The sequence below is a fragment of the Halorussus salilacus genome, assembly GCF_024138125.1.
Taxonomy (GTDB): Archaea; Halobacteriota; Halobacteria; order Halobacteriales; family Haladaptataceae; genus Halorussus; species Halorussus salilacus.
On the sequence record NZ_CP099993.1, the window covers coordinates 2158816 to 2270666 of the forward strand.

The 111851-nt window shown below is 68.3% G+C and carries 106 protein-coding genes, 1 tRNA gene and 4 pseudogenes (2 of these 111 only partly in view); 47 read left to right on the forward strand and 64 right to left on the reverse strand.

Going from position 1 to position 111851, the window contains the following annotated elements; all coding sequences use genetic code 11:
• Positions 1-175, reverse strand: partial view of a hypothetical protein gene (locus tag NGM10_RS11130; protein ID WP_253478720.1) — the 5' portion only. Its footprint begins 113 nt before the window's first position; 175 of the gene's 288 nt are visible here — the first part of the coding sequence; its start codon is at positions 173-175; the stop codon falls past the left edge of the window.
• Between the two features lie 71 nt (positions 176-246).
• Here NGM10_RS11130 and NGM10_RS11135 point away from each other — a divergent pair, with 71 nt between their 5' ends.
• The 3 genes from NGM10_RS11135 to NGM10_RS11145 are packed head-to-tail and all read left to right on the forward strand — an operon-like array spanning position 247 to position 2895.
• Positions 247-654 carry a hypothetical protein gene (locus NGM10_RS11135; protein ID WP_253478723.1) on the forward strand — a complete coding sequence of 136 codons (408 nt, stop codon included), beginning with the start codon at positions 247-249 and terminating at the stop codon, positions 652-654.
• Positions 651-1943, forward strand: coding sequence for a Glu-tRNA(Gln) amidotransferase subunit GatD (gene gatD / locus NGM10_RS11140; protein WP_253478726.1), 1293 nt, complete (start codon positions 651-653; stop codon positions 1941-1943). The genes NGM10_RS11135 and gatD overlap by 4 nt, the downstream gene beginning before the upstream one ends.
• A 10-nt stretch (positions 1944-1953) precedes the next feature.
• Positions 1954-2895, forward strand: a complete 942-nt coding sequence (locus NGM10_RS11145) for a GNAT family N-acetyltransferase (protein WP_253483830.1) — start codon at positions 1954-1956, stop codon at positions 2893-2895.
• Here NGM10_RS11145 and NGM10_RS11150 read toward each other — a convergent pair.
• From NGM10_RS11150 to NGM10_RS18290, 5 genes and pseudogenes are all read right to left on the reverse strand, one after another.
• On the reverse strand, positions 2892-4061 hold the full coding sequence (locus NGM10_RS11150; protein WP_253478729.1) for a DUF7972 family membrane protein: 1170 nt from the start codon (positions 4059-4061) through the stop codon (positions 2892-2894). The genes NGM10_RS11145 and NGM10_RS11150 overlap by 4 nt on opposite strands.
• A 123-nt stretch (positions 4062-4184) precedes the next feature.
• A complete protein-coding gene (locus tag NGM10_RS11155; RefSeq protein ID WP_253478733.1) occupies positions 4185-4460 on the reverse strand; it encodes a ubiquitin-like small modifier protein 1 in 276 nt (91 codons plus the stop codon).
• A gap of 110 nt (positions 4461-4570) precedes the next feature.
• Positions 4571-4891, reverse strand: coding sequence for a cation:proton antiporter regulatory subunit (locus NGM10_RS11160; RefSeq protein ID WP_253478736.1), 321 nt, complete (start codon positions 4889-4891; stop codon positions 4571-4573).
• A gap of 39 nt (positions 4892-4930) precedes the next feature.
• A pseudogene (locus NGM10_RS11165) lies at positions 4931-5826 on the reverse strand (DUF8167 domain-containing protein); the annotation flags it as partial.
• Positions 5823-7071: pseudogene (locus tag NGM10_RS18290) on the reverse strand (potassium channel family protein). The pseudogenes NGM10_RS18290 and NGM10_RS11165, both read right to left, overlap by 4 nt.
• Positions 7072-7250: 179 nt before the next feature.
• Here NGM10_RS18290 and NGM10_RS11180 point away from each other — a divergent pair.
• The gene (locus NGM10_RS11180) at positions 7251-8414 is read left to right on the forward strand and encodes an NAD-binding protein (RefSeq protein WP_253478749.1); all 1164 of its coding nucleotides are present in this window, start codon (positions 7251-7253) and stop codon (positions 8412-8414) included.
• 19 nt (positions 8415-8433) lie between these two features.
• On the opposite strand, the gene NGM10_RS11185 is transcribed toward NGM10_RS11180, so the two are convergent.
• The gene (locus tag NGM10_RS11185) at positions 8434-9165 is read right to left on the reverse strand and encodes a guanosine phosphorylase (protein ID WP_253478751.1); all 732 of its coding nucleotides are present in this window, start codon (positions 9163-9165) and stop codon (positions 8434-8436) included.
• An 86-nt stretch (positions 9166-9251) separates the two neighbouring features.
• The gene (locus NGM10_RS11190; protein WP_253478752.1) at positions 9252-9644 is read right to left on the reverse strand and encodes a winged helix-turn-helix domain-containing protein; all 393 of its coding nucleotides are present in this window, start codon (positions 9642-9644) and stop codon (positions 9252-9254) included.
• 92 nt (positions 9645-9736) lie between these two features.
• On the opposite strand from NGM10_RS11190, the gene NGM10_RS11195 reads away from it, so the two are divergent.
• On the forward strand, positions 9737-10297 hold the full coding sequence (locus tag NGM10_RS11195; protein WP_253478753.1) for a DUF7509 family protein: 561 nt from the start codon (positions 9737-9739) through the stop codon (positions 10295-10297).
• Here the strand turns inward: NGM10_RS11195 and NGM10_RS11200 are convergent.
• On the reverse strand, positions 10294-11202 hold the full coding sequence (locus NGM10_RS11200) for an ATP-dependent ribose-1-phosphate kinase (protein WP_253478754.1): 909 nt from the start codon (positions 11200-11202) through the stop codon (positions 10294-10296). The two genes, NGM10_RS11195 and NGM10_RS11200, sit on opposite strands and share 4 nt — an antisense overlap.
• Before the next feature lie 403 nt (positions 11203-11605).
• Entirely contained in the window at positions 11606-12412 is an 807-nt protein-coding gene (locus NGM10_RS11205; protein ID WP_253478756.1) for a DUF63 family protein, read from the reverse strand.
• Positions 12413-12598: 186 nt separating this feature from the next.
• Here NGM10_RS11205 and NGM10_RS11210 point away from each other — a divergent pair, with 186 nt between their 5' ends.
• Positions 12599-13015: an SPW repeat domain-containing protein gene (locus NGM10_RS11210; RefSeq protein WP_253478758.1), complete on the forward strand. Its 417-nt coding sequence runs from the start codon at positions 12599-12601 to the stop codon at positions 13013-13015.
• A 676-nt stretch (positions 13016-13691) separates the two neighbouring features.
• On the opposite strand, the gene NGM10_RS11215 is transcribed toward NGM10_RS11210, so the two are convergent.
• Together NGM10_RS11215 and NGM10_RS11220 are read right to left on the reverse strand one after the other, a co-directional pair.
• Positions 13692-14210, reverse strand: coding sequence for a DUF302 domain-containing protein (locus NGM10_RS11215; RefSeq protein ID WP_253478760.1), 519 nt, complete (start codon positions 14208-14210; stop codon positions 13692-13694).
• 103 nt (positions 14211-14313) lie between these two features.
• A complete protein-coding gene (locus NGM10_RS11220) occupies positions 14314-15294 on the reverse strand; it encodes a ribose 1,5-bisphosphate isomerase (RefSeq protein WP_253478762.1) in 981 nt (326 codons plus the stop codon).
• Positions 15295-15389: 95 nt separating this feature from the next.
• On the opposite strand from NGM10_RS11220, the gene deoC reads away from it, so the two are divergent.
• A complete protein-coding gene (gene deoC / locus NGM10_RS11225) occupies positions 15390-16031 on the forward strand; it encodes a deoxyribose-phosphate aldolase (RefSeq protein ID WP_253478764.1) in 642 nt (213 codons plus the stop codon).
• Between the two features lie 140 nt (positions 16032-16171).
• On the opposite strand, the gene NGM10_RS11230 is transcribed toward deoC, so the two are convergent.
• Complete coding sequence (locus NGM10_RS11230; RefSeq protein ID WP_253478766.1) at positions 16172-17182, reverse strand: sodium:calcium antiporter; 1011 nt, start codon at positions 17180-17182, stop codon at positions 16172-16174.
• 192 nt (positions 17183-17374) lie between these two features.
• Here NGM10_RS11230 and NGM10_RS11235 point away from each other — a divergent pair, with 192 nt between their 5' ends.
• Positions 17375-18625 (forward strand): tRNA (N(6)-L-threonylcarbamoyladenosine(37)-C(2))-methylthiotransferase, encoded by a 1251-nt coding sequence (locus NGM10_RS11235; RefSeq protein ID WP_253478768.1) that lies wholly within the window; start codon positions 17375-17377, stop codon positions 18623-18625.
• A gap of 61 nt (positions 18626-18686) precedes the next feature.
• Here the strand turns inward: NGM10_RS11235 and NGM10_RS11240 are convergent, their stop codons facing one another.
• Positions 18687-19607 (reverse strand): cation diffusion facilitator family transporter, encoded by a 921-nt coding sequence (locus NGM10_RS11240; RefSeq protein ID WP_253478770.1) that lies wholly within the window; start codon positions 19605-19607, stop codon positions 18687-18689.
• A gap of 287 nt (positions 19608-19894) precedes the next feature.
• Between NGM10_RS11240 and NGM10_RS11245 the strand changes: the two genes are divergently transcribed.
• Positions 19895-20326 carry a winged helix-turn-helix transcriptional regulator gene (locus NGM10_RS11245; RefSeq protein ID WP_253478772.1) on the forward strand — a complete coding sequence of 144 codons (432 nt, stop codon included), beginning with the start codon at positions 19895-19897 and terminating at the stop codon, positions 20324-20326.
• Here NGM10_RS11245 and NGM10_RS11250 read toward each other — a convergent pair.
• A complete protein-coding gene (locus NGM10_RS11250; RefSeq protein ID WP_253478774.1) occupies positions 20323-20853 on the reverse strand; it encodes an HIT family protein in 531 nt (176 codons plus the stop codon). The two genes, NGM10_RS11245 and NGM10_RS11250, sit on opposite strands and share 4 nt — an antisense overlap.
• Positions 20854-21709: 856 nt before the next feature.
• On the opposite strand from NGM10_RS11250, the gene NGM10_RS11255 reads away from it, so the two are divergent.
• The gene (locus NGM10_RS11255; RefSeq protein WP_253478776.1) at positions 21710-21910 is read left to right on the forward strand and encodes a DUF7835 family putative zinc beta-ribbon protein; all 201 of its coding nucleotides are present in this window, start codon (positions 21710-21712) and stop codon (positions 21908-21910) included.
• 205 nt (positions 21911-22115) lie between these two features.
• On the opposite strand, the gene map is transcribed toward NGM10_RS11255, so the two are convergent.
• A complete protein-coding gene (map, locus tag NGM10_RS11260) occupies positions 22116-23012 on the reverse strand; it encodes a type II methionyl aminopeptidase (protein WP_253478779.1) in 897 nt (298 codons plus the stop codon).
• 276 nt (positions 23013-23288) lie between these two features.
• Here map and NGM10_RS11265 point away from each other — a divergent pair, with 276 nt between their 5' ends.
• Entirely contained in the window at positions 23289-25424 is a 2136-nt protein-coding gene (locus NGM10_RS11265) for a hypothetical protein (RefSeq protein WP_253478781.1), read from the forward strand.
• 69 nt (positions 25425-25493) lie between these two features.
• On the opposite strand, the gene NGM10_RS11270 is transcribed toward NGM10_RS11265, so the two are convergent.
• The 4 genes from NGM10_RS11270 to NGM10_RS11285 all read right to left on the reverse strand — a co-directional run bounded on the left by NGM10_RS11270 (position 25494) and on the right by NGM10_RS11285 (position 28751).
• Positions 25494-26345, reverse strand: a complete 852-nt coding sequence (locus tag NGM10_RS11270) for an isoaspartyl peptidase/L-asparaginase (RefSeq protein ID WP_253478783.1) — start codon at positions 26343-26345, stop codon at positions 25494-25496.
• A gap of 154 nt (positions 26346-26499) precedes the next feature.
• On the reverse strand, positions 26500-26817 hold the full coding sequence (locus tag NGM10_RS11275; protein WP_253478785.1) for a DUF7991 family protein: 318 nt from the start codon (positions 26815-26817) through the stop codon (positions 26500-26502).
• A gap of 55 nt (positions 26818-26872) precedes the next feature.
• Positions 26873-27565, reverse strand: a complete 693-nt coding sequence (locus NGM10_RS11280) for a GNAT family N-acetyltransferase (RefSeq protein WP_253478788.1) — start codon at positions 27563-27565, stop codon at positions 26873-26875.
• A gap of 46 nt (positions 27566-27611) precedes the next feature.
• On the reverse strand, positions 27612-28751 hold the full coding sequence (locus NGM10_RS11285; RefSeq protein WP_253478790.1) for an NAD(P)/FAD-dependent oxidoreductase: 1140 nt from the start codon (positions 28749-28751) through the stop codon (positions 27612-27614).
• 122 nt (positions 28752-28873) lie between these two features.
• On the opposite strand from NGM10_RS11285, the gene NGM10_RS11290 reads away from it, so the two are divergent.
• Positions 28874-29569 carry a cupin domain-containing protein gene (locus NGM10_RS11290; RefSeq protein ID WP_253478792.1) on the forward strand — a complete coding sequence of 232 codons (696 nt, stop codon included), beginning with the start codon at positions 28874-28876 and terminating at the stop codon, positions 29567-29569.
• A 9-nt stretch (positions 29570-29578) separates the two neighbouring features.
• Here the strand turns inward: NGM10_RS11290 and hmgA are convergent, their stop codons facing one another.
• Both hmgA and NGM10_RS11300 read right to left on the reverse strand, forming a co-directional pair.
• Positions 29579-30811: a hydroxymethylglutaryl-CoA reductase (NADPH) gene (gene hmgA, locus NGM10_RS11295; RefSeq protein WP_253478794.1), complete on the reverse strand. Its 1233-nt coding sequence runs from the start codon at positions 30809-30811 to the stop codon at positions 29579-29581.
• Positions 30812-31226: 415 nt separating this feature from the next.
• Positions 31227-31757 carry a DUF5817 domain-containing protein gene (locus NGM10_RS11300; protein WP_253478797.1) on the reverse strand — a complete coding sequence of 177 codons (531 nt, stop codon included), beginning with the start codon at positions 31755-31757 and terminating at the stop codon, positions 31227-31229.
• A gap of 757 nt (positions 31758-32514) precedes the next feature.
• On the opposite strand from NGM10_RS11300, the gene NGM10_RS11305 reads away from it, so the two are divergent.
• Positions 32515-32853, forward strand: coding sequence for a cupin domain-containing protein (locus NGM10_RS11305; protein ID WP_253478799.1), 339 nt, complete (start codon positions 32515-32517; stop codon positions 32851-32853).
• Here the strand turns inward: NGM10_RS11305 and NGM10_RS11310 are convergent.
• The 4 genes from NGM10_RS11310 to tmk form a co-directional block, all read right to left on the reverse strand.
• Positions 32850-33758 carry an ATP-binding protein gene (locus NGM10_RS11310; RefSeq protein ID WP_253478801.1) on the reverse strand — a complete coding sequence of 303 codons (909 nt, stop codon included), beginning with the start codon at positions 33756-33758 and terminating at the stop codon, positions 32850-32852. The two genes, NGM10_RS11305 and NGM10_RS11310, sit on opposite strands and share 4 nt — an antisense overlap.
• 138 nt (positions 33759-33896) lie before the next feature.
• Positions 33897-35159, reverse strand: coding sequence for an isocitrate dehydrogenase (NADP(+)) (icd, locus tag NGM10_RS11315; RefSeq protein WP_253478803.1), 1263 nt, complete (start codon positions 35157-35159; stop codon positions 33897-33899).
• Positions 35160-35249: 90 nt separating this feature from the next.
• Positions 35250-35801 carry a hypothetical protein gene (locus tag NGM10_RS11320; protein WP_253478805.1) on the reverse strand — a complete coding sequence of 184 codons (552 nt, stop codon included), beginning with the start codon at positions 35799-35801 and terminating at the stop codon, positions 35250-35252.
• Positions 35802-35832: 31 nt separating this feature from the next.
• Positions 35833-36429 (reverse strand): dTMP kinase, encoded by a 597-nt coding sequence (gene tmk, locus NGM10_RS11325; RefSeq protein WP_253478807.1) that lies wholly within the window; start codon positions 36427-36429, stop codon positions 35833-35835.
• 172 nt (positions 36430-36601) lie between these two features.
• Here tmk and NGM10_RS11330 point away from each other — a divergent pair, with 172 nt between their 5' ends.
• The 5 genes from NGM10_RS11330 to NGM10_RS11350 all read left to right on the forward strand — a co-directional run bounded on the left by NGM10_RS11330 (position 36602) and on the right by NGM10_RS11350 (position 41342).
• Positions 36602-37492, forward strand: coding sequence for a complex I NDUFA9 subunit family protein (locus NGM10_RS11330; RefSeq protein WP_253478809.1), 891 nt, complete (start codon positions 36602-36604; stop codon positions 37490-37492).
• A 226-nt stretch (positions 37493-37718) separates the two neighbouring features.
• Positions 37719-38900, forward strand: coding sequence for a tubulin/FtsZ family protein (locus NGM10_RS11335; RefSeq protein ID WP_253478811.1), 1182 nt, complete (start codon positions 37719-37721; stop codon positions 38898-38900).
• A complete protein-coding gene (locus NGM10_RS11340; protein WP_253478813.1) occupies positions 38878-39669 on the forward strand; it encodes a DUF4398 domain-containing protein in 792 nt (263 codons plus the stop codon). Before NGM10_RS11335 ends, NGM10_RS11340 begins: the two co-directional genes overlap by 23 nt.
• A gap of 130 nt (positions 39670-39799) precedes the next feature.
• The gene (gene cofC, locus NGM10_RS11345) at positions 39800-40429 is read left to right on the forward strand and encodes a 2-phospho-L-lactate guanylyltransferase (RefSeq protein ID WP_253478815.1); all 630 of its coding nucleotides are present in this window, start codon (positions 39800-39802) and stop codon (positions 40427-40429) included.
• A gap of 79 nt (positions 40430-40508) precedes the next feature.
• Entirely contained in the window at positions 40509-41342 is an 834-nt protein-coding gene (locus tag NGM10_RS11350) for a GNAT family N-acetyltransferase (RefSeq protein WP_253478817.1), read from the forward strand.
• On the opposite strand, the gene NGM10_RS11355 is transcribed toward NGM10_RS11350, so the two are convergent.
• From NGM10_RS11355 to NGM10_RS11365, 3 genes are all read right to left on the reverse strand, one after another.
• Positions 41339-42565: a hypothetical protein gene (locus NGM10_RS11355; protein ID WP_253478819.1), complete on the reverse strand. Its 1227-nt coding sequence runs from the start codon at positions 42563-42565 to the stop codon at positions 41339-41341. The two genes, NGM10_RS11350 and NGM10_RS11355, sit on opposite strands and share 4 nt — an antisense overlap.
• A gap of 1 nt (position 42566) precedes the next feature.
• A complete protein-coding gene (locus tag NGM10_RS11360; RefSeq protein WP_368408668.1) occupies positions 42567-42980 on the reverse strand; it encodes a MoaD/ThiS family protein in 414 nt (137 codons plus the stop codon).
• Positions 42981-43060: 80 nt separating this feature from the next.
• Entirely contained in the window at positions 43061-43975 is a 915-nt protein-coding gene (locus tag NGM10_RS11365; protein WP_253478823.1) for a cation diffusion facilitator family transporter, read from the reverse strand.
• Between the two features lie 167 nt (positions 43976-44142).
• On the opposite strand from NGM10_RS11365, the gene NGM10_RS11370 reads away from it, so the two are divergent.
• The 5 genes from NGM10_RS11370 to NGM10_RS11390 all read left to right on the forward strand — a co-directional run bounded on the left by NGM10_RS11370 (position 44143) and on the right by NGM10_RS11390 (position 46605).
• Complete coding sequence (locus NGM10_RS11370; protein WP_253478825.1) at positions 44143-44526, forward strand: DUF7971 family protein; 384 nt, start codon at positions 44143-44145, stop codon at positions 44524-44526.
• Position 44527: 1 nt separating this feature from the next.
• Positions 44528-44797: a ubiquitin-like small modifier protein 1 gene (locus NGM10_RS11375; RefSeq protein WP_253478826.1), complete on the forward strand. Its 270-nt coding sequence runs from the start codon at positions 44528-44530 to the stop codon at positions 44795-44797.
• Complete coding sequence (locus NGM10_RS11380) at positions 44798-45067, forward strand: MoaD-like domain-containing protein (RefSeq protein WP_253478828.1); 270 nt, start codon at positions 44798-44800, stop codon at positions 45065-45067.
• 20 nt (positions 45068-45087) lie between these two features.
• Positions 45088-45459, forward strand: coding sequence for a DUF8048 family protein (locus NGM10_RS11385; RefSeq protein WP_253478830.1), 372 nt, complete (start codon positions 45088-45090; stop codon positions 45457-45459).
• Between the two features lie 273 nt (positions 45460-45732).
• Positions 45733-46605 carry an MOSC domain-containing protein gene (locus NGM10_RS11390; protein WP_253478832.1) on the forward strand — a complete coding sequence of 291 codons (873 nt, stop codon included), beginning with the start codon at positions 45733-45735 and terminating at the stop codon, positions 46603-46605.
• Here the strand turns inward: NGM10_RS11390 and NGM10_RS11395 are convergent.
• The 3 genes from NGM10_RS11395 to NGM10_RS11405 form a co-directional block, all read right to left on the reverse strand.
• Positions 46602-47921, reverse strand: a complete 1320-nt coding sequence (locus NGM10_RS11395; RefSeq protein WP_253478834.1) for a trans-sulfuration enzyme family protein — start codon at positions 47919-47921, stop codon at positions 46602-46604. The two genes, NGM10_RS11390 and NGM10_RS11395, sit on opposite strands and share 4 nt — an antisense overlap.
• A gap of 183 nt (positions 47922-48104) precedes the next feature.
• Positions 48105-48593 carry a GNAT family N-acetyltransferase gene (locus NGM10_RS11400; RefSeq protein WP_253478836.1) on the reverse strand — a complete coding sequence of 163 codons (489 nt, stop codon included), beginning with the start codon at positions 48591-48593 and terminating at the stop codon, positions 48105-48107.
• A gap of 115 nt (positions 48594-48708) precedes the next feature.
• On the reverse strand, positions 48709-50634 hold the full coding sequence (locus NGM10_RS11405) for an aldehyde ferredoxin oxidoreductase family protein (RefSeq protein WP_253478838.1): 1926 nt from the start codon (positions 50632-50634) through the stop codon (positions 48709-48711).
• A 180-nt stretch (positions 50635-50814) separates the two neighbouring features.
• Here NGM10_RS11405 and NGM10_RS11410 point away from each other — a divergent pair, with 180 nt between their 5' ends.
• The 3 genes from NGM10_RS11410 to NGM10_RS18200 all read left to right on the forward strand — a co-directional run bounded on the left by NGM10_RS11410 (position 50815) and on the right by NGM10_RS18200 (position 53061).
• Positions 50815-51243, forward strand: coding sequence for a VanZ family protein (locus NGM10_RS11410; protein ID WP_253478840.1), 429 nt, complete (start codon positions 50815-50817; stop codon positions 51241-51243).
• Between the two features lie 355 nt (positions 51244-51598).
• Positions 51599-52684, forward strand: a complete 1086-nt coding sequence (locus tag NGM10_RS11415) for an archaeosine biosynthesis radical SAM protein RaSEA (protein ID WP_253478842.1) — start codon at positions 51599-51601, stop codon at positions 52682-52684.
• 251 nt (positions 52685-52935) lie between these two features.
• Positions 52936-53061, forward strand: coding sequence for a hypothetical protein (locus tag NGM10_RS18200; protein WP_256504227.1), 126 nt, complete (start codon positions 52936-52938; stop codon positions 53059-53061).
• Positions 53062-53173: 112 nt separating this feature from the next.
• Here NGM10_RS18200 and purQ read toward each other — a convergent pair whose 3' ends face one another.
• Complete coding sequence (gene purQ / locus NGM10_RS11420; protein ID WP_253478844.1) at positions 53174-53851, reverse strand: phosphoribosylformylglycinamidine synthase I; 678 nt, start codon at positions 53849-53851, stop codon at positions 53174-53176.
• The gene (gene purS / locus NGM10_RS11425; protein WP_253478846.1) at positions 53848-54099 is read right to left on the reverse strand and encodes a phosphoribosylformylglycinamidine synthase subunit PurS; all 252 of its coding nucleotides are present in this window, start codon (positions 54097-54099) and stop codon (positions 53848-53850) included. The genes purQ and purS overlap by 4 nt, the downstream gene beginning before the upstream one ends.
• Positions 54100-54298: 199 nt before the next feature.
• Between purS and NGM10_RS11430 the strand changes: the two genes are divergently transcribed.
• Positions 54299-55690, forward strand: coding sequence for an arylsulfotransferase family protein (locus NGM10_RS11430; RefSeq protein ID WP_253478848.1), 1392 nt, complete (start codon positions 54299-54301; stop codon positions 55688-55690).
• A gap of 306 nt (positions 55691-55996) precedes the next feature.
• Here NGM10_RS11430 and NGM10_RS11435 read toward each other — a convergent pair whose 3' ends face one another.
• Together NGM10_RS11435 and NGM10_RS11440 are read right to left on the reverse strand one after the other, a co-directional pair.
• Positions 55997-56524: a DUF2243 domain-containing protein gene (locus tag NGM10_RS11435; RefSeq protein WP_253478851.1), complete on the reverse strand. Its 528-nt coding sequence runs from the start codon at positions 56522-56524 to the stop codon at positions 55997-55999.
• A gap of 284 nt (positions 56525-56808) precedes the next feature.
• A complete protein-coding gene (locus NGM10_RS11440) occupies positions 56809-57834 on the reverse strand; it encodes a phosphoribosylaminoimidazolesuccinocarboxamide synthase (protein ID WP_253478853.1) in 1026 nt (341 codons plus the stop codon).
• Positions 57835-58141: 307 nt separating this feature from the next.
• Between NGM10_RS11440 and arcS the strand changes: the two genes are divergently transcribed.
• Positions 58142-59893 (forward strand): archaeosine synthase subunit alpha, encoded by a 1752-nt coding sequence (arcS, locus tag NGM10_RS11445; protein ID WP_253478855.1) that lies wholly within the window; start codon positions 58142-58144, stop codon positions 59891-59893.
• 82 nt (positions 59894-59975) lie between these two features.
• Positions 59976-61118, forward strand: coding sequence for a 7,8-didemethyl-8-hydroxy-5-deazariboflavin synthase subunit CofG (cofG, locus tag NGM10_RS11450; RefSeq protein ID WP_253478857.1), 1143 nt, complete (start codon positions 59976-59978; stop codon positions 61116-61118).
• Positions 61119-61135: 17 nt separating this feature from the next.
• Here cofG and NGM10_RS11455 read toward each other — a convergent pair whose 3' ends face one another.
• The 4 genes from NGM10_RS11455 to NGM10_RS11470 form a co-directional block, all read right to left on the reverse strand.
• Positions 61136-61693 carry a metal-dependent hydrolase gene (locus tag NGM10_RS11455; protein WP_253478859.1) on the reverse strand — a complete coding sequence of 186 codons (558 nt, stop codon included), beginning with the start codon at positions 61691-61693 and terminating at the stop codon, positions 61136-61138.
• Between the two features lies 1 nt (position 61694).
• On the reverse strand, positions 61695-63086 hold the full coding sequence (gene cofH, locus NGM10_RS11460; protein ID WP_253478861.1) for a 7,8-didemethyl-8-hydroxy-5-deazariboflavin synthase subunit CofH: 1392 nt from the start codon (positions 63084-63086) through the stop codon (positions 61695-61697).
• Between the two features lie 258 nt (positions 63087-63344).
• Positions 63345-64823, reverse strand: a complete 1479-nt coding sequence (gene tgtA, locus NGM10_RS11465; RefSeq protein ID WP_253478863.1) for a tRNA guanosine(15) transglycosylase TgtA — start codon at positions 64821-64823, stop codon at positions 63345-63347.
• Positions 64824-65088: 265 nt separating this feature from the next.
• On the reverse strand, positions 65089-65667 hold the full coding sequence (locus tag NGM10_RS11470) for an NUDIX hydrolase (protein WP_253478865.1): 579 nt from the start codon (positions 65665-65667) through the stop codon (positions 65089-65091).
• A gap of 185 nt (positions 65668-65852) precedes the next feature.
• Here NGM10_RS11470 and NGM10_RS11475 point away from each other — a divergent pair, with 185 nt between their 5' ends.
• Positions 65853-67094, forward strand: coding sequence for a hypothetical protein (locus NGM10_RS11475; RefSeq protein WP_253478867.1), 1242 nt, complete (start codon positions 65853-65855; stop codon positions 67092-67094).
• 22 nt (positions 67095-67116) lie between these two features.
• On the opposite strand, the gene NGM10_RS11480 is transcribed toward NGM10_RS11475, so the two are convergent.
• The 3 genes from NGM10_RS11480 to NGM10_RS11490 are packed head-to-tail and all read right to left on the reverse strand — an operon-like array spanning position 67117 to position 70693.
• The gene (locus NGM10_RS11480) at positions 67117-67902 is read right to left on the reverse strand and encodes an ABC transporter permease (protein ID WP_253478869.1); all 786 of its coding nucleotides are present in this window, start codon (positions 67900-67902) and stop codon (positions 67117-67119) included.
• Positions 67899-68987: an ABC transporter ATP-binding protein gene (locus NGM10_RS11485; RefSeq protein WP_253478871.1), complete on the reverse strand. Its 1089-nt coding sequence runs from the start codon at positions 68985-68987 to the stop codon at positions 67899-67901. Before NGM10_RS11485 ends, NGM10_RS11480 begins: the two co-directional genes overlap by 4 nt.
• A gap of 50 nt (positions 68988-69037) precedes the next feature.
• Positions 69038-70693 carry a potassium channel family protein gene (locus tag NGM10_RS11490; protein WP_253478873.1) on the reverse strand — a complete coding sequence of 552 codons (1656 nt, stop codon included), beginning with the start codon at positions 70691-70693 and terminating at the stop codon, positions 69038-69040.
• Positions 70694-70852: 159 nt separating this feature from the next.
• Between NGM10_RS11490 and NGM10_RS11495 the strand changes: the two genes are divergently transcribed.
• A complete protein-coding gene (locus NGM10_RS11495; RefSeq protein WP_253478875.1) occupies positions 70853-71461 on the forward strand; it encodes a hypothetical protein in 609 nt (202 codons plus the stop codon).
• Positions 71462-71652: 191 nt separating this feature from the next.
• Here NGM10_RS11495 and nucS read toward each other — a convergent pair whose 3' ends face one another.
• On the reverse strand, positions 71653-72489 hold the full coding sequence (gene nucS / locus NGM10_RS11500) for an endonuclease NucS (RefSeq protein WP_253478877.1): 837 nt from the start codon (positions 72487-72489) through the stop codon (positions 71653-71655).
• Between the two features lie 537 nt (positions 72490-73026).
• Here nucS and NGM10_RS11505 point away from each other — a divergent pair.
• Positions 73027-73932 carry a glycosyltransferase family 2 protein gene (locus NGM10_RS11505; RefSeq protein ID WP_253478879.1) on the forward strand — a complete coding sequence of 302 codons (906 nt, stop codon included), beginning with the start codon at positions 73027-73029 and terminating at the stop codon, positions 73930-73932.
• A 43-nt stretch (positions 73933-73975) separates the two neighbouring features.
• Here the strand turns inward: NGM10_RS11505 and NGM10_RS11510 are convergent, their stop codons facing one another.
• On the reverse strand, positions 73976-74506 hold the full coding sequence (locus NGM10_RS11510) for a P-loop nucleotide/nucleoside kinase family protein (RefSeq protein ID WP_253478881.1): 531 nt from the start codon (positions 74504-74506) through the stop codon (positions 73976-73978).
• 287 nt (positions 74507-74793) lie between these two features.
• On the opposite strand from NGM10_RS11510, the gene NGM10_RS11515 reads away from it, so the two are divergent.
• The 3 genes from NGM10_RS11515 (at position 74794) to NGM10_RS11525 (ending at position 77852) form a co-directional block, all read left to right on the forward strand.
• The gene (locus tag NGM10_RS11515) at positions 74794-75954 is read left to right on the forward strand and encodes a trans-sulfuration enzyme family protein (RefSeq protein ID WP_253478884.1); all 1161 of its coding nucleotides are present in this window, start codon (positions 74794-74796) and stop codon (positions 75952-75954) included.
• 2 nt (positions 75955-75956) lie between these two features.
• Positions 75957-77117, forward strand: coding sequence for a M20 family metallopeptidase (locus tag NGM10_RS11520; RefSeq protein WP_253478887.1), 1161 nt, complete (start codon positions 75957-75959; stop codon positions 77115-77117).
• Between the two features lie 81 nt (positions 77118-77198).
• Positions 77199-77852, forward strand: coding sequence for a hypothetical protein (locus NGM10_RS11525; protein WP_253478889.1), 654 nt, complete (start codon positions 77199-77201; stop codon positions 77850-77852).
• 25 nt (positions 77853-77877) lie between these two features.
• Here the strand turns inward: NGM10_RS11525 and NGM10_RS11530 are convergent, their stop codons facing one another.
• Complete coding sequence (locus tag NGM10_RS11530; RefSeq protein ID WP_253478891.1) at positions 77878-78597, reverse strand: profilin-fold protein; 720 nt, start codon at positions 78595-78597, stop codon at positions 77878-77880.
• Positions 78598-78782: 185 nt separating this feature from the next.
• Between NGM10_RS11530 and NGM10_RS11535 the strand changes: the two genes are divergently transcribed.
• Complete coding sequence (locus tag NGM10_RS11535; protein ID WP_253478893.1) at positions 78783-80087, forward strand: glycosyltransferase family 2 protein; 1305 nt, start codon at positions 78783-78785, stop codon at positions 80085-80087.
• Positions 80088-80097: 10 nt separating this feature from the next.
• Here NGM10_RS11535 and NGM10_RS11540 read toward each other — a convergent pair whose 3' ends face one another.
• From NGM10_RS11540 to trmY, 4 genes are all read right to left on the reverse strand, one after another.
• On the reverse strand, positions 80098-81399 hold the full coding sequence (locus NGM10_RS11540) for an arylsulfotransferase family protein (protein ID WP_253478895.1): 1302 nt from the start codon (positions 81397-81399) through the stop codon (positions 80098-80100).
• Positions 81400-81663: 264 nt separating this feature from the next.
• A tRNA-Pro gene (locus tag NGM10_RS11545) sits at positions 81664-81736 on the reverse strand.
• A gap of 27 nt (positions 81737-81763) precedes the next feature.
• The gene (locus NGM10_RS11550) at positions 81764-82231 is read right to left on the reverse strand and encodes a TIGR00725 family protein (RefSeq protein ID WP_253478897.1); all 468 of its coding nucleotides are present in this window, start codon (positions 82229-82231) and stop codon (positions 81764-81766) included.
• Between the two features lie 375 nt (positions 82232-82606).
• The gene (trmY, locus tag NGM10_RS11555; protein WP_253478899.1) at positions 82607-83203 is read right to left on the reverse strand and encodes a tRNA (pseudouridine(54)-N(1))-methyltransferase TrmY; all 597 of its coding nucleotides are present in this window, start codon (positions 83201-83203) and stop codon (positions 82607-82609) included.
• Positions 83204-83588: 385 nt separating this feature from the next.
• Between trmY and NGM10_RS11560 the strand changes: the two genes are divergently transcribed.
• Positions 83589-84752, forward strand: coding sequence for a tubulin/FtsZ family protein (locus tag NGM10_RS11560; protein WP_253478901.1), 1164 nt, complete (start codon positions 83589-83591; stop codon positions 84750-84752).
• A 41-nt stretch (positions 84753-84793) separates the two neighbouring features.
• Here the strand turns inward: NGM10_RS11560 and NGM10_RS11565 are convergent, their stop codons facing one another.
• Together NGM10_RS11565 and NGM10_RS11570 are read right to left on the reverse strand one after the other, a co-directional pair.
• Positions 84794-84958, reverse strand: coding sequence for an HVO_A0556 family zinc finger protein (locus tag NGM10_RS11565; RefSeq protein ID WP_253478903.1), 165 nt, complete (start codon positions 84956-84958; stop codon positions 84794-84796).
• Positions 84959-85076: 118 nt separating this feature from the next.
• Positions 85077-86285, reverse strand: a complete 1209-nt coding sequence (locus NGM10_RS11570) for an MFS transporter (RefSeq protein ID WP_253478905.1) — start codon at positions 86283-86285, stop codon at positions 85077-85079.
• Between the two features lie 109 nt (positions 86286-86394).
• Between NGM10_RS11570 and NGM10_RS11575 the strand changes: the two genes are divergently transcribed.
• Positions 86395-87615, forward strand: coding sequence for a C45 family autoproteolytic acyltransferase/hydrolase (locus NGM10_RS11575; RefSeq protein ID WP_253478907.1), 1221 nt, complete (start codon positions 86395-86397; stop codon positions 87613-87615).
• 9 nt (positions 87616-87624) lie between these two features.
• Here the strand turns inward: NGM10_RS11575 and NGM10_RS11580 are convergent, their stop codons facing one another.
• Positions 87625-88770, reverse strand: a complete 1146-nt coding sequence (locus tag NGM10_RS11580; RefSeq protein ID WP_253478909.1) for a site-2 protease family protein — start codon at positions 88768-88770, stop codon at positions 87625-87627.
• A 158-nt stretch (positions 88771-88928) separates the two neighbouring features.
• Positions 88929-89846 carry an acetamidase/formamidase family protein gene (locus NGM10_RS11585; RefSeq protein WP_253478911.1) on the reverse strand — a complete coding sequence of 306 codons (918 nt, stop codon included), beginning with the start codon at positions 89844-89846 and terminating at the stop codon, positions 88929-88931.
• A gap of 97 nt (positions 89847-89943) precedes the next feature.
• Between NGM10_RS11585 and NGM10_RS11590 the strand changes: the two genes are divergently transcribed.
• Positions 89944-91362 (forward strand): amidohydrolase, encoded by a 1419-nt coding sequence (locus NGM10_RS11590; protein ID WP_253478913.1) that lies wholly within the window; start codon positions 89944-89946, stop codon positions 91360-91362.
• A gap of 86 nt (positions 91363-91448) precedes the next feature.
• On the opposite strand, the gene NGM10_RS11595 is transcribed toward NGM10_RS11590, so the two are convergent.
• The 5 genes and pseudogenes from NGM10_RS11595 to NGM10_RS11615 all read right to left on the reverse strand — a co-directional run bounded on the left by NGM10_RS11595 (position 91449) and on the right by NGM10_RS11615 (position 95390).
• Complete coding sequence (locus NGM10_RS11595; protein WP_253478915.1) at positions 91449-92705, reverse strand: aminotransferase-like domain-containing protein; 1257 nt, start codon at positions 92703-92705, stop codon at positions 91449-91451.
• A 2-nt stretch (positions 92706-92707) separates the two neighbouring features.
• Positions 92708-93799, reverse strand: a complete 1092-nt coding sequence (locus tag NGM10_RS11600) for a thiamine pyrophosphate-binding protein (RefSeq protein ID WP_368408669.1) — start codon at positions 93797-93799, stop codon at positions 92708-92710.
• Between the two features lie 206 nt (positions 93800-94005).
• Positions 94006-94359 (reverse strand): annotated as a pseudogene (locus NGM10_RS11605) (thiamine pyrophosphate-binding protein); the annotation flags it as partial.
• A 232-nt stretch (positions 94360-94591) separates the two neighbouring features.
• The gene (locus NGM10_RS11610; RefSeq protein WP_253478917.1) at positions 94592-95014 is read right to left on the reverse strand and encodes a VOC family protein; all 423 of its coding nucleotides are present in this window, start codon (positions 95012-95014) and stop codon (positions 94592-94594) included.
• A gap of 85 nt (positions 95015-95099) precedes the next feature.
• Positions 95100-95390, reverse strand: coding sequence for a DUF7526 family protein (locus NGM10_RS11615; protein ID WP_253478919.1), 291 nt, complete (start codon positions 95388-95390; stop codon positions 95100-95102).
• Positions 95391-95533: 143 nt separating this feature from the next.
• Between NGM10_RS11615 and NGM10_RS11620 the strand changes: the two genes are divergently transcribed.
• The gene (locus NGM10_RS11620) at positions 95534-95725 is read left to right on the forward strand and encodes a hydrogenase maturation nickel metallochaperone HypA (RefSeq protein WP_253478921.1); all 192 of its coding nucleotides are present in this window, start codon (positions 95534-95536) and stop codon (positions 95723-95725) included.
• Between the two features lie 242 nt (positions 95726-95967).
• On the opposite strand, the gene NGM10_RS11625 is transcribed toward NGM10_RS11620, so the two are convergent.
• From NGM10_RS11625 to NGM10_RS11640, 4 genes are all read right to left on the reverse strand, one after another.
• On the reverse strand, positions 95968-96996 hold the full coding sequence (locus NGM10_RS11625; RefSeq protein ID WP_253478924.1) for a phytoene/squalene synthase family protein: 1029 nt from the start codon (positions 96994-96996) through the stop codon (positions 95968-95970).
• Between the two features lie 109 nt (positions 96997-97105).
• Positions 97106-97252 (reverse strand): DUF7563 family protein, encoded by a 147-nt coding sequence (locus NGM10_RS11630; RefSeq protein WP_438267169.1) that lies wholly within the window; start codon positions 97250-97252, stop codon positions 97106-97108.
• Positions 97253-97359: 107 nt separating this feature from the next.
• Complete coding sequence (locus NGM10_RS11635) at positions 97360-98955, reverse strand: bacterio-opsin activator domain-containing protein (protein WP_253478927.1); 1596 nt, start codon at positions 98953-98955, stop codon at positions 97360-97362.
• Positions 98956-99241: 286 nt separating this feature from the next.
• Entirely contained in the window at positions 99242-100174 is a 933-nt protein-coding gene (locus NGM10_RS11640) for an NAD-dependent epimerase/dehydratase family protein (RefSeq protein ID WP_253478929.1), read from the reverse strand.
• Positions 100175-100452: 278 nt separating this feature from the next.
• Here NGM10_RS11640 and NGM10_RS11645 point away from each other — a divergent pair, with 278 nt between their 5' ends.
• Positions 100453-102861, forward strand: a complete 2409-nt coding sequence (locus NGM10_RS11645; protein ID WP_253478931.1) for an STT3 domain-containing protein — start codon at positions 100453-100455, stop codon at positions 102859-102861.
• Here the strand turns inward: NGM10_RS11645 and aglM are convergent, their stop codons facing one another.
• On the reverse strand, positions 102862-104154 hold the full coding sequence (gene aglM / locus NGM10_RS11650; RefSeq protein ID WP_253478933.1) for a UDP-glucose 6-dehydrogenase AglM: 1293 nt from the start codon (positions 104152-104154) through the stop codon (positions 102862-102864). It lies immediately after the preceding gene.
• 88 nt (positions 104155-104242) lie between these two features.
• On the opposite strand from aglM, the gene aglF reads away from it, so the two are divergent.
• The 6 genes and pseudogenes from aglF to NGM10_RS11680 all read left to right on the forward strand — a co-directional run.
• Complete coding sequence (gene aglF, locus NGM10_RS11655) at positions 104243-105004, forward strand: UTP--glucose-1-phosphate uridylyltransferase AglF (RefSeq protein ID WP_253478935.1); 762 nt, start codon at positions 104243-104245, stop codon at positions 105002-105004.
• Positions 105005-105300: 296 nt separating this feature from the next.
• On the forward strand, positions 105301-106329 hold the full coding sequence (locus tag NGM10_RS11660; RefSeq protein WP_253478937.1) for a Cdc6/Cdc18 family protein: 1029 nt from the start codon (positions 105301-105303) through the stop codon (positions 106327-106329).
• Positions 106330-106571: 242 nt separating this feature from the next.
• A pseudogene (locus NGM10_RS18295) lies at positions 106572-106928 on the forward strand (rhomboid family intramembrane serine protease); the annotation flags it as partial.
• Positions 106929-108162: 1234 nt separating this feature from the next.
• A complete protein-coding gene (locus NGM10_RS18235) occupies positions 108163-109602 on the forward strand; it encodes an archaellin/type IV pilin N-terminal domain-containing protein (protein WP_303656231.1) in 1440 nt (479 codons plus the stop codon).
• An 88-nt stretch (positions 109603-109690) separates the two neighbouring features.
• Entirely contained in the window at positions 109691-111394 is a 1704-nt protein-coding gene (locus NGM10_RS11675; protein ID WP_253478939.1) for a BGTF surface domain-containing protein, read from the forward strand.
• Between the two features lie 234 nt (positions 111395-111628).
• Positions 111629-111851, forward strand: the 5' end (the start) of a protein-coding gene (locus NGM10_RS11680; protein WP_253478941.1) for a P-loop NTPase family protein. 479 nt of this gene lie beyond the right edge of the window; only the first 223 of its 702 coding nucleotides appear in the window; its start codon is at positions 111629-111631; its stop codon lies beyond the right edge, outside the window.

Here is a 111851-nt window from a genome sequence, read left to right on the forward strand (position 1 = left end):
CCATTCCGGTCTTCTGGCGGGCCGCTCCTGTTTTCGGATGGACCGCCATTCCGGTCTTCTGGCGGGCCGCTCCTGTTTTCGGATGGACCGCCATTCCGGTCTTCTGGCGGGCCGCTCCTGTTCTCGGATGGACCGCCATCCCGGTCCTCCGGCGGGCCGTTTTCGGAGTCGCCATCTTCGCCCGATTCGTTCCGGTTCCCCGTCCGAGTCGTCTCGTTGCCGTTCCCCGTCCGAGTCGTCTCGTTCGTGACCGTCGTCGTCTGGGGTGCGTTCCCCGAACTCCTTTCGTCGTTCGACCTTCCGAAGAGGAGGCCGTCTCCCGGGAAGTCGGGTCCGATATCGACGGTCGGAGACGCCCCGCTGTCATTCGGTTCGAGCGCTGCAGACGCCGGAGCGAACGTCGAGGTGACCAGCAGAAACGAGAAGGTGACGGCGAGTATTTTCTGCCTGTCGACATCCATTACGAAATCGTACCGTACTCATATTTTAAATATTGAACTAATAATATCATATCTGATAATCAGGGGTCGGAATGCGCGATTCGGGGACGGTCCGCGGGTCGGCGGACTCGCTGTCGCCGACGTCGCCCGGCGAGGAGTCCCGACCGCCGAAAAGATGGTTTCAAGTCGCGCCCGCCGGTACTCCGAGGTATGAATCCCGGCGACCGCGTCCGCGTCGAGCGGGCCGACCAGACCTACGAGGGCGTACTGCTCCCCTCCTCGACGACCGACCACCTCGTCGTGAAGCTCGAAGGCGGGTACAACGTCGGCGTCGACCGCGAGGACGCCGACGTGGACGTGCTCGAAACCGAGGTGTACGACATCGAGACCGGCGAGACGGGCGACTCGTCGGTCGTGGAGTTCGACCCCGACCTCCCCACAATCGCGCTCATCTCGACCGGCGGCACCATCGCCTCGACGGTCGACTACCGGACCGGCGCGGTCACCGCGCAGTTCGACGCCGAGGACGTGCTCCGGGCGGTTCCGGACCTCGCGGGCCGGGCGAACTACCGCGGTCGCGTGGTCGCCAACATCCTCAGCGAGAACATGACCCCCGACGTGTGGCAGGACCTCGCTCGCGCGGTGTACGAGGAGATCGAAGCGGGTGCCGACGGCGTGGTCGTGATGCACGGCACCGACACGATGCAGTTCACCGCGTCTGCGCTCTCGTTCATGCTCGACACGCCGGTTCCCGTGGTGTTCACGGGGAGCCAGCGCTCCGCGGACAGGCCCTCCTCGGACAACGTGATGAACGCGGTCTGCGCCGTGGAGGCCGCCAAGGCCGACGCCGCCGAGGTGATGGTCTGCATGCACGCCACCGAAAGCGACGACGCCTGCGCGCTCCACCGCGGGACGCGAGTCCGGAAGAACCACACCTCCCGCCGGGACGCCTTCGAGACGGTCGGCGCGAAACCGCTCGGCGAGGTCGAGTACGGCGACGACGAGGTGACGGTCTCGTTCCGTGGCGAGGCGCGAAGCGCCTCGGAAGATTCGAGCGGGCGGAGCCCGCGAGACTACGCCGAGCGCGGCGAGACCGACCTCGATATCGCGCCCGACCTCGAATCCGACGTGGAACTGTTGAAGTTCACGCCCGGCATGGACGAGTCGGCCCTCGACGTCGCCGAGGGGAAGGCGGGCCTCGTCCTCGAAGGCACGGGTCTGGGCCACGTCCACTCCGACTGGACCGACCGCATCGCCGAACTCGTGGACGCGGGCACCACGGTCGTGATGACCAGCCAGTGCATCGAGGGCCGGGTCTGCGACCGCGTCTACGACACGGGCCGGGACCTGCTCGACGCGGGCGTCGTCGAGGGCGAGGACATGCTCCCCGGCACCGCCAAGGTGAAACTGATGTGGGCGCTCGCGAACGGCGAGGACCCGGCCACCACGGTCCGAGAGCCCATCGCGGGCGAGATAACCGACCGGTCGGTGCCGTGGGAGTGAGGTGAGCGAGATGACCGCGACGAGCATCCACCTCCGGGAGGCCCGCCACGACGACTACGAGGACGTGGCGGCGTTCACCGAGAACACCTGGCCCGACCGCGAAGGCGGCGACTACATCCCCCGCGTCTATCACGACTGGATCGACGGCGACGACCGTCGGACGGTTGTCGCCGACGCGGGCGACGACATCGCTGGCATCGTCCAGTGCGTGATGCTCTCGGAGTGGGAGGCGTGGGGACAGGGCATGCGCGTCAACCCCGCGTTCCGCGGCCGGGGCGTCGCCAACCGGATGACCGAGGACCTCTTCGAGTGGGCCCGAGGTCAGGGCGCGACCGTCCTCCGGAACATGGTGTTCTCGTGGAACGTCGCGGGCCTCGGCCAGTCGCGGGCGGCGGGCTACGACCCCGCGACCGAGTTCCGGTGGGCGACGCCGGAACCGGACCCCGACGCCGTCCCGCGCACCGACGCCGACTTCGAGATCGCGGCCGACCCCGACGCAGCGTGGCGGTTCTGGACCGACAGCCCAGCGCGCGACCACCTCCGGGGGCTCGCGCTCGACCGCGACGAATCGTGGGCGGTCTCCCAGCTCACCCGCGAGGACCTCCGGACTGCGGCCGACGACGACGGCCTGTTCGTCGTGCAGGGCGACGGCACCGAGGGGTTCGCCCACCGCGTCCGCGAGTACGAGCGCGAGGGCGACGAGAGCGGCGAGTCGGAGACCGAGACGTGGGTCGAGTACGGCGTCGGCGCGTGGACCGACGCCGCGAGCGCCGACGCCGTCCTCGCGGCGGTCGCGCGCGACGCCGCCGACCGCGGGGCCGACCGGACTCGCGTCCTGATTCCCGAGACGGTCCGGGCGGTCAGCGACGTCGCGGCCTGCCGGGTCTCGGTCTCCGCGGAACCCGACTTCGTGATGGCGGCCGACCTGACCGGTGGTCGCGGGCGGACCTAATCGTCGTCGGTGGGCTTCTCGTCGGCGGGCTCCTCGTCGGCGGGGGTGGGGATGCGCTGTTTGGACACCCGAATCTCGTTGACGTCGAACTCGCTGAGTTCGTTGCTCTGGGGGAGCACGAACGGTCCGGACGCCAGGGTCTGGAGCGTCACCGTCATCGCGCGGATGACGTACGACGTGAGAACCAGATACGGTGCGAGCGCGACGGTGTACGAGAAGGCGACGAACAGCGTCAGCGGCCTCATACTGAACTCCTTCGAGAGTAGCCATAGTTCCTCGGTCGGGATGAAACCGGGCGAGTGGAGCGCGAGCATCACGTAGGAGATGTACACGATGGTCGGTAGCGCGATGTAGAGGAGTCGCGCTGACAGTCGTGCGAACTCCCGCTTGTAGTACAGCGACTTGAAGTACTCACGTCCGGTCGCGAAGACCTTCAGCGTCTCCACGAGACCGTCGATGGACTCCTGTTGCTCGTCGCTCAGGCGTTGCCCGTACCTCCGCGTGAACCGCCGCGCGACGTGGAGTTGCCACGAGTAGTCGTAGTCGAGTCCGGCGAGCAGTATGTCGGACGACCCGAACTGCGCGCCCGAGAGGGTCTCGGTCGCCTTCTCGACCTCCTTCGTGACCTCTTCGGAGAACGTTCGGGCCTCCTCGGTGAACGCCTCGTTTTCGCCCGCTTCGGAGATTTCGGCGATGCCCTCGGCCTGGCGTTTGATGACTTGGAGGATGGCCTGAAGGAACTCCGCGGGCCGGGCCGGACTCACGCCCGATTCGATGAACCCCTCTATCTGGCTCCGATACTCTATCGATGCGTCGATGCGCTGGCGCTGGCTCTCGATGTCGGTTATCTCCTCGGAGAGGACAATCGAGTTGATGGACACCACGATGGAGACGAGCAGGATGGAACCGCTCAGCAGCGCGCTGAACAGGAGTTGTACCGTGTTGGTGTTTTCGAGGAGTTCGTCGAGATTCCACGGTTGCAGGAGCGAGGTCAGCAACAGCGCGCTCAGGACGGCGAGTAGCAACGCGAACGCGACCCACATCCGTTCCCCTCGGAGGAGGACCCAGAGTCGGAGTCGCTCGAAGGGCGAACTCGACCGACCTCGGTCTCCGGGTATCAGCGAGCGTAGCGAGCGACTCTCTGACTCCCCCTTTCCCCCACTCATTCGTCTTCACATTGGTAACACGGCGTGACGTTAAGCACTTCTGGCTGAGCCGTAAATCCCACCCTAGAGAGTCGTAAGCGGGGGGTATCGTCGCTGGAAACGGTTCCTGAGTCCCTCGACCACCTACCCGCCGCTGACCGGCGGGAACAGCGCGAGTTCGTCGCCCTCGTCCAGTTCGGTCTCCAGTCCGTCCTCGGTGTGGACGTTCGCGCCGTTCCGGAGGACGTTGATGTGCTCGCGCAGGTCGCCCGAGTCGTCGTAGATGCGCTCTCCGAGGCCGGGATGCTCCTCGACCAGCGCCGAGAGCGCCGCGCCGACCGTCTCGCCCGGTTCAGCGTCCACGTCGACGCGCTTTCCACCCGCGATCTCGGCGAGGTCGGCGAACAGCTTCCACTCCATGTCGGGACCTGAGGAACAGCAGGGCAAAGAGGGTTACCCAAGCGAGTCCGGACCGCGAGTGGTCGGCGTTCCGCGACGGACGATCAGACTCGGACACCCACGTCCGGCCGTCACGCGCTCGGACGCTCGTCTTCAGCACTTCGGGCGCTCGGGCTGGCCGACTCGCTCGCGGCGGCCTCGACCCGCCGGAGCCTGTCGGGTCGGGCGATGACGTAGAGACAGTCGCCCGCCGCGAGGACGCGGTCGGGCGCGGGGAGCGCCTCGACGCCCCCGCCGGTCCGGACCGCGACCACGGCGGCGTCGAGGTCGCCGACGGTCGCGCCCACCAGCGAACTCCCGTCTGCGACCTCGACCGCGCCGACCGTCTCGTCGGCCGCCCGGAGGCGCGCGGAGAACTCCCGGTCGGCGCGGGGTTCGGTCGGCAGGGTCACCAGCCGGTACTCCTCGCCGGGGTCGAGCGCGGCCGCGTCGTCCTCGGCGACCGCGAGGGTCGCGACGTCGCCGACCGCGGCCCGGAGTTCCGCGGTGGCGACGCGCTCGGGTCGGGGGTGGCGCTCGCGGCCCCGTCGTCGCCCGCGCTCGGCGGCCCGCCGGACCGGGTTCGCCAGACCTGAACGAGGTCGCCCGCGCTCGCGCCGAACGCGGGGTCGGCCCGGACCGCCACCGCGACCGTCCCCGAGGGGAGCGTCGGCCCGATACCTGCCGTGCGCCCTCCCACGGCGAAGTACTCGACGTTGCCCTCCTCGTCTACCTCCACGTCGACGTGCCCGATTCCGTAGTCGTCCCGGAGGCGGTCTCTGAGGCGCTCGCGGAGCTCCGCGACCGTCAGCCCCCGCGGGAACCGGAGGGTCTTGCCCGCCAGCGTCTCCTTCGTCTCGGGGTCGACCGCCTCGTGGCCGTCGATGTCCTCGACGTCCTCGGGGAGTTCGACCGCGGTGAACCGCCCGACGGTCCGGACCAGTCGGCTGACCTCGCCGTCGAGTTCGGTCGCGCCCGAGAGCGCGACCGCGTCGGCCGCCAGGCGCTCGCCCGCGCGAGCGCCGACGACCGCCGCGCCCGACCCGAGGACGAACGCCGTGACGTTGACGAGCGCGGTCTCGGGCGAGGGGACCGCGTCACCGCTCCACAGGAACTGTTCGAGCGCGGTCCGGGTGTTGAGCCAGATGCCGACCGTCCCGAGACCGACGAGGACCGCCAGCCCCTCGGGGATGGACTGGCGGGCGTACGACCGGTAGAGCAGGCCCGCCACCGCGGCGACCGCGCCCGCGAGCAACGCGAGGCCGACCACGCGGGCGACTTGGAACGCCACCAGCGGCACGAGGCCGGTCGCGGCGGCGAAGCCGGTCGCGGAAACGGGCTCGGTCACGAGACCACCCCCTCGAACCGGTCGAGCGCGTCACGGGTCCCGACCGCGTACAGTTCGTCGCCCGCCGCGACCGTGGTCGATTCGTCCGGAACGAACGACCACGACCCGTCGCGACGGACCGCCAGCACCGCGACCTCGGTCTCGCCGTCCCGGCTCCCGACGGCCGCGCCGTCGAGTCGCCCGCCCTCCCGGACCCGTATCTGGCGGAGTCGCTTGCCGTTGCGCCGGAGCAGCGAAAGGAGTTCGAACTCCCGGCGGGTGCCGCGGGCGTGGACCCTGAGCGCCGCACTCTCGGCGTCGAGGAGCGTCCGCGCCCCGCCCGACGGGACCGCCAGCGTCACCCGCCCCTCGCCGCCGGTCGCGCGCTGTGACGGGGACGCGGCGCGAGCGGTCGGGCACGTAGCGCCCGACCGCTCGGCGTCGGGGTCGGTCTCGCGGTCGTCGGTGGGCGCGGGCGGGTCGCTCACGGGCGGGGACCCCGCCGACCCGGTCCCTCGCCGCCCGACCGGGCGCTCAGGACGGTCCCGGCGACGGCGTCGTCGCCGGTCGCGACCGTCACCTCGTCGCCGCGGGCGAGGCCGGTCGGGACGAGCGCGTCGGTCGAGACCGCGCGCTCGCCCTCGGCACCCGCCGGGAGAGCGCGCCGACCGGGGGCGCGGCGCTCAGCGTCGCCCGACCCCGGTCGTCGATGGTCGCGGCGACCTCCGCGAGGTCGTGGTCGGTCCGGAGTCGCTCTTCGAGCCGCGACTCCAGTTCCGACAGCGGGAGGTCGGCGGGGAAGGTCCACTCGCCGTCCCGGAGGGTCGCCCGGAGGTCGTCGGGCAGGGGCGGGTAGCCCTCGATGTCGCCCACGTCGCCGGTCACGCGCACCCGGACCTGCCCGAACGCCCCGACGCGCTCGACCACGTCGCGCGAGAGGCTCCGCTCGCGGAGTTTGCTGAACGTGACCCGGCGGGGCAACTCCGCGCCCATCCGGTCGCCCTGCGCGTGGGCGTACAGCGTGACCATCATGACGACGAGCGCCGAGACCAGCGCGGTGGGGGAGTTGACGATGTTGGCGTCGAGGAGCCCGAGCAGGCCGCCCTGCACCCCCGCGATGGCGACCCCGAGGACGAGGACGCCGAACCCCGGAATCGTGACGCCGGTGAAGTACCTGAACGTGAAGCCCAGCGACCACGCCACAAGCGCGGGGACCACCGCGGTGAGCGCGCCCAGATACAGACCGACCACGACCGCGGTCAGCAGGTCGAGCCACGACGAGACCGCGAGGAGCGCGGGAGCCGCCGCGACCGCGAACTGGGTCGGACCCGCCGCCGCGACCGCGAACTGGCCGGAAAGCGTTGCGTCCATCGTCTTGCTCGCAGGGCCACTGCCCCTAAAGTAGTACCGACACTTTATCTATCGTCCCGGAAACAGGGAGGTGTATGGAGGCCGACTGGCGGGGCTGGGTCAGCATACGGCTCGCAATCACGCTGACGTTCGCGGTCGCCGTGCTCTCGATAGCCACCGGCGTCTCCAGCATCGGCCTGACGACCGGCACCGACCTGTTCGACGGAACGATTCCCGCGTGGGCCCAGGAGACCGCGGGCTTCACCGGCACCCTCACCGGATTCGTGATGCTGGCGAGCGCGTTCGGGATGCGCAGGCGACTCGAAGCCGCGTGGTACTCGACGGTCCTGCTGTTGCCCCTGACCGCGGTGCAGGGGGTCGTCCAATCGAGCCCGTACTCGGTGCCGTTGGTCGTGGTCTCGCTCGTGGCGCTCCCAATCGTGGCGACTCGCCGCCGGGAGTTCCGGCGGGAGGTCGACCTCTCGACCTCTCAGATCGCCGCGACCACCGCGCTCGTCGGCGTGCTGGCGTACGGCACCGTGGGCACGTACGCGCTGGCCGACGAGTTCTCCGGCGTCGAGACGATGTTCGACGCCTTCTACTACACGCTGGTGACCGCGAGCACCGTGGGCTACGGCGACGTGACCCCCACGACCGGGACCGCCCGCGCGTTCGCCACGTCGGTGGTCGTGCTCGGCACCGCGAGCTTCGCCATCGCGCTCGCGTCGATACTCGGCCCCGCCATCGAGGCACGCCTCACCTCCGCACTCGGAAAAATGACCGAAACACAGCTCGAACTCCTCGAAGACCACGTCATCGTCCTCGGGTACGGCGACCTGACCGAACCGATACTGTCCGAACTCGACGGCCGGGCCGACTTCGTCGTCGTCACGCCCGACCCCCAGCGCGCCACCGAGTTGCGCGACCGCGGGCTGAAGGTGTTGACGGCCGACCCCAGCGACGAGGAACCCCTCGAACGCGTCGGCATCGAGGACGCCCGGGCGGTCCTCGCGGCGACCAACAACGACGCCGAGGACGCGCTCGCGGTGCTGACCGCCCGCCAGCTCAACCCCGACGTCCGCATCGTCGCGGCGGCGACCGACCGCGAGAACGTCGACAAGCTCAAGCGCGCCGGAGCCGACACCGTCATCAGTCCGGCGACCATCGGCGGCCACCTGCTGGTCCGGTCGGCGCTGGGGAGCGACGAGATGGAGAGCGTGGCCGACCGCCTTGCGGGGCAGTCGCCGAAGAGCAAGTAGCGACCGACCCCGAGACGGTTCACTCCACGATATCGACCACCGCGTCGAGCGTGATACGAATCGCGCGCTCGACGTTGTTCTTGGCCTTCTCGGGGAGCTCCTCGTCCTCGGTCTCGCCCTTCTGGGTGCCCTCGACGAGGTTGCCGTCGACGGTGCAGATGGCCCCCGCCCGCATGCCCTTCCGGCGGGCCAGCGAGAACACCGCGGCGGCCTCCATCTCGACCGAGAGGATGTTGGCGGCCTCCCAGTCGGCGACGTACTCGTCGGTCTCGGCGTAGAACGCGTCGTCGCTCGCGATGGGGCCGACGTGAACGTCCTCGTCGTTGGCCTCCGCCGAGTCCACGAGCGCCGACAGCACGCCGTAATCCGGCACCGCGGGGTACTCGACGGCCTCGTAGCGCTTGCTCGTGCCCTCGTTCTTCGCCGCGCCCGTCGCCACGACCATGTCGCCGATCTCGATGCCACTCTGGAGCGCGCCGGTCGTCCCCACGCGGATGACGGTCTCGACGCCCACCGCGTGGAGTTCCTCGACCGCGATGGCGGCGGAGGGACAGCCGATACCGGTCGAGCAGACGGTGAGGTCGGTTCCCCCGTATTCGGCGTTGACGACCTTGTACTCGCGGTTCTCCGCGACGACCTCGGAGTCGTCGCAGAGGCCCGCGATGCGGTCCACGCGCCCGGGGTCGCCCGGGATGAGCGCGATGTCGTTCACGTCGCCCGCTTCGACGAGGAGGTGGGGTTGCTTCGCCATGCCCGTGGGTTCTCGGGAGCGAGAGAAAAAGCGTGTGGGTTCGCGGGCGATGGAGGGTGGATAGCCGGTCGGTAGGACAGGAGCGGTCAGGAGTAGCGGTCGAGCGACTTCCAGTCGCGCCGGATGAGTTCCTCGATGCCCTCTTCGAGGAGCGCCTCGCCCATCGCGCTGGCCCTGTAGTAGGAGTAGACGCCGTCTTTCTCGGGTTCGTTCCGGACTCGGTTCTCCACGAGTCCGACGTTCATCAGTTCGTCCAGATGGTAGTGGAGGGTGTTGCCCGCGACGCCGAGTCCGGTTCGGAGGTCCTTCGCGCTCTTTGGTCCCTCGTGGTTCAGGGTGTAGAGGACTCGAAAGCGGATCTCGTTCCCCAGAGCGCTCTGCATGTCTAGATAATCCTGCAGATCGAGCAGGCTCTGCTCGGGAACAATCTGCCGGGGCGACGGTCCCTCCTTGCGGGAGTCGGATTCGGAACGAGCCATCACTCGATCTTGTTCGCGACCCGACTTAACGATTGCTGACTCAGTGTTTACTGAGTGGAATTTTAAATCCGAGAGGGCGGCGAACCGGAGCTATGCGAGAACGACTCCTCAACGAACTCGGTGGCGTCGCCCGCCAGCAGTTCCTCGTTTACCTGATGGGGCCGTACGAGGACTACGGAGAACCGGAGAAGGCCGCCTTCGACCGACTGTTACGGGTACGAGACGCACTTCGAGTCGAACCCGGAGTGAACGCGTTTCTCGCCATCGACGCGAACGTTCCGCTCGACGAGATGGACGCCGCCACACAGAGCGTCGAATTCGCTCGTGCGAGCAACGCCGTCGCGTTCGTCGCTCCTCGCGGCGGACGGAATCTCGGGGTCGGCATCGAGGTCGGCGCGATTCTCGAACGCATCCACGAACGAGCGTCGACCGAGGCCGACGAACGAGTCGTCTTCGCGCACGAGAAGACCGTCCGAAGCGCGATGATAGACTCGCTTTCACAGCGTTGGAACGTGACCGTCTACTCGTACGGCGATACCGAAGAACTCATCGGGCAGATGCGGGAGTTCGTCTCGAACGTCGTCAGTCGGGAATTGACGGGCGAACTGAGCGACCCGGGTAGCGAGGAGTTTCACTCGAACGACGACCCCTAGAACTGCCCGTCCAGAAACGCCTCTACGTCCTCGAAACTCGGCGCGGTCCGCGCGCCCTCCTCCATCGCCGCCAAGGCCCCGCACGCGTTGGCGAACTCCAGCGCGCGCTCGTAGTCGGCCTCGGGCCCGAGCGGGTCGCCCCGGCGGAGGAGCATCGCCAGAAAGCCCGCGGCGAAGGCGTCGCCAGCGCCCGTGGTGTCGACGGCCTCGGCGTCGAAGCCGGGGTGGTGATACGACCCGTCGGGGGTGTCGACCCGCGCGCCCTCCGCGCCGTGCTTGATGACGACCACGCGGCCGTGGAGCTCCGACGAGGGGTTCTCGAGGTCGTCGTCGAGGAGCGTCTTGGCCTCGCGGTCGTTGAGGAAGACAACGTCGGAGTACGCCAGCGCCTCGCCGAAGTCACGCTCCTCCAGACGGCGACCCGGGTCGAAACTCACGCTCACGCCCGCCTCCGTAGCGGCGCTGGCGAGCGCCGCGGCGGTCTCGGGGCGCTGGCTAGTCAGGTGGAGGTGGCGGGCGTCGGCGACGTACTCCGAATCGATGTCCCCGGGCGCGACCGCCTCGTTCGCGCCCTCGTTGCCCAGCACCATCACCTCGCCGTCGGCGTCCACGATGAGGTACTTCGTGGTCGTCTCGGCGTCCCCGACCTCCAGCAGGTGGGTGCAGTCGACTCCCGCGTTCCGGAGTTCCCGGCGGGCGAGCAGGCCGGTCTCGTCGTCGCCGACGCTCCCGACGACGCCCGCGTCGAAGTCCATCCCCGAGAGCGCGACCGCGACGTTGGCGGCGCTCCCGCCGCCCGAGCGCCGCTGGGAGTCGATGCGTGCCTCGCCGTCGGGTTCCGGGAGGGCGTCGACGCGGAGGGTCACGTCCCAGTTGACGTGTCCGGCGGTGACTACCTCGACCATGGGTGGCGACTGCGGCGGCGATTTGCGAGCGACATACCCCCACGGTATGCACCCGCCCGTCAAAACGATGGTGGGTTCGGAGGAGTCGGAGACGCTCGTTTTCGTCGGCGTTTCGGGTTTCGGCGTGGGTACTGGTGTGAGTGGTGCTCGGTTCGGGTCGTGGTGGACTCCGCGAAGCTAGCTACTCCCGTCACCTATGAGACCGCGACCGCACCGCACTGCACCGCATCGCACCGCATCGCATCGCACCGCACCGCACCGCGCCCCCGGCCTCCCCGCGTGCGAACTCGCTCGCGGTGCGAGCGAGTTCGCGGCGCGTCCCGTGGTCGGTGGAGAATGGCACACCCGGCGGCCGATGAGGCAGGCCGATACCGCGAGGAAAGCGTCGCTACCGAAACGGTCGTCACCCCGCGAGCGCGAACAGCAGGAGGTTGTGCGCGCCCGGACCCAGCCCGACCGCGGCGACCGCGCCCAGCAGGAGGTAGCCCTCGGCCGGGTCCTCGCGGACGAGGTCGGCGAAGAGCACGACCACGAGCTCGGCGATAGCCAGTTTCACCAGCACGAACAGCCATCCCACGCCGATGACCTCCGCCGTCGGTAGCTCCGCGGCGACCTCGAGGACGAGCTGGGAGACGGGCGTGCGCTCGCCGAACCCCAGCACGTCGATGCCGACCGCGGTCGAGACGGCGTCGAGCGCGTGGCCGAACAGCGCCAGCACGCCGACCGCGCCGGTCGCGGCGGCCGCGCCGGGGTACACGCGCCGGGTGGCGGCCCAGAGCACCGCGACGAGCCCGGACGCCACGACGACTCCGACCAGCGGCCAGAACAGCTCCAGTCCGTCTCCCGCCCCGCGAGCCAGCGCGTAGCCGACGACCGCGAGGGCGGTCGTGAGACCGGTCGCACCCAGCGCGCGCTCGACGTTCGCGCCCGCTCGAATCGCTGCGAGCCACACCGTCCCGGCGACCGCGAAGGTGGTCAGGTAGACCGCGGGCGTCCCGAACAGCGGTCGGAGGCCGGTCGGCACCCACCCGACCACGTAGAGGACGTGGAGGCTCGACCCGACGAGCACCCACGGGGCCAGCGCGAGTACGGTCGGCTCCGAGACCGCGAGCTCCGACCGCCAGAGTGCTCCGGCGACCAGCGCCACCGCCGCGAGCAGGGGGACGAGGTACGGCAACGGCGGGAGCGCGAACCCCTCGGGAAGTACCATGCCCGAAACCGCGAAGCGCGGGGCCGAAAGGCTTGCGGTCGCGGCTGTCGGGGGAAGATTCGGCACCCGAGTCGGCCGCCGCCGACCGCCTGAAACGCCGCGATAGACCGCATTACGGCCGTTTCTCGATTCGGGCCGTTCGACTTAACCCTCTCAACGACCCACTCGTACACGGGGGAAATAACGATGAGCGAAACAACGACGACCAGTGATACGAGAGCGACCGACGACAACACCGGCTGGATCTCCGCGGTCATCGCGTTGCTCGGCGGGTGGCTGGTGGTGTCGGCGTTCCTGTTCGAGCCGCCCGCCGCCAACTTCTGGAACGACATCATCGTGGGGGCCGCCATCGGCATCATCGCGGGCTACAACGCCATCAGGACCGACGACTACGAGCCCGTCAGCACGGGCGCGGCCTCGCTGGTCGCCCTGCTCGGCCTCTGGATGGTCGTCGCACCGTTCGTATTCGAGGTGGTGACCGACGCGGCGCTCTGGAGCGACGTCGCGACCGGCGCACTCGTCGCCGCGCTCGGCGCGTACAACGCCTACCAGTCCCGGTCGGCCCCGCGGCGTAGCGCGACTGCCGAGCCCGAGGGCCGGTGAACCGACCGACCCGTGAACCGACCGACCCGCCCGCTTTTACCGAACTCCCGAGTCGACGACCTACGAGCGCGACGCGAGACTCCCGAACGAAACCGGATTCGATATCCCGGCATTCGATTTATGCTTGCCCGTCCGTCGTAGCGAACGCTCGTCTCGGTGCCTCGGCCACGACTCTCGCGACCGTCGTTCGAGTTCCGGGCCGTGAGGAGAGTGTTCGGAGAAGCCAGTCAGGGGACGGGAGTTCCGGAGAGCCCTCGGCGCGCTCGCGTCGCTCGGCGTGACTCTAGCTGGCGTGCGCGCAGGACTGCGCGCACGCCGGAATCCCGCTGACGACATCGCGCGTCGGCGCGTCGAACGTCGACGGGCTTCATGGGGTGACTCGCGCGAACGCGAGCGCGCTCGCGTTCGCGCGAGTGTCGAGTCCGTCTCCATGCGCGCGCTGGTTCCGGACGGGAGACCCGGACCGAACGCGGAAACGAACGGTCTCATCCCTGCGGGGAGCGAACCGACGAGCGGTGCGTTCGCCGCGAACGAGTCGGGCTCGGTTCCGGCTCCGCCGCGGACCGGGGAGCGGCCGGTCGAACGGCCGTTCGACCGGCCGAAAGCGGTCGGTTCTCCCTCCCCGCCCCCGATAAACCCCATTCCGATTTACCGAATACGGCTCGGTGGGGTTCGACTACTCCGCGCCGGTCGCGAGCGACCGGAGGACGCTCGCGACCTGCTCGGCCACCATCCCCGGCGCGTCGATGCCGTGTCGCCCGGCGACCCACGTCGGGTCGTTGTAGGTGACGTTGACCGCGTCGCCGTCCTCCCAGACCAGCATCTTCTGCGGGAGGTCCATGCCCGTGGTCTGACTCTGTTGCATCAGCTGGGTTCCGATCTGGGGGTTCCCGAACAGGAACAGGGTCGTCGGCGGGAGGTCCGTCCCCGCCGACTCGGCGTTCTCGGCGTGGTCGACCGTCGTCACCAGCGTCATGTCGGCGCTGTCCTCGATGTCCGACCGGATGCGTTCGACCGTCGCCTCGAAGTCCCCGTCGCTCTCGACCGTGACGAGTCCGGCGTCGTCGCCCTCGTCGGTGGTCGTCTCCTCGCTCGCGGTGGTCGTCTCGTCCTGCCCGGCCGCGACGCCCGCGAAGGCGAGGCCGCCCGCGAGGCCGGTCGCTCGAAGGAACGCGCGTCGATTGGTATCGCTCATGGCTCGTCGAGACGACGGCGTCCGGACGGGTAAGTATCGGGAGGCTAGACGGTCGGAACGGAAGTTTGGGTCGACGAACGGAGCGGGCAATCGGTCGTTTCGGTCACTCCTCCCACGGCTCGCCGCCCTGCTGGTCGCCGAACAGTTCGCGCATCAGGGTCACGATGCTCTCGGGCGGGAACTGGCCGCGCTCGGTCACGATGGCGTCGACGTACCGCGGCGGGGTCACGTCGAACGCCGGGTTCTCGACGGTGAGACCGTCGCCGCCGTCGTCGCCGTTTATCTCGACCTCCTCGTCGAGCGCGAGGACCTCGCGCTCGTCGCGCATCTCGATCTCGACGGTGTGGCCGGTCATCGTGTCGGGGTGGAACTTGAGCGTCTGGGCCGCGACCATGACGGGGACGCCGCGCTCGCGGGCGTTGACCGCGAGCCCGGAGGTCCCGATCTTGTTGATGACCGACCCGTCGGCCGCGATGGAGTCTGCGCCAACGAGGACGTGGTCGGTCTCGTCGAGGTACCGGCGGGCGGCGTTGTCGACGACGAGCGTGACGGGAACGTCCCACTCGCGCAACTCTCTGGCGGTGATGTGGCCCTGCTTTCGCGGGCGGGTCTCCTTGACGATGGCCGAGACGTCCTTGCCCTGGTCGAGCGCCGCCTCGACGCACGAGAGCGCGTCGGTCGAGTGGCAGTGGGTCATCACGGTGTCGCCGTCCCGGAGGCGGTTCGCGCCGATGCGGCCGAGGTTGTCCTGAGCTTGGTCGAGTCCGGTCCGGAACTCCTCGGCCCCGTCGAGGACGCTCGCGCGCAACGCCTCGACCGACCCGCCCTCCATCCCGCGGAGGACGTACCGGATGGCGTTCGGCAGGCTGACCGCGGTCGGCCGGGTCTCGACGAGGCGGCGACCCGCCGCGCGCATCTCCGCCCGGAACGCCTCGGGCGCGTCGGCCGCGCTTTCGTCGGCCTGCACCGACAGCGCCTCGGCCGCGGCGTCGGCGATAGTCGCCGCACCCCGAATCTCCATCGTGGCGATGTCCTCCGCCGCCGCATCGACGGTCGGGTGGACCTCTGACTCGCTTGCTTCCATGCCCGCGAGTACGGGTCGGGAGGGGAAAAGCCAACGGGTGACGACGACCGAACGCGAAGACGACCTTTTTATCGCCCACGCGAGACACTCCGAGTATGAACGAATCCGAACTCGCCGCCAAGATAGACCACACGGTCCTGGGACCGGAGACGACCCTCGGGGACGTAGAGCGGGTCCTCGACGAGGCCGCCGAGTACGGCATGAACGCCTGCATCCCGCCCTGCTACGTCGCCGAGGCTGAAGAATACGCCCCGGACGTGACCCTCGCCACGGTCGTCGGCTTCCCCCACGGCCAGCACGCCACCGCGGCCAAGCGCGAGGAGGCCGCCATCGCCGACGACGACGGCGCCGACGAGATAGACGTGGTGGTCAACGTCGGCCGCCTGAAGGCCGGAGAGCGCGAGGCGGTCCGCGAGGACATCGAGGAGGTCGTCGCCGCGGTCCCGATTCCGGTGAAGGTCATCATCGAGACCGCGCTCCTCACCGACGAGGAGAAGCGCGCGGCGTGCGAGGCCGCGAAGGCGGCCGACGCCGACTTCGTCAAGACATCGACCGGATTTGCCGACGGGGGCGCGAAGGTCCCGGACGTGGAACTCATGAGCGAGTACCTCCCCGTGAAGGCCAGCGGCGGTATCGGCGACTACGAGAAAGCGAAGGCGATGCTCGACGCCGGGGCCGAGCGCATCGGCGCGAGTTCGGGCGTCGAAATCGTCGAGGACTTCCGGCGGAACGGCTAGGTCGCGGCCGGGCCCGCGGTCGACCGTCCGAGGTCTGGCGGTCGAGAGCGGTCTGACGGTCGAGAGCGGCCGGTCGCCGACCGGCCGCTCTCGGGCGCACAACGATCTCGAATCGGACACGAGAAGCGAAGGGTTGGCGCTCAGAGCACGAGTCCCGTCACGCCGACGCTCTCCAGGAGCATCCAGCCGACGAAGACCGCGTAGGTCGCGAGCAGGGCGTAGGCCTCGGTGTCGGTGAGTTCGAGGTCGGTCCGCATGACCCCGAACAGCAGGACGGTCGCGAGCGTGAGCACGCCCATCATCGGCGCGGCGAGTTCGAAGTCGATGGCGGTCGCGCCCGCGAGCAGGACGCCGACCGGGATGGCGACCAGCAGGTCGAAGACGTTGCTCCCGAGTGCGTTGGCGAGGCTGGTCACGTCTCCGCCCTTCCGGGCCGACCGGACGCTCACGAACGCGTCGGGGATGCTGGTGCCAGCCGCGACCACCGTCAGCCCCCAGAAGAAACTCGGCGTGTCGAACGCCTCGCCGAAGCCGATGGCCGCCCGGACCAGTCCCTCGACGCCGACGAGGATGACGAGGAGGCCGACCGCGAGCAGGCCCCACAGCCGGGGGGCGCTCACGCCCGCGGTCTCGCGCTCCTCGCGCAGGTCGCGGGCGTCCTGAATCTGGATGAACACGTACAGGCCGTAGAGCGCGATGGGGAGCAACGCGAGCGGGCGGGTGAGTTCCCCGACGAGGCGGTCGCCGCCGGTCGGGTGGTAGATGACCGCGAACGAGAAGGTAAGCAGGAGGACCGCGACCGAGATCATGTAGAACTGGGCCTCCTTGAACACGAGGTCGCGGTTCGACTGGAGCTGGCCCCGCCCGGCGAGCGCCGACGCGCCGGGGATGACGAGGATGTTGAAGATGGCCGACCCCACGATGGCCGCCACGCCGAGCTCGAAGTCGCCGTGGACCAGCGCGGCCAGGACCACGCTCGAAAGCTCGGGGAAGCTCGACCCGATGGCGACGATGACCGCGCCCTGGACGACCGCCGGAATCCCGTAGTAGCCCGCCAGCCTCTCGGCCGAGCGTTCGAGGACCGCGCTGCCCTTCCAGACGACCGCGGTGGAGGCGGCGGCGAGCACGACGTACCAGACCAGAAGCCACATGCCCCCCACTGCTCGCTGGCGGGTGTTGGTCGTTACGGAACCCGACCGTTCGGCGCGGAGGGCCGCGCGAGGCGCGGCCCTCCGCGCCGTTGGGTGGTGGCGATTCGCGCCGTTGGTGGTACCGATTCGCGCCGTTGGGTGGTACCAATCCGTCGCGCTTTTGGCCGCGTAGCTGTAACGGACCCGTAGCGAATGGCCCGCTATCACATCGAGACCTACGGATGCACGTCCAACCGGGGCGAGAGCCGCCAGATAGAGCGGCGGTTGCGCGACGCGGGACACCACCCGGTAGACGGCCCCGAGGAGGCCGACGTCGCCATCCTCAACACCTGCACCGTGGTCGAGAAGACCGAGCGCAACATGCTCCGGCGGGCCGAGGAGTTGGGCGAGGAGACCGCCGACCTCATCGTGACCGGCTGCATGGCGCTCGCGCAGGGCGAGCAGTTCCGCGAGGCCGGGGTCGACGCCGACGTGCTCCACTGGGACGAGGTGCCGACCGCGGTCACGAACGGCGAGTGCCCGACGACGACCCCCGACGCCGAGCCGGTGCTGGACGGCGTCATCGGCATCCTCCCCATCGCGCGGGGGTGCATGTCCGACTGCTCGTACTGCATCACGAAGCGGGCGACCGGGAAGATAGACTCCCCGCCCGTCGAGGAGAACGTCGAGAAGGCCCGCGCGCTGGTCCACGCTGGCGCGAAGGAGATACGCATCACGGGTCAGGACACTGGCGTCTACGGCTGGGACGACGGCGAGCGCAAGCTCCACGAACTCCTCGAACGCATCTGCGCCATCGAGGGCGACTTCCGGGTCCGGGTCGGGATGGCCAATCCCAAGGGCGTCCACGGCATCCGCGAGGAACTCGCGGAAGTGTTCGCCGAGAACGAGAAGCTCTACAACTTCATCCACGCGCCGGTCCAGTCGGGGAGCGACGACGTGCTGGGCGACATGCGACGCCAGCATCAGGTCGAAGAATACGTCGAGATCGTCGAGACGTTCGACCGATTCCTCGACTACTGGACCCTCTCGACCGACTTCATCGTGGGCTTCCCGACCGAGACCGAGGAGGACCACGCCCAGAGCATGGCCCTGCTCCGGGAGACCCGCCCGGAGAAAATAAACGTCACCCGGTTCTCGAAGCGCCCCGGCACCGACGCCGCCGACCTGAAGGGGCTGGGCGGGACCGCGAAGAAGGAGCGCTCGAAGGAGATGACCGACTGCAAGATGGAGGTCGTCGGCGAGGCCTACGACTCGATGGTCGGAGAGACCCACGAGGTGCTGGTCGTCGAGGAGGGCACCGGCGACTCGGTGAAGTGCTACGACGAGGCCTACCGGCAGGTCGTGGTGCAGAACGCCACCGAGTACGGCCTCGAACCCGGCGACTTCGCCGACGTGGAGATTACCGGTCACAGCACGGTGTACGCCTTCGGCGAACCGGTCTGACCGCTCGTCACTCCTCTGTCCCGCGTCGCTCCTTCGTCCGGCGTCACTTCTCCTCCCCGCGTCACTCCTCGGCGTTGCCGACCAGTCGCTCTATCTCCTCGTCGTCTTTCCACTCGCCGAGTTCCTTCGGGTCGACGTGGACGAACACGTCGTCGACCTGGTCGAGCGCCCGGATGGACTCCATCACCTCGGTCTCGATGTCGTGGGCCTCCATCAGGGTGCGGTCGCCCTCGACCTCGATGTGGAGGCTCACGTCGATCTCCGGGCCGACGTAGTGAGCGATCACGTCGTGTGCGCCCTCGACGTCCGGGTGGACGAGCGCGCGCCGGACGATTTCGACCCGGAGGTCCTCGGGCGGCGCGCTGCCGACGAGGTAATCGACGTTGTCCTCGACGATCTCGTAGCCGGTGTAGAGGATGCCGAGCGCGACCACGCCCGCCGCGGCGGGGTCGAGCGCGGGCACGCCGAGGTTTGCGCCGACCACGCCGACCAGCGCCGCGCTCGCGGTCAGGATGTCGATGCGGTTGTCGAGCGCGGTCGCGCGGAGCGCGGGCGAGTGGGTCTCGTCGGCGACCCGCAGGCAGTACCGATAGAGGCCGTACTTGACCGCGGCGGTGCCAGCGAGCACCGCGACCGCGGTCGGCGCGGTCGTGACCGCGATGTCCCCGGACAGCACCGCGGTGGTCGCCTGCCACAGCACCGCGCCGCCCGCCGCGAACACCCCGAGCGCGACGAACAGCGAGACGAACGGCTCGATGCGCTCGTGGCCGTGGGGATGGCTGAAGTCGGGCGGTCGGGTCGTGAGGTACAGCCCCGCGACCACGACCGCGCTGTAGGCCACGTCGGCGAGGCTGTTGACCGCCTCTGACCCGACCGCGAGGCTCCCGGTCGTCGCCCACACCGCGGCCTTGGCGACGACCAGTCCGGCGTTGACCGCGAGCACGAGCGCGCCGACACGCCGGACGGCGTCCTTCCGGCTCATCGGGCGTTCGTTGCGCCCGCGGAAAGAAGGGTGTATCGCTCTCGGCCCCGATTCTTCGGGTGCGACCCGAGCGTCGGTCAGCAACAGCCCGTTCCGCAACAGCCACAGCAGACGACGAGCGTGCAGTCGGAGTCGGTGCGACGGTCGGTGGGACAGCGGTCGTCAGACATCGCAGTTCTCCCTACGGCCCGAACGCGGATAAACTGGTCAGTGGGCCGCCAGAAACGGGGTTTCCCGGGAGAAACCGCTCGGGGGCGTTTATGTCCGTTCGGGTCCAAGCCCCGGCCATGAACGGTCGCTCCGGCGGCGTCGACGCCGACGCCCCCCGAGACGACGACTGGCGGCGTACGTGGCACGCGATTCGAGACGTTCTGGGTTCGAAGTGGGCGTTCCACGTCGTCCGGGCGCTCGCGCGCGAGGAGCGGGGGTTCAACGACCTCAAGCGCGAACTCGACGGCGTCACCGCCAAGACGCTCTCCGGGCGGCTTCGGGAACTCCGGTGTCTGGGGTTCGTCGAGAAGGAGGTCCACGCGACCTCGCCCCCGACCACGACGTATCGACTGACCGACCACGGCGAGGACCTCGCCGCGATTCTGGCCGACGTGGAGTCGCTGGTCGAGGTGGTCGAGTGCGGAGACGGCGACTGTCCGGTTCCGGCCTCGGTCGGGGCGGCGTGCGAGACCGAGACGCCCCGCGATTCGTCGACCTGCGACTGTTAGAACTCGACCGCGCCGGTCTCGGAGACCGTCGCATCCTCCTGCTCGGCGAAGGCGTCGTGGAGTCGGTCGTAGGTGTCGTCGACCGCCTCCACGATGACCTTCGTGTCCGAGACGACGGGCATGAAGTTGGTGTCGCCCTCCCACCGCGGCACGACGTGGGTGTGGAGGTGGTCGCCGATTGACCCGCCCGCGCCCCGGCCGAGGTTGAGTCCGGCGTTGAATCCGTCGGGGTCGAGCGCCGCCTCCAGCGCGTCGAAGGTGCGTTGCTTGAGCCGCGCGTGGCCGAGCAGGACCTCCTCGGGGAGGTCGCGGTAGTCGCCGGTGTGGACGCGGGGGACGACCATCGCGTGACCGGGGTTGTAGGGGTAGTTGTTGAGCATCACGAACGCGTGGTCGCTCCGGGCGACCACGAGGTTCTCGCGGTCGTCCTCGCGCTCGGGGAACTCACAGAACACGCACTCGACGTCGGGGTTCCCGTCGTCGCGTTCGACCCATTCGATGCGCCACGGTGCGAACACTTGGTCCATGTGGGGCGACTCGGACCCCGCGGCTTTAGCTTTCGGCGGTTCGTCGCCGACAGGACCGGCCGAAGTGCGACGTTACGACCGTCGCACGTCGAGTAATCCCCGATTAGCGACCGTTCAGCCGCGTTCCGCGCCCGCGACGGGGGCGGAACGCTCCGGAACCCGGGCGCTACCGGGGTCGCGGGACGGTTTCGCTGGTGTTCCGGACGACCCGTCTCGGTTCCGGCGGGTCCACTACTGCCCGCCGGTCCGTCCGGTTCGAAACGCGTCTGCTCAGCGTTCGCTTCCCGTCGCCCGTCGGGCCTCTGGGACGTTCGTTTCCAGACCGGTATAACTGGAACTACAGTACTAACCGAGGTGACACTGGTGGGACGGACCGCGGCCCGACGGGGCGGGTCCATCCGAGACGAACCGCCGAACGCGGGCCGCTCGCGTTCGCGAGCGGCCCGCGTCGGTCGCGAACTCGACCCTCCGGTTTCGTCGACGCGGTGGCGTAGACCCCTCGCTTCGCGCTCGACGCACCGAGAACCGGCCGGACCGTCCCGCTCGGACGTGTTATCGAACCGAGCGATGGGCCTCAGGCGGCCCGTCGGCCCGTTTCGGCCGGGTTCCCTCTCGAAACCCCCTGAGAACGTATCATTGAAAATATAATTTATTACTATATAAAATCTTCGGCCGTTGTACGCCGTTTTTGTTTCATTACTTTCTCTAACGACTCTATAAACGGTTTGGATGGCTCTCGTCGTTTATCGGGGCAAAAACGCGTGACGTAACCGGGATAAACGGTTCGAACGCCCCCCAACGGAAGGGGGTTTTTATGCTCATATCAGCACAAGAAGAGACCGAGAGGAAAGTCATCATGGCAACACAAAACCAGGGCTTCCAGGCAATCACGGAATCGTGCGACGAGTGCGAGCGCGAGACGCCACACGAGGTCTCCGTTCAGATCCGGACCGAGAGCCAGAAGCGCGAGAACGCGGAGTTCTCGCGCGAACCCTACCGGGTCACCGAATGCACGGTCTGCGGTGAGACGTCCAGCCAGCGGATGAACAACGCGTAACGCCGCCGGAATCGGGAACAGGGGGACGGTCTCCGCGACGGGGAGGGGGGAGGGACCGCGGCCGCCGCGTCCGGTCTCCCGCTGTGCGCTTCGGAAGGGTCCCGCCCGCGACCGCTCGCTTCGAATCGCCGACTCGAACGACTGTTTGTTCAGGACTCGCGGTCTGCCGACCCGAGGCGCGCCGCGCCTCGGGTCGGCCGCGGTACTACTCCGTCGTCACTTCGCACCCGTCCTCGGTCACGATGACGGTGTGCTCTTTCTGGCTCACGAGGAAGCCGTCGTCCTCCTTGAGGACCGGGTAGCCGTGGACGATGTCGTTCATCTTGAGGCGTCGGAGCGCCATCTCCGCGCGCGAGGAGTCGAGCCACCGGGTGGCGAACGGGAGGGTCCGGAACTCCTCGGTGATCTGTTCGAGGACCTTCCGGGCCTGCCGGTCGCGGACCGACCCCTCGCGTTCGAGCGCGAATATCTCCTCGTCGCTGCCCTCCGAGACCTTGCCGGTGCCGTCGGTGGCGAACGGTTCGATGGCGACCACGTCGCCGACTTCGAGCTCGACGCCCTGCGAGACCGCCCGGTTCGGGATGTTGGGCGCGACGTGTTGCTGGTACTGGTCGAGGCCGTGGCCAGTGAGGTTCACCACTGGGTTGTAGCCGTAGCCGTCGATGACCGACTCGATCTCCGCGCCGATGTCGCCGGTCTCGACGCCGGGTTCGACGAGGTCGAGCGCGGCGTCGAGCGCCTCCGCGCTGGCCTCCTCGAGTTCGGGGTTGCCCGAGAGGTCGACCGTGACGGCGGTGTCGGCGATCCAGCCGTCGACGTGGACGCCGATGTCGAGGTTCACCATCTCCTCGCCGAACTCGGTGTCGTCGTCGATGCTCGGCGTGGCGTGGGCGGCCTCCTCGTCGACGCTGATGTTGACCGGGAACGCGGGTTCGCCGCCGAGTTCGCGGATGCGGTCCTCGGCGTACTCGGCCACGTCGAGGTGGCTCGCGCCGACTTCCACCCGGTCGGCGGCCTCCTCGCGCACCTGCGCGAGAATCTCGCCCGCCTCGCGGTGCTTCTCGTACTTCTCGGCTTCGAGGTCGACCTGGCTGTCGCTCATGCCCGTCCGTTGGCCCGAACGCGGGAAAGAGTTTGCGTCTCGACCCGTCTCGCCGACCGGTCGGCGAGACGGGTCGAGCGCGCCGTTGGCGGTGGTGAAACCGGCCTGACGCGGCCGGACACGTCTCTGGGCGTCCACATGTCACCGATGCGGTTAAGGCCGTCGTACCTGTGACGTAACTCCCCGGTAACGCCGGTAATAGGCCGTCAACGCCCCAAACGGTCCGAAACGGTTGGTCCGGTTTATTGGCGCGTCTGCCGATATGACTGCCCGCCTATGCAACGAGAGACTGGCGCAGTGTTGATGGCCGCACTCCTGATGCTCGCTGGCGTTCCACTGGCGGCGATGGGTGGGTCGTCGACGAGCGAGACGACAGCGGAGAACGGCGTAACACTTCAAGACACGACCGTCGAGCGGCTCGAACTGGCGAACGCCACGGTCGAGAACGCGACCATCGAGGAGATGCAGGTCGACACCGTGGAGCTCGAGAGCCGAAACGAGACGCTGGAGAACGGGACGCTCCAGAACGCCACGCTCGGGGGGATGTCCTTCGAGAACGTGACGATGGAGAGCCTCGACACCGACGACGAGACGCTCTCGGGGCAACTGAGCGGCAACGCCTCCGTCGAAGAGGCCACCGTTCAGGACCTGACCATCGAGCAGATGAACGTCTCCCAGCTCACCGTCGAGTCGCTCGAAGTCGCGGGTGAGGAGGGCGAACAGACGACGACCGCCGAGGAGGACGAAGAGACCACGACCGAGGAAGACGCTGAGGAAGAAGACGAGGAGACCACGACCGAGGAAGACGCTGAGGAAGAAGACGAGGAGACCACGACCGAGGAAGAGGACGACGGCCTCGGTGAGGACGAAGAGGAAGAGACCACGACCGAGGAGGAGAACGGCGACGAGCTCGGTGACGAAGAGGACGAGGAGACCACGACCGAAGAAGACGAGGCCGCGCTTCAGGACGAGGACGAAGAGACGACCACCGAAGAAGAGGACGCTGAGGAAGACGAGGAGACCACTACGGAGGAAGAGGACGCTGAAGAGGACGAGGAGACGACCACCGAAGAAGAGGACGCTGAAGAGGACGAGACCACGACCGAGGAAGAAGACGAAGAGACGACCACCGAAGCGGACGCCGAGGCCGACCAGCAGATGGACTCGGTCGAGGTCGGTAGCGCGACCATCCAGAGCGTCGACGTTCAGGAGATGACCATCTCGAACCTGACGGTCGAGAACCTCGACACCGGTATCGAGGTCGAAGAGATGACGCCCGAAGAGACGACGACCGCCGAAGACGAGGAGACCACGACCGAGGAAGAGGACGCTGAAGAGGACGAAGAGACCACGACTGAGGAAGAGGACGCTGAGGAAGACGAGGAGACGACCACCGAGGAAGAGGACGCTGAGGAGGACGAAGAGACGACGACCACAGAAGAGGACGCTGAGGAAGAAGACGAAGAGACCACGACGACCGAAGAAGAAGCCGCGCTCCAGGACGAGGACGAAGAGACGACCACCGAAGAAGAGGACGCTGAGGAAGACGAAGAGACCACGACTGAGGAAGAGGACGCTGAAGAAGACGAAGAGACCACGACTGAGGAAGAGGACGCTGAAGAAGACGAAGAGACGACCACCGAAGAAGAAGACGCTGAAGAAGACGAGCAGGACGGCACGGTCGTCGAGAGCGTCTCCGTCGAGAACGTGACCATCGACGACGCGACGGTCGGCTCGGCGTCGGCCGAGGAGTCGAGCGTCGACGAGGGCGAGGTCGCGCTCGTCACGATACAGGACCTCTCCGCGCCGTCGGAGGTCCAGCAGGGCGAGAACTACACCGTCGAAGCCACCGTCGCCAATCAGGGCCCCGACCAGTCGGTCCAGCAGGTGTCCTACCGCATCGAGGGCAACGTGATCGACTCCGATCTGGTTCAGGTCCCCGGCGGTAGCTCGACCACGGTGTCGTTCAACATCACCGAGGCCGACATCGGCTCGTTCCCCGACGGCACGTACGAGCACGGCGTGTACACCGTCGGAGCCAACCAGTCGGGCAATCTGACCATCGCGTCGGCCGAGGAGACGACCGAGGAAACCGAGACGACCGCGGAGGAGACCACCGAAGAGGAGACCACCGAAGAGGAGACCACCGAAGAGGAAACCCCTGAGGAAGAGACCACGACCGAGGAAGACGAGGAGGGCGACGAAGCGGGTGAAGACGAGGAAGAGACCACGACCGAAGAGGACGACGAAGCGGGTGAAGACGAGGAAGAGACCACGACCGAAGAGGACGACGAAGCGGGTGAAGACGAGGAAGAGACCACGACCGAAGAGGACGACGAAGCGGGTGAAGACGAGGAAGAGACCACGACCGAAGAGGACGAGGAATCCGCTTCGCTGGCCATCGAGGCCTGACGCGGCTTCCGGACGACCGACATTTCGCGCTATTTTTCACCGACCGCGCCCCGGAGTCGCGTCGCTCGACTACTCGCCGACCGCGGTCTGCATCTCGTCGCTGTTGAACGCGCTTCCCGCCTCACCGTCGGTGTCGAGGACGATGACCCCGGCCGACGACCCCGTGAGCTCGCCGAACTCCGCGATGGCGCGGTCGGCGGCCTCCTGGGCGGAGTGGCCGGTTTCGAGGTGGCGGACCGCCCGCCGGGTGAGCGTCGCCTTCGCGATGTCCTCGCCCGCGCCGGTGGCGCTGGCCGCGCCCGCGGGGCCAGCGTAGAACCCGCTCCCGATCTGGGGCACGTCGCCGACTCGCCCCGCCAGCGCGAGCCACCGGCCGCCCGTGGAGGTCGCGGCCGCGAAGTCGTCGCCGTCGTAGGCGACTGCTCCTACGGTATCCGAACCACCGAACTTCTCGCGGAGCCAGTCGAGGTGGTCGCTGGGCGACCCCTCGGGCGTCGAGTCGAGGTCCTCCCAGCGCTCGCGGGTCTTCTCCGTCCAGAGGTCGACGCCCGTCTCGACCCCCAAATCCGCGGCGAGGTCGACCGCGTGGTCACCCGAGACGAGAACGTGGGGGGTCTCTTCCATCACGACCCTGGCGGCGCGTATCGCGTGCTCGACGCCCTCCATCGAGCAGGCCGCCCCGGCGTCGCGGTCGCTGGTCATCACGCCCGCGTCGGTCCGGACCGCGCCGTCGCTCTGGACCGCGCCGCCGACCCCGGCGTTGAATCTGGGCGAGGATTCGAGGACGCAGACCGCGTCCTCGACCGCGTCGACGACCGACGAGGCCGCCGCGCCGGTCGCGGCGGCCTCGTCGAGGACCGCCTGTCTGGGTTCCGGTTCGTCGGGAGCGCTCCCGGCCCCGCCGTGGACGATGACCTTCATGCGAGTGGGTGGTTCGAGCGAGGCCTTAAATTCCGGCCAATCGGCAGTCCGGGCGGTCGAGCGCGCGCCGTCGGCGCGCGCTCGACCGCGGTGGGTCGGGCGATGGGTCCGGCGGGTCGCCGACCGCGGGCGTCGCGAGGAGTCCCGACCGCGGTCACTGCGCCCGCTCTATCTCGACCTCGTCGGGCGCTGGCATCCAGAAGATGTCGAGCGACAGCGCAAGCATGAACGGGAGGACCCACACGAGGATGAGTGCGGTCCCGCGGTCGGTTCCGGCCCCGCCGAAGCCGACGACCCCCGACAGCACGAGGGTAGTCACCATGTAGATGAGCGGGACGAATATCGCGGTGTATATCGCCGCACCCCACGTCGTCGTGAGTCGCAGGCGGAAGAATCGGATGGCGACCGCCGCGACGACGGTGTTGACGACGATGAGTATCAGGAAGCCGATTGCGGTCGCGGCCGAGGGCATTGCTACCCGAGTCTTGGGGTCGGGCGCTCTTGTGACTACCGGATTCGAGACACCCTCAGAAGGTGACGTCGTCGTACTCGACCCCGGGAATCAGCGTCGAGATGCCGCGTTCGGCCGAATCGAACTGGTCTCTGGTGACGACCCACTCGTGGTGGGCGACCACCGCTCTCTCATCGCGCTTTCGGCTCGGAACCGTGGGTGGCGAACCGTAGTATGCGCCGCCGTATCGAGCGACGAACCGTTCGAGCGCGCGCCGCGACCGTTCGTTCGACGGCAAACACCCCACGGCGATGTAGGGAGCCGTCAACGACTCGAAGGCGACGTGGGTGAGTGCGTCGGTCACCTCCCTGCTGAATCCGCGACCCCAGTGGGACTTGCAGAGCCAGAGACCGAACTCGGCTTCGCCGTCGTCACCGATTTCGAGACAGGTCGTGCCGACGTATTCGCCGTCTACGTCCACGACGTACTCGAAGAACTCCCCGCGCTCCCACTGCTCGACCTTCTCGTCGAGGTACGCCCGCGTCTCGGCCTCGTCGGCGTGGGCGTCCCAGCCGCACAGCTCGAACACCTCGTCGGCGTGGGCCCCGTCCCTGAACAGGTCGTGGACTCGACCGAACTCGACGGTGTCCGGATGGGCGCGGTGCAGAACGAGCCTATCGGTCGACAGCCGGGTCGGGGGTCCCGGGTCGTCGCTTCGGAGGCCGTCGGCATCGAGAGTGTCCACTTCCGCGTTCGGATGCGGTTCCATGCGTGGCGTTCTCACCGAGGGCACAAGAAACGTCGGGCGACTGACCTCACCGCTCGAACCGCCCGACGCCGAACGCCGAGAGGTCGGTCTCGGGGTCGCGACCCCGGACCAGCTGTGCGACCAGCTTTCCGCTGTAGGGGCCCAGTTGCAACCCGGTCGCCCCGTGGCCGGTGGCGACGTACGCGCCCTCGACCGACGGGACCGCGCCCAACACCGGCAGTCGGTCGGCCGAGACCGGCCGGAGGCCGACCCGGACCTCCTCGACCCGCGCGTCGTCGAGTCCCGGCGCGACTCGCAGACACTCGCCGAGAACCTCCCGGACGCCGCCCGCGGTGAGACGCGGCGCGAACCCCGACCCGGTCTCGCGGGTCGCGCCCGCGACGACCCGGTCGTCGCCCCACGGGACCACGTAGTGACCCCGGAACGGGCTGACGATGGGCCAGTCGCTGGTGTCGCGGTCGCCCGCGTCGAGGTGGGCGATCTGGCCGCGCTGGGGGTCGACCGGCACCGCGACGCCGAGCTGGTCGCCGAACTCGGGCGACCACGCCCCGCCCGCGACCACCACGCGCTCGGCGTCGATTCCCCCTCCGTCGGTCTCGACGCCGGTGACGCTCCCGTCGCGGACTCGGACTCGCTCGGCGTCGGCTCGCCGAACGTCGAGGCCGTGGGCTTCGCCCGCCCGCCGCATCGCTCGCGTCAGGAGTCGCCCGTCGACGCGCCCGGCGTTCTCGTAGTAGGCCGCGCGCCGAACGTCGTCGGCGAGGGGCGGGAACCGCTCGCGGGCCTCGGCGGGCGAGACCTCCTCGAAGGAGCCCGGTTCCGGACGACCGAGGTCGGACTCGCGGCGCTCGATTCGTGCCATCGCCTCCTCGAAGGCCGCGACCTCGGCGTCGGCCGCGGCGACGCTGAGCAACCCGGGTTCGGCGTAGCCGGGGTCGCCGTCCTGCTCGGCTCCGAGGCGCTCGACGAGGTCGGGGTAGTAGTCCACCCCCTCGACCGCGAACTCGAACCACGCGTCGTCGCCGGTCCGACTGCTGGTCGCGGGCGAGAGGATGCCAGCGCCCGCGTCGGTGGCGCGGCCCTCGTCCTCGCGGTCCACGAGGACGACGTCCGCCCCTTCTTTCGCGAGGTGGTAGGCGACCGAGGAGCCGACGATTCCGCCGCCGATGACCACGGCTTCGTGCATGCCCCGGAGTAGCGCGCGATGGGGCAAAACGGTGGGGTTCGCGGCAGTCGTCTCGGGCGGCCGCGACCGCGGCCGCCCGCGACGACCTGAAGCTATTTGCGGGCGACGGTTCACCTGCCGACATGGAGCGCGTCACCATCGGAAACGCGGACTCCGGCGGTTCCGGAGGCGGAATCGACCGCCGAGACCTCTCGGCGTCCCTCGGGACGACCGGGCTCGCGCTCGTCCGCTATCGGCTCGCGCCCGGCGGGGGGTTCCCGAGCGGCCTCCACGCCCACGCCGACCAGGAGGAGGTGTTCGTCGTCATCGAGGGCGAAGCCACCTTCGAGACGCTCGCCGCGCCGCGGGGCGGCGCGGCGAGCGACTCCGGCGACGAGAACTTCGCTCCGGAGACCGAGCGCGACGAGAACTTCGCTCGGGACTCGGGAACCGAAGGCGACGACGACTTCGCGCCCGTCGGGCGCGAAGTCGTCGTCGGCGAGGGCGAGGCGATCCGGTTCGCGCCCGGCGAGTTCCAGTCGGGCAGGAACGCCGCCGACCGCGACCTCGTGGCGCTCGCGGTCGGCGCACCGCGAGACACCGAGGACGTGCGGCTTCCCGTCGCGTGTCCGGAGTGCGACCGCGCCGACGTGCGTCTGGAGACCGGCGACGAGGGGGTTCGGTTCGTCTGCCCGGACTGCGGGGCCGAGCGCGTTCCCGCGCCGTGTCCGGACTGCGAGTGCGAGGAGATGCGTCTCGCGCTCGACGACACCGGGCGGGTCGTCGCGACCTGCGAGGACTGCGAGACCGAGTTCGACGACCCGCCGGTCCGGGACTGAGGCGGCGACCTACCGCCCGAGGTCCTCGTGGGCCGACGAGAGGTGTCGGGACGCCAGCGCCGCCAGAAGCGAGAGCTCACCGGCGAGAGCGCCCACCGCGATTATCTCGGCGAGCGCGTCGGCGTTGCTCCCGGCGGGGTCGCCGCCGCCGCGCAGTCCCAGCACGTCGAGGGCCTCCGACTGGGTCGAGAGCTTGGTGCCGCCGCCGACCGTGCCGACTTCGAGGCTCGCGAGGCTCACGCTGGCGTAGAGACAGTCTTCGCGCGCTTCTATCGTGGTGATGGCGTTCGACCCCTCCACGACCTGCGCGGCGTCCTGTCCGGTCGCGAGGAACGCGGCGGCGACCACGTTCGCCGCGTGGGCGTTGAAGCCGAGGCTCCCGGCCTTCGCGCTCCCCACGAGGTTCTTGCGGGTGTTGGCCTCCTCGATGGCCTCGGGCGTGGTGTGGAGGCGCTCCTCGACCGTCTCGCGGGGTACTTCCACGTCGGCGGTCACGCTCCGACCCCGCCCCTCGACGGCGTTGATGGCGGCGGGTTTCTTGTCGGTGCAGAGGTTGCCCGACAGCGCCACGAGCGACGCGGGGGTCTCGTCCTCGACCAGTTCGGCCGCCTCACGCGTGGCGATGGTCGCCATGTTCATCCCCATCGCGTCCTTGGTGTCGTAGACGAACCGCAGGAACACCGAGTCGCCGACGACGTAGGGCGAGACTTCGAGGAGTTCGCCGTGGCTCGTCGTCGACTCGGCGGCCTCCCGGAGGTCGTCGGCGTGGTCGCCGACCCACGAGACGACTTCCTCGGCCTCGGCGACGCCGGACACGCGGAAGACGGGCGCGCGGGTCATCCCCGACTTGGTGACGCGGGCGTCGGCACCGCCAGTGCCGGTGATGACCGACAGGCCGCGGTTCACGCTGGCGACCAGCGCGCCCTCGGTCGTCGCGAGCGGGAGGTAGTACTCGCCGTCGGCCGCGCCGCCCGCGACCTCGACTGGTCCGGCCACGCCCATCGGAATCTGGGCCGCCCCGACCATGTTCTCGATGCTCGCGTCGGCGGCGCGCTCGGCGTCGAGCGCGTAGTCGCCGACGGCGTCGAGGTCGGCGTCGGTCTCGGCTTCGAGCAGGCGGCGGCGCGCTTCCGCGGCGGTCGCCGCGGAAGCGCGGTCGTCGAGTTCGTGGAGTCGCAGTTCGCCCTCGCGGACCTGCTCGGCGAGCGCGTCCGGGTCGCCGGAGACGGAATCGTCGGTCATGTCCGGGCGATGGCGGGCGCGGCCCCTAACAGTTCTCATTCCCGGCGGGGCGACCGCTCGGACTCGGCCCGGTCGACGACCCCGATTCCGCCGAGAGGACCACTTTTACTTTCACCGCGCGGATGGCCGAGGTTTATCCCCCTCGGGTTCCTCTCTCCCATTGGTTCCCGAGTGGCCGCGTCCTCGTCCGGTGGACGTTCCTGCTCGCGGGCCGGACGCGGCGACCGAGTCGCCGCGCCCGGCCCGCTCCCGAGGTGTGGTGGTCCGCCCTCGTTCGATTCGGTCTCCATTCCCGTCGGCGAACGGGCCAGCGCGACCCCGCGGTCGGTGGATGAACCGCGGGGTCGCTCCGCGGCGCTCGGGAACCGGCCCTGTCATCCTTCGATACGCGATGCTCGTCGAGGCGTTCTGCACTTCAGAGTAGCCTGTAGCGTCCCCGGCTCTCGCTGACCTCCCCCCGCCGAGCCAGCTTTTCGAGCGACTTCCGGACGTAGTCGGCCGGGACCCCGCGCTCGTCGGCGAACGCGACCACCTCGTCTTCCGTCGGCCGGTCGAGTTCGCGCAGGGCCTCCCTGACCGTCTCCTTGCGCGAGGTCCCCCGCGTGCTGGCCGACCGGCTCTCGGCGCGCTCGGCCGCCTCCGCGACCGCCTCGCTGTCGATGCCCGACGCTTCGAGGTACTCCTCGTCGCTCGGCCCGGCCTCGTCCACCCGGGCCTCCATCTCGGTGAACGAGTCGAGTTCCGCGAAGGCCTCGCCCTCGCCCTGCCGATTGGCGAGCATCGACGACCTGACCTCGCGGGCGTGGTCCTCGTCGTCGGTCTCGACGAACTTCTTCAATTTCTCGAACTTCCGGCGCTTCCCGCACCGCGGGCACTGTGTCGTCTCGGGGCGTCCCTCGACTATCTTGAGCGCCCCGCAGTCGCTACACCCCACGACGGCGTACATGCGACTCCCTCGGGCCTCTTCGTACGTGAACGTTCGGACTCACTCGTGATTTCGGAGCGGTATCGTGGTCGACGACAGCCTCATCGCTTTTCGGTCCCAGAAAGCCCCCGGACGCTCGCGGTCGCTCCGGCGGATATTCGCGGCTCTCCGCAACGCCCGCCGCGAATAGGGCCGCCGGAGACGACTAAAACAAGCGCGAGCGCCCGGCCCCTTTCATTCCTGCCCGCGGTGGTCTGGTTCGCCTGCTGGTTACCGATGGAACGTTCCACGGGGCGCGCGCTGGCGTGACGCCGCGGTTTGGCGTCACGCCCTCATGCGCGAGGTCGTCGGGAGCGAAGCGACCGACGGCTCGGGAGAGCTTGCCTCTCCCGGTGGATGAGTATCGCAGGCGACGAGTGAAACGAGTCGCCGAGAAACGCAGTCGGTTGGGGAGGAATGTGGCTCGCGGTCGCGGTGCTGTCGGTCGGACTGAAAGGGCCTGCGCGCTCGCGGCCGGAGGCCGTGGTCGCCTGCGCGGGCCACTATTTCGAGGCGCGAGCGGAGCGAGCGCCGACGAAATATCCCGCGGAGCGACCGCGAGCGCGCAGGGGCTTTCGAGGACTCATGCGTGGTGTTGGTATCGATTCGTAGCGAGCGCGCAGGGGCTTTCTACGTCGTCAACGCGGTACAATCTCCGACCGTCTTGCTACGTTCATCCCCTAGCGGTCAGTTTGCCCGGAGTCGAAGCTTTAGGTACACAGACGTACTACCACATCGAATGGAAGTCGTTCCCACAGAAGGCGTCGAGTCGACCGAAGCCGTCGAGGGCGTCCACCTCTCGTTGCTCGCTGGCGGCGAGGAGATGAACGTCCAGCACTTCTCCATCGAACCCGGCGCGGAGGTGCCCGAGCACAGCCACCACCACGAGCAGACCGGCTACATCACGGGCGGTACCCTCACGTTCCTCGTCGACGGCGAGGAGTTCGAGGTCGGCGAGGGCGACTCGTACGTCCTCGAAGGCGACGAACCCCACGCCGCCGAGAACCGCGGCGACGTGCCGGTGACGGGTATCGACGTGTTCAGCCCGCCCCGCGACGACCCCGACTGGAAGGACTAGAGTTCTTCGAGCAAGCGCCCGAACACCTCGGCTTCGAGCGTCCGGAGGTCCGGCGGGTCGGCGCGGTCGAACTCCTCGTCGGCGCGCAGGTCCTCGGGGTCGGCGTCGGTCTCGCCCTCGGACAGTCGCTCGAACAGCGCGGTCGCGGCCGCAGAGAGCTTCTCGCGGTGGTCGGCCACGAAGTCGAGTGTCTCCTCGCGGTCGGTGTCCTCGCCCGAGAGCTCCGCGCGGGCGACTCGGCCGACCCCCGCCGCGAGCACGACCCGGAACACCCCCACTTCCGGCCGAACGACCTCGCGGCGCTCCCATGTGGCGTCGAGTAGCGTCTCGCCGACCGCCTCGTCGCCGGTGACGAGCTTCTCCAGCGCGAAGCCGTAGAGCCGCGCGGCGCTGTCCTCGGAGTAGATCTGGTCGGCGTAATCGAGGACGAGTTCGTCGCGGCGCTCCTCGTCGATCTCGCCCGGTTCGGCCTTGCCCAGCACCACCAGCGCGTTGGCCCACCACTCCGAGAGGGCGTCGTCCTCGCCCTCTCGGTTGGCGATGTCGATGCGCTGTTCTATCGCGGCCAGCGCCTCGGACGCGTTCTCGCGGCGGGAGTGGAGTTCGGCCACGCGCTCGAACTGCTCGCGGGCGGTCGCGAGGTCGCCGGTCTTGCGCGCGAGCTCCCCGAGTTCCGTCCCGAGTTCGGTAACGGTCTCCCGGTCGCCGAGCCGACCCCGGAGCGTGACCGCGCGCTCGTAGTGGTCGGCCGCCGTCGAGAGGTCGCCCCGTGCGCGCGCTCGCTCGGCGCGCTTCTCGCGGTACATCGCTTCGAGTCGGTACTTCCGCAGGAGGACCCTGTCGAGTTGCGCGCCGAGCCACCTGTCGAGTCGGCGCGCCGTCCCCGTGATGTCGCTCGTTCCCATGTGAGAACCACGCACGCGATGTTTTATAAACTTCTCTATCGAGGAATTTAACCCCGGGGCTGGCGAATCGATGTTCCGGTCGAAAGAAGCGAAACGCGGAGAACCGCGGAAATCCGCGGAAATCTGCGGAGCGACGGCTCAGGAGAGCTTCTCGATGTTCTCGCAGATGGCGTCGGCGTACTCGCTGGTGGCGACCTTCTCGGCGTCCTCGCGCTGGCGGGCGAGGTCGTAGGTGACCGTGCCCGAGGAGATGGTCTCCTCGACGGCGTCGCGGATGAGTCGCTCGGTGTCGTCCCAGCCGAGGTACTCGAACAGCAGGCGACCCGAGAGGATGAGCGCGGTCGGGTTCGCCTTGTCCTGTCCGGCTCGCTTGGGCGCCGAGCCGTGGACGGGTTCGGCCAGACAGCGGTTGTCACCGAAGTTCGCGCCGGGCGCGATGCCCAGACCGCCGATCTGGGCGCCCGCGGCGTCGCTGAGGTAGTCGCCGTTGAGGTTCGGCATGGCGAGCACGTCGAACTCGTCGGTCCGGAGCTGCATCCACTGGAGCATCGCGTCGGCGAGGCGCTCCTCGACCATGACCGCGTCCTCGGGGATGTCGACCTCGTCCTGCTCCTCCCAGAGCGAGTCGGGCGCGGCGAAGACTTCGTCGTCGGGGTACTCCTCGTCGGCGACCTCCATGCCCCACTCGCCGAACTGGCCTTCGGTGAACTTCATGATGTTGCCCTTGTGGACCAGCGTGACCTTGTCGCGGTCGTTCTCGATGGCGTAGTCGATGGCCTCGCGGACGAGGCGCTTGCTCCCCTTCTCGGAGATGGGCTTGAGACCGAGACCGATGGGACCCTCGTGCATCACGCCGTCGAAGTCCATCTCGTCCTCGACGAACTCCCGGACCTTCTCGGCCTCGTCGGTGCCCTCCTCCCACTCGATGCCCGCGTACACGTCCTCGGTGTTCTCGCGGAACGTGACCATGTCCATCTCCTCGGGGGCCTTCATCGGCGAGGGGACGCCGTCGAGGTAGTAGGTGGGTCGGACGTTCGCGTAGAGGTCGAGGGTCTGTCGCAGCGCGACGTTGAGCGAGCGGAAGCCAGCGCCGACCGGGGTCGTGAGCGGCCCCTTGATGGCGACGCGGTGTTCGCGGATGGCCTCGACCGTCTCGTCGGGGAGGTTCTCGTCGTACTTCTCTCGGGCGGTCTCACCGGCGTAGACGCGCATCCACTGCGGGTCGCGGCCGGTCTCCTCGGCGGCCTTGGTGAGCACCTTCTGGGCGGCCGGACCCACGTCCTGACCGATTCCGTCCCCGTGGATGATGGGGATGATGGGGTTGTCGGGTACCTTCAGTTCGCCGTCTTCGACCGTCACCTTCTCCCCGTCTTCGGGGACTTCCACCTTGTCGTAGCTCATGAACGTGTGAAACTGCGACCGAGGGGAATAAAAGGCCTGCCGTTTGGTCGCGTGTGGTCCATAAACGCCCTTAGATTCCTAGTAGTCGGGTCACCGGCCGACGACCGCCCGCGCCACCAAGAGCGCGCTCGCGGTCGGCGCGAGCGCGAGCCAGCCGACCCCCGACAGGACCGCCACCAGTTCCCACGCGTACAGCAGGCCGGGAAGTCCGACGAACAGCACCGAGACGACCGTCCCGGCGACCGCCCGCGCCCACGGGAGGGTCTCGGGTCCGAACAGGGCGACCGTCGCGGCGTCGAGCGCGTCCACCGTGACCGCGGCCAGCAGGACGTTCGCGGTTCGAACGCGCGTCGGACGTTGCTTCTCCGGGGGGTCGGGCACCGGGAAGACGAGCCGAATCCGCTCGGGGAGGCGAACCTCGGGGAGCGAGACGGGCGGGAGCGAGAGGCCGAAGCCCTCGTCGCGCTTGTCGTCTCGCGCGGGCGACCGGGGGACCGACGCGTCGGTCCCCCGGTCGCCGGACGAGTCTCCGCGGTCGCCGGACGAGGCTTCGCGGTCGCCGGACGAGGCTTCGCGGTCGCCGGACGAGGCTCCGCGGTCGCGCTCGCTTCGCTCGCGCGACCGCCCGGTGTCGTCGTCCATGAGTCGGTCTACGCCTCCGGGATTCAAAGAGCTACTCGTCGTTCCACTCGTCCACCAGTCGCTCGACCACGTCCACCACCGCGTCGAGCACCTCCTCGGGCGACCGGGTCGCGTCGACCCGGACGAACCGCTCGGGCTCGGCGTCCATCAGGCGCTCGTAGTTGCGCTGGACCTGACTCAGGAACGCCGCCTGCTCGAACTTGTTGGTCGCGCCGCTCCGTGCCGCGCCGGTCTCGGGGTCCACGTCGAGGTAGATTGTGGCGTCGGGCGGTCGGGTCCACGGCTGGTGGACCCCGCGGATGTACTCCAGCGGGCGCTTGACCTGCCCCTCGATGCTGACCGCCTGATAGGCGTACCGCGAGTCCGAGTAGCGGTCGGAGACGACGACCTCCCCCTCCCGCAGGGCTGGCCGGACCGTCTCGGCGAGGTGGGCGGCGTGGTCGGCGGTGTAGAGGAACAGCTCGGCCACGGGGTCGGCGTCGTCGTCGGCGACCGACCGGTCGACCGCCTCGCCGTACCACGTCTCGGTCGGTTCGCGGGTGTAGACGAACGCCGGGAACTCCTCGCGGAGCACCTCCCAGACCGTGGTCTTGCCGCTCCCGTCGAGTCCCTCCAGCGTGATGAGCATGTCCGGACCTGCGCCCGGGCCGGTATAAAGTCCTGCGAGTCGGGTCGAGACTCGTTCTGCGAGTCGGGTCGAGACGCTCGGGCGTCTCGACCCGACTCGCGCGGCCAGCGACCCGGTCGCCGACCGGGTCGCTGGCCCGTACATTTACGTTCCATGGATACTTATCCCAGATATGAACATTCTCGTCGCCGGAGGAACCGGCTTCATCGGGACGAACCTCGTGCGCGAACTCGACGACCGCGGTCACGACGTGACCGTCCTTGCACGCGACCCCGCGGGGGCCGACCTCCCCGACGGCGTCGAAGGCGCGCGAGGCGACGTGACCGCGCTCGACTCCATCGAGAACGCGTTCGAGGGGCAGGACGCGGTCGTGAACCTCGTCGCGCTCTCGCCGCTGTTCAAGCCGCCCGCCGGGACCTCCCACACGGAGGTCCACCTCGGCGGGACGAAGAACGTCGTCGAGGCCGCCGAGGACCACGACGTGCGCAAAATCGTCCAGATGAGCGCGCTCGGGGCCGACCCCGACGGGACGACCGAGTACATCCGGGCGAAGGGGCAGGCCGAGGAGGTGGTCGCCGAGTCGGACCTCGCGTCAACCGTCGTCCGGCCCTCGGTCGTGTTCGGCGAGGGCGGGGAGTTCGTCTCGTTCACGAAGAAGCTCACGACGCCGTACGTGACCGCGCTCCCCGGCGGCGGGCGCACCCGCTTTCAGCCCATCTGGGTCGGCGACCTCGCCCCGATGCTCGCCGACTGCGTCGAGTCCGACCACGACGGCGAGACCTACGAACTCGGCGGTCCGGAGGTGCTGACGCTCGCCGACGTGACCGAACTCGTCTACCGGGCGGAGGGACGGTCGGTGACCGTCCTGCCTCTGCCGATGGCGCTGGCGAAGATCGGTATGACGGCGATCGGTCCGGTGCCGTTCGCGCCCTTCGGCCCCGACCAGTACCGGTCGCTGAAGTTCGACAACACGGTCTCGCACAACGACGTCGACGCGTTCGGCGTGTCCGACGAGGACCTCACCACGCTCGGGTCGTACCTCGGCGTCGAATCCGGGCGCTGAGGCGCGTCAGACGCCCGTCAGACTCCTGTCGTCCCAGATAGGTCTTAATTCCGATAAACTTAAAAGGACATGTCCATAAACTGTTGGTGACAGACGCGCCTGAGTAACGACCCCTTACCGTCGTGCGATTTTCCGTAACGTCACCTTTCGACCCATCGGGGAACGGACCAAAAGGCTTATCCACCCATCAACGCTGTGTTTCTCCCAACGGAGTACGGTACGGAAAATGAAGCTCGCAATGATTGGTTTCGGGCAGGCCGGTGGGAAGATAGTCGACAGGTTCCTGGAGCACGACCAGCGAACCGGAAGCAACATCGTCAGGTCGGCGGTCGCGGTCAACTCCGCGAAGGCAGACCTGATGGGTCTCGACAGGGTTCCTCAGGACCAACGGGTCCTCATCGGACAGTCCCGAGTGAAAGGTCACGGAGTAGGCGCGGACAACGAGCTCGGCGCGGAAATCGCCGAGGAGGACATCGACGAGATACAGGGAGCCATCGACAACATCCCCGTTCACGAGGTCGACGCCTTCCTCATCGTCGCGGGGATGGGCGGGGGAACCGGGTCGGGGGGTGCGCCAGTGCTTGCAAAGCACCTCAAGCGCATCTACACCGAACCCGTCTACGGCCTCGGCATCCTGCCCGGTAGCGACGAAGGGGGTATCTACACGCTCAACGCCGCCCGTTCCTTCCAGACGTTCGTCCGCGAAGTGGACAACCTGATGGTGTTCGACAACGACGCGTGGCGCCAGTCGGGCGAGTCCATCGAGAGCGGCTACGCCGAGATAAACGAGGAGATCGTCCGGCGATTCGGCATCCTGTTCGGCGCGGGCGAGGTCTCGGGCGACGGCGAGGTCGCAGAGAGCGTGGTGGACTCCAGCGAGATCATCAACACCCTCGCCGGGGGCGGCGTCTCGACCATCGGCTACGCCGCCGAGGAGGTCGAGAACAGCAACTCCGGGAGCGGCCTGCTCTCGCGGTTCACCGGCGGCGAGGACGACGGCACGACCGATACCGCCAACACCACCAACCGCATCACCAGCCTCGTCCGGAAGGCGGCACTCGGGCGACTCACCCTGCCCTGCGAGATCGAAGGCACCGAGCGCGCCCTGCTCGTCATGAGCGGCCCGCCCCAGCACCTGAATCGGAAAGGGATAGAGCGCGGGCGCAAGTGGCTGGAGGAGCAGACCGGTTCGATGGAGGTCCGGGGCGGCGACTACCCCGTGGGCGACTCGAACTACGTCGCTGGCGTCATCCTCCTGTCGGGCGTGAACAACGTCCCGCGCATCAAGGAGCTACAGGAGGTCGCCATCGAGGCCCAAGACAACATCGAGGACATTCGCGAGGAGAGCGAGGACAACCTAGAAGAACTCGTCGAGGACGATGATGATGAACTCGAACCACTGTTCTAAGCTACTGACGCTGTTGGTCGCGATTGCACTGGTCGCCTCCGCGGCGACCCCCGCCGCGGCGGCGGTCTCGGCGTCGGCGAGCGGCGCGCCCGACTCCGCGGAGGTCGGCGAGGAAGTCACCTCGACGTTCACGCTCGACCGACCGTTCAGCGAGTACGACGAGTGGACGCTCAACGGCGAGACCGAACTCGAAGGCGTGACCTGGACCGTCAAGCTCTACGACCAGGGTGGCGACAAGATCGGTCAGGAGTCCTACGACGGCGAGTCGTTCAACCACACGCTACAGAGCGAGGACAACGCGGCCGAGGTCGAGGTGACCATCGAAGGCACCGTGGCCGAGGTCGAGGACTTCACCTACGACCCGGCCCAGCAACACCTCCTCGCCGAACTGAATCAGGTCCGCGAGGGCGGGTCCAGCGACACCATCGACAGCTGGGAGTTCCGGCCCTACACCGCGGATAGCGACGAGGCGCGCTCGGCAATCGAAGACGCCGAGACCGCCATCGCCGACGCCGAGGACAGCGGCGCGGGCGTCTCGGACGCCGAGGACAAGCTCGACGACGCCGTCTCGGCGTACGACGGCGAGAACTTCGACCTCGCCGTCGAACTCGCGGGCGAGGCGACCGACAGCGCCGATTCGGCCGAGCAGTCGAACCAGCAGACCCAGATGCTACTGTACGGCGGCGTCGGACTCGTCGTGCTGGTCGCCATCATCGGCGGCGTCCTCTGGTACCGCTCCCAGCAGGACGACTACGACAAACTGCGCTGAGTCGGGCGGCCCCCTCTGCGAGCTTCGTTTTCCGACCGAATTCGACCCGGCCGCTCGGGGCGGGTCACCGACCCGCCCCGAGCGGCCATTCCGCAAGCCATTAACCGCGGGCACCGAACTATCGAGGGAGATGCGAGTCGTCGTCCCGTTCGCCGCCCGCGAGCCCAAGACCCGGTTAGCCGACGTGCTCTCGCCCGACGAGCGGTCGGCGTTCGCCGCCGCGATGCTCGACGACGTGCTCGCGGCGGTGCGGGCGACCGGCCGCGAACCCGAGGTCCTCGCCACCGGCCCGGTCGGGGTCGACGCCCCCGTGACCGTCGACGACCGCCCGCTGACCGAGGCGGTCAACGCCGTGCTGGCCGAGACCGACCGCCGGGTCGCGGTCGTGATGGCCGACCTCGCGCTGGCGACCCCCGACGCGCTCGACCGACTGTTCGAGGCCGAGAGCGCGGTCGCGATAGCGCCGGGGCGGGGCGGCGGGACGAACGCGCTCGCGGTCGCCCACCCCGAGTTCCGGGTGGACTACCACGGCACCTCGTACCTCGACCACCTCGGAATCGCGCGGGAGGTCGGCGCGTCGGTGTCGGTGGTCGACTCCCACCGGCTGGCGACCGACGTCGACGAGCGCGCCGACCTCGCGGAGGTGCTGATTCACGGCGGGGGAGAGGGACGGAGCCGAGGACGGTCGGCCGAATGGCTCCGGTCGGCGGGCTTTTCGCTGGCTGGCGACGAGAGCCGGGTGGGCGTCGTTCGGGAGTGAGACCGCCGCGGAAGTCGCCCCATAACCCGGCCGTACCCGGTCAATAACCTTGGGGGCGGCCCCCGGATTTCCGCACGACATGGCGACACCCCAACTGGAGTTCGACAGCGACGTGGAGGGTCGCATCTACGAGTACGTCGAGCGCCGCGGGTCGGCCGCCCGCGAGGAGGTGCGGGACGCGGTCCGGGTCGAGCGGACCCACGGGGCCAAACCGCCCCGGTCGGGCACCGAGTCGGCGGCCCGGCTCTCGGTCCCGGAGTGCAACGAGTACATCGACGGCCTCCTCGACGACGGCCTGTTGACCGAGCGCGACGGGACCCTCTACGTCCGTCCCGACGCCGACGCCGAGACCCACGACGCCACCGACTTCGAGTACGTCGTCCGTCCCGCCGACGAGGACGACCGGCGGGCGGTCGCGGGGCTCATCCGGGAGGTGGCCGGGGAGGGGGCCATCGTCGTCGACGAGCGCGTCGCGGATGCCATCGAGCGCGAGGGCGCGCTGGTCCGACTCAACGACCGCGAGTCGCGGATGTTCTTCGTCGCCGAGATCGAGGACGACGGTGAACGCGGCGAAGACGACGCTGAACGCGGCGAAGCCGAGATAATCGGATGGGTCCACGTCCACGGCTTCGAACTCCCGGCCCGCGACCACACCGCCGAACTCACCGTGGGGGTCGCCCCGAGTACCGCGAGCAGGGGTCGGGGCACCCTGTTGGAGCGCGGGATGGCGTGGGCCGCCGAGGCCGACTGCATCAAGGTGTACCAGAGCCTCCCGGCGACCAACGAGGAGGCGCTCGAACTCCTCGAAGAGCACGACTGGGAGCGCGAGGCGACTAGGGCCGACCACTACCGGGTCGACGGCGAACTCGTCGACGAGGTGCAGCTGGCAACGCGCCTCGACGGCGGCCGTTAGCGTTCGAGGAACACTCCGAGCACGAGGCCAGCGAACACCGCGGTGCCGACCAGCGCGCCGCCCCGTCCCGCGAGGACCGCCATTTCCGACCCGGCGAGCGCGCCGCCGACCTCCGCGAGGAGCCCCGCGCCGACCAGCAGGACCGACGCCAGCGCGGTCCGGTCGGACGCGCCGCGGAAGGTCCCGACCGAGGGCGGGTAGAACTGGTAGGTCGCGCCGATAATCGTCAGCCCCAGAAATCCGAGGACGTTGAGCCGGAAGTGAACCGCGAGCAGTTCCCCGGCGACGCCGACGAACGCGAAGTGCAGGCCGAGCGTGACCCCGAGAACGCCGCATCCGACCCCGACCAGCACGGCGTAGAAGCCGACTCGGCGGCGCTCGGACCGGGCGAACAGCGCGGCGTAGGCCAGCGCGAACCCGACGACTGCGACCGCCTGCAACGTCGCGCCGACCCGGAATCCCGTCGCGCCGTAGAAGTCCCACGCGAGGAGCGCGGGCGCGATTGCGCCCGCGGGCAAGACGGCCGCGACCAGCGCGCGGGGCGGCGACGCGACCAGGAACCGCGGGAAGAGTCGGAATCCGACCGCGAATATCAGCAGCGCGGCGGTCCCCGCGGCCAGCAGGTGGGCGGTCTGCGCGATCCCGAGCGCAGGGAGCGCTCCGGCGTTCGGGGCGCTTCCGGTCGCCGGAAGCGCCGCGACCGCCGCTGTGAGCCCCCCGAACGCCCCAAGCGTCCCGTAGGCCCCCGCGAGGAGGTAGGCCAGCACCACCGGAACGAAGGCGTTGGCGTACCGGTCGACTCCCCGCCGGTGGGCGTTCGGACCGCCCGTCCCCGTCTCGCGGCCGGTGGGATTGCCCCGGACGGTCCACGCCAGCGTAGCGACGAAGACGACGACGCCAGCCGTCCAGAGGGCCGCGGCGAGGGGACCGACCGCACTCGGAGTCCCCGGAAGGGGGGCGACCGCGAGGCCGACGACGCCGACCGCGGTCAGCGGGAAGTGGACCGCGGGCGCGCGAACGAACGCGAGCGAGCGGTCGAAGTACGACGGGACCAGCGAGTAGGCCTTCCCGAACACGGCGTGGAGGACGAAGCCGTGGACCGCGAGGACCACCCGGGTCTGTCGGGGAACGTCGGCGAGCGCGGCGGCCTGCCACGCCACGAGGAAGACGGCGCTGGCCGCGACGAACCACCGCGCCCACCGCGTCACGGCCTGTGCGACCATCCTAACAGCAGAAGATGAACGGGTACATCAAAGAGATTCGGTCGCCGTCGCTCAGTTCGGTGTCGAGCCCGTCGAGGTGTTCGTTGAACTGGCCGTCGACCGCCACCCGGGCGTACCGGCGGGTCTGCTCGCCCTCGGGGTTCTTCTTCCACGTCCCCGGGAGGTCCTCGGGCGCGTCGGCCCACCCGTCGGTGGTCGCCTCGTCCTCGGTCTCGGCGATGAGGAGGTCCTTCACGTCGTACTCCGCGAAGAAGGCGTCGAGGAACGCCCGGAGGGTGGTCCCCTCGAAGGCGAACGTCAGGCTCGGGGCCCCGACCGCGTCCCGGACGTGGCCGGTACACCGCACCTCGACGGTGGTCTCGCGGGCGTCCGGGCCGGTCGCCGAGCGCTCGACTGGTCGGTCTGCTGTCTCCATGTTCCCCACTAGGGTCGCCTCCCCGTAGTAGTTCTCTCCGAACATGTTCGGGTCGTTTCGGGGGCCGACCGGTGGTCGAGTCACCCGGAGGGGTGGGACAGACCCCGCTCGTCGGCGTCCTTCCACTCGCCGAGTCCGGCGGGGTCGAGGTGGATGTGCACGTCCTCGACGGCCTCGACTTCGCGGACCCGACTGCGGAGTTCGGTCTCTATCTCGTGGGCCTCGACGAGCGAGTGGCCCCTGCCGATCTCGGCGTGGAACTCCACCTCGACGACGTTCCCGGTGTAGTAGGCCGCGAAGTCGTGGATTCCGTGGACCTCGGGGTGGTCTCGAATCGCCGACCGGATGCGCTCCTGATGGGCCTCCGGAGGTGCCCGGTCGACGAGGTAGTCGATGTTCTCCCGCGAGATCTCGACGCCTTGCCGGACGACGAGCGCGCTCACGAGGCCGCCCGCGACCGGGTCGAGGACGGGGTATCCCAGCGCCATCCCGGCGACCCCCGCGAACGCCGCGAGGGTCGTGTACACGTCGTTGAGACTGTCGGCGGCCAGTGCCCGGAGGCCCGGCGAATCGAGGTCCCGGTTCGTCCGCTTCGTGTACCAGTAGCAGGCCACGCGGTTCGCGAGCGCGAACCCCAGACCGACGACGAGGAGCGCGCCGTACCGCGCCTCGGACCCCTCGGCCAGCGACCGGCCAGCGTCGTAGAGGAGTTTGAACCCGAGCAGGACGAGCACGCCGCCGACGAACAGCGCGGTCAGGGGTTCGAACCGGTGGTGGCCGTGCGGGTGAGTCTCGTCAGGGCCGTCGAACGACGACCGGCCCCAGACGAGGACGACCGCGCTCGCGAGCAGGTCCGCCAGCGAGTGGGCCGCGTCGGCCACGAGAGCGAGACTGCCCGAGAAGACGCCCAGCGCGCCCTCGACCGCGATTTTGAGGACGTTCGAGACGACGTTCACCCACGAGGCTCGGACGAAGGACGCGCGGTCGTCGGTCATCCGGGTTGTTCGAGCGACTCTGTCGGCTTAAGAGTGTCTGTTAGACGCGTAAAAGCCATTTTTAGATTCTATCTAATACTGCGGGGGAGGAGGAACGATTCGAGTCCATCCGCTCCGACCGTTCCGTCTGCCGTAGGTATTTGAGCGATGAGGGCTAAGGTCCGGGCATGGAAGACGTTTCGCTGACGGTACCCGACGCCATCGTCGAGTCGCTTCCGGCCGACGGCGACGACGCCGCCCGCGACATGCAGACGGCGGTCGCCGGGTGGGAGTCCAGACTCAACCGCGCCATCGAGGAGGCCGAGGACGACGACGAGGCCGCGGGCGCGGTCGTGGACGCGCTCGAACGGTTCGAGGACCGCTGGGAGCAGTACGACGACTTCGTGGTCGAACTGCGCGCGTGGGGCCAGTCGCCCATCTACGCGATGGCGTGGCGCGACCTGCAGGCCGCGCTGATTCGACAGCTCCACGACCACGAGGACCTCGCCGACCGCATCGACCGCGAGCGCCACGCGCGACTCGTCAGCGACGGCATCCGGCCGGGGCGATAGCATGGCGGTGGAACTGCGTTTTTTCGCCACGTTCCGCGAGGCGGTCGGCCAGAAGGTCCTCGAACGCGAGGTCGCCGAGGGCGCGACCGTCGGCGACGTGCTCGACGACCTCGTGGCGGAGTACGGCATCGATGTCTACGAGGACGGTGAGATTCGCACTCAGGTGTCGGTGATGAAGAACGGCAAGGACGTTTACCACCTCGACGGGAAGGACACCCCGCTGGCGGACGGCGACACCCTCAGCGTGTTCCCGCCGGTCGCGGGGGGATAGATGCGGGTCGAGAAGTCCTACCGGGGCATCTCCGAGCGCCTCGCGCGGCGGTACCTCTCGAACCTCGGCGGCGACATCGAGGGCGGTGACACCGAGGGCGACGGCGACGTGGTCGCCGACGACTGGCGCGCCAGTATCTCCTCGGAGAAGGTGAGTATCGGGCCGTCGGTCAAACTGACGGAGGTCACCGTCGTCTTCGAGGGCGAGGAGGCAGTCCTCGACGACCTCGTCGAGGACTTCTCGCAGAAGGCGATGCGGGCGGGCGGCTGAGGGGGACGAGGAGGGAAATCGTGACCGAGGACAATCCCATCGAAGGACAGGTGCTGGTGCTCACCGCCGCGAAGGCGAGCGTCGGCGGAAAGCGTCTGCCCGACCTCGTGGCCGAGGCCCGCCGGGCGGTCGAACCCCGGGCCGACGAACTCCGGCGGTCCTACGAGTGCGTCCACGAGGACGACGTGCGCGTCGTCTTCCTCGCGCCCGAGGACTTCTGGGTCGACGTGGGCGAGGACCTCGGGTGGTCCCGGCGGGAGTACGAGGCGGTCGCGCGCGCCCACGCCGAGCAACTCCTCCGGGTCGGCAGGCGCGAGGACCGACTCGCGGAGTTCGAGACCGCGCTGGACCTCCGGGAGGCGGTCGTGGTCGGTGCGGGCTCGCTGGAATAGACGATTCTCGGTTCTGATTCGCCCCGACTTCCAATCGGATCGAATTTCGACCCACGCAGTCGATTGAGGAGGGATGTGGCCCGCGGTTGCGTGCAGTTGCGGTACTCAGTGGTGACGCGAGTCGCTAGCTCTGGCTCTCGCGGTTCGGTCTACCCGAGGCCAGTGGCTACCACTCACGTTCGACTCTCTCAGTTTCCCACCGAGTAACAACCGCGAGCAGACGGAGTGTTCTTCCATCGGAGGATTCACGGCCCGAGACGCCAACCACGACGTATGACACCGACCCTCGAACGAATCGCCGTCCACCCGGTCAAGTCGCTCGACCCCGAGCCCCGCGAGCGCGTCCGGATCGCCGAGCGCGGCGCGCTCGCAGGCGACCGCGAGTACGCCATCGTCGACTCGCCCGCCGGGGAATCCCACGACCCCGAGCGCGCCTCCGTCGGCGGAGACGGCGACTACGTCAACGGCAAGCGCACCGACGCGGTCCACCGCCTGCGGTCGTCGTTCGACCCCGACGAGCGGACCCTGACGCTTCGCCTGCAGGGCGAAGACGAGCGCCGAGTGTTCGACCTCGACGACTGCGCCGAGTTGAACGACTGGCTGAGCGACTACTTCGACCGGCCCGTGAGCGTCCGGCGCGAACCCGCGGGCGGCTACCCGGACGACCGCGAGGCGTCGGGGCCGACGGTCGTCTCCACCGCGACGCTCCGGGAGGTGGCGTCGTGGTTCCCGGACGTGGACCTTGCCGGAGCGCGCAGACGCTTCAGGGCGAGCCTCGAAATCGGGGGCGTCCCGGCGTTCTGGGAGGACCGGCTCTTCGGCCACCCCGGCGAGGTCGTCGCGTTCGAGGTCGGCGACGTGCGCTTCGAGGGCGTCAGACCCTGCTCGCGCTGTGTCGTCCCGGCGCGCGACCCCGATACGGGCGAGCCGACCGAGGGGTTCCGCGAGACGTTCCTCGAAGGGCGCGAAGCGACCCTCCCCGAGTGGGCCGACTCCGGGCGACTCGACCACTACTACCAGCTGATGGTCAACACCCGCGTGCCCGAATCCGAGTGGGGCGAGGAGATCGCGGTCGGCGACGAAGTCCGGGTCGTCGGGGTCCGACCCGAGGATTCCTCCGAGGAGGCGGGCGCTTCCGAGAGTTAGTCCGAGGAGGCGGGCGCTTCCGAGGCGTCGGTCGTCTCGGCGGTCTCCGACGCGTCGGAGACCGCCGAGTCCTCTGGCGCGTCGGCCCGACCGGCCTCCATCGCGTCGAAGCCGCGTTCGAGGTCTTCGAGCAGGTCCTTGGGGTGTTCGACGCCCACCGACACCCGCAGAAGCGTATCGGTAATCCCGAGATCCGCGCGCTCCTCGGCGGGGAGCGGCGAGTGAGTCATGCTCGCGGGATGCTCGATGAGGCTCTCGACGCCGCCGAGGCTGACCGCGAGGGTGAACTCCTCTAAGGCGGCGACGAACCGCTCGACGTCGGCGAGGTCGCCGTCGAGTTCGAACGAGAGGACGCCGCCGTGGCCGTCCATCTGGTCGTCGGCGAGGTCGTGCTGGGGGTGAGACTCCAGTCCGGGGTAGTGGACGGCCGCGACCGCGTCGTGGGAGTCGAGGTACGCGGCGACCTCCGCGGCGTTGGTCTCGTGCTGGCGCATTCGGAGGGGAAGGGTCTTGAGCCCCCGGAGGACCAGATACGAGTCGAACGGCGCGAGGACGTTGCCCATCCCGACCTGCTGGAGGAAGCCGACGGCCTCGGCGTAGTCGTCGTCAGACGTGACCGCCACGCCGCCCAGCGAGTCGCTGTGGCCGTTGATGTACTTGGTGGTACTGTGGACCACCACGTCGGCACCGAGTTCGAGCGGGCGCTGGAAGTACGGTCCCATGAAGGTGTTGTCGACTCCCAGGAGGGCGTCGTGGTCGTCGGCGATGGCGGCCATCTCCTCGATGTCGCAGAGTCGCAGGAGCGGATTGGTCGGCGTCTCCATCCAGAGCAGGGCGGTCTCGTCGGTGGTCGCGGCCCGGACCGCGTCGGGGTCGGTGGCGTCGACGAAGTCGACCGCGACGTTCAGCTTCTCGCCGAAGAGCTCCTTGAGCATCGTGTTGGTCCCGCCGTAGAGGTCCTCGAAGGCGACGACGTGGTCGCCCGGTTCGACCGCGGCCATCACGCTCGCGACGATGGCGCTGGTGCCCGAGGCGAAGGCCATGGCGTGGTCGCCGCCCTCCAGCGCGGCGAGTCGCTTCTCGACCGCGTGGCGGGTCGGGTTCGACAGCCGCGAGTAGAGGAACTGGTCGGCGTCGGGGTCGAGGTCTTCGAGGGCGGTGTCCATGTCGATGCCCTCGACCGCGTAGGTGGACGTGAGATGTACGGGAGAGGTCACGTCCCCCACGCCGTTCGAGAGGTCCGGTTCCTCGCCGTGGGTGACCGCGAGGGTTTCGAAGCGCTTGTCGCCGGTCCGGGACAGGTCTTCCGAGGACATTGGGAACGGGAGAATCCGCGACGCTCAGCCATATCATTCCTTCGACTGCGTAATGCACCGAAAGAATGAGCCCGTGCGAAACATTACCTCGGCGAATATCGCCGATACGTGCCGGACGTTCGTGGGAAAATTCAAGCCGGGAGCGTCCCGGGCGCAGTCGGTGCGCGGTCGGGTCGCGCCGGGTCAGGCCGCGCGGGCGTAGACGTTCTCGGTCCGGGTCGTCCCGTCGAGTTGGGTTTCGGCTTCCCCGGTCTTCTCGAAGCCGTGGGACTCGTAGAACGCGTTGCCCATCTCGTTGTCGGCCAGCACCATCGCCTGCATCCGCTCGGCACCCATCTCCCGGAGTCGCTCCTCCATCGCCGCCAGCAGGTCGGTTCCGATGCCCTCGTTCCAGCGGTCGGGGTGGACGTAGAGGCGGAGCACGTCGCCGTCTCCGTTATCGGTTGCGCCGTGCGAGAAACCGATGACAGCGCCGTCGTCGTCCACCGCGACCAGACACACCTGCTCGTCGTCGCCGATGATGCGGGTCATCGTCTCCTCGGCGTACCACTCCGAGACGGCGTCGTCGATGACCGATTCGGGAACTGCGTCGGCGTACGCTCGCTTCCACGATTCGCGGGCGACCGAGCGAATGGTCGAGATGTCGTCCTCGGTTGCTTCTCGGATATCCATGCAGGTGAGTGCCACGGACGAGTGGTTAGCCGTGCCGGTCGGTTTCGTCGGAAGTCGTGGCTGAGGGATGAGAAGTGCGGGATTCGATAAGAGGCGGAAGGTCCGAGGAAAGTCGTTAGTCGTCGCCCGAGGCCGCCGCGCCGCCGCTACTGACGCCCGTGCCCGGTCCCACGTCGATGCCTAGCTCGTCGAGTTTCTCGTCGGGAACCACGCCGTCCTCCCAGTCGCGGACCTCGTAGTACTCCTCTTTGAGCTGGTCGAGTTCCACGAGCGACCCCTCGGAGCCGCCCTGACCCGGAATCGCCTTGGGTTCGCCCTCCACGAATCGGACCGGCAGGTCGTCGTCGCTGCCGTCGAAGCCGACGAGGTTGTTGTAGTAGCGTTCGAGGTTGTAGATGCGCTCGCCCGCCTCCAGCAGGTCGTCCTCGGTCACGTCGAGGCCGGTCATGCCAGCGTACTGGAGGACGTACTCCTCGATGCCCTCCGCGAAGGCGTTGAACTTGCAGATGTCGAAGCTGTCCGAGATGGCGTGGAGGTCCTGGAAGGTCGCGCAGAGTTCGCCCTTCCCCTCGGCCTCGCCCGGGTCGACCTTCTCGGGAATCCCGAGAAGCTCCGCCGCGGGGGTGTACCCCCGGAGGTGGCAGGCACCGCGGTTCGAGGTGGCGTAGCCGATTGCCATCCCCTTCATCGCGCGGGGGTCGTAGGCCGCCATGGTCTGGCCCTTCACGTCGAGGCTCATGTCCCCGTCGCCCAGCTCCTCGGCGGCGCGCTTCGCGCCTTCGGCGAGCAGGTCGGCGAGTTCGTCCTCGCGGTGGGCCACGCGCTCTATCATCTCGATCATGGTGTCGGCGTCGCCCCAGTCCAATCCTTCGTCGAGCAGGCCCTCCTCGGTGGCCTCCATCGCCATCGCCATGGTGTTGCCCATCTCGATGGTGTCGACCGCCATGTCGTTACACCGGTCTATCATCATCGCGACCTTGTCGCGGTCGTCCGACCCGGAGTTGGGCCCCAGCGCCCACGCCGACTCGTACTCGTAGGACTCCATCCGGACGTTGTGGTCCTCGCCCTTGTGGTGGACGTCGACCTCGACCTCCTTCTTGCAGGCGACGGGACACGAGTGGCAGGTGGGCTCGTCGACGAGGATGTTCTCGCGGACGTTCTCGCCCGAGACGTTCTCGGCGTCGATGTCGGGGTCCTCGGCCTCCGAGTAGCTGGTCGTGGAGGTGAACTGGGCGTTCTTCGTCGGCAGGCCGTCCATCTCGTTGGTGACGTTCATCAGAACGTTGGTGCCGTACAGCGACAGGCCGCCCTCGTTCGGGGCGGTCACGTCCGACTCCTGGATGACCCGCATCGCCTGCTTGTGGCCCTCCTGGAACGTCTCCTGATCGGCGGGCTTGGGCATCTTGGTCGAGGACTTGATAACGACCGCCTTGAGGTTCTTCGACCCCATCACCGCGCCGGTGCCGCCCCGACCGCTCGCGCGGTCGTCCTCGTTGATGATGCAGGCGTACCGGACCCCGTTCTCGCCCCCGGGTCCGATGGCCATCGCCGAGAGGTTCTTGCCGAACTGGCCCTCTACCTCGTCTTCGAGTTCGTCGAGCGTGCCGTGGACGCCACGGCCCCAGAGGTGGGAGGCGTCCCGGAGCTCGACCTCGCCGTCCTCGACGACGGCGTAGACGGGCTCGTCGGCCTTGCCCTCGAACAGCAGGCCGTCGAAGCCAGCCCACTTGAGGCGCGCGCCCGACCAGCCGCCGTGGTGGCTGTCGGTGACGGTGTTCGTGAGCGGCGACTTGGTGCACACCGCGATTCGGCCGCTCATCACGGTCTGGGTGCCGGTGAGCGGGCCGTTCATGAACGCGAGCAGGTTGTCGGGGCCGAGCGGGTCGACCTCGGGTCCGTTGTCGAACACGTACTTCACGCCGAGTCCGCGCGCGCCGATGTACTTCTCGGCGTCCTCGTCGTCGATACCTTCGTACCCTACCCCCTCCTCTGTCAGGTCCACGCGGGCGACGTGGTCGTGGAATCCGCCTAAGTCAGTCATGGTAACGTCGTATCCTTATTATGGGCCGCAAACGGGTTAGTCATTGCCGTACCGGCGTAACCGATTCGGGTTACGTCACCCGCGTCCGACAGGCCAAAATTCGAGTCGCGGACACGGGCGAGGGCCTTGGCCGCCCGCCGACCGCCGCCTTTTACGGCCGGGGGTGCGAAGGCCCGACCGATGAACGTCGACGGGTTCGAACCGCCCGGATGGGTCCGCTGGCTCGGCGTCGCGGTCGTCGCGGGCGTCATCTGCTACAGTTCGCTGATAGAGCCGCCCTCGGCCGGAATCCCCTCGACCGGCCCCTTCGGACTCGTCGGCATCGACAAGTGGCTCCACCTGCTCGCGTACGCCGGACTCGTCGGGTCGCTCGCGTACGCGCTCGCGACCCGGCGCGACCCCGCCAGCGCGGCGACCGCCGCGCTGGCGGTCCTGCTCGCGTTCGCGTACGGAATCGGCATCGAGTTCGGACAGGCAGTGGTTCCGACGCGCGCGTTCTCGACGGGCGACATCGCGGCGAACGCGGTCGGCGTGGCGCTCGGGGCGGTCTGCTGGCATCTCCTCGTCGGGGTGGCCGAACGAGTCGGCGTGGACCTCTCGGCGACGTAGTTCGTGGGTATTCAGGGTGTATCGGAGGCGAACCGTTCCACCGAGGGTGGGAATGAAAGGGGCCGCCCGGTCGATCCCTCCCGGACGAAGCAAGCACCGCAGGGAGCGAAGCGACCGAGGAGCACAGCGAGTCCCGGAGGGTCGAGCGGGCGGGGGCTTTCGAGGACCGACTCACGGTGGACTGGCCAGCGTGTCGACTCGTATCCTCTCCTCTAACGATTCGTAGCGAGCGGGCGGAGGCTTTCGGGACGTTTGTTGTCCTTCCACCTGACGGGGAAGCGCAGATACAGGGGGACTCTCGTAACGAAACTCGTCTCCGAAGCCGATTTACGCGACCGACCGCTATCCACCCCCAATGAGCAAGCCGAGCCCGGACGTCTACGAGCAGGGGCGGGGGATGGACGCGCACAACAAGGTGATGCGCGAGATTCGCGCCCGGAAGGACGAGACCTACGACCCCCACGAGCCCACCCGGGTCTGGATAGACGAGGACCGCACCCCCGGCGGCGTCTACCAGAGTCTCACCATCATCCTCAACACCGGCGGGTGTCGGTGGGCGCGTGCCGGAGGGTGCACCATGTGCGGGTACGTCGCCGAATCGGTCGAGGGCGGCTCCGTGGCCCACGACGCGCTGATGGACCAGATAGAGGCGTGTCTCGAACACGAGCGCGAGCAGATAGAGGCGGGCGAGGCCGACGGCGAATCGGGCCTCGTCAAAATCTACACCTCCGGGTCGTTCCTCGACGAGCGCGAGGTCGGCGGGGAAACGCGGCGGGCCATCGCCGAGACGTTCGCCGACCGCGAGCGCATCGTGGTCGAGAGCCTCCCGGACTTCGTCGAGCGCGAGAAGATCGAGGACTTCACCGAGCAGGGACTGGAAACCGACGTGGCAATCGGCCTCGAAACCGCCACCGACCGGGTGCGCCACGACTGCGTGAACAAGTACTTCGACTTCGAGGACTTCGTCGCGGCGAGCGAGCACGCCGAGGAGGCGGGCGCGGGCATCAAGGCCTACCTCCTGATGAAGCCGCCGTTCCTCAGCGAAGCGGAGGCCGTCGAGGACATGAAATACTCGGTCCGCAAGTGCGCCGAGTACGCCCACACCGTCTCGATGAACCCGACCAACGTCCAGCGCTACACCATGGTCGACGAACTCTACTTCCGGGACGGCTACCGGCCGCCGTGGCTCTGGTCGGTCGCCGAGGTGCTCGAAGACACCGCCGACGCCGACGCCATCGTGGTCTCGGACCCCGTGGGCCACGGGAGCGACCGCGGCCCGCACAACTGCGGGGAGTGCGACGACCGGGTCCAGAAGGCCATCAAGGATTTCGACATCCGCCAAGACCCCTCGGTGTTCTCGGAGGTCACCTGCGAGTGCGAGGCGACGTGGGAGGCCGTGATCGAGCGCGAGCGGAGCTACAGCCTGCCGCTGGCGCGGTAGGACCCCGTTTCCCGGTCCGACGCGCTCGATTCGGGCCCGACGGAGTCCCGGGTCGGGCGAACGGTTTCCGCCCTCGTTTCCCCGGTTCAGACCAGCTTTCCCGGACGTAGGACCACCCTACCACGCGGATACGGCCCGGATAACAAAGTCCTCGCCCGGCCTCCGAACCAACCGGGGGTGGCACATCGAGGGCGACGCGTCCGGCGACCGGGGGAGTTCGCCGGACGCCGCCGACCCGATGTGCGGACACGATGTCCGAGGGATGGGGCGACTTCGAAACGATCTTCTGCTCGAACGGGTGGATAGAGATACGCAACCGCCAGGAGAGCGACGACCAGTGGATAGCGACCGACGAGCCGGTCGAGATAGAGCGATGACGGTCACCGCGGGACCGTTCTCGACGTGGTCGCTACTCGTCGTCGTGGGGTGGATGGTCGTCTTGACGGTCGTCTGGCTCCTGCTCGTCGCCCACGGGCGGCGGTCGCCGGGTTAGTTCTCGAACCCGTGCAAAATGCCCTGCCCGTCGGTCTCTCCGATGTCGGGCAGGGTGATGCGCTCGGGGTGGGGCATTAGCACCGCCACGTTCTCGTTCTCGCCAGCGACGCCAGCGACGTTCTCCTTCGAGCCGTTGGGATTCGCTTCGGGCGTCACGTCGCCGTCCTCGTCGCAGTACCGAAAGAGGACGCGGTCCTCGTCGTTCAGTTCCGCGAGGCGGTCGTCGGTGACCTCGAACCGGCCCTCGCCGTGGGCGATGGGGAGTTCGACGACCTCGCCCTCGTCGTACGCGCTGGTCCACGGGGTGTCTGCGTTCTCGACCCGGACGTGGACGCGCTCGCACTGGAACCGCGCGGAGGCGTTCGTGGTGAACGCGCCGGGCGTGAGCCGGGACTCGCTGCCGATCTGCGCGCCGTTGCAGACGCCGAGGACGGGCACGCCCTCGGCGGCGGCCTCCCGGACCTCCGCCAGTATGGGGCTATTCGCGGCGATTGCCCCCGCGCGGAGGTAGTCGCCGTACGAGAACCCGCCCGGGAGCATCACGCCCGAGACGCCCTCGGGAAGGCCCTCCTCGTGCCAGACGAGTTCGGCGTCGATGCCGAGGTGGGAGAGCGCGCGCTCGGCGTCCCGGTCGCAGTTGCTCCCGCCGAACTGGACGATGGCGACCGTCATCGCTCCTCGACCGCGACCTCGTAGTCGTGGATGGTCGGGTTCGCCAGCAGGCGCTCGGCCATCTCCTCGGCGCGCTCGGACGCCGAATCCGCGGATTCGGCGTCCAGATCGAGTTCGAACTGGTCGGCCGAGCGCAGGCTCTCCAGATCGAATCCGAGCCGTTCGAGCGCCCGCTTGGTCGTCTCGGCCTCGGGGTCGAGGACGCCCTCCTTCAGGCGCACGGTGACCGTGGCGGTGTAGGCAGTCATCACTCGGAGGTGGTCGTCCATGCTCAAAAGCTCTTTTGGAATCCGAATTCGTTGCACGAACGTGGATATGAGCGCGGTCGGGAGCGGCGGTGGCGGCTTCCGCCGTCCCCGCGGTCGCGGGAACCCCGCCCGCGGTAAGCCGACGATTCCCGGGCTAATCGGCGGATAACAAAGCTCCCGCCCCCCAAACGGGCACCAAATGCGTTCTCGGGATGTCGTTCGGTTGCTGTTCGTCGGTCTCGTCGTCGCCGCCGGATTCGTCGTCGCCGCGGGCTACCTCTCTTCGGCCGACGAGTCCGGGTCGGACGGCCGACCCGAATTCGACGCCGGACCCCGCGACGGCGTCACCGTGGTCGCCACCGACTCGAATACGTGGCTCGGCGAGTCGAGCGAGGGACCGCGGGCGCGGGCCGAACTCGTCGCGTTCGCGCCGAACGGGAGCGTCCTCTACTACAACGACAGCCACACGCGCTACTGGGACGTCGACCCCGTGCCGAACACCACCCGGTCGGTGATGTACGTCGCCGCCGACCACCTCAGCGCCTCGGAGTGTCACTCCGAGGAGGCCTGCACCCGGAACGTGGTCGAGCGGGCCAACCTCACCACGGGCGAGGTCGAGCGAATCTACTCGCGGGTCACGCCCGGCAAGTCCTCGACCCGGTGGCACGACGCCGACCGCCTCGACGACGAGCGCCTCGTGGTCGCCGACATCGCCCGCGACCGGGTGTACGTCGTCAACACCACGACCGACATGATCGAGTGGGAGTGGGACGCCCAGCGGGACTTCTCGCTGGACAGCGGCGGGCCCTTCCCGGAGGACTGGACGCACCTCAACGACGTGGAGGTGCTCGACGACGGCACCGTCATGGTCAGCATGCGCAATCAGGACCAAGTCGTGTTCCTCGACCGCGAGGAGGGCGTCGTCGAGAACCGAACCCTCGGCGCAGAGGACGACTACGAGGTCCTCTACGAGCAGCACAACCCCGACTACATCCCCGCCGAGGAGGGCGGTCCCGCCGTCCTCGTCGGCGACAGCGAGAACGACCGCGTGGTCGAGTACCAGCGCGATGGCGATTCGTGGGAGCGGACGTGGACGTGGTCGGACGCCCGGATGCAGTGGCCCCGGGACGCCGACCGCCTGCCGAACGCCCACACCCTCGTCACCGACTCGAACGGCAACCGGGTCTTCGAGGTCGACGAGGACGGCGAGGTGGCCTGGAGCGTCGACATCGCGTTCCCCTACGAGGCAGAACGCCTCGGCACCGGCGACGAGAGCGCGGGCGGGCCCGCAGCCAGCGAGGCGGGCATCGAGTCGAACCGTGGCGGTGGCGACGACGGCGACACCGACGCGGAGGTGGCCACCGCGGATTCGGGCGTCCTCGACCGGGCGTGGCTGGTCGTCGAGGACCTGCTCCCCGGCCGGACCGCGAACGCGCTGATGTACGTCACGCCGGTCTGGATGGGCGGCCCCGAGGTGCTCGCGGCGGGCGCGCTCGCGGTCGTCCTCCTGCTCTGGCTCCTCGCGGAGGCCTACTGGTCGAGGTGGTCGCTGTCGGTCCGCTCCCCGGTGTCGCTCTCCCGGCGGCGGTGAGGGGCCGTTTCGGCCGGTGAACCAACCGCCGGGAATCGGCCGGTGAACCAACCGCCGGGTGGGACTGAAAGGGGCCGCCCGCTCGCGTTTATGTAGTCGCCTCAGCGACCCCTATCGCGGGCCGGGCTGTGCGGAGAGGCCCGCGATATGTCGCTGAGCGACCGCGAGCGGGCGGGGGCTTTCTGGCGGTTCGTCGCCCCGTCTTCTGGGAGGGTGCGTAGCGAGCGGGCGGGGGCTTTCGGGCGGTTCGACGCCCTGCCTTCTGGGAGGGTGGACGACCTCGAAGCCTGTGGTCACGAACGCGTGCTACCCGGTCTCGGTGGTCTCGCCCGCGTCGCGCTCGGAGACCATTTTGGGGTCGCCCCGGACCACCGCGAGGCCGCCGACGAGGAACGCCGCGCCCCAGACGAGAAAGAGCACGTCCCACAGCAGGACCCCGCCCGGTCCCTCGGGCCAGACGTGGTGGATACCGAGCAGGAAGTGGTTCACCGTCCCCTCCACGAGGTTGAACACGCCCCACCCGGCGACCGTGGCTCCGAGGAGGGCGCGACCCGACGGGGGGACGCCCGGAGCGCGCCACGCCCGCAGGACCAGCGCGACCCGGCCGACCGTGAACAGGTACGTCCCGGCGTGGAACAGGCCGTCCCAGAACACGTTCAGCCGCAGGTCGCTCGCGACGGCGGGGTCGGGGTGGGCGCTGAGCATGTGATGCCACTGGAGCAACTGGTGGAACACGATGCCGTCGAAGAACCCGCCGAATCCGACCCCGAGGACGATGCCCGCGCGCACGAGCGGCCTCGCGCGGTCGCTGACGTCGGTCAACCCCCCCAACATGGCCCGAACGAGGACTCGCGCGTGGTTAGGCGTTGTGCCCGCTAGGAGACGTTGGACGGAAGATAGCCGTCACCGGTGGAATGGACTCCATGACGACCTCGAAAGCCCTCGCGCGCTCGCGGTCGCTCAGCGACATATCCTCCGCTCACTTCGTTCGCTCCGGATAGGGGTCGCGCGACCCCTTTCAGTCCCACCCGGCAGATGCGTCACCGGGCGCTTCGCGTGGCGTGTTTCACCGAGCGCGGCTGGTTCGAAAATCGGTCCGTCCGAAACGAGTCCCGAACTCAGTAGTCGCGGACGGCCGCCACGGCGTCCTCCAGCGAAGGCGCGTCGAACAGGTCGCGGTCGACGTAGGCGTTCGTTCCGGCGGCGTAGAGGTCTCGCGCGGCCGAAATCAGCTCGTCGGGGAGGGGTTCGGGGTCTACGTCGCACAGCGATTTCCAGTCGGCGAGCCCCCGCGACTTGGCGGTCGCCTTGGCCTCCGCCACCGCCTCGACCCACTCGGGCTGGGTGCGCTTGTGGTACTGGCGGAGGAACTCCTTGCTGACCTGCTGGCCGTGGAACGTGAAGCGGTTCTCGTCGAACGTGCCGACCACGTCGGCGACCCGAATCTCGCCGCCGACGTAGAGGCACTCGATCTTGCCGTCCTCGTGGGTGAGGTCGGCGGTTGCGGCGCGCTCGGTCACGACCCGGTTGACCTCGCGCGCGAGGGCTTCGAGGTCGGCCACGTCGGCCTTCCCGGCGATGCGGTCGGCCTCCTCGCGGGCGAGGTAGCGGTCGCTCTCCTCGTACTTCGTGGAGAACTCCACGATGGGCTGCTCCAGCTGGACCACGCCCTCGGGCCACTCGGGGAAGTCGAGTCCCACGTCAGCGGGGTCGGCGCGCTCGCGGAGGCTCGACCCTACGGGGACGCTGTTGCGGAACACGACCTCCAGCGGGACGAGGTAGTTGTCGCCCGCGGCGGCGTGGTAGGCGTCGTAGTCGTACTCCCGGCCCGACCGCGGCAGGTCGGGGACCTGCGTCAGGTCGATGGCCATCTCGGTCGGCGGGGAGTCGGCGTCGGCGAGGGCGACCGGCCCCGCCGACCCCTCCGGAACGACCCCCCGGTAGTGGGTCGGGACGCCCTCCTCCTCCAACAGCTCGAAGTTGAACGCGCCCATCGAACAGAGGCTCGCGCCCTTGTCGGGAATCTCGTCGGGCATCTTGCCCCAGTCGAACACCGAGTAGTCGTCGGTGAAGACGAACGACCCGCGCCCCAAGGCGCTCGGTGCCGGTTCCTCCTCGACGCGGAACTCCTTGACGCTCGTCACCGCGACCGCCTCCGCGCAGTTTGCATGTACGAGGAGTGACCGCCGCCGGACTAAGGCGTTTCCATTCCCGTGTGTATGTTTCCCCGAGGAGCCTCCGGAAGTATGCACGTCTGCGCATCAGAACTGGCGGGGGCGACCCGGCCGGACGGCCGGGTCGCCCCCGCCAGTTCCGGACTGCCCCCGCCAGTTCCGGACCGCTCCGGACCACTTTGGGCCGCTCCGGCCCGCTGTAACACCGGGACTGGACCCAACGGAGCCGGAGCCGAATCTCGCAAGATAATTGCGTCTCCCGCCCCGACCGGAGGGTATGACCGACTACTTCGAGGTCCACCACCGCGACGGCCCGGCCCGGGTCGCGGAGGTGCGCCTCTCCGAGCCGGTGACGACCCCGGCCATCGTCGACGATTTCATTTCTGACGCCGGAAGCCTCTGGGTCGATGACCGCGAACTCCCGGAGGGGAGCGACGACGAACTCACGGTCCTGCCCCATCGGGCGTTCCCGAGCGGGACCGACGAGGAGGTGATGGACTCCTTCGCGGTCGAGTACCCCGACGTGGACTACCCGAGCGCGGCCGTCGTCGCGCCCGAGACCGCCGCCGACTGCGGCACCGACGCCTACGTCCTCTCGGGCGCGCAGGGGGTCGTGGGCCACGGCGCGGGGTTCCGGGAGGCCATCGTCGAGACCCGGGAGGCGATTCCGGCCGACAGCGCGCTCTACCTGCCGGGCGTCGCCACGCCCGCGAACGTCGCCACGCTCGTCTACGCGGGCGTCGACCTCGTGGACGCCGACCGCGCGGTCGTTGCGGGGTTGGAAGGGAGGTACCTCACGACCGAGGGCACCCACTTCTTGGAGGACCTCTCGGAACTCCCGTGTGCCTGCCCGGCGTGCCGAAAGCCCCTCTCGGAGTTCACCCGCGAGGACTGCGCCGAGCACAACGAGAACGCCCTGCGCGCCGAACTCGGCATCGTCCGCGAGCGCATCCGCGCGGGCCGACTCCGCGACTACATCGAAGGGCAGGCCCGCCACGACCAGTGGCTGACCGCCGCGTTCCGGGAGTTCGACCAGCAGTGGAGCTACGTCGAGGAGCGCGCGCCCGTCATCCGGGACGCCGAACTCTCGGCCGCGACCGAGGACACCCTGCGCAGAGTCGAGATTCAGCGGTTCGCCGACCGGGTGACCACGCGGTACACGAATCGGTTCGACAACCCCCTCGTGCTGGTGCCCTGCTCGGCGAAGAAGCCCTACAGCGAGTCCCAGAGCCACGGCCAGTTCCACGACGCCGTCCAGTTCCGGGGCCACACCGTCTCGATGACCTCGCCCATCGGGGTCGTCCCGCAGGAACTCGAACTCACCTACCCGGCCCAGCACTACGACTCGGTGGTGACGGGTCGGTGGTCCGAGGACGAGAAGGAGTTCGTTGCCGCGGTCCTCCGGCGGTACCTCGAACGCAACGACTATCCGCGAGTCATCGCCCACGTCCCGCCGGAGGGCTACCGCGAGGTCTGCGAGCGCGTCGAGGAGGCGCTGGGAATGGACTTTACGTACACCGTCTCGGACCACCCCACGACGACCGAATCCCTCGGAAATCTCATGCGCGCGCTCGACGGCGAACTCAAGTACGGCAAGCGCGAGCGCCAGCACAACACCGTGAAGGCCATCGCCGACTACCAGTTCGGTGACGGCGCGGGCGACGCCCTCTTCGAGGACATCCAGACCGAGAGCCGGTATCCCAAGCTCCGGGTTCGCGACCGCGAGGGCACCCAGCTCGCCGCGATGGTGCCCCAGTACGGCGTGCTCTCGTTCACCCTCGCGGGCGCTCGCCGGTGGGTCGAGAGCGAGGCCCCGACCAAGCGGGTCGAGATAGACGCCTTCGCGCCCCACGGCAGCGTGCTCGCGCCGGGCGTCGTCGACGCCGACGACGACGTTCGGGTCGGCGACGAGGTGGTCATCGAGGGCCCGAAGGCGTTCGCGGTCGGCCGCGCCGAGATGTCCGGTCCCGAGATGGCCGAGAGCACGCGGGGCATCGCCGCGAGCGTCCGACACGTCGAGGAGAAGTGACGGGCACCCTCGCGGCCGGACGGTCGGCGACCGTCCGGCCGCGAGGGCAAGCATTTTCCCGACGAGGCGACAATCCCGGACGATGGCAGGTGCCGAGATTCCGGGGGCCGACGAGTACGGGGTGCACATCGCGTTCGACGACCGCGAGGTCGAGCGATTGCTCGGCATCGGTCCCGGGGACGTCGACCCCGCCGACGAGCTCACCTTCGCGAAGAACGTCTTCGTCCCGCTGACCACGGCCTGCCGGTACACCTGCACCTACTGCACCTACTTCGACCCGCCCGGGGAGGCGTCACTGCTCTCGCCCGAGGAGGTCGGCGACATCCTCGAAACCGGCGTCGACGCGGGCTGTACGGAGGCCCTGTTCACCTTCGGCGACGACCCCGACGACCGCTACGGCCGGATTCACGACCAACTGGAGTCGTGGGGCCACGACTCCATTCACTCGTACCTCCGGGAGGTCTGCGAACTCGCGCTCGACGCGGGCCTGCTGCCCCACAGCAACCCCGGCGACCAGACCCGCGAGCAGATGGAACTGGTCGCCGACGTCAACGCCTCGATGGGCGTCATGCTCGAAACCACGGCCGACGTGGGCGCGCACGCCGGACCGCGCCGGAAGTCGCCGGGCCAGCGGTTGAACACCATCCGGAACGCGGGCGAACTCGGGATTCCGTTCACCACCGGCATCCTCGTCGGCATCGGCGAGGACTGGCGCGACCGGGCCGAGAGCCTGCTCGCCATCCGCGAGCTACACGAGCGCTACGGCCACGTCCAGGAGGTCATCGTCCAGAACGTCGTCCCGAACGAGCGCTCGACCTTCGAGCGCCCCTCCGTCGAGACCATGCGCCGGGTCGTCGCGATGGCCCGCTACTGCCTGCCCGAGGAGGTCTCGGTGCAGGTCCCCCCGAATCTCTCGCCGACGCGCGACCTGCTCGACTGCGGCGTCGACGACCTCGGCGGCGTCTCGCCCGTCACGGACGACCACATCAACCCCGACTACGCGTGGCCCGCGCTCCGGGAGTTAGAGGACATCGCCGACGAGGCGGGAGTCCCCCTGCGCGAGCGACTGCCGGTGTACCGGCGATATCTCCCGGCGGGGCTGGGCGGGGCGGGGGACGACGGGGAAGGAGACGACGAGGAGTGGGTCTCGGAGACGATTCGGGATGCCATCGCGGCCGACGACAGAGCAGGCAGGCGGTATCGCGCGGTTCTCGGCGCTCGGTAGCCACTTGCCTCGACCGGTCACCGCAGGTACCGCATCTCGATTCCCGGCAACCGCTTGCGGACCGCGACGTACACCACCGAGACGACGAGCCCCGCGACCGTCAGCCGCCGGACCCACCCGTCGAACAGCACCAGCCCCGGCACCGAGAGGACGGCCGCGGCCAGCAGGTCCTCGGGCGCGCCGTCGTAGCGAATCCAGCGCCGCGGGGCGACCCACCGCCCGGCGGGGTGGACGTACACCCCGCGGTCGTCGGTGGCCTCCCACGGCCGGAGTTCGAGGCCGCCGCCCGCGGCGTCGGCGACGCAGTGGACCGCGGCCGAGACGAGGAAGAACGCGACCGCGACCGTGGCTGGCGCGGGCGCGAGCAGGGCGGCCGCGGCCGTCGCGGCCGCGGCCGCCGAGTAGTAGACCGGGAAGTGCAGCGTCCGGCGGTGCTGGCCCGAGAGGAGGTCGAGGTCGGGGAAGACGCCGCCCGCCATCCCCGCGAGCGCCGCGACTGGGGCCAACTCCGGCGCGAGCGCGACCAGCGGCGCGGCCAGCGTCACCCCCGCCGCGGCGTGGGTGGTTCCCATCATGTCAGTCGTCGGCGACAGAGGGGTCCGGAGCCGTCCGGTCGGGGTTCGGTGCCATCGGCGTGCCGTCGGCCGCGGGGCCGAGTTCCGGGCCGAACGGCGGGTCGTCGGGGTCGATTCTGCGCGTCTGGCGGTAGTCGGTCGAGCGCTCGACCGGGACCTTCCCCACCGCGGTTATCATCTCGACGTACTCCGCGAAGCTGCGGAACTCGCCGAACTCCCCGCCAGCGCGCTTGGTGATCTCCTCGGAGAGGATGGTGCCCATGAAGTCGTTCGCGCCGCAGGACAGCATCTTGAGTCCCTGCTCGTCGCCGTACTTGACCCACGACGACTGGATGTTCTCGACGTTGTCGAGGAAGAGCCGCGAGACCGCGATCATGAGTTCGTCCTCGTGGGTGGTCGCGCCCGCGTCGATGATTCCGCGCTCGGCGAGGGGCGTGTTGGGGTGGACGAAGGATAGGGGCACGAACTCCGTGATGTTGTCGGTCCGGTCCTGCAAATCGCGGATGCGCTTGAGGTGCATCACCCGGTGGGCCTCGTTCTCGACGTGGCCGTACATGATGGTCGCGGTGGTGTCGAGGCCGACCGCCGCGGCGGCCTCCATCGCCTCTATCCACTCGTCGCTCCCGATCTTTCCGGGGCAGATGACCGACCGGACCTCGTCGACCAGAATCTCGGCCGCGGTGCCCGGCACGCTGTCGAGGCCCGCGTCCTTCAGCCTGCGGTAGACCTCCTCGTAGGACCAGTCGGTGCCCCGGCGGGCGTGGTAGGCCTCCTCGGGCGTCATCGAGTGGAGGTGGAGGCCCTCGACGTCCATCGCCTCTACCTGCTCGACGTAGGTGCCGGGGTCGGTCTCGTACGCTTCGGGGGACTTGTAGTTGAGGTCCCCGCGGTCGCTCGATTCGAGGATTTCGAGGTGGTCGTCGTCGAGCGCCATCCCGGGGTGGAGGCCGCTGACCGACGTCACCTCGTAGATGCCCAGCTCGCGGGCCGCTTCGACGATTTCCCGGGATTCCTCGGGCGTCTTGGTGAACCCGCCGTGGTCGGCCTCGCTTCCCTGTTCAAAATTCTGTGCGGTGTCCTTGAAGTTACAGAACAGACAGCCGGTGTTGCACGCGGTGGTGACGTTGTTGTTGAGGTTGGCGACGAACGTGACCTCCTCGCCGACCACCTCGGCCCGGCGGCGGTCGGCGGCCTCCAGCACCGCCTCCTTGCGCGCGAGGTCGATGCCCTCGCGGTCGGTGCCGGTCGTCAGGAGTTCGATGCCGTCGGCGACCGAGAGGCGCTCGCCGTCCCTGGCGGCCGCCAGCGCCGACTCGAACGACCGGTCGGTCTCGGGCACATGCTCGAAGTCGAATCGCCCGCGCGGGACGTTCGTCCGGGCCTCGTCTGCCATCACTCGCTACGTGGGTTGGGAGGGGTAAAAACCGCGGGGGTTGCGGCATGGCGACGCAGTCGGGTGTCTTCGTCCGTCTGGTGAATCCGTAGCTGGTCGCTCAGTCGTGTCTCTCCCGAACTCAGTCGTGTCCCTCCCGAATTCTGGTACGAGCGCTTAGAAAGCCCCCGGGCGCTCGCGGCCTGCGGCCGCGAGCGCCCGGGGGCTTTCGGTCCTCCCCGTGGTCGGTGACGGATTCGACACCGGGCGACGACCGACTCACTCTCCGCTCAGGTCCGCCAGTTCGACGCGCTCGGGCACGACCGCCAGCGCGCGCTCGGGCCACCCGCGGTGGGCGAGGGTGAACTCCACCTCGGGGTTGAGTTCCGCGAGTCGAGCCACCCCCTCGGCGGCAGACCGATACCCCTCGGGGTCCATCCGGTCGGGAACCTCGGCGGTCAGGGGGTAGGTCTCCGAGAGGTCCCGCGGGAAGGGACCGAAAGGGGCGAGGACCCGCCACGACTCGTCGTAGCGGTCGCTCGGACCGCCCTCCGTGAGGAGGACCCGGTCTCCCGGGTCGAGCGCGAGTCGGTCGAGTCGCTCGCGGTGGCGCAGAACCTCGGGTCTGCGGGCGCTCTCGCCCGAGAGGTAGAAGAACGCGCCCTTCGACACCGCGTCCTCGCGTTCGAGTTGCTCGGCGTGGGCCGTGAGCGCCCGGTAGCCGTCGAGCATCGCGGGGTGAGCGCGGGCGCGGGTCTCGACCAGTTCGAGGAGGTCGCCAGACCGCAGGGCCTGCTTGATGGTCCGAATCTCGCGGAACGTGACGTGGAGGTTGTGCTCGGCGAGCAGTTCCTCGCGGTCGCGGTCGCCCAGCCTCCGGACCTCGGCGGGCGCGTGGTCGGTACAGACCGGACACGAGCAGGGGAAGTACTCGAGGTCGTCGAGGTGCTCGGTCCCCCGCACGGTGAGGTAGCGGTCGTCGCGGGCGTAGAGGGCGTACGCGGCCGAGTCGAACAGGTCACACCCCATCGCGACCGCGAGGGCGAACATCATCGGGTGGCCCGCGCCGAACAGGTGGACAGGCGCGTCCCGGCCGAGACCGCGCTTGGCGGCCGCGACCACGTCGACCACGTCGCCGTACCGGTAGTCGTTCATCAGCGGGACCACCGCGCCGACCGGGAACACGTCGAGGTCGGTCGCGCTGGCGTGTCTGCCCGCCTCCTCGCGGAGGTCGGGGTAGGTCGAGCCCTGCACCGGCGCGTTGACCAGCATCTCGCCCACGTCGACGCCCTCCGCGATTCCGAGTCGCTCTTGGGTGGTCGCGAGCTCCTCCTCGGCGCGCTCGCGGGCCACGTCCGGCGGCGTCGGGATGTCGACGGGCGTCCCGATGTCGCTGCCGATGTCGCGCTGGAACTCGAGGATTTCGGGCGTGGTCACGTCTATCTCGCCGTACTCCGCGAGCTGGAAGGAACCGGAGTCGGTCATGATGGCCCCGTCGAAGTCGAGCACGTCGTGGAGGCCCCGCTCGACGGCCGCCTCGCGATACTCGTCGCTCCCGTAGAAGACGTAGGAGTTGGTGATGAGAATCTCCGCGCCGAACTCCGACCGGAGCCGCGAGGGCTCGACGGTCCGGACGTGGGGGTTGATGACGGGAAGGAGCGCGGGCGTCTCGACGGTGATACCTGCTCGGGGCACCGACAGCTCCCCGATGCGACCCAGCCCGTCTTGGTCGCGTATCTCGAAGTGCTCTCTGGTCATTACCGTTGGATAGCGGAATCGAGAGGGTAAGGGTTCCGTTACGAGACGTTCGGCCTACTTTCCGCTCGGTATTTGACTTCCGACACGGTACTTCTGACCTCCGGCGCGCGCGAGCAACGCGCGCGAGGGACGAGCATCGCAGGCCGGAGCGAAGCGGAGGCCGAGAAGCGCAGGAGGCTGGGGAGGATCGAGGTGCGGTCTCCTTGGCTCAAGTGGTAGCTAGCGTTCCCGGCCGTTTCTTCTCCGAGTCACGCGAAGTCACACGCTAATTTCCCCGCGACTCCGATTCCTCGGTCCCGAACGCCTCGTAGTAGAGCAGACCCAGAGTGGTCCGGCCGTCCCGAACCTCGCGCGCCGCGACGTGGTCCCGAAGCGCCGCCACCGTCGTCGTGTCCACGCGAATCGACTCGTCGTGGTCGAGTTCCTGCTCGGCGGTCGGGGTACACCCCCGCGCCACGAAGAAGTGGAGGACCGAGTTCGCCACCCCGTTCGCTGGCTCGACGCTGGTCAGGAACTCCACCTCGTCGGCCTCGTGGCCGGTCTCCTCGCGGAGCTCCCGGCGGGCGGCCGCCGCCCGGCTCTCGTCGTCGGGTTCCATCCCGCCCACGGGGAGGCTCCGGTTCACCCGCCGGACGGCTTGGCGCCACTCCTCGATGACCACGACCTCGCCCTCGGGCGTGAACGGGAGGACGACCACGCTCGGGGGCTCGTCGAGGTAGTCGTAGTCGGTCTCGGTGCCGTCGGGCAGGCGCACGTCCTCGCGTCGCACGTCGAACCCCGGACACGAGTAGGCGATCTCGTCGTCGAGGGTCTCCCACGCGAGTGGGTCGTCGGAATCGGACATGTCCGGGAGGTGGACCGCGGCCGTCAAAGAGCCACCGCTCGCGGTCGCGTCCGGCAGACCGCCGGACGCGACCGCGTTATCCCGGGCTTACCCGACCCGATTCGAGACCGTCCGGCGGTAATCCCGGCTTATGTCCCCGAACGATGACGAGCGTTCATGTCCCTCGGGTGCAGTTCGCGGAGGTAATGCGTCTTACCAGACGAGAACTGATCGGATACGGGGTCGCTGGCGCGACGGGCATGGGCGTCACCGCCGCTGGGCGGCAGTATCGACCCGACGACCCCGAAGACGCGGGAGTCGACCAGACGTGGGAACTCGGCGGCGTGCGAGCCCGCCCCGCCACCGTCGAGGAGTCGGCGATCACGTTCCGCGCGTCGGTGTGGTCGCAGTTCGAGACCGACTACGACGTGCGGGTGGTCCTCCGCTACGGTCCGAAGGACGGCGACGCCGACGACTGGCGGACGCTCGCCGAGGAGGAGGGGCCGCTCTCGGAGGGCCTCTATCTGGAAGCCACCGCGAGCGACCTCGAATCGGGCGCGACCTACCGGTATCAGGCCGAGGCCTTCCTCACCAACTTCGACGAGGGGCCCTCGCGCCGCGTCAGCCGGGTCCGGGAGGTGACCGCGGGCGAACCCTGCTCGGGTCCCTCGACCAACTGCCTGCGCGTCGAGACCCTCGCGCCCGAGACGAGCGACGGCGACGGCGAGGTGACCCTCCGGGGTCGCGCGAGGGGGTTGGACGCCTACGACGAGGTGACCGGCCACTTCTTCTACCGCCGGGAGGGCGGGAGCGAGGCGTGGACCGGCTACGAACCCATCGAAGGCGACGGGAGCGACGGGAGCGACGAGGCCGAGTTCTCCGCGACGCTCTCGGACCTCCCCGAGGGCACCTACACCTACTACGCCGAGGCCCGCGGCGAGGGCGACGACTGGAAGAACATGTACGGCGAGGGCGGAGAGCGAAGCTTCGCGGTCGGCGCGGACGGCGAGGTGACCGAGACGCCCGAGGGGACCGAAACTCCTGCCGACGACGAGACGACTGAATCGGCTCCCGAGGAGACCACCGAATCGGCTACTGAGGAGACCACCGACACCGGCGACCCCGAAACCACCGACTCGGAACCGCCCGAGACCGAGACCGCCGACGCCTCCCTCCCGAACCGCGTCGTCATCTTCGGCGGCGGCGGGAGTAGCCGAATCTCCTACGAACTCGCCGTCTCGGGCCGAATCGAGAAGGACGACAGCGCGGGCGACGCGCCCATCGCCGACCGCTACGTCTCCGTGGATTCGGAGGACGCCATCAGCGGGTCGACCGCGAGCGGGGTGGTCGCGGGCGGCGGCGACGCCTACCTGTTCTCGGGGTCGGTCCGGGAGTTCACCGCCGACGGGAACGCGCAGGTGTACGTGAACGGCCAGCGTCGCCGGTAGTTCGGGGGCCCGTCGGCACCACTCACTCCGTCAGCCCGTAGCCCCGCCGGAACAGCGCCACGTCGAGCGCGATGACGGCCGCGGTCAGCCCCGACAGCACCGCGAGCGAGACCGCGGGGTCGACCTCCGAGACGCCGAGGAAGCCGTGTCTGACGCCGTTGACCATGTACACCATCGGATTGAGGTACGAGAGCTCCTGATAGGGCGAGGGGAGGTCCCGGACCGCGTAGAAGACGCCGCCGAAGAACACCAGCGGCCGAACGATGAACTGGTTCATCATCGTGAGGTTGTCCCAGTCGTCGGCCCACAGGCCGACGACGACGCCGAACCCGGCGAACAGCAGGGTGATGACCAGCGCGAACGCCACGAGGTAGAAGGGCCGGGCGACCCCGACCGACGTGAAGAACGCGCCGATGGCCGCGATGAGCGCGCCGACCAGCAGGCCGCGGGTCGCGCCCGCGACGACGTACGCCGCGACCATCCGAGAGTAGCCCATCGGCGAGGTCAGCGTCTCCTCGATGTACTCGTTCCACCGACCGTGGAAGATGGAGAACGACGCGTTCTCGAAGGCGTTCGAGATGGCCCCCAGCACCACGAGGCCGGGCAGGATGAACAGGATGTAGGGAATCGCGTCCCCGCCGAGTTCGATGCCGCCCACCCGGTCGCCGAGGATGACCCCGAACACCGCGAAGTAGAGGACGTTGGTGACGAACGGCGGGACGAAGGTGTTCTTGGGCCGCCGGAGGAACCGGAGTATCTCGCGCTTCGTCAGGGTGCGAACCGCCGTGAGGTCCCCGAGGACGTTCACCGCGGGTCACCTCCGGGGGCGTCGGCGTTCCCGCCGCAGTCGGCGGCGGGAACGCCGTGGGTCGCGTCCTCGCCCCCGTCGGTCGCGGCGGCGACGCGGTCGGCGTCGGACTCGTCCCCGTCGTCGGAGTCGCCCCCCTGCTCGCTGGCGCCCTCGCGTGTCATCTCGACGAACACCTCTTCGAGCGAGGTCCGGGAGATGTCGAGGTCCACGATCTCGTGGCCCGCGCGGTCGAGTTCGCGAACGAGGTCGGGTGCGACCAGCCCGCCCTTCCTCGCGGTCACGACCAGCCGGTCGCCCTCCACCTCGACGGCCTCGACGCGACCCTCGTGGTCGCCGTCGCCGAGCCCGGAGAGGTCGGGCGCTCGCGCGGGCGGGTCGCGCAAGGTGACCGTGATGCGGTCGGGACCGCGGTCCATCAGCTCCTCGGGGGTCGCGACCGTGAGGAGGTTCCCCGAGTCGAGGATGGCGACCTCGTCGCAGAGGCGCTCTGCCTCCTCGATGTAGTGTGTCGTGAGCAGGACGGTGGTCCCCGACTCGTTGAGTTCGGTGATGAGGTCCCAGAGGTCGTGGCGCAACTGGACGTCCACGCCCGCGGTGGGTTCGTCGAGGATGAGGAGGTCGGGGTCGGTGATGAGCGCCCGCGCGAGCATGAACCGGCGCTTCATCCCGCCCGACAGCCAGTTGAAGCGGGTGTCGCGCTTGTCGTAGATGCCCACGCGCCGGAGGACCTCGTCGGCGCGCGCTTCGGCCTCGGACTCGGGGATGCCGTGATACCCCGCCTTGTGAGTCAGGACTTCGCGGATGGGGAAGAACCGGTCGACGTTGAACTCCTGGGGCGCGAGGCCGATGAGGTCGCGCGCTCGCTGGTAGTCGTCTCGCACGTCGTAGCCGAACACCTCGGCCCGGCCGCCGGTCCGACGGACCAGCCCCACGAGGATGTTGATGAAGGTGGTCTTGCCCGCGCCGTTCGGCCCGAGCAGGCCGAAGAAACTCCCCTCCGGGACCGTCAGCGACACCCCGTCCAACGCCTGCACTCCGTCGTATCGCTTCCGGAGATTCTCGACTTCGATGGCGGCGGTCATTCGGTCAGGGGTAGGCGAGTGGTGGCGAAAAGCGCGTTGGTGTCGAGCGCTCACGCGAGTTCGCGCTCGAACTCCCGGACGGTCTCGTCGGTCCCGGCGACGACCAGCCTGTCGCCGTCGGCGATTTCGGTCGTCGGGTGGGTCAGGACCGTCTCGTCGCGCTGGACGCCCACGAAGGCGTAGCCCTCCTCTCCACGGTCTCGAAGGTCGCCGAGCGTTCGGCCAGCGAAGTCGGCGGCCGGAACCCGGACGAGTCTGAGCTGACTGACCGGCGTGAGCACGTCCTCGCCGCGAATCTCGCGGGCCAGCAGGCGGGCGCTGACGCGCTGGACCGACAGGACGTAGTCGCCCCCGGCGTCGAACGCGCTCGGGGTCTTCTCGGTGTCGTTGACCCGCACCAGGATGTCGATATCGTCGGTGAGGGTTCGGACGACCGCCACCGCCAGCAACGCGCTCGCGTCGTCACCGACGGTGACGATGAGGCCGCTGGCCTCCTCGACGTCTGCGGTCTCGAACGTCTCGGCGTCCTTGACGTCGCCGACGACATCCACGTTCGGCTTCTCCTCCGCGTCGATGGTCGTCACGTCCACCTCGTCGGCCAGCGCGTCCGTGGCCGCCCGTCCGCCCGCGCCCATCCCGGCGACGACGACGTTCGAGTGTCTGCGGGGCGGCCGGAGTCCGGAGGCCTGCTTCTGCACGTCGTCGATAGCGTCGCGAGGTCCGGCCACGAGCAGGACCGAGTTCGGGGTGACGTACTCGTCGGGGTCGGGCGGGAGTCGGAGGTCGCCGTCGAGCCACGCCGCGACGAGCGTGAGGTCCGGGTGGTCGGCGACCGCGGTGTCGGCGAGCCGAACGCCCGCCATCTGGCTGTCGCGTCGCACCAGCATCTCCCGGATGCGGAGGTCGCCGACCGCGGCGTCGTCGAGATGGGGCGCGCCGGTCCACGCGCTCGCCTTCTGGCCCAGCCGACGCCCGATGAGCGCGTGCGGGGAGATGACCCTGTCGACCCCGACCTCCCGGAGCGCGGCCTCGCGGTCCGGGTCGTCGGTGAGCGCGACGATGTCGAGGTCGGGGTTGTGTCGCCGGGCGGTCAGGGCGACGCTCGCGTTGTCGTCGCCCGCGTCGGTGACGAGCATGCTCGCGTCTTCGACCATCGCGCGGTCGAGTTCCTCGCCGCGCTCGGGGTTGCCGTGGATGACCTGATAGCCGTCGTCCGAGAGCCGCTTTGCCTCCTCCGGGTCGGACTCGATGAGCACGTAGTCGACGCTCAATCGCTTGAGTTCGTCGAGCAGGACGCCGGTGTCCCGGCGGTACTCGGCGATGACGACGTGGTCGTCCTTCGCGGTCAGCCGGTCGCTGAGGTCCATCGGCGCGCGCTCGAACAGCGGGATGATGAGTATCCGGAGCGTCGCCAGCCCGATTCCGATGCCCGTCACCTGCATGAAGACCACGTACACGTTCATCACCGGCGACGACCACGGCGAGTCGGCGCCGTACCCGGTCGTCGTCATCGTCTCGATGACGGTCTGGAACGACCGGAACAGCGAGTGGTCGTGGCCCTCCAGCGTCCGCATCCCGTAGTTGTAGAGCAGCGTGTACAGGAGGATGACCGCGCCGAGGACCACGGCGTACAGCACGATGAGGCGCTGTCGGCGGGTCAGCCACGGGAGAAACGAGTCGTACTTCCGGAGCCAGTCGGTGTTCATGGGTGGGGTGGGTCGGCCGGGAAGGGGTCTTCGGTCGGACTGTCGGACATCTCTTGGCGGTGATACGCGTTCGAATCCCAAGAGTCGTGTGACTGAACCGACTGAGAATCTAAAATGTCGGACGAATATTTATAGCCGAGAGCGGGACGAACCGATACCGTGCTGGTGCGTACGTTACTTCGCGTCGTCGCGTTCGCTTCCGCCGTCGTCGACGTCGTCTTGCTCGGCGGTTCCGTCCCGGAACCCGAGACACAACGAGAGCCGTCGTTCGGTGAACTCCAGATAGTCAACGGCCCGACGACGAAGACCGAATCGCTCGAACGGACGCTCGATAGAGCCGAATCGATCTTGGGAAAGCAACTGACGATTTTGGCGGATACACACGATAGAGCCGTGCGAACGGTACGGGTAGAGGTCGTCCTGGTGGGTGCTATCGCCTCAGTGGCGCAGATAACGCCGGACCGGGTCCCGATGAACGGCTGGCTGGAAGCAGGCGGCGTACTCCTCATCGGGTCGATAGCCGTCGGGATTTTCACGTCCGGCTCCGCCTCGCCCGACTTCGGTCCCGGTCCGAACTACGTTCGTTCGAATCTCGATGCCGGAGACCCGAACACCGACGTGTATCTTCGATTGTTGCAGGGATACAGCGAGGCGATATCTTACAACAACGACGTCGTGAGCAACAGCGCGACGTACCTGTTCGTTGCGCAGGGATTGCTCATCGGGAGCGTCACTCTCGGAAGTATCGGCGTGTTCGTCGGTCTCTGAGGAGCAAGCGCGTGAGAACAACTATAAGTCAAAGCGCCGTACCTGCGACCGAGGCGACCATGCCAGAGACCGAACGCGTGTATTTGGGTCCGAAGTGGCTCATCCGGTACTTCACTCACCACGGACGGAAGGAAGCACGACAGACAGAAGACACCGACTAGTATTCTGACGCACGTCTGGCCCGAGAACACCTAGAAGTCGGTCAGCTTCGCCTCGGTCGACCCCTTCGCGTCGGTCCCGAACTCCGAGAGGCCGACGAACTCCAGACCGCTGTCCCGGCACGCGCGCTTGACGCGCTCGGACGCCGAGGGCGCGACGAGCATGCCCCGAACGTCCTCTCCGGCGGTTACACCGCCTCCGGGGGACTCCTCCGGAGTCTCGCTCTCTTCGTAGAGGGAGACGTACCGCCGTAACTGGTCGAAGTGGCTCAGCGTCGCTTGGATGCGCTTGACCTCCACGACCACCGGGACGCCGTCCTCGTCGCGCGCGAAGAAGTCGATGAAGCCGTACTTGGTCTCGCGCTCGTGTTCCACGATTCGCAGGCCCGCCTCCAGCACCTCGGGGTTGGCCTCGATGTACTCGTGCATCTCGGCTTCGGTGCCCGACTCCTCGTAGGTCGCGCCGTCGGTGGCGTCGAACCGCGTCAGGCCGTACGCCTCGCTGATGCGGACCTCCACGCGCTCGTTGGGGTTCGTCCGGCGCGCGAGCAGGACGGCCACTCGGGGTTCGTCACCGCTCGCGGCTTCCGCGGCGCCGTGCGCCGCGCCCTCGCTCACCCGCGCGGAGACGCTCCCGCCGCCGGGCATCCAGTTGACCGGCTTGTGACCGGTCGGCTGGTGGACGAGGAACGTCCCGTCGGGCTTGGCGACCAGCAGTCGGTCGCCCGGCCCGAGGTAGCCGCTGGTGCGGCCCTCGTACTCGACTTCACAGCGAGCCTCCACGGTCAGCACCGCGCCGTCCCGGACCGCCGCCTTCGCCTCGCTGACGAGGGTCTCGGGGTCGGGCGCGTCGAGTCTCTCGACCACCATTCGTCGTTGCCCGGTGGTCGCGTGGGGGGCAAAAATGGCGGGGATTCTCGCTGGGTCGGTTTTTGGAAAAGTACTGTTGTTCCGAAGTCTGTGAATCGGAGTGCATCTGTCATGAATGGATAGAAAGCCCCCGCCCGCTCGCCACCGGAGGACAAACGGCGTCCTCCGAGGTCTTGTTCGCACCGTCGGAGCACGCGCCGACGAGCCTGTCCTCGCTTCGCTCGCACAGACTTCGCTCGCACAGACTTCGCTCACGAGACGGTCGCTCTGCGGGATATTTCGTCGGCGCTCGCTTCGCTCGCACCTCGAAATACTGGCCCGCAGAGACGACCACGTAAACGCCGGGAGACAAACCGCGTCTCCCGAGGTCACACTCGCTTCGCTCGCGTGACCGCGAGCGGGCGGCCCCTTTCAGTCTCACCCTCCGGTGGAATATCGAACCTGCTACAGAACGTCCGAAAATACAGTTTCCGAAACACGTCGAATCCCCGACCAGCCGTTGTGACTTTCACGATTCGCCCCGTATCGAGGACAACCATGAGTCCGGACGCCCGCGAGGAGGGTCTCGTCTCGGTCGTGATTCCGACCTTCTACCGCAACGACCGCCTGCGCGAGGCGCTCGACAGCGTCGTCGGTCAGGAGTACGCCCCCATCGAGACCGTCGTGGTCGATAGCTCCGCAGACGCCACCGCGCGGTCGGTGGTCGAGGAGTTCGAGGGGGTCGAGTACGTGCCGACCGAGCGCGACGAGGGGCCGCAGGCCGCCAGAAGCCTCGGCGCGGAGCGCGCGAGCGGGGCGTACGTCCAGTTCCTCGACGACGACGACCGGCTCGCGCCCGACAAGCTTCGCAAGCAGGTCCCCCTGCTCGACCCCCCCGTCGGGGTGGTCTACTCCGGGATGGTGGACGAGGACCGGGGCGAACTCCTCCCGAACCCCGAGGTCCGGGGCGACGTGCTGGAGTACGCGCTGGAGATGCGGACGTTCCCCTGCATCAACTCCACGATGCTGATCGACGCCGACGTGCTGGCGAAGATTCTCCCGCTCGGCCACCGCCACGGGGCCGACGACACGGGCACGAAGATCGAACTCGCGCTCCACACGGAGTTCGACTTCGTGAACGAACCCCTCGTCCACCGCGGCCGGACCGACTCGTCGTTGTCGGACTCGTGGGCGTATCTGGAGGGTCGCAAGCGAGTGATAGAGACCTTCGCCGACGTGTATCGCCGATTTCCGCCGCGGGTCCGGCGGCGCGCGCTCCGGGAGACCCACTATCAGGCCGGGCGGAAGCTCATCGACGAACAGGGCTGGTCGCCGAGGGCGACCGCCGAGTTCGCCCGCGCGGCGTACTACACCCCCGACCGCCGGGCCGACTACGTCGGCGAGTGCCTCGGGTCGGTGCTGGGTCGGCCGGGCGTGCGCGCGGCCGACCGACTGCTGTCTTGAATCGCTGTCCTGAATCTGCTGTCCTGAATCGACGCTCGGCGTCTCAGACGCTGGCGTCGCCCACAGCGGTCGCCGACGTCGGGAAGTGTTCGTCGACCTGCCGGAGGGTCGATTCGAGGCCGTCGGAGTTGTCGACCGTGACGTGGTCGCGCGCGAGCGGGTCGAACGTCTCGCGGTACATCTCGTGGACCTCGAAGTCGGCGTCGCTCTCGTCGCCCTCGCGGCTCCGGATGCGCTTTTTCACGACGCCCACGTCGCACTCGACCTTGACCAGTCGGAACTCCGCGTCGAGGACCTCCGAGAGGGACGCCGCCTTCTCTCGGCGTTCCTCGTCCTGGAACGTGCCGTCGAGGACGACGCTGTCACCGCCCTCGATGGTCGCACGCGCGCGGCCGAACAGTTCGTCGTACACCATCCGGGACTCCTCCTCGGTGTAGTCGGGGTCGGTGAGTATCTCCTTGCGGACCACGTCGGTCCGGAGGAGTCGGCCGTCGACGCGGTCGGCGATGGTCTCGGCGACGGTGGTCTTGCCGACGCCGGGCAGCCCGCACACCACGACCAGCGAGTCGGTCATCGGTACCACCGTCCGGCGTTCGGACGCCTCGTGCCAGCGACTGGGGGTCCCCGGGTCATCCTGATTACCGTTATTCTGGCGAGGGACCCCTAATGAATGTGTGGTACTCGATTCGCCACTTGCGGTTCGGAAACACGTTTCGATGCTCGGGACGCGAGTGACCGTCCTTCGGTCGCGGGAGAAGGGACTCTGGTTTTTCGAATCACTACCCCGGATTTCGAAACGAATTCGAAGTGTCATTGGTTCGATGACCGGAATTTATCACGGCGGTGTTCCCAGTCGTATCCATGGACGACCACCACCGGTTCGAGACCAAAGAGGTCCACGCGGGCGGGAACGACGACCAGCACGGCGCGCTCAACACGCCCATCTACGCGACCTCGACCTACGAGTACGAGACGCCGACCGAACTGGAGGGCGACCACCGATACTCTAGGATGTCGGAACCGACCCGCGACGACCTCGAAGCCGCGTTCGCCGACCTCGAAGGCGGCGAGCACGCCTCGGCGTTCGCCAGCGGCATGGCCGCCATCGACGCCGTGTTCTCGTTGCTCTCGGCGGGCGACCACGTAGTCGCGGGCCGGAACCTCTACGCCGAGACCCACGAACTCCTGACGAAGGTCTACGCCGACTACGGGGTCGAACTGACGACCGTGGACGTGACCGACGCCGACGCCGTCGCCGACGCGGTCCGGCCCGAGACCGCGATGGTGTACGTCGAGACGCCGACCAACCCGATGCTCCGCATCGCCGACATCGAGGCGGCGGCCGAGGCCGCCCACGCCCACGACGCGGTCCTCGCGGTCGACAACACCTTCTCGTCGCCCGCCCTCCAGCGACCGCTCGAACTCGGTGCCGACATCGTGGTCGAGTCGATGACGAAGTACCTCGGGGGCCACTCCGACGTGCTCGCGGGCGCGGTCGCCATCCGCGACGACGACCTCGCCGAGCGAATCGCCTACTACCAGTACGCCCGCGGCGGGATTCCGAGCCCCTTCGACTGCTTTCTGGTCCGGCGGGGAATCCGGACCCTCTCGGCCCGGATGGAGCGCCACTGCCGGAACGGCCGCGCCGTGGCCGAGTTCCTCGACGACCACCCGAAGGTCGAGCGCGTCTACTACCCCGGTCTGGAGTCGCACCCGAACCACGAGGTCGCCGACCGCCAGATGGCCGACTTCGGCGGGATGGTGAGCTTCGAACTCGCGGGCGGCATCTCGGAGGCCAGCGCGTTCGTCTCGAACCTCGAAGTCGTGGCGCTCGCCGAGAGTCTGGGCGGGGTCGAGAGCCTCGCCGAACAGCCAGCGACGATGACCCATCAGGACTTCTCGGAGGCGGAACTGGCCGAGGCTGGCATCCCGGCGAGCCTCGTCCGACTCAGCGTCGGCACCGAACACGAAGACGACCTCCTCGACGACGTGGGGCAGGCGCTCGACGCCGCCTTCGAGTGACCATGGCGAGCGAACTGGCCGAACTCGCGGCCGACCTCGTCCGCATCGAGACCGAGAACCCGCCGGGCGACGAGGCCCCCTGCGCGGAGTTCGTGGCCGAGTGGTTCGACGAGTGCGGCGTCGACGCCGCGCTCGTCGAGGAACCGGACCCCGAGCGCCCGCAGGCGGTCGCGACGGTCGGGGACCCCGAGGGCGAGGGCCCGACGCTCGTCCTCAACGGCCACACCGACGTTGTGCCCGCGGGCGACCGCGAGGCGTGGAGTCACGACCCCTACGCCGGTGAAATCACCGACGGCCGTCTCTACGGCCGGGGCGCGGTCGACATGAAGACCGGCCTCGCACTCGCGATGCTCGCGGCGCGGGACCTCGCGCCCGACATCGAGTCGGGCGACCTCGACGGCGCGCTCCGGGTCCACGCCGCGATGGGCGAGGAGACCGGCGACCCCGGCACCCGCGCGCTCCTCGACGCGGGCTACGGCGGCGACGTCGCGGTCGTCCTCGAACCCACCGACTTCCGGGTCGCCACCCGGGCGAAGGGGGTCGCCACCTACCGGGTCGGCGTCTCGGGCGCGGCCTCCCACGCCAGCCACCCCGACGAGGGGACGAACGCGCTCGATTCGGCCCGGCCCGTGCTCGACGCCATCGACGCCTACGACGCCCGGCTCCGCGAGCGCGAGGACGACCTCTGCGGCCGGGCGTACGCCACCGTCACCGAGTTCGAGGCGGGCACCGACTCGAACATGGCCGTCATCCCCGAGCGCGCGGAGTTCCTGCTCGACCGGCGCATCCTCCCCGACGAGGAGTTCGGGGCGGTCGAGGACGAACTCGACGACCTGTTCGCGAGCGTCGAGCGCGAGGCGGGCGTCGAGACCCACCGCGAACTGGTCCAGCACTACGCCTCCGCGGGGATTCCCGACGACGCGCCGGTCGCCCGGCGATTCAGGGCGCTGTCGGCCGAGCTGGCCGACGCCCCCGACGAGCCGTGGGGGATGGAGGCCGCGACCGACGCCCGGGAGTTCGTGAAAGACGGTACCGACGCCATCATCTGGGGGCCGGGGAACCTCTCGCAGGCCCACGCCGCCGACGAGTACGTCGAACTCGACGACGCCGCGCTCGGTCTGGAGATTCTCGAACGGGCGGCGCGCGAACTGCTGTCGGCGTAGCGGGCCGGGTCGGGCGACGCTCGGCTCGACCTTCGTCGGGGAACCGCAACCGTAATTGTCGCCCCGCGAACCGTCACCAGTATGCTGACGGAACTCGCCCGAGCGTACTCGGCGGTGTTCGCGCCCGAGCTGTTCGTCCTCGTCTGCACGCTCGCGCTCGCCGCCTACGAGCTGCGCGCCGGGTCGGCCGCGACGCGGCCGACCCGGCGCGAATCCGAGACGACCCGGCGCGAATCCGGGTCTCGCATCGCCTCGCTGGTCGCTCGCGTCGGCCCGCGCCTGCTCACCGTGGTCGTCGGGTGGGCGGTCGCGTTCGCCATCTACCAGTCGACCGACCTCCTGTTCGACCCCGTCCCGGCGTGGGGGTCGGACCTCACCGGGAGCCTCGGGGTCGGAATCGGCATGCTCCTCATCGGCGTCGCGTGGTGGGCCCGCGGGTGGGGGACTCACGTCCCGCGGTTCGCCGCGGTGCTGTTCGCGGTCACGGTCGTCCACGCCGCGGTGACGCCGTTCTGGGACGCGTCGAGCCACGTCGCGTACACCGCGGCTCCGGCGGGCTACCTCGCGGTGGCCGACCGGCGGTTCGCGCCCGTGCTGGCGGTGCCGGTCGGCATGGTCGCGGCCCGACCGCTCGCTGGCGCGCACACATGGCTCGAATCGGTCGGGGGGTTCGCACTCGCGGCCGTCTTCGTCGCCGCGGTGCTCGTCCGGTCGCCCGCGGCTCGCGCGGAGTGACCCGCGCTCCCCGCGGTCGGCGACTTCAGAGCGACACGTCGGAGAGGTCGGCGTCCAGCTCCGCGACGTGGTCGTTGAACGCCTCGACGAACTCCCCCACGTCCTCCGCGAGCTTGCGAACGTCGCGCGCTGAGGGATGTTCGTACTGCGAGAGGAGGTAGACGCCGCCCTCGCCGCCGACCCGGAGGTACGACGCGCCGTCGCGGTTCCACTTGAGCTCCCACCGGGTGCCCGACACCCTGGTCGAGAAGGTGCCGTACTCCTCGCCCTCGTATCGGGAGAGTTCGAGCGCCATCCTGTCTGCGGCGTCGCGCACGCGGTCGAGGATGCGGTCGCGCTCGGCCACCACCGACTCGGTCGAGGCCACCTCGGGGAAGTCGGCCGACACGTCGTCGAGGACGCCCTCCAGCGACGCGACGTACTCGTTGTACGACTCGACGAACGCGGCGTAGTCGTCCATCGCGGTCGCGAGGTCCTCTGGGTCGGGCGGGTGCTTTGTCGAGACGACGTACGTCTCCGCCGACCCGCCGTCGAACCGGAGGTACTGGAGCGCCCCGGCCTCGTACTTGAGCGTCCACTCGCCCGCGTCGGTCGCGAACGTCCGCGACCCGTAGTCGCCGCCCTGCAGGAGCGCGAGTTCGCGGGCCATCTCTCCGGCGTGGTCGGCGACTTCGGCGACCACCGCGTCGCGGCGCTCGGCGGCGTCGTCGGTCGACGCGACCGGCTTCTCGGTCGGCTCGGTCATCGTCGGTTCGAGGGACGCTGGGGGTATAAGCGCCGCGTCTCGCCCGGCCGAGCGAGTGCCGGACGGGAAACGCGACGGGGCCGGGGAAACGTCTGTGGACCGATAGATTTTACGGCGGCGCGTTAGAAGCGCCGCGTGAGCGCCCGCGCGACGCCACTCGGCACATCCGCGACCTCCCCACACCCATGACTGGCTCACCCAGACGGCTCCTCGACAGATTCGCGTTCGTCGGGCTGTTCGGCGCGGTGATCGCCTACGGACTCGTCCGAAGCCTCGACGTGCTCACGTTCCGACTCGACCTCGTGGTGGTTGTCCTCGTCGTCGTCGTCCTCCAGGCCGTGCTCTCGCAGGTCGTGTTCTCGGGGTTCATCTCGGTCTCGTCGGCGCTGTTGGCCGGGAAGGTGCTGTGGTCCTCGCGGGGCGGCCCGCCGACGCCCACCGACGAACCGGTCGACGCAATCGTCCCGGTCTACCGGGACGCCAACGTCCTCGACGTGAGCGTCGGCCACCTGCTCGACTCGACCCAGCCCGTTCGCGTGACCGTGGTGGTCGAGCCCGACGACGCCCCGAGCCTGCGCCGCGCCCGCGAACTCGCGGCCGCCCACGGGGCGGTCGAGTGTCTGGTCAACACCCGCTCCCCCGGTTCGAAGGCTGGCGCGGTGAACTACGCCGCCGAGGTCACCGATTCGGAGTACCTCGCGGTGTTCGACGCCGACGAGGCGGTCGACCCCGACTTCCTCGCGGGGGCGGTCGCCGAGCTCGGCGAGTACGACGTGGTTCAGGGCCGGACGGTGCCCCGTGCGACGGGCCTCGTCGAGTCGCTGGCGTACTACGAGTCGGTCCTGCTGAGCTACGCGGGACGGCGGCTGTTGAGCCTGTTCACGGGGTTCCAGATGGCCGCGAGTCGGGCGGTCGTCATGCGCCGGTCGGCGTTCGAGCGCGTCGGCGGGTACGACACCGGGGCGCTGACCGAGGACTATCGATTCGCCCACCAGTGCTACCGCAACCGACTCGCGGTCCGGGAGCTACTCGCGCACCCCTCGCGCATCGAGGCCGCCCACACCCTCCGGGACTGGTGGGGCCAGCGAAAGCGCTGGATGACGGGCTACGCCCAGGTGCTCCGGCTCCAGACCCGCGCGGCGGTCCCGCCGCGGGACCGCCGCGACCTCTTCAGCGTCGCCATCTGCGCGGGGTCGGTCGTGGGAAGCCTGCTGCTGGTCTCCGTGCTGGTGAAGTTCACGGTGTTCGCGCTCGCGGTCGACGCACCGTTCTCGGCGCTGCCGGTCGTCGCGGTCGTGGCGTCGGCCGGGACGCTCCGAGTCGCCGACCGCCTGACCGGCGCGGTCGAGCGGGTGGGGTGGGTGTGGGTGCTCGCGCCGCTGGTGTTCCCGCTGTACGGGCTCGCGGCGACGAAGGCGCTGGTCGAGTACGCGTTCAGCTGGAGCGGCGAGTGGTACCACGCCGAGAAGCGGGCCGACGAGGGGGTCTGAGGGCTCTGCCCTACGCCCGCCACCGGAGGTAGCCGCCACCGCCGACCAGCCCGAGCGAGACCAGACTCAGCCCGAGCTGGACGCCGGTGAACCAGTAGGGGAGCGCCGGAACCGCGCCCCTGAGCAGGCTCACCGCGGGGTCGAGGACCGGAATCCGGTCGGCGTCGGCGGTGTTGACGGTGCCGTATCGCTCGCCGGTCGGGCGTTCGCCCTCGGGGAGGCGGTCGGCCTCGTAGGGAATCTGGTCGGTGGTGGCGCTCCAGACGACCGTCCCGTTCCGGTCGACCTCGACGACGCGCTTGTTGAGGGTGTCGGTGACCAGCGTGTTGCCGTTGTCGAGTCGGTCGGCGTCGCGGGGCCAGTCGAGCGCGATTCCGCCCACGGTGTCGAGTTCCCACGCGACTTCCCACTCGTCGGTCGACTCGTTCAGGTGGAGTTCGACGATGCGGTTGTTGTCGCTGTCGGCGACCAGCACTGCGCCCTCGCCGAGCCACTGGGGATTGTGCTGGTGGTCGAGCACCTCGGGGTCGCCACACCGCACGTCGCCGTCGCCGTCGGTGTCTCGGAGCTGATTGTTCCGGGTACACGAGTCGTCGTCGCCGCCGTCGTCCTCGTTGATGACCTCGACGACGCCCTCGCCGCGCTCGACCACGAGTATCTGGTTGGCGTTGCGCACCGACACGAGGTATCGCCCGTCGCCGACGACGTCCACGTCGTTGAAGTGGAGCCAGTCGGTCCTCGTGGGGTCGTCGGGCGCGTCGTAGAACTCCTCGCCGCGCCACTCCCAGACGACCTCGCCGTCCTCGACGACCGCGAGTCGCTCGTGCTCCATGTCGGTGACGAGGTACTCGCCGTCGCCCAGTCGCTCGACGTCGTGGAGTTCGCTGTTCGTCGGGGTCCGGACCGGGAACGAGTACTCCGAGACGATCTCGGGGTCGGGGTCCGACTCCGAACCGGGGTCAATGACACGGAAGCCGGTGTGGGTGCAGGGCGAGTCGTAGGGCCCACAGTCGTCGTATCCGGCCTGCATGAACCCGGCCGTCACGCTGCCGTTGTCGAGCATCGTCACGTCGAAGTAGCTGTCGGTGCCGCCCGACTCCCACGCGAGGTCGGTCCCCTCGAACAGCGCGACGCTCCCGTGGTCGTGCCACCCCGGACCGCCGCCCTGTATTCCGACGAGGGTTCGGAGCGTCTCGTCTTCGCCGGTATCGACGCTCCGGTCGGGGGTGACGAGCGCGCTGACCGCGAGCGTCGAGGCGAGGAGGACGACGCCGAGAACGACGAGGACCGTACTGCGCGTCCGTGTGTCCATCTACCGAGCTATGCTCAGCGCCCTCGTGAAAAACCTTCGAAGTCGCTGGTCGGAGGTCGAATCCGGGCGCTCCGCTCGGCGTTCGTTGAGTGCGGGAAGAAGTGGGCCGGCGCAGATGTCGAACTCGCCGAGACGGTCCGGGCGTGTGGCGCTTCGCGCCATTCCGGGCGTGCGACTCGTCTGCTCGAATCTGCTCGGCGTCACGATTCCCGCACTCGGAACGCCTCGCTGTCGCTCGGCGTTCGTTGAGTGCGGGAAAGGTAGTGGGCCGGCGCAGATTCGAACTGCGGTTACGGCCACCCGAAGGCCGAAGGATACCAAGCTACCCCACCGGCCCGCAGGTCGAACAAGGCGTGGGCCGCCTTTAACGCTTCCGAAATTCTGCGCCGTCTCCGACCGCGGATTCGACGTACGCGACCGCCTCTCGGGGCGTCTCGACGGCCTCGACGCCCGGCGCGTCGTGGGTCTCCAGCCCGGCGACCGGGCGGTCGAACACGCCCGCGAATCCGAGTTCCGAGAGGGTGCCCGGCCCGCCGTCGATTGCGATGGCGGCGTCGCCGTTCATCACGACCAGTCCGTTCCGGGCGTGGCCCAGTCCGGTGGCGATGGGGATGTCAACGTGGGGGTTGGCGGCCCGGCGGTCCTCGCCCGGGAGGATGCCGACGGTCCGGCCGCCAGCCTCGCTCGCGCCGCGGCAGGCGGCCTCCATGACGCCGCCGAGGCCGCCACAGACCACCTCGTGGCCGCGCTCGCCGAGCAGTCTGCCGACCTCCTCGGCGAGTTCTGCCTCGCTCTCGGTGACGGTCCCGCCGCCGATGACGCTGACTCGCATGTGCGTGACTGTTCGGTGGTTCCTGTTGAGTGTGTCGTTCGGTCGCGTGATTCGGTCGGCCTCCGGACGAACGGAGTCGGTGTCGCCGTCGTTCGAGACGACCGAGGTGCGAGACGACCGAGGTGCGAGACGACCGAGGTGCGAGACGACCGAGGTGCGAGACGACCGCGGTGCGAGACGGCAAAGGTGCGACGTGTCGCTAGCTACTCCCGGTACCTATGAGACCGCACCGCACAGCACCGCGACCGCACCGCGACCGCGACCGCACCGCGCCCCGTGCCTCCCCGCGTGCGCTCGCGGCCTCCGCGAGGCCGCGAGCGCGGCGCGTCCCGTGGTCGGTGAAAATTCACGGAATCCGTGGTCTGCGTCGGACGCTCAGTACTCGGTGAACCCCTCGGTGTCCAGATAGTTGTGGGCCACCGTGATGGCGTGGTCGGCGTGGAGGAGTTCCGGCCCGAGTCGGACGCGCTCGTCGGCGGCGTCGGCGAGCAGGGCCGCCTCGTCGTCCCCGAAATCGTGGTGGTCCGAGAGGACGAACACGGGGTCCTCGGGCGGTTCCACGTCCACGACCGGGTCGCCGTCCTCGTGGAGCTGGACCACGGTCCCGTCGCGGGCGGCGTCTTCGAGGACGGGCTCGAACCCGCGCTTCGAGAGGTGGACGCCCGGCGAGCTCTCGACCGCCATGTGACCGATGGCCTCGCCCTTCTGGTCGAGCGCCTTGCGGACCAGCGCCGCGGTACTGCGCTCGTCGGGGTTGAGGTGCCGGAGGTCGGCCCCCTCGAAGCGAACCGTCACCTCGTCCCGCAGGACGAGGTGGACCCGCACGTCCTCGCGGATGTCGTGCGAGAGGAAAAAGGCGGAGTTGACGCAGCGACACAGCACGTCGAGTCGGCCCGCACCGCCCGCGAGGTCGTCGAGCGAGAAGTCGGGGGTCGTCGGCGCGTCGTGCCCGAGGACGATGAACTGTCGCATGGGTCGGAGTAGTCGGGCGGGGATAATACGCGCGTCGAAGGCGGTCGGGGTCGAACGACATCCAATTCCGCCGCGAATCGGTCCGTTTCAGACGGTGCTTACGGCGTCGAGTGTCCCTGGAATCGCAGAGATGAAGCGCGGATATCCGATTGTGCGAGGTGGAAGGTGGGACCGATTCTCGTCGGCGATAAAGACCGCCTGAAGCACGCGAGCGGAGCGTGTCCCCGACGGCGACCCTCGTGTGGCCCGCCCTGAACCCCGATGTGCCGCCGCATAACAATGTGCGTGTCGGCCGACGGTTGGCGATACGAGCCGATAACGCGACGCTAACCCTCCCGATGACCGGGGTAGCGTGGGATTATCGGCGTTACGGAGGCACCAAAATATGAAGCTCGCAATGATCGGCTTCGGGCAGGCAGGCGGCAAGATAGTGGACAAGTTCGTCGAGTACGACCGACGCACCGGGAGCGAGGTCGTCCGGTCGGCGGTCGCGGTCAACACCGCGAAGGCCGACCTCGCGGGGCTCGAAAACGTCCCCGAGCGAAACCGCGTCCTCATCGGGCAGGCCCGGGTGAAGGGCCACGGCGTGGGCGCAGACAACGAACTCGGCGCGGAGATCGCCGAGGAGGACATCGACGAGGTGCAGGGCGCGATAGACGAGGTCCCGGTCCACGAGATCGACGCGTTCCTCGTGGTCGCGGGGCTGGGCGGCGGCACCGGTTCGGGCGGTGCGCCCGTCCTCGCCAGCCACCTCACGCGCCTCTACACCGAGCCCGTCTACGGTCTCGGCGTCCTGCCAGCGCAGGACGAAGGGGGAATTTACACGCTCAACGCCGCCCGCTCGTTCAAGACGTTCGTCGACGAGGTCGACAACTTGCTGGTGTTCGACAACGACGCGTGGCGCGAGACCGGCGAGTCGGTCCGGGGCGGCTACGACCGCATCAACGAGGAGATCGTCCGGCGGTTCGGCGTCCTCTTCTCGGCGGGCGAGGTCGGCGCGAGCGAGCAGGTCGCCGAAAGCGTGGTCGATTCCAGCGAGATAATCAACACGCTCGCCTGCGGCGGGGTCTCGACCGTCGGCTACGCGACCGAGGAGGTCGACGCTCCGGGCGGCGGTCTCCTCGGGCGGTTCACGGACGCGGAGATAGACGCCACCCAGACCACCAACCGCATCACCAGCCTCGTCCGGAAGGCGGCGCTCGGACGGCTCACCCTGCCCTGCGACATCGAGAGCACCGAGCGCTCGCTCGTGGTCACCAGCGGCCCGCCGAACTACCTCAACCGCAAGGGCATCGAGCGCGGGCGAAAGTGGCTCGAAAACGAGACCCGCTCGATGGAGGTCCGGGGCGGCGACTACCCCATCCGGGGAGCCGACCGCGTCGGCGCGGTGGCCCTGCTTTCGGGCGTGACCGACGTGCCCCGGATCAAGGACCTGCAGGGCGTCGCGGTCGAGACGCAGGACAACATCGAGGACATCCGGGACGAGAGCGAGCGGAACCTCGAACAGTTAGTCCACGACGACGCCGGGGAGCTGGAAGCGCTGTTCTGAGCGCGGCCGCGAGGGGTCCGTCGCCGACCGGGGTCGGGCGCTCACCAGACGCGGGCCGCAGGGGTGTCACACTCCTCGCAGACGACTGCGTCGTCGCCCTTGAACTCCCCGCGCGCCAGCGTCCCCCTCGCACACCAGTTGCAATCGTCGCCGACGAGCGCGGCGAGCAGCGAGTCCGTCCGGGTCCCCCGAGAGGTTCCTTGCATCGTTCGGAACGCTACGACGCCACCGCATAAACGTGTCGGTTCGACGAGAACACGTCGGGTCTCGCTCGGAACCCACGGCGCTTGGCGGGCGCTCCGGACGGAGACCGACACCCGGGGCCTACCGCCGCACGAGGGCGTACGCGGCGACGCCCGAACTCACGACGACCAGTCCCGAGACCAGCAGGAGGACCCGGTAGCCCGCCAGCGACGAGGCGAAGGCGGTCTCGGCGACGAACGTGAACGACACCGGGCCGAGGGTCTGGCCGAGTCGGAGCATGCTGGTCCGCATCCCCATCATCCCCGCGCGGAGCCGACCCGAGACGAGTGTGACGACGGTCGTGTCGACCGAGGGCATCACGATGCCGAAGCCGACGCCGAACGCGAGCAGCGACGCGCCGACGAAGACCGGCGACGGCGCGAGCCAGACGCCGAGCAGGCTCGTCCCGTAGGCGACGAACCCGAGCGCGAGGAGCTCGGGCGCGGTCCGCCACTCCGAGACCCGGCCGTACTGGGAGGAGACGGTCGCGCTCGCGACCGACACCATCGCCAGCACCGGCCCGATCTGCTCGGCCGAGAGGCCGAACTCGTCGCTGAGCAGGAGTGGCAGCGCGGTGAGGACCGCGCCGTAGAACACGAAGAACGCCGCGAAGATGGCGGCGAAGATGGCGAGTGCTTCCGGGAGCAGGACCACGTCGCGGATGCGCCCGACGTACTCCCGGACGCCGGTCGCCTCCCGCGTCTCGGGTTCGTCGAGCGCCACGACCGCGACGAGGCCGACGAGGACGGCGACGCCGAAGAAGACGAACGGGACGTTCCACCGGACTCCGGCGAGCGCCCCGCCGACGAGAGGGTAGACCGCCGCGCCGGTGCCGATCATGCTGCCGTTGAGGCCCATGACCGCGTTCCGGCGACCGCCCTCGTAGAAGTCACCGATGAGCGTGACCGCGAGCGTGACGAGCGCGCTCGCGCCGACCCCCTGGAGGAATCTGAGGGCCAGCACCTCGGCGAAGCTCCCCGCGACCGAGATTCCCGCGCCCGCGAGGCCGAAGACGAACAACAGCGGGACGATGACCCGCCTGCGGCCGACCCGGTCGGCGACGAGGCCGATGAACGGCGTCAGGAAGACGCCGGGCAGGGTGTAGGCGGTGATGACCAGTCCGACCTGCGCGTCCGAGACGCCGAAGACCGCCCGGAGGTCCGGTAGCACGGGGCTGATGAGCGAGACGCCCATCACGCCGATGAGCGAACTCGACAGGATGACGTAGAGCGCGCTCGACCCCCATGGAATCGTCGAGGGGGCGGTGGTCTCGGAGGTGGTGGCGGGCATTCGGAGGGGTCACCTCGGAGATGGGCACCTGGCCACTTATCGCCCCGGTTTCGGGCCTCCGGTTGCCCCCACTCGAACCTTTATCTCCCCGGCCGACCCCATCTCCCCCATGGCCGAGTTCGAGCGCGTGGTATTGACAGGCACGCCTCACGAACGCGGGCGCGAACACGGCGAGCGGTTCGCCGACGCGGTCGCGTCCAACGTCGAACTGTACCGCGAGCGGTTCGCCCACGAGGGGGTGGACGTGGACGGGATTCGGGACCACGCCGCCGACTACGTCGAGGTCATCGAGCGCGACAACCCCGAGTACGCCGCGGAGATGCGCGGGGTCGCAGAAGGGAGCGACGTTCCCCTCGCCGACGTGGCGATGCTCAACGTCCGGTGGGAGGTCATCTACCCCGCGTGGAAGGACCGGGCGGAGAGCGAGGAGCGAGAGAAGGGACGAACGCGAGAGAACGAAGGGGCGCGAGAGAGGGGAGAGACGGGAGAGACGGGAGAGACGGGGAACGAAGAGACCACTCGCGAAGGAGCCCCGCCGTCGACCGGCGGCTCGCCGCCGGTCGACGGCTGCACCAGCTTCGGCGTGCTCCCCTCGGCGACCGCCGACGGCACGACCTACGTCGGACAGAACTGGGACTGGCTCGCGCCCGTGGCCGACAATCTCTTCCTGATGGAGTTGCGCCGCGAGGACGCGCCCGACCTGCTGGCGATGACCGAGGCGGGCATCGTCGGCGGGAAGGTCGGCGTCAACGAGCACGGTATCGGCCTCGCGGTCAACGGTCTCATCTCCGCGGAGGACGGCCGCAACGAGTTCCGCAAGCCCTACCACGTCCGGTTCCGCGAGGTGCTCGACGCCGACCGGTTCGACGACGCGCTCGCCCCGATACTGGAGACCGACCGGGTCTGCTCGGCGAACGTCCTCGTCGGCCACGCCGAGGGGGAGGTCATCGACCTCGAAGCCGCGCCCGGACTCGTCAATCCGGTGTATCCCGAGGAGGGCGTCCTCGCGCACGCCAACCACTTCGAGACCGACGCCGTCGAGAGCCTGAACGAGAAGCGCGGGCCGAGCACGCTCTACCGGGCCGAGCGCCTGCGACGCCTGCTCGCCGAGGACGCCGACGCGGGAGGCGTCGATTCGGCCGCCGTCCGGGCCGCGCTCCGGGACCACTTCGGGAGGCCGTCGAGCATCTGCAGTCACGTCGACGAGTCGCTCCCGGAGGTCGAGTACGGCCAGACCAACGCGAGCATCGTCATCGACCTGCAGGAGCGGAAATTGCTCGGCCAGCGCGGGCCGCCCTGCGAGGGAGAGTACCACGAGTACGCCCTCTGAGGTCGCGGCTCACATCGCGGCCCGAGGCGAGACGAGGCTCCCCGCCTCGCGGCGCACCTGCAACGCGGTCGCCAAATCGGCCGCGGTGATGACGCCGACCGTTTCCCCGCGCTCCTCGACGACCGCGGCGTCGGCCCCCGAGCGGTTCATCAGCGCGATGACCTCGAACAGCGGCAGGTCGCGCTCGACCCGCGGGACCTCCGCGTCGACGACCTGCCCGACCGTGGTCGCCTCCCGGTTTCGCTTCGCCCGGAGGTCGCCCAGCGAGACCACGCCGACGACCGACCCGGCCTCGGTCACGGGGTAGGTCGTCCGGCGCTCGGTCATCATCCGGTCGAGGAGGGCCGATATCGACTCGTCGGCCGCCACGCCCTCGACTCCGGCGGTCATCGCGTCGGCGGCGGTGACGCCGTCGAGCAGGGCGTCGAGCGCGACCAGCCGGGACTCGCTGGTGGCCGCGGCGTAGACGAACAGCGCGAGCAGGAGGAGGAGGGGGCTGAACGACAGGACGCCCAGAATCGCGAACCCCAGCGCGAACAGCGACCCGATGCGCGCGGCGGTCCGGGTCGCGGTCGCGTAGGGCTGTGAGCGCGCGAGCAGCGCCCGGAGGACCCGGCCGCCGTCCATCGGGAACGCCGGGAGGAGATTGAACACCGTGAGGACGACGTTGGTGACGACGAGCCAGCCGAAGACGAACGTCGCGACCGGGACCGACCCTGGCAACGCGAGCACGACGGCGTAACAGGCCGCGGCCGTCACCACGCTCGCGGCGGGTCCGGCGAGCGCGATCCACAGTTCGCGGTTCCACTCGCGGGGCATCGACTGGAGGCTGGCGAGGCCGCCGAGCAACCAGAGCGTGATGGATTCGGTGTGGATGCCGTACCGGCGGGCGGCCCACGCGTGGCCGAGTTCGTGGACCGCTACGCTGGCGAACAGGCCGACCGCCGCGGCCGACCCGACGAGCCACGGCGTGTTCCCGGCCGCGAGCGCGTCGCGGTCGAGGGTCGCTGGCGCGAAGCCGTCGATGATGTCGGCGTAGAACGCGATCTGCTCGCCGCTCCCGATGAGCCACGCCAGCACCGGGAGGAAGACGATGAGCGAGATGTTGATCCGAATCGGGATGCCCCAGACGCTCGCGATGTCGTAGTTCCGCATACCGAGGCATAGAGACGGGGGAGGGTTGTAGTTGGTGGTGCGCGCGACCCGCTCGCCGAGCGAGCGGGTCGCGCTCGGAACGGCCCGGGGAGGTGCCAGAACGCCCCGAAAAGGGACCAGAACGCCCCGAAAGAGATCGGAACGCCCCGAAAGAGGGGCTAGAACGGCTCGGAGAGGTACTCGCTCGGAATCGCGTTGCGCGCGGTCACGAGCGGGTCGACCACCTGACTGACCTCCAGCCCGCCGACGAGGCTGGCGAACATGTAGGCGTCGGTCGCGTCGAAGCCGTGTTCGCGCCCCAGCAGTTCGAGCAGGTCGCGGTGGGCCAGCCGACACGCGTCTTCGAGGGTCTCGGCGCTCGCGACCGTCTTCCACGCGCTCCCGGTGTCGACGAGCGGTCGGTCGAGCGAGACCGCGGGGTCATCGAGGAGTTCGAGGGTCACGTCGATGTCGGTGCCGATCTCCGCGCCGGTCCCGCACATCTCGCCGTCGGCCATCGCGGCCTTCGAGTCGCCCATCGCGAGCATCGCGCCCTCCTGAAAGACGGGGAAGTAGACCGTGGAACCGGTCGTGACGTCGGTCGTGTCGAGGTTCCCGCCGTGGTCGTGGGGGACCAGCGTGGTGTAGGACTCGGATTCGGGCGCGACCCCGATGGTCCCGATGACCGGGTCGATGTCGACGCTCAGCCCTCCGAAGTCGATGGTCTCCCCGTCGCCGTCGCCCTCGACCGGGGTGATGCGGCTCCGGGGTTCCTCGATGTCGTCGGCCTCGCGGAGGAAGCCGAAGCCGGGAATCGTCGTGACTCGCCCGCGGTCCTCGTTGACGCGGACGTCCTCTACGTGGACCGCGAGGACGTCGCCGGGTTCGGCCCCCTCGACCGCGATTGGGCCGGTCGCGCCGTTGACCTCGTCGGGGACCTCGTCGATCACGTCCGACTCCGCCTGTACCGCCCCGCCGAGGCTGTCCACCGTCTCTATCGTGAGCGACTCGCCGCTGGCGGCGGTGTAGGCGGCGTCGAGGTCGGGCGAGAACTCGTAGACGATGCCGTCGTCGGCCGAGACCGTGGTCCGTGACATGGTAGTGGTTGTCACTCGCTCGTCCATAAGTGTGCGGTCCGCGGAAGTTCGAGGGGGCCGAGCCAACGTTGATGGTCCCGCCGCGCCATCCGAGACCATGGCGAAATCGGACGTGTACGAGGCGGTCGAGAGCGAGCGCGAGCGACTCCGGTCGATGGCCCGAGAAATCTGGGAGACGCCCGAGCTGGGCCTCCACGAGGAGGAGTCGGCGCAGGTGCTTATCGACCGACTGGAAGCGGAGGGCTTCGAAATCGAGGTCGGCGTCGGCGGGATGCCCACGGCGTTCGTGGCCTCCTACGGAACCGGCGACCCGACGGTCGGGATTCTGGGCGAGTACGACGCGTTGCCGGACCTCTCCCAGACCGTCTCGGCCGAGCGCGACCCCGTCGAGGAGGGCGCGCCGGGTCACGGCTGCGGGCACAACCTCTTCGGCGTCGCGGGCGTCGGCGCGGCGGTAGGGGTGAAGCGCGCAATCGAGCGCGGCGACCTGACCGGGACCGTCCGGTTCTACGGCTGTCCGGCCGAGGAGACGCTGGTCGGGAAGGTGTTCATGGCCCGCGACGGCGCGTTCGACGACCTCGACGCCGCGGTTACGTGGCACCCCTCGACCAAGAGCACGCCCGACGTGAGCTCGTCGCTCGCGCTCGACTCGGTCCAGTTCACCTTCGAGGGCGTCTCGGCCCACGCCGCGGCCTCTCCCGAGTCGGGGCGGTCGGCGCTCGACGCGGTCGAACTCCTCAACTCGGGCGTCGAGTACATGCGCGAGCACGTCCCCGAGTCGGCCCGCATCCACTACGTCATCACCGAGGGCGGGGACGCCCCGAACGTGGTCCCCGCGGAGGCGACCGTCTGGTACTACGTCCGCGCGCCCGAGCGCGCCGAGGTCGACCGTCTCACCGACTGGGTGACCGACATCGCGGAGGCGGCCGCCGCGATGACCCGGACCGAGGTCGACAGGCGGTACATCACCGGCTGTTGGGACTACCTCGCGAACCCGACCGTGAGCGAGGTCATCTGGGAGACGATGCGCGAGCTCGGTCCCGTGGGGTACGACGACGAGGACCGCGCGTTCGCGGCCGACCTCAAGGAGACCATCCCCGACGAGCAGGTCGAGTCGAGCCTCGAAGACCTCCCCGAGGAACACGCCGAGGCGATGCGCGAGTCAGCGCTCTACGACGAACCGGTCCCGCCACACGCCGAGGGCGAGGTCGGCGGCGGCTCGACCGAGGTCGGCGACGTGAGCTGGATCACCCCGACCGCCCAGTTCCGCGCGGCGACGTGGGCGGTCGGGACCCCCGCCCATACGTGGCAGGCGACCGCGGCGAACGGGGACTTCGGTGAGAAGGGCGCGGTGTACGCCGCGAAGGTGCTCGGGGGAACCGTCCACGACCTGCTCGACGACCCGGACCTCGTCGAGCGCGCGAACGAGGAGTTCGACGAGACGACCGGCGACCGGAGCTACGAGACGCCGCTCCCGCCCGAGGCCGAACCGCCGTTCGACGTGACCGCCGAGTGAGGGGTTCGGGCGGTCTGCGGTGTCGGGCCGACCGGTCGGCCCGACACTGCCCGCGCTATCGCGGTCGCGGCCCGACACCGCCCGCGCTACCGCGGTCGGCGCTCTCGGAGCGCCGACCGCGTCGCCCGGGCCAGCGCCTCGATTCCCCGCTCCATCTCGTCGAGCGAGACGTAGCTGAACGACAGCCGCAGGCCGTTCTCGCCCCGGTCGTCGGGGAAGAACATCTCGCCCGGGAGGTAGGTGACTCCCTCATCGGCCGCTCTCGGGAGCAGTTCCTCGGCGTCGATTCCCTCGGGGAGTTCGACCCAGACGAAGAAGCCGCCGTCGGGGTCGGTCCACTCGGCGGCCTCGGGCATGTGGTCGTCGAGGCACGCGAGGATGTGGTCCCGGCGCTTTTCGTAGGCCGCGCGTAGCTCCGCGACGTTCCCCTCGAACCCGCCCTCGGTGCAGTAGTACCCGAGGACGCTCTGGGTGAAGGTGTTCGTCCCGCCAGCCCGAATCCGCCCGACCGTGTCGAGGGGCTCGTCGTCGCCGAGTATCCACCCGGTCCGGACGCCGGGCGCGACCGTCTTCGAGAAGGTGCCCACGCGGACGACTCGCCCCGTCTCGTCGAGCGCCTTGAGGGGGGCAACGTCGTCGCCGCCGTACCGGAGGTCGCCGTAGGCGTCGTCTTCGACCACGACGAAGTCGTACTCCTCGGCGAGGTCGAGCAGGCGCTCGCGCCGGTCGCGCGACAGCGTGGTGCCGGTGGGGTTCTGGAACGTCGGAATCGTGTACAGTAGCTTCGGGAGGGGTCGGCCCTCGGCGGTCCGGGATTCGAGTTCCGCCGCGACCGCCCCGACGTCGAGGCCCTCGTCGTCGGTCTCGAAGCCCGCGACCTCGACGCCGTAGTTCGCGAACAGCTTCAGCGTCCCCATGAACGTCGGAGCCTCCACGAAGACGTGGTCGCCGCGGTCGAGGAACGCGTGGGCGACCACGTCGATGGCGTGGGTCGCGCCGTTGGTCAGCAGGACGTTCCCGGCGTCGCAGTCGATGCCCCGGTCGCGCTCGCGCTCGGCGATTGCCTCTGCGAGTCGGTCGGCGTACTCGCCGCCGCCGTACTGCATCGCCGCGCCGCCCTCCGCCTCGAAGACGGCCTCGGCGGCCGCCGCGAGTTCGTCGTTCGGGAACGACTCCGGGAAGGGGAAGCCGAAGCTCAGCGACACCGCGTCGGGGGCGTCGATGGCCCGCCAGCTCCCGTAGCCCGCCTCGCCGAGGCCGTCCCGGACCGCGGGCGTGAACAGGTGGTCGAACGCGCCGGGTCGGCCGCCGTCGTCGTCCGTCGTGGGCGTGTCCTCGGCCATGGTCAGAAGTCGACGGGTATCTCGACGACCGTCGGCCGGTCGCGCGCGAACGCCTCGTCGAGCGCCGCGGGCAGTTCCGCTTCGACCGCCGACGCGTCGATGCGGGCTCCGGCCGCGCCGAACGCCCGCGCCAGCGCGACGAAGTCGGGGTTCTCGATGTCGGTGCCGACGATGCGGCCGTAGTCGCGGCGCTGAACGTCTTCGAGGATGCCGTAGCTCTCGTCGTTGACCACGACGACCGGGACCCCGAGGCCGTACCGGACCGCGGTCGCGAGCGACTGGACCGTGAACAGGAAGCCGCCGTCGCCGACCAGCGACACCACCTGCCGGTCGGGGTCGCCGACCGCCGCGCCGAACGCCGCGGGCGGGCTGAACCCGAGCGTGCCGTAGCCGCTGGGAAAGAGGAAGGTGTCGGGTTCGTAGGCGGGGAACTCGCTCTTGGCCTCGTAGCACACCTTCGTCATGTCGTTGACCACCACGGCGTCGTCGTCGAGCGCCGCCCGCAGCGTCTCTAGGATGCGGTGGCGGTCGTCGCGCTCGTCCTCGGGGACTTCGATGTCGGCCCGGAGGTCGGCGACCGCCTCGCGCGGGGCGTCGCCGAACGCGACGCCCCGCGCCTCGACCCGGTCGGCGAGTTCGCCCAGCGCGACCGCCGCGTCGGCGACGACGCCGATCTCGACGGGGAAGGTCTTCCCGAGGTTGGCGTAGTCGAGGTCGACCTGTATCAGATTCTCGGGGAGTTCGACGTCGCGCACCTCACGCGGGCTGAGTTCCGTGCCGACCGCGAGGAGGAGGTCCCGGGACTCGACGAACGCCGCGACCGCCTCCTCGCCGAGGGTCGCGCCGAGCGCGAGCGGGTGGTCGGCGGGAACGACGCCCTTCCCGGCGACCGTCGAGACGACCGGAATCCCGGTCGTCTCGACGAGGCGGCGCGCCTCCTCGGCCGCGCCCGACGCGCCCCCGCCGACCAGAAGCAGGGGCGGTCGGCCGCCGCGAGGCGGTCGGCCGCCGCGTCGAGTCGCTCGGCGTCGACCGGGGCGGTCAGCGAGTCGGGGCCGTCGTCGGTCGGCGAATCGGCGGCGGAAGCCGCCGATTCGCCGCCTCCTCGCGGGGCGTCCCGGTTCGGGAGGCTCACCGGCTCCTCGCGCGCCAGCACGTCGGTCGGAATCTGGAGGTGGACCGGACGCGGCCGCTCGGTTTCGAGGTACTCGAACGCCTCGGCGACGGCGGCCGGAACGTCGGCCACCCGGTCGACCCGCTCGCTGTAGGCCGCGATGCTGTCCATCGCGGCCTGCTGGTCCTTGAGTTCGTGGAGGTAGCCCTTCCCGCGGTCGGCCTCGTTTGTCTCGTTCTGGCTGGAGATGACGAGCATCGGCGAGGAGTCCGAGTACGCCTGCCCGATGGCCGTCGCGGCGTTCGTCAGTCCGGGCCCGGTGATGACCAGCGCGACCCCGACCCGGCCCGTCGTCCGGGCGTAGCCGTCGGCCATGAACCCCGCGCCCTGCTCGTGGCGGGTGGTGACGTGGTCGATGTCGCTGTCGAGCAGCGCGTCGTAGATGTCCAGCGTGTGGACGCCGGGCATGCCGAACGCCACGTCGACGCCCTCCCGTTCGAGCTGTTCGACGACCGCCTGTCCGCCCGTCAGTCGTGGCATTTGGTATCTCTCCTCGATATTGGGTCGGAGCGATATAAATGTCGGACTGCCCCGTCAGTCTTGCCGTCTTCCGCCGGGCCGAGCGTCGGGGTCCGAGTCGAGGTCCAGTTGGGGGCAGTGGTCGGGGGATGCCAGCCCCGGGATGACAGATACCGGCCGAAGTCTCTGCATGCGGGGAATTAGTACGCTCCGGAATAAGCGTTCTCTCCTGACAGACGGGTCGGTCGGGTTCCTACGCCTCGACGACCTCGACGAGGTTGTCCTCGGGGTCGCGCAGGAACAAAATCTTCGTCCCGCTCGCCGTCGTCCGGGGCTCGCTCGTGGTCTCCACGTCCGACGGGAGCCCCTCGTAGAAGGCGTCGAGGTCGTCGACCGCGAATCCGAGGTGCTTCGCGCCGGGCTGGTTCACGGTCTCGGCCGACCGGGGTCGCCCTTCGGGGTCGTACTCGACGAGTTCGATGCGCGCGCCGTCGGCGTCGAGGTGGGCGAAGTTCCCGGTGGCCCCGTCGACGCCGACGGCATCCGAGAACGCCCCGCCGGAGACGGTGAACCGGTCGAGCACGTCGAGGTCGAGGACCTCGCGGTAGAACTCGACCGCGCGGTCGAGGTCGGTCACCGTCACGCCGACGTGGTGTGCGGTCGGTGTCGAGGACATACCCGGCGTTATCGGACGCGGAGAAAATCCCTTTCGGTCGGTGCGACGGCGGTCGGCGGCCTCTGCATCCGACGGGAACTGCCGGTCACCGCAGGTCGGTCGCCTCGTAGACGCCCGCGACCGCCGTCTCTTCGACGGTCGCGGTCACCTCCTCGCCCTCGCTCGGGGCCGTCTCGGCCACGAGCGTCACCGGCTCGATGGGTCGTCGGAGGAGGAACGACCGCACGCGCTCGACCCACGAGGGCGACCCGCCCTTCCGGCAGACGAGGACGTACCGCGACTCCGCGAGCGCCTGCAGGTCGTCGGTGAGTTCGTGCTCGTCGAGTTCGTCGGGCGGGACGACGTGGAGGACCTGTCCTCGAATCGTCTCGGGCATATCCATCGCAGGTGCTCGGGCCAGATGGGTCTTTCCGGTCGGCGGCGAGTGACCGGCCGGTCCGGTATTACCGGAATTCATGTATCGTTGCGGCCGTATAATCCGTTTGAAGGTATTTAGGCGTCCGTGCCCTACGTTCGCGTATGGTTGCGAGCACCTCGCCGCCCATCGGATTCGACCACCCGACGGCCGACCCCCACTCGAACGCCGCCTCGGGACGCGGGCGCTCCGACCGCTGTGCGTGTACCGACTGCGACTACACGGTCGAAACCGACGGCGGGGTCCCCCCGAAGTGCCCCGCCTGCGGTGGCGCGCTCACGCTCGTTCTCCCGTAGCTCGCGTCCGGAGGACTCGACGCCGGTCCGACTGCCGAGGCGGTTCACTCGATTCTCGTCTCGTCTATCGCCAGCAGGTCCGACAGCGCGCCCTCCCTCTCGGACGCGCCCGCGAACGCGATGCGTTTCCACTCGTCGGTTTCGGCGACCGTGACCAGTTCCGCCTCGGCGAGTTTCGGCAGGTGGAGGTGATGGAGCGATATCGTAACCCACTCGGAGTCGCGCGGCGCGTCGCTCGGCCGCTACGACCGGAGGATGTCGACGGCCCGTCCCAGCGGACTCCGGAGCGCTCGTCCGAGCCGGTGGCCCGCCGGTTCGGTCGGCGTCGCCGACGGCGGGTCGGTTTCGGCGTCCGAGTCGGTCTCGGCCTCTCGCGAAACCGCGCTCGCCCGGTAGAAGGCCGCCTCGGGGTCGCGCTCGCGCCGCCAGTGCCACCAGGTCCGCGCGAGGACCCGGAGGTAGTCGCCGAGACCGAGGCTCGGCGTCGCGGAGACCACGTCGTAGCCGCGCTCGCGGATGAGTCGGTGGTGCTCGGCGTACAGCACCGCCGAAAGCAACACGGGGAACTGGCAGTCCTCCGGAAGGTACTCGATTCCGGCGACGCCCTCGCGGTAGCGCTCCTCGGTCCGGCGGAGCTCTGCGCGCACGGCGGCCGTGACGCCCGCCGAGTGGCGCAGGTCGGCGATGTCGTCGGTCGAGGCCCCGTGGGCCTGCAGGGTCTCGCGCGGGATGTAGATGCGGCCGTACTCGGTCACGTCCTCGCGGACGTCCCGGAGGAAGTTCGTCAGCTGGAACGCCTCTGCCAGCGCCCTCGCGTGGGGTCTGGCCGCCTCCGAGTCCTCGGGGTCCATCACGGCGAGCATCATGTAGGCGACCGCGACCGACGACCCCCGGAGGTAGCTCCTGAGGTCCTCGTAGGTGTCGTAACCGTCGGGCTCCACGTCGGCCTCCATCGCGGCCACGAACTCCTCGACCTCCCGGTCCGGGATGCCGTGGCGCTCGCGCATCTCGTCGAACGCCGCGAGCACCGGGTCGTCGGTCTCTCGCTCGCCCGTCGCCGCCTCGCGCAGTCGGGCGAGCTCGGCCCGAAGCTCCTCCGGGGGACCCGGGTCGGGGTCGTCGACGACCTCGTCAGCCACGCGGAAGAACGCGTAGAGGACGTACGTCGGGTAGCGCGCACGCTCGGGGAGAAACCGGGTCGCGACGTGGAAGGTCCGGCCGGTCCGGCGCTGTATCGCCCTGCTCGCCCGGAGTTGCTCGTCCGTTACCATCTCTCTCGCCTCCGTCTCGGTCGGGTCGGCCGCCTCCGCGTCGGCCGGGTCGGGCGAGCGCGCCCAGTCCCGCGGCTCCGCGGGACTGGGCGCACCGGCGCGCCGCCGGTCATGATTCGGCCCTGCTCAGGGCCACCTCGGCGATGCCCGCGTTCGCGGCGCAGTCGGGACAGGCGTGTATCCGCCCGCGCTCGTCGGCGAAGACCCGGGCGAACGCGTTCGAAACGTAGCTCTCGCAGTGATTACAGTTCGGCATGGGTTCGTTCCGGGAGCCCTCGACGCGGTCGGGGTTGGGGGCAGTGGGCCGGGCCGATGGCTCCATTGGCGTACACCGACGAGACCCACCCACCAGAAAGCTATACCTCACCAGTCAGGTACTTCGTCGAAGAGCTCGCCGATCAGCTTGCGCTCGGCCGCCCGGAGGTGCTGGTGGAACGTCGCCCGCGAGATGTCCATCGACTCGGCCAGTTCGTCGCCCGTCGTCGAGCGGTTCGGGTCGTAGTAGCCGCCGAGGTAGGCCTTCTGCAGGGCCGTGACCTGCCGGTCGGTGAGTCGGTCCTCCAGTCGCGCGACGAACTCCCCCTCCGTGGTGGCCGGACGCTCGCGTTCCCGGTAGGTGACGAGTTCGCTCCCGGGAACCCGGTCCCGGACCAGGTTCGCGATCTCCCGCGAGTCGATCTCGGTCGGGAACTCCAGCGCCACCCGCCCGACCCCGTCTTCCGCCACGAGCGAACGGGTCCGCACGCCGCGCTCGGCCAGGTCGGCGACCACCGAGCCCTCGGCGATTCGGAACTCGAAGAGGTTCGACTCCTCGTCGCCGCTGACCAGCACCGCGCGTTCGACCTCTGGGAGGTCGGCGGCCGAGTCGACCATCCTCGACGGTCGGGCGTCCGTGGTGAAGAACATCGAGAGACCCTCGCCCTCGCGGTTCACCGACCCCCGGTATTCGAGTCGGCGACGGGTGCGCTCAGAGAGGTCGACGAAGAACAGTCCGGGACCGCTCGCCTCGAACTCGAGTTCGACGACGTTGTCGGCGGTGAGCGCCCGGCGGCTCTCTCGGGCGTTCAGCGCGGTCCCCACGGTCCGACCCAGCGCCTCCATCACGACGGTCTCGCGCTCGTCGAACGCGTCGCGACCGTCGGCGTACACCGTCAGCACGCCGTAGACCGTATCCCGGTACGCGACCGGGACCGCGGCCATCGACCGCGCGTCCGGAACCCGCCCGGCGCAGGCACTGCCCTCGACATCGGCGGTGCGGAACGCCCGGGCGTCGAACGCTCGGGCCGTCGGGTCGTCGGCGTCGACGCCGATCTCGATTCCCTCGACCGAACCGCCCTCGCCCGCCCACGCCGACGGCACGATGGTCTCGGCGACCAGGTCGAGTTCGCCGAACCACGCGAACACGTACGGGTCGGCCGCGGCGATCCGCTCGGTCACCCCGCGGACGTCCTCCTCTCGCGAGGTCGAGCGCATCAGCGTCTCGGTGACGTCCTTCAGCAGGCCGTTGATTCGCCCCACGAGGTGTTCGAGGTCGCGCTTCCGCCGCTCGACCTCGAGTTCGGCCTCCTTGCGCGCGGTGACGTCGTCTTGAAAGCCGACGAAGTTCGTGACCTCGCCGTCGTCGTCTCTGAGGGGCGCGATGGTGACCTCGTTCCAGAACGCTTCGCCGTCGGCCCGGTAGTTCAGGACCTCGACCGACACCGGCTCGGCGGCGTCGATGGCCTCGGCCATCTCCGCGACGGTCTCGGGGGCGGTCTCCTCGCCCTGTAGGAACCGGCAGTTCCGCCCGAGCACCTCCTCGCGCGGGTAACCGGTCACGTCCTCGAACGCCTCGTTGACGTATATCAACGGATTGCCCTCGCGGTCGGGGTCGGAGATCACGATCCCGACGGGCGCTTCGTCCATCGCGCGCTCCTTGAGCTCGAAGCCGACCTCCGGCTCTCCCTCGGTCTCGGCCATGACGCGGATAATGGGACCGACGGTTTGTAAGTTCTCCTCCGCGCGCGGTCGAATTTGCTCTCGGCGAACACTCCACTCGAACTGATATCTCGGGAGTTCTGCCGCGACCGACTCGCACTGATTCACTGTACTTCGGGGTGAACGCTTCCGAATCCAATGAGGTGAATCAGGTGATGGACGTTATCACTTCTCAGAACTCGTAGAACGTCTGCCAGTTCGAATTTTCGTTCCGATTTCGATTGGTTTCGGTCCGGTCACCGCCCCCGTTTGACGAATTGAGACCGGGTTAGACGAGTGACGCCAGTCCCTCTCGGAGAGAGACCGTCGGTTCGTAATCGAGTTCCTCGTGAGCCTTCGACACGTCGGCACAACTGCGTTCGATGTCGCCCTCTCGGGAGTCGCGGTGGACGATTGTTGCATCCGTTTGCGCCATATCGCGAATCGTTTCAGCGAGTTCCCGAATCGTCGTCTCGGTTCCCGTTCCAACGTTATAGGCAGTCCCGACCCTCTCTGTCGTCGCCGCCAGTAGATTTGCACGAACGACATCGTTTACGTGGACGAAGTCGCGTGTTTGCGTGCCATCGCCTTCGACGGTGAGCGGGCCACCGTTTCTCGCTTGTTCCTGGAAAATGCTGACGACGCCGCTGTACTCACCGCCGGACTGTCCGGGTCCGTATACGTTGAAGTAACGGAGGGCAACCGTTGGAATGTCGTACAAACGGTTGTAGAGTCGAGTGTAGTGGTCAACGGTGAGTTTCTCTAGCCCATACGGCGAATTGGGTTGCTTGGGATGAGATTCCGAGAGTGGAACCGATTCAGGTGACCCATAGATAGCACAACTCGATGCGACGACGACGCGGGCGTCGTGGGTACGGGCCGCTTCGAGTACGTTCAGCGTTCCACCGACGTTCACCGAGTGACTTCGTCCCGGTGTTTCGATACTACGCTGAACGCTCACTTCGGCCGCTTCGTGAAAGACGATGTCTGTCTCCGCGACGAGGTCGTCGACTAGTGGTTCATCTCGAACATCGCCGTCGACGACCGTGACGGACTCCGGGTGATACTCCGCCGCGGGTGCGGGGTTGGAACCGTCATCGAGTACCACGATATCGTTGTGTGTTGCAAGTACCCGGCAAAGATGACTGCCGATAAAACCACGGCCACCGGTCACTAAAATGTCCTTCTCTTGCGGGCCGATTTCTGAATCTATCTCGTCCATTTCTATCCCTTTGAGACAGGTGGTACGCCCCGTTAAGATTTGTTATTATCGCAGCTTGGTCTTCTGCCTACGTCGCCTTCGTGTCTTCGGTAGCCGACGCCGTCAATTGGGACTGTTGCGCGATTACGCGAGGAGACGGCTGGCTGAAAATGCGATACTATTCGAACGCTACGTTGATATATGCGGACCTCGCTGTTGCGTGAATCAAAGACCTTCGACTCGTGTTCTAGGACCGGATGTTCGTAGGCTTTATGCACCCATCACGTTATTCGCCTCTCATGACTGACGTGCGCGAGGCGACCGACGACCTCCTCGCGGAGAAACCCGATCTCGAATCCGACCTCCGCGACGTCCTCGCGGTCGACGACCGCGAGGACGGCTGGACGTTCGACGACGTGCCCCTCGACTCGGGGACGTTCGGCGAACTCGTCTCCCGGGACATCGTCGTCAAGTCCGACGGCGAGTACGAGGTCGCCGACCCCGCGGCCGTCCGCGCGAGTCTGAACGGCGACCCGACCGACGACGAGGAGGGTCTCTCGCGTCCGTCCGTCGAGCGGCCGTCGCTCGCGCTACCGTCGCTCTCCGGCCTGCTCTCGGGGGACGTGTCGCTGTCGGAGAGACAGACGACCGCGGGCGCGCTCGGGGGCGCGTTGCTGTTCGTCGTCCTGATGCGGGCGTACTTCGTCGGCCACGTTCTCCGTCCCGATGGCGTCCTGTTGTCGTCGAACGACCCCTACGCCTATCGCTACTGGGTCGAATACCTCACGTCGGACGCCTACGGCGTCTTCGACTTCAGCGTCCTCTCCGATCTTCCGGGATGGGTCGCGAATGGCGAACCATTGATGGTCGCTACACTCTGGTGGATAACTGACTTCTTCGGCGGTGCTGATGCCGCGGGCGTCGTACTGGCGTGGTACCCCGTCGTCTCGGCGCTCGTGGTCTCTCTCTTCGTCTACGCCATCGCGAAGCGGCTCACCGGCGACGACCGGGTCGCGCTCGCGTCGGTGCTGGTGCTGGCGGTGATCCCGGCGTTCGCCTACCGGACGGGACTCGGCTTCTCGGACCACCACGCGTTCGACTACCCGTGGCTCGCGGCGACCGCCTACGCGCTGGTCCGACTCGCCGACGTGGACCGCGAGGACCTCCGCGAGCCCGCGACGTGGGCGTTCGCGGGACTCCTCGGCGTCGCGGTGGCCGGACAGGTGCTGGCGTGGGAGGCCGGGCCGCTGCTCGTCGCGGCTATCGGGCTCTACGTCGCGGTGCGGACGGTGGCGGACGTTCGCGCTGGTCGGTCGTCGCTGGCCGGAAACGCACCTATCGCTGGTGGGGTCGCGCTCGCGGCAGTGCTCTCGCATCTCGCGCACACCGGCTTTGGGTGGCATTCCGGCGTGGTCGCGTACTCGCCCGCCCTGCTGTTGGTCGGCGTGGTCGCGGTCTCGCTCGTCGGCGAAGCGGTCCACCGGGCCGAGATGCCCGCGTTCGTTCTCGGCACGACCGAGGTCGCGGGCGCGCTGGGTGGTCTTGGAATCATCCAGCTGTTTCTTCCGGCGTACGCCGCTGAGTTGAACTCGCGGCTCGATTTTCTCCTCTTCCGGACTGGCATCGCGGAGAACAAGTCGATGTTCGCCGGGTCGCTCGGTCCGCTACTCGGCCCGATATTCGAACTCGGCTTCGCCTGGCTCCTAGGCGTTCCCGTGCTCGTGTACGCGAGCTGGCGGGCGTATCACGGCAACCGACCGAGCTGGCTGGTCGTGACCACCTACGCGTGGTACTTCCTCGTGCTGGCGACGCTCCAGCGCCGGTTCGTCGGCGAGCTCGCACCCTTCTTCGCCATTCTGGCCGGGTGGGGATTCGTCGCGCTCGCGGCGCGAATCGACGTGACCGCCCCGCCGGTGTTCGACAGCAGGGAGACCGGCCGCTCGGGCGGCACGCCGTCGGCTGAGCGGCCGTCGCTCCGGATACCCAGCAAGGCCACGCTCGTCACGCTCGCCGTGTTATTCCTGTTCGTGGCGAGCGCGGGCGCGATGCAGACCACGGTGCGCCACGAGCAGGTCAAGATAGACGGCCAGAAGTACGAGGCCGCCCAGTGGATGGGCGAGTACGCCGACCAGCAGGAGTGGGAGTACCCCGAGGACCGCGTGCTGAGCAAGTGGGGCCGGAACCGAGTGTACAACTACTACGTGAACGGGGAAGCGCGGTCGTACGGGTTCGCCGACCGAAACTACGAGTCGTTCCTGAGTTCGGCGAACCCCGAGGAGAAGTACGATGAACTGCACGACGACGTCGGGTTCATCGTCACGAAGGACCTCGACCTCGTCCGGCCCGCGCCCGAGGAGTCGATGCACGCACGCCTGCACTTCCGATACGGGAGCGAAGGCGAGGGCGTCGACGGCGTCGGCAACTACCGGGCGGTCTACGCCAGCGAGGACGGCTCCGTCAAGGTGTTCACGCTCGTGCCCGGCGCGAACGTCACCGGGACCGCCTCCGCGGGCGAGACCGTGACCGTCGAGAAGACCGTCGACATCGAGGGCGCGCAGTTCGAGTACGAGCGGAGCGTCGAGGCCGATTCGGACGGCGAGTTCGCGGTGACCGTGCCGTACCCCGGCGAGTACGCGGTCGGCGACGAGACGGTGACGGTGTCCGAGAGCGAGGTCCACGAGGGCGGGAACGTCAGCGTGGGCGCGTAGCTACCACGTCAGCCCCTCGTAGGTGATACCCTCGCGGCGCTCGACGATGCGGCGGCCGTCGACCACGACCGGGTCGGCCATCGCGTCGAACGCCTGGTCGAGCGCGGCGAACTCGTCCCAGTCGGTGACGACGACCGCGCCGTGGGCGTCTTCGAGCGCCTCGGCGGCCGAGGCGGCGTACTCGATGTCGGGGAAGTGCTCGCGCATGTTCTCGGTCGCGACCGGGTCGTAGGCGACGACGGTCGCTCCGCGATTCTGTAGCCCCTCGATGACCGGGATGGCCCGGGAGTTGCGGACGTCGTCGGTCCCGGGCTTGAACGAGAGGCCGAGGACGGCCACTCGCTTGTCGGCGGGGTCGATGTGAGATGCGAGCAGGTCGAGCAGGCGCTCGGGCTGTCCGTCGTTCACGTCGACCGCGGCCTCCAGCAGGGAGGGGTCGTACCCGGCATTGCGGGCGGCCGCGATGAGCGCGGCGACGTCCTTCGGGAAGCAACTGCCGCCCCAGCCGACCCCCGACCGGAGGAACCGCTCGCCGATGCGGTCGTCGAGGCCGACGGCCTCGGCGACCTCGTAGGCGTCGACGCCATACTCCTTGCAGATGTTCCCGAGTTCGTTGACGAGGCTGACCTTCGACGCGAGGAAGGCGTTGTTGGCGTACTTTATCATCTCGGCCTCCCGGATTCCGGTCTCGACGACCGCGGCGTCCGAGTCGGCGAGCAGGGGGTCGAACACCTCCCGGAGTCGGTCGCGGGCCGCGTCGGTCCGCGTTCCGAACACGACCTTGTCGGGGTTCTCGAAATCGGAGACGGCGCTTCCCTCCCGGAGGAACTCGGGGTTCATCGCGACGTGGAGGTCCGAATCGAGGGTCTTCCCGGAGGTCTCGGCCAGAATCGGGGCGACGATGTCCTCGGTGGTGCCCGGAATCACGGTGGACTTGACCACGACGAGGTGGTCGTCGTCCTTCGACGCGAGGGCCTCGCCGAGCGAGCGAGCGCCCGCTTTCATGACGTCGAGGTGGATGCTACCGTCCTCGCGGGAAGGCGTCGGGAGCGCGAGGAAGGTCACGTCGGTGTCCCGGACCGCGGCGTAGTCGGTGGTCGCGCGCAGGCGGTCGCCGCCGTACGCGGCGACCAGGTCGTCGAGGCCGGGTTCGTGGACGGGTGCCTCGCCCGCCTCGATGGCCGCGACGATCCCCTCGTCGATGTCGACGTTCGTCACCTCGTGGCCGTAGTCGGCCAGACACGCCGCGACCGTGGTCCCGACGTAGCCGCTACCGACGATGCTGACGTTCATCGTCCGAACGGTCGAGTCGCCGTCCCTTGAGCATTCGGGATTCTCCGATTCTAAAGCTATTTAACACTCGGGTGACTGTCCGACGCACATGAAGGCAGTTGTGCTAGCCGCGGGGAAGGGAACGCGCCTCCGGCCGCTGACCGACGACAAGCCCAAGGGGATGGTCGAGGTGGACGGCAAGCCCATCCTGACCCACTGTTTCGAGCAACTGGCCGAGTTGGGTGCCGACGAGTTCGTCGTCGTGGTGGGGTATCGCAAGCAGGACATCATCGACCACTACGGCGACGCGTTCGAGGACATCCCGATGACCTACGCCCACCAGCGCGAGCAGAAGGGGCTGGCTCACGCTCTCCTGACGGTCGAGGAGCACATCGACGAGGAGTTCATGCTGATGCTGGGCGACAACGTCTTCGACGCGAATCTGGGCGACGTGGTGAACCGCCAGCAGGAGGACCGCGCGGATGCGGCGTTCCTCGTCGAGGAGGTGCCCTACGAGGAGGCCGGGCGGTACGGCGTGTGTAACACCAACAAGTACGGCGAGATTACGGACGTGGTCGAGAAGCCCGAGAACCCCCCGAGCAATCTGGTGATGACCGGCTTCTACACCTTCACGCCCGCCATCTTCCACGCCTGCCACCTCGTCCAGCCCTCGAACCGCGGCGAGTACGAGATCAGCGAGGCCATCGACCTCCTCATCCAGAGCGGTCGGACCATCGACGCGATTCGGATGGACGGCTGGCGCGTCGACGTCGGCTACCCCGAGGACCGCGAGAAGGCGGAGGACTTGTTACAGGGTGAAGACACGAGCACCGAAGGTGACGCGAAAGCGATCAAGAATTCGAAGGACTGAACGATATCTCATCTCCGATTTTGTCGTCGCGGCACTATCTAGTTGAGCCCGTCTGAGGAACGAGCGGGCCGTTGAGCGTCTCGGCCCGGACGCTCACAGACCTGCTCACGAGGGCTATGAGGCGGGGTTAGAAGAATCTTGGGAGGTGGACGGCGACGCCAATGTTGTGGCCTTCGGATAGCCCGTGGAACGAGCACAGTACGTCGCGATAGCGTTCGCGCCCGCTTGCGAGTCGTTCTGGAAATTCCGGAAACGAGCCCTCCTCTTTATGTGCTATCGGCCAGATACCGCAACCAATGATAACCGATGCTCGCGTTCTCCGGACCGGGTTCGTCCCCCACGAAGTCGAGCATCGAGACGCGGAAGTCACCCACCTCACCGAGATTCTCGCCCCGCTCACCGACGGCGACCCGGCCGACACGACGCTCCTGCTGGGTCCCTCGGGCGTCGGGAAGACGTGCCTCGCGAAGCACACCGCCCAGAAGCTCCGTCAAGAAGTCCTCGACGTCGAGTACCAGTACGTCAACTGCTGGCAGAACTTCTCGGAGTTCCGGACCCTCTATCGCATCCTCGAAGGTCTGGGCAAGACCATCGACATCCACCGCCAGTCGACGCCGCGCGACGAACTCTTCGAGCGCCTCCGGACGTACGACGGTCCGCCCTGCGTGGTCATCCTCGACGAGGCCGACCAACTGGAGGACAAGAACCTTCTCTACCACCTCCACGAACTCCCGCAGTTCTCGATGCTCCTCATCGCCAACCGCGAACAAGAACTATTTGCGAGCGCCGACGAGCGCCTGACCAGTCGGCTCACGGGCTGTGAGCGCGTCCGCTTCGACCGGTACGCCCCCGACGAACTCGTCTCGATCATGGACGCGCGGGTTCGTGCAGGCCTCGAAGACGACGTGATCTCCCGCGAGCAGTTGCGGCGGGTCGCCGACGCCGCCGCGGGCGACGCTCGCGTGGCGCTCAGCATCCTTCGCACGGCCGCTCGACAGGCGCATCGGAACTACGAACCCGAGATTACGGACGAAATCGTCGATGCGTCGATTCCGCGAGCGCGTGCCGAACGCCACCAGAAGGACGTCGAGACGCTCAAGCCTCACCAGCGGACGCTCTACGAGATCATCGAGGAACACGGCGAAATCTCCCCGAGCGACCTCTACGAGGAGTACAAGTCCCGGATGGACGACCCGAAGACCGACCGGACCGTCCGGAACTACCTCTCGAAGATGGACCAGTACGACGTGATCGAGGCCGAGGGCACGAGCCGGGACCGCACGTACCGGGCGGTTTCGGAATCGTTCGGAAACGTCGATATATGACTTTGAACACCAAGGTCGAGGTGGGTCGTGCTCCCGCTACTTATTTATGAGATTGCTGAGACGATTCGCACACTGAGAGAATGCCGTCGACATCAGCGTTATCAACACGTTTCTACGTTCTCTGTGGTGATTGCCTTGCGCTCCTCAGCATTGCTGGCGTCATCGCTGCAATTCACTTTTTTGTGCCCGCTCAAATCCGCTGGCAATACGCGCTGGACCATGCTGAACCCACTCTTTTGACGATGTGGACATCCACATTTATTCATACCGGCTGGCCCCATCTCGTGGGGAATCTAGTCACGTATGGGCTCGCGGTCTTTCCCGCATGGCTACTTGCACTCCGCCAACGGAGCCGCACGAATTTCTGGATTTGCACCCTTACGGTCCTCGTCGTATTTCCATTGCCTCTCGGATTCATCACCGATTTCGCCTTCCAACATCTCTTTCCTGCACTTTCGACAACGGCCTCGGCCGGTTTCTCCGGTATCGTCGCTAGCTATATCGGTGTCCTCTTTGCGTTCCTCACGACGTATCTCCACCGGCGATATGACGCACGAACTGCAATCATCGGTACCGTACTCATCATCCTCCTCTCACTCGGGACCCTGCTCGAAACGCACCCACTTACGGACGTGCTCTGGCTGAAAGGGATGATTCTCGCGAGTCTCGTTGCTGGCAGTGGATTCCTCGCACTCTCGCGGTGGAACCCAAACACGAGTTCTCTTCAGCTTCTTTCCGTTGTGCGCACGCATGGGTGGTCGCTGGGACTCATCGGAGGTTGTTGTGTGGTAGTGGTGTTCCAAATTGTACTTCTGTTCCCGCACCCATCGAGTGCACTCGGATATATCCCGAACGTTGTCGCTCACGCGAGTGGACTCGTTGGTGGCTATGCAGTCGCGCTTCTCGTCCGGGCGGCCCACTCGCCACCCCCCATTTCGGTCTCTCCAGAGACGACATCTCAGACGCCCACAGATTCTGCCTTCACTGCTCGTCGACCATCACGACCGGATGATTCACCCCCTGCTCGCATCGATTTCGAACGGACATGGTCCGTCGTCCCCGAGCAGTGTCCACAGACGCTTCCTGTCGAGACGAACCATGAGTTCGTTCGTCCAGTCGTCGCTCATTGGCTCAAAATCACGTATCGAAGCCCGAACGACGTTCCACTCCGGTTTCGCATCCAACAACGGAACTCTTCGTGTTGGTCTGGGACGATGCAACTGCCATCGACCGGCGGGCACACCCGGACAACGACGGTTACCCTCGCGAAGACGTACCTCTCGACGACGTTCTTCCCAAAAACCCACCTGTACAACCGGCATGTCGAACGAACCATTTCAGCTCTCGGCAAATTCAAAATCCAGTCTGAGCCGTCTGGGACGGTAGAGACACGACCCCCGGGAAGCAAAGACCAGCTAGATACGCAGACGTATACGTGGCTGGGCGCTACCGGTGACGGGGACGGACCGAATCATCGGGGCTCCGAGTGGACTCGCCTTTCTGATAGTCCGTCTACTATCGCGGTCCAGACGGGACAGAACGAACGCTCTGAGTCGAAATTCACGCTAGGTTCGGGGTTCTCGACTCACGGCCGGGCCGTTGCAACAACACAGACATGGGACCCAGCATGGACGCACTACCAACCGCTCTGTGATATCTTACAGCATCTCTTAGCGCGGGAGTGACATCGTCGGCGAGACGACAGTTATTCCCCCCGTTCTAACCGGGATTCTATATAACGGTCTTTTTACCCGAGAAGTTGATTGTTCCTTCTGCTACTTTCGATGGGATACATGGCTGAGCGACCTAATTATCAGCGATGATATCAGGCCTGTGGTTATTTATCCCTTCTGTCTAAAAGGCGAGATAGTCAAGCGTCCAATGTGGATGCTTGCGAGAACAATGATACGGAATACACTAAAAAAGCGGTTCGACGGTATCGGTGACCGGTTCCCCACCACATGGGAACGCGGTCAAGTGGGTATCGGTACCCTGATCGTGTTCATCGCTATGGTTCTCGTGGCAGCCATCGCCGCGGGGGTCCTCATCAACACGGCAGGCTTCCTGCAGTCGAGCGCCGAGCAGACCGGCGAGGAGAGCAGTGCGCAGGTGACGAATCAGCTTCAGGTCATCACGTCGACGGGACAGGTGACGACTGGAGCCACTGCGGCAGAGGACACCAGTCACCTCGTCACCTTCGAAGGGGACAGTGGTACGACTGAGGACTTCCTCGGAGAAACGACGATAACCGCCACTGCAACTAACGATGGCGATACAATCGGAGACGGCTCCGGGGACTCGGATAACCAGATCGAAACCACCACTGGAGGGACTGACTTAGTCTTCAGCCCCATCAACGAAAGCGCATACGAAGTGTCTGAAGAGGGCGGTGACGCTTCGTTCGTCGTCAACCTGGATGAGGGCGATGAGCTTACTGCCTCCGGCGGAGACATCACTCTCGCACTCCCCGACGGTCAAGGCAGTACCTCCGATGTCACCCTCGCTGATGGGACGCCGCTCGCTACGGAAACCGTCGAGCTGAAGACCGCACAGCTCACCTACGACGACGGCACCAGCTCGATCGACGTCCTCGACGAGGGCGAGTTCACCCTCTCGGCGCAGTCGTCCTCGGTCGACATCGAGAACGGTGCCGGAGACTCCGTCACGGTCGACACGTCCGACGATGTCGATATTCAGGTCGAAGTTCTCGAACCCGACAGCGACCTCAGCGACAACACCTACCGCCTGACGACGCCCGAAGGCGATTCCATCGAAGTCGACTTCGATAACGGAGACGCGGTCCAATTCACCCAAGACGTCGTGCTGAGCAACGACGGAACCGAAGTGCAGGTTAGCGATGGTAGCAACTTCGCTGACGAATCCCTCGGACTCGTCGACGCCGACGACGCTGGCAAGGAATCCGCAGTCGGTCAGCTCGAAGTCGTCGTCACCCGCTCGCCGGGTGCGGACGACATCGACATGGAGAAGACGACCATCAGCTTCATCGCTCCCGACGGCAGCCACGACCTGACCTACACCGACGACGAGTCGCCCGAGGAGGACAGCGAGTTCGCCGTCTCCGCGATCAAGGACGACGACGACACCGACCCCGTCCTCTCGTCCGGCGACCGCTTCAAGGTCCTCATCAACCCCGGGACGCTCGACGCCGGAGCGAACGCCGAGCTCTCGATGACGACGCCGTCCGGCGCGACGAAGGACGTGTTGCTCCGCGTCCCCGACTCGATCTCGGGTCAGGAAGCAGTCTCGATCTAACCGACGCGCCTTTTCTTTTCGTACCGACACGGCGATAGATGACGTAACTTTACGTACACCCGAGAGACACACATTACGATACGAATCAATGACCTCCGCCCTCAGTACCCGACTCGCCGTGACTGCCGTCTGTCTGCTCGTCGTCTGTGCGAGCGTCGGACCCGTCGTGACCGCACGGTCGAACGCCGACACGTCCTCGTCGGCGCGAATCGACGGGGCCGTCGCCGCGGCCGACTTCGACGAGAACGTCGTCCGGGTCACGCAGGGCGAAAGCGTCAACTTTTCGGTATCTTCCGACGCCGACGCGACCTTGAACATCGGCTCGCCCGAGATGGGATTCTGGGCGCAGTCGAACGTGAGCGGGTCGTCGGAGGTCACCCTCGACACCTACGAGACCGACGCCGACGACATCGTCAGAGGCGACATCGACCCCGACCTCCGGACCGAGCCGCTCGACAGCCCGCTCGAACCCGGCACGTACGACATGAACCTCACCGTCAATGGCAAACAGACCGCACTCGCCAAGCTCATCGTCGAACCGAAGGGCGAGCCCGGGCTCGGCAACGACGTCGACCGGTGGATTCTCCCGTCGGGCACGGAACTCGACGACGTCGAGGAACCCAGCGAGGTCGACGGTGCGGTCTCGGTCGCGTCCGACGAGGAGTTGCGGGTCGCACAGGGGCGGTGGGTCGCGTTCGGCGTGAATACCTCCGAGTTCAGCGCGGGGTTCGTGGGCTCGTCCTCGAATGCCACCGACCTGTTTGGCGCGGAGTTTACCGAGACCGACCCGGAGATGAATACGGAGGAAAACAGGTTCAACGCCGCCAACCTCGAGAAGGTCGTCCACGTACGCGAAGACGGCTCGGTGTACTTCTTCGTGAACACCGCTCAGCATGGGATCGATGCTAACGAGACGTATCGCGCGAACGTGAGCGTCGTCGGTGACAGTCCGTTCCTCGACGGGCCGGAGTGGGTGCAATCGAGCTTCAGTGTAGTCCCCCCAAAGGCGGAACTCGTTCATGCTGGCGAGCCAATTCAGCTGAACGCGACCGAAACGCTCCGTGGTGAGACGACGTTACCCCCCGGTGAGACGGTCAACGTCACGGCTAGCTATGACGGTGTGCCTCCATTCGTCGAGCCCAAAGAGGCAACCGTCGAGTCGAATCAGAGTTTCGCCGTCGAGTTCGACTTCAGCGATGTGCGTCGGGGGGAGACGGTGGAAATCGCGTTGCCTGACCAGCAGAAAACCTACGACGGTGTCCGAATCTGGGAGGTCCGAATCGACCATACTGGCGAGAAAGTCGAGCTCACGAAAGATGCAACGATCACCGGAGACACGAAGTTAGAGCCCGGTTCGGAGTTCGACATGGAGGTCGCCTACACTGGCGAGTCTTCGAGTTTCACGAAGCAGAAGACGGTTATCGTTAACCAAGACGGCGAGTTCAGCGCAGACTTTGACCTAGACGATGCGTCCGAAGACGGGAATCTCTCCATCTCGATTCCGGAATACAACAAGACCGTCCCGGCGATTCTTACGAGCCAAGAAACAACAGATACGCCAGCATCCACTACAACTTCGACGCCGTCGAGTACAACGACCGAAACGTCAACGACAACCCAAGAGACCACGACGACCGATGAACCCACAGAAGAGACAGACACCGCGACGGAGTCGCCACTGACCCAGCAGACTATCCAGGAAAATCAATCCGTCCCCGGCTTTACTCTCGTGAGCACGCTTTTTGTCCTCCTCGCGGCTATCCTTCTGGGTGTCCGCCGGGCCCAACAATAGGTATCAGGTCTGACTCGGAACGCGTGAGCAGAGGCGGACCCGTAATTAGAAGGAGAACATTTGGAGAATATAGGGTCTACGTTATAGCTGTGGACGGTTCCGGTAACTTCTGGAAAGAGAACAGAATCCCAGTTGTCGGCCCGTAACCATCCCGATAGGGAACGTCGGCTCCGTTTTGGAAGTTCTGGAAGTAGCGCGCCGACGCTTAACCCCGTACCCCGACAATCCGTATCCATGCGACCGAACTCACAGACGAGGGGGACCCCGGAACCGGAGCTCCCCGAACTGGACGCCGGAGTCCGTTTGCTGAACATCGAGGGCACCGACCGCGCGACCGAGCCGCTTCACTCGCTCGTCCTCGACCACCTCCTGCTGAACGAGGGAACCGCAGTCTGGGTGGACGCGGGCGGGCACGCGGTCACCCAATCGCTCGCGTCGCTCGCACCGAGTACGCGCG

Coding starts and splice junctions, on each gene's coding strand:
- NGM10_RS11635 (WP_253478927.1), bottom strand. CDS start 98,955: ATGGCCGAGACCGAGGGAGAGCCGGAGGTCGGCTTCGAGCTCAAGGAG.
- NGM10_RS11265 (WP_253478781.1), top strand. CDS start 23,289: ATGCAACGAGAGACTGGCGCAGTGTTGATGGCCGCACTCCTGATGCTC.
- NGM10_RS11565 (WP_253478903.1), bottom strand. CDS start 84,958: ATGCAAGGAACCTCTCGGGGGACCCGGACGGACTCGCTGCTCGCCGCG.
- NGM10_RS11150 (WP_253478729.1), bottom strand. CDS start 4,061: ATGAGTGGGGGAAAGGGGGAGTCAGAGAGTCGCTCGCTACGCTCGCTG.
- NGM10_RS11155 (WP_253478733.1), bottom strand. CDS start 4,460: ATGGAGTGGAAGCTGTTCGCCGACCTCGCCGAGATCGCGGGTGGAAAG.
- icd (WP_253478803.1), bottom strand. CDS start 35,159: ATGAGCTACGACAAGGTGGAAGTCCCCGAAGACGGGGAGAAGGTGACG.
- NGM10_RS11195 (WP_253478753.1), top strand. CDS start 9,737: ATGCGAGAACGACTCCTCAACGAACTCGGTGGCGTCGCCCGCCAGCAG.
- NGM10_RS11305 (WP_253478799.1), top strand. CDS start 32,515: ATGGAAGTCGTTCCCACAGAAGGCGTCGAGTCGACCGAAGCCGTCGAG.
- NGM10_RS11365 (WP_253478823.1), bottom strand. CDS start 43,975: ATGACCGACGACCGCGCGTCCTTCGTCCGAGCCTCGTGGGTGAACGTC.
- NGM10_RS11190 (WP_253478752.1), bottom strand. CDS start 9,644: ATGGCTCGTTCCGAATCCGACTCCCGCAAGGAGGGACCGTCGCCCCGG.
- NGM10_RS11640 (WP_253478929.1), bottom strand. CDS start 100,174: ATGGACGAGATAGATTCAGAAATCGGCCCGCAAGAGAAGGACATTTTA.
- NGM10_RS11185 (WP_253478751.1), bottom strand. CDS start 9,165: ATGGCGAAGCAACCCCACCTCCTCGTCGAAGCGGGCGACGTGAACGAC.
- arcS (WP_253478855.1), top strand. CDS start 58,142: ATGACCGACTACTTCGAGGTCCACCACCGCGACGGCCCGGCCCGGGTC.
- aglF (WP_253478935.1), top strand. CDS start 104,243: ATGAAGGCAGTTGTGCTAGCCGCGGGGAAGGGAACGCGCCTCCGGCCG.
- tmk (WP_253478807.1), bottom strand. CDS start 36,429: ATGCTCATCACGCTGGAGGGACTCGACGGGAGCGGCAAGACCACGGTC.
- NGM10_RS11270 (WP_253478783.1), bottom strand. CDS start 26,345: ATGAAGGTCATCGTCCACGGCGGGGCCGGGAGCGCTCCCGACGAACCG.
- NGM10_RS11245 (WP_253478772.1), top strand. CDS start 19,895: ATGAACGGTCGCTCCGGCGGCGTCGACGCCGACGCCCCCCGAGACGAC.
- map (WP_253478779.1), bottom strand. CDS start 23,012: ATGAGCGACAGCCAGGTCGACCTCGAAGCCGAGAAGTACGAGAAGCAC.
- NGM10_RS11590 (WP_253478913.1), top strand. CDS start 89,944: ATGGCGAAATCGGACGTGTACGAGGCGGTCGAGAGCGAGCGCGAGCGA.
- NGM10_RS11610 (WP_253478917.1), bottom strand. CDS start 95,014: ATGTCCTCGACACCGACCGCACACCACGTCGGCGTGACGGTGACCGAC.
- NGM10_RS11275 (WP_253478785.1), bottom strand. CDS start 26,817: ATGCCCTCGGCCGCGACCGCAATCGGCTTCCTGATACTCATCGTCGTC.
- NGM10_RS11435 (WP_253478851.1), bottom strand. CDS start 56,524: ATGTTGGGGGGGTTGACCGACGTCAGCGACCGCGCGAGGCCGCTCGTG.
- NGM10_RS11145 (WP_253483830.1), top strand. CDS start 1,954: ATGACCGCGACGAGCATCCACCTCCGGGAGGCCCGCCACGACGACTAC.
- NGM10_RS11415 (WP_253478842.1), top strand. CDS start 51,599: ATGAGCAAGCCGAGCCCGGACGTCTACGAGCAGGGGCGGGGGATGGAC.
- NGM10_RS11380 (WP_253478828.1), top strand. CDS start 44,798: ATGCGGGTCGAGAAGTCCTACCGGGGCATCTCCGAGCGCCTCGCGCGG.
- NGM10_RS11370 (WP_253478825.1), top strand. CDS start 44,143: ATGGAAGACGTTTCGCTGACGGTACCCGACGCCATCGTCGAGTCGCTT.
- aglM (WP_253478933.1), bottom strand. CDS start 104,154: ATGAACGTCAGCATCGTCGGTAGCGGCTACGTCGGGACCACGGTCGCG.
- purQ (WP_253478844.1), bottom strand. CDS start 53,851: ATGACGGTCGCCATCGTCCAGTTCGGCGGGAGCAACTGCGACCGGGAC.
- NGM10_RS11470 (WP_253478865.1), bottom strand. CDS start 65,667: ATGTCCGATTCCGACGACCCACTCGCGTGGGAGACCCTCGACGACGAG.
- NGM10_RS11290 (WP_253478792.1), top strand. CDS start 28,874: ATGGAGCGCGTCACCATCGGAAACGCGGACTCCGGCGGTTCCGGAGGC.
- NGM10_RS11375 (WP_253478826.1), top strand. CDS start 44,528: ATGGCGGTGGAACTGCGTTTTTTCGCCACGTTCCGCGAGGCGGTCGGC.
- hmgA (WP_253478794.1), bottom strand. CDS start 30,811: ATGACCGACGATTCCGTCTCCGGCGACCCGGACGCGCTCGCCGAGCAG.
- NGM10_RS11530 (WP_253478891.1), bottom strand. CDS start 78,597: ATGACCGAGCCGACCGAGAAGCCGGTCGCGTCGACCGACGACGCCGCC.
- NGM10_RS11285 (WP_253478790.1), bottom strand. CDS start 28,751: ATGCACGAAGCCGTGGTCATCGGCGGCGGAATCGTCGGCTCCTCGGTC.
- NGM10_RS11515 (WP_253478884.1), top strand. CDS start 74,794: ATGGACGACCACCACCGGTTCGAGACCAAAGAGGTCCACGCGGGCGGG.
- NGM10_RS11300 (WP_253478797.1), bottom strand. CDS start 31,757: ATGTACGCCGTCGTGGGGTGTAGCGACTGCGGGGCGCTCAAGATAGTC.
- NGM10_RS11215 (WP_253478760.1), bottom strand. CDS start 14,210: ATGAGCGATACCAATCGACGCGCGTTCCTTCGAGCGACCGGCCTCGCG.
- gatD (WP_253478726.1), top strand. CDS start 651: ATGAATCCCGGCGACCGCGTCCGCGTCGAGCGGGCCGACCAGACCTAC.
- NGM10_RS11615 (WP_253478919.1), bottom strand. CDS start 95,390: ATGCCCGAGACGATTCGAGGACAGGTCCTCCACGTCGTCCCGCCCGAC.
- NGM10_RS11230 (WP_253478766.1), bottom strand. CDS start 17,182: ATGTGGCTTCTGGTCTGGTACGTCGTGCTCGCCGCCGCCTCCACCGCG.
- NGM10_RS11660 (WP_253478937.1), top strand. CDS start 105,301: ATGATAACCGATGCTCGCGTTCTCCGGACCGGGTTCGTCCCCCACGAA.
- NGM10_RS11630 (WP_438267169.1), bottom strand. CDS start 97,252: ATGCCGAACTGTAATCACTGCGAGAGCTACGTTTCGAACGCGTTCGCC.
- NGM10_RS11570 (WP_253478905.1), bottom strand. CDS start 86,285: ATGCCCGCCACCACCTCCGAGACCACCGCCCCCTCGACGATTCCATGG.
- NGM10_RS11280 (WP_253478788.1), bottom strand. CDS start 27,565: ATGGAACCGCATCCGAACGCGGAAGTGGACACTCTCGATGCCGACGGC.
- NGM10_RS11180 (WP_253478749.1), top strand. CDS start 7,251: ATGGAGGCCGACTGGCGGGGCTGGGTCAGCATACGGCTCGCAATCACG.
- NGM10_RS11455 (WP_253478859.1), bottom strand. CDS start 61,693: ATGATGGGAACCACCCACGCCGCGGCGGGGGTGACGCTGGCCGCGCCG.
- NGM10_RS11330 (WP_253478809.1), top strand. CDS start 36,602: ATGAACATTCTCGTCGCCGGAGGAACCGGCTTCATCGGGACGAACCTC.
- NGM10_RS11520 (WP_253478887.1), top strand. CDS start 75,957: ATGGCGAGCGAACTGGCCGAACTCGCGGCCGACCTCGTCCGCATCGAG.
- purS (WP_253478846.1), bottom strand. CDS start 54,099: ATGACTGCCTACACCGCCACGGTCACCGTGCGCCTGAAGGAGGGCGTC.
- NGM10_RS11550 (WP_253478897.1), bottom strand. CDS start 82,231: ATGCGAGTCAGCGTCATCGGCGGCGGGACCGTCACCGAGAGCGAGGCA.
- NGM10_RS11580 (WP_253478909.1), bottom strand. CDS start 88,770: ATGCGGAACTACGACATCGCGAGCGTCTGGGGCATCCCGATTCGGATC.
- NGM10_RS11255 (WP_253478776.1), top strand. CDS start 21,710: ATGGCAACACAAAACCAGGGCTTCCAGGCAATCACGGAATCGTGCGAC.
- NGM10_RS11240 (WP_253478770.1), bottom strand. CDS start 19,607: ATGAGCCGGAAGGACGCCGTCCGGCGTGTCGGCGCGCTCGTGCTCGCG.
- NGM10_RS11390 (WP_253478832.1), top strand. CDS start 45,733: ATGACACCGACCCTCGAACGAATCGCCGTCCACCCGGTCAAGTCGCTC.
- NGM10_RS11525 (WP_253478889.1), top strand. CDS start 77,199: ATGCTGACGGAACTCGCCCGAGCGTACTCGGCGGTGTTCGCGCCCGAG.
- NGM10_RS11510 (WP_253478881.1), bottom strand. CDS start 74,506: ATGACCGACTCGCTGGTCGTGGTGTGCGGGCTGCCCGGCGTCGGCAAG.
- NGM10_RS11430 (WP_253478848.1), top strand. CDS start 54,299: ATGCGTTCTCGGGATGTCGTTCGGTTGCTGTTCGTCGGTCTCGTCGTC.
- NGM10_RS11310 (WP_253478801.1), bottom strand. CDS start 33,758: ATGGGAACGAGCGACATCACGGGGACGGCGCGCCGACTCGACAGGTGG.
- NGM10_RS11535 (WP_253478893.1), top strand. CDS start 78,783: ATGACTGGCTCACCCAGACGGCTCCTCGACAGATTCGCGTTCGTCGGG.
- NGM10_RS11405 (WP_253478838.1), bottom strand. CDS start 50,634: ATGACTGACTTAGGCGGATTCCACGACCACGTCGCCCGCGTGGACCTG.
- NGM10_RS11355 (WP_253478819.1), bottom strand. CDS start 42,565: ATGGTCGCACAGGCCGTGACGCGGTGGGCGCGGTGGTTCGTCGCGGCC.
- NGM10_RS11360 (WP_368408668.1), bottom strand. CDS start 42,980: ATGGAGACAGCAGACCGACCAGTCGAGCGCTCGGCGACCGGCCCGGAC.
- cofC (WP_253478815.1), top strand. CDS start 39,800: ATGCGAGTCGTCGTCCCGTTCGCCGCCCGCGAGCCCAAGACCCGGTTA.
- NGM10_RS11475 (WP_253478867.1), top strand. CDS start 65,853: ATGCGTCTTACCAGACGAGAACTGATCGGATACGGGGTCGCTGGCGCG.
- nucS (WP_253478877.1), bottom strand. CDS start 72,489: ATGGTGGTCGAGAGACTCGACGCGCCCGACCCCGAGACCCTCGTCAGC.
- NGM10_RS11395 (WP_253478834.1), bottom strand. CDS start 47,921: ATGTCCTCGGAAGACCTGTCCCGGACCGGCGACAAGCGCTTCGAAACC.
- NGM10_RS11250 (WP_253478774.1), bottom strand. CDS start 20,853: ATGGACCAAGTGTTCGCACCGTGGCGCATCGAATGGGTCGAACGCGAC.
- NGM10_RS11205 (WP_253478756.1), bottom strand. CDS start 12,412: ATGGTACTTCCCGAGGGGTTCGCGCTCCCGCCGTTGCCGTACCTCGTC.
- NGM10_RS11625 (WP_253478924.1), bottom strand. CDS start 96,996: ATGGTAACGGACGAGCAACTCCGGGCGAGCAGGGCGATACAGCGCCGG.
- cofH (WP_253478861.1), bottom strand. CDS start 63,086: ATGGCAGACGAGGCCCGGACGAACGTCCCGCGCGGGCGATTCGACTTC.
- NGM10_RS11220 (WP_253478762.1), bottom strand. CDS start 15,294: ATGGAAGCAAGCGAGTCAGAGGTCCACCCGACCGTCGATGCGGCGGCG.
- NGM10_RS11235 (WP_253478768.1), top strand. CDS start 17,375: ATGGCCCGCTATCACATCGAGACCTACGGATGCACGTCCAACCGGGGC.
- NGM10_RS11620 (WP_253478921.1), top strand. CDS start 95,534: ATGGTTGCGAGCACCTCGCCGCCCATCGGATTCGACCACCCGACGGCC.
- NGM10_RS11335 (WP_253478811.1), top strand. CDS start 37,719: ATGAAGCTCGCAATGATTGGTTTCGGGCAGGCCGGTGGGAAGATAGTC.
- NGM10_RS11350 (WP_253478817.1), top strand. CDS start 40,509: ATGGCGACACCCCAACTGGAGTTCGACAGCGACGTGGAGGGTCGCATC.
- NGM10_RS11560 (WP_253478901.1), top strand. CDS start 83,589: ATGAAGCTCGCAATGATCGGCTTCGGGCAGGCAGGCGGCAAGATAGTG.
- deoC (WP_253478764.1), top strand. CDS start 15,390: ATGAACGAATCCGAACTCGCCGCCAAGATAGACCACACGGTCCTGGGA.
- cofG (WP_253478857.1), top strand. CDS start 59,976: ATGGCAGGTGCCGAGATTCCGGGGGCCGACGAGTACGGGGTGCACATC.
- NGM10_RS11400 (WP_253478836.1), bottom strand. CDS start 48,593: ATGGATATCCGAGAAGCAACCGAGGACGACATCTCGACCATTCGCTCG.
- NGM10_RS11490 (WP_253478873.1), bottom strand. CDS start 70,693: ATGAACACCGACTGGCTCCGGAAGTACGACTCGTTTCTCCCGTGGCTG.
- NGM10_RS11675 (WP_253478939.1), top strand. CDS start 109,691: ATGACCTCCGCCCTCAGTACCCGACTCGCCGTGACTGCCGTCTGTCTG.
- trmY (WP_253478899.1), bottom strand. CDS start 83,203: ATGCGACAGTTCATCGTCCTCGGGCACGACGCGCCGACGACCCCCGAC.
- NGM10_RS11505 (WP_253478879.1), top strand. CDS start 73,027: ATGAGTCCGGACGCCCGCGAGGAGGGTCTCGTCTCGGTCGTGATTCCG.
- NGM10_RS11410 (WP_253478840.1), top strand. CDS start 50,815: ATGAACGTCGACGGGTTCGAACCGCCCGGATGGGTCCGCTGGCTCGGC.
- NGM10_RS11210 (WP_253478758.1), top strand. CDS start 12,599: ATGAGCGAAACAACGACGACCAGTGATACGAGAGCGACCGACGACAAC.
- tgtA (WP_253478863.1), bottom strand. CDS start 64,823: ATGACCAGAGAGCACTTCGAGATACGCGACCAAGACGGGCTGGGTCGC.
- NGM10_RS11485 (WP_253478871.1), bottom strand. CDS start 68,987: ATGACCGCCGCCATCGAAGTCGAGAATCTCCGGAAGCGATACGACGGA.
- NGM10_RS11585 (WP_253478911.1), bottom strand. CDS start 89,846: ATGTCACGGACCACGGTCTCGGCCGACGACGGCATCGTCTACGAGTTC.
- NGM10_RS11200 (WP_253478754.1), bottom strand. CDS start 11,202: ATGGTCGAGGTAGTCACCGCCGGACACGTCAACTGGGACGTGACCCTC.
- NGM10_RS11540 (WP_253478895.1), bottom strand. CDS start 81,399: ATGGACACACGGACGCGCAGTACGGTCCTCGTCGTTCTCGGCGTCGTC.
- NGM10_RS11320 (WP_253478805.1), bottom strand. CDS start 35,801: ATGGACGACGACACCGGGCGGTCGCGCGAGCGAAGCGAGCGCGACCGC.
- NGM10_RS11595 (WP_253478915.1), bottom strand. CDS start 92,705: ATGGCCGAGGACACGCCCACGACGGACGACGACGGCGGCCGACCCGGC.
- NGM10_RS11645 (WP_253478931.1), top strand. CDS start 100,453: ATGACTGACGTGCGCGAGGCGACCGACGACCTCCTCGCGGAGAAACCC.
- NGM10_RS11340 (WP_253478813.1), top strand. CDS start 38,878: ATGAACTCGAACCACTGTTCTAAGCTACTGACGCTGTTGGTCGCGATT.
- NGM10_RS18200 (WP_256504227.1), top strand. CDS start 52,936: ATGTCCGAGGGATGGGGCGACTTCGAAACGATCTTCTGCTCGAACGGG.
- NGM10_RS11575 (WP_253478907.1), top strand. CDS start 86,395: ATGGCCGAGTTCGAGCGCGTGGTATTGACAGGCACGCCTCACGAACGC.